We start from the raw sequence: 115343 nt of genomic DNA on the forward strand, positions 1-115343 counted from the left end.
ATTTGATGTAACCACCTAACAGTAAATAGTATGAAATCGATTTGGTTGAACCTTCCCGTTAAGGATATACACGTTTCAAAGACATTTTTCAAGCAAATTGGGTTTAGGGAAAATCCCATGCATGCCCATTCCCAGCAAATAGGAAGTTTTTTGGTTGGTGAGCACGATTTTGTCTTGATGCTCTTTCCTGAAAATGCCTTTCAGCATTTTGCACAGACGGGGATTTCCGATACCAACAAAGGTTCCGAGATGTTGATCAATTTGGATGCCCAGACCAGAACGGAAGTCGATGATATGGCCCAAAAAGTGAAAAATGCCGGAGGCAGGATTTTTGCCGAACCTTCCGAAGTCGATGGCTGGATGTACGCCATGGGTTTTATCGATAGGGACGGCCACCGTTGGAGCATGCTGCACATGGAAATGGATAAAATGCCGAAATAGATTTAATGGATTTTGCGATTGAAACCCATAAGGAAACAAAAAAGCCATCAATAAATTGAGGGCTTTTTGCGGTCTGGACGGGACTCGAACCCGCGACCCCCTGCGTGACAGACACGTCATTTATGGTTTTAATTGATTTTAAAAATAATTAAATGGCTGTTTTTCAGTAAATTAAAAATTATATAAAACCATATAGAACCAAATAACACCTATATTTGTTTATAAATAGTTTATAAATTTACAAACGTATGCTAACCACAAAAGTCCTTCTAAACAAAGTACGCCAAAAACAGGACGGAACCTTTCCGCTGGTGATACGCATCACCTATAATCGTAAATCTATATATCTGCCCTTGGGCTACAACTTGGCTGAAAAAGACTTCGATGCCAAGAATCAACGTATAAGGCCTTCAAGTAAAATAGCTTCGAATATTACGCGGCTGAACAACGGAATACAAGAAAAGCTGAAGAAGATTTACGACACTGTTTCCCGCTTGAAGGAAGATGGTAAAATTGAAAGTTTGTCGATGTCCTCAATCAAAAAAGAAATAGAGGGTAAGTCCGTTGGCAACATGGACTTTTTTCAATTCATCGATTCTCTAATACTAGATTTCAAAAAGGCCGGAAAATATGGTAATGCAGAAATCTATAGGACCCTGAGAAATAGAATAGAAAAATTCCATGGAAAGCGTTCCCTTCCTTTCCGTCAAATCAACTACGCTTTTGTAAAGAAGTTGGAGACGAATCATTACGCTTCCGGAAATACGGCCGGTGGTTTAAGTGTGTATCTCAGAACTCTGAGATCGGTTTACAAAAAAGCTATTAAGCACGGGATAGCCAAGGAAAATCACAATCCCTTTAACGATTATTCGATAAAGAACGGAACTCCTAAAAGACAATTTTTAAACAGGGAGCAATTACAAACTTTAAAGGAAGTATCAATTGAAGAGCCTCACTTGGCCAAGGCGCGAGACCTGTACATGGCTTCTTTCTACTTGCGAGGTATGAATTGGATGGATATGGCCTTGTTGAGAGGGGATAATGTACAAGGCGATTTTGAGCGGATAACATACATAAGGGCCAAAACAAAGAACAAATTGTTCTCCATCAAAATAACCCCTGCCTTAAAGCAAATGCTCCTTGACTATAATAAGGGCAAAATTCAAAAGGATGATTACATTTTTCCTATACTTACCAAGGATGTATCCCAAAATCAAACCCATGAAACCATAAAAAACAAACGAAAAAGGCAGAATATTTATCTAAAGCGTTTGGCGGAAAGACTTGAACTTCCAAAATTCACAATTTATACTGCCCGACACACCTATGCCAACATACTAAAGAGAAGCGGCGCGCCTAGCAATGTGATTCAAGATAGTTTGGGCCATACAACCGAGGCCATGACCCAAAGCTATCTAAGTTCATTTGAAACCAATGTTATTGATGATTATGATGCTAAAATCATGTCTTAAGTTTCATTTTGAATGAAGCTTTTTTTCTCGGTTTGATTAAAATCCCGCTTTTTCTTCTTCTCCCTAACCACAAAAAGTGCCCGATAGGGCACTAAATCCCAAGTCGGAAATTCCATTTTTTTTTAAGATTTCAGTCTCATAATAAGGTGCATTAACTTTGCCAATACAAAGGACCGAGAATAGGACATCTTGACGAAAAAAGGTTTGCTTTCCCGGTATTGTCTTATATAACTGACGTTTTATAGAAGAACCAAGCTAAAAATATTATGAAACGTTATTCTACCCCCACTTCATCTTCTGCAACCGCACCGCATTAAAAATTGCCAATAATGCTACCCCAACATCGGCAAAGACCGCTTCCCACATTGTGGCAAGTCCACCTGCGCCCAGAATAAGCACGATAATTTTTACCCCGAATGCCAAACCGATATTCTGCCAAACAATTTTTCGGGTAGAACGACCGATTTTAACCGCCGTGGCAATCTTGCTTGGTTGGTCGGTCTGTATGATGACATCTGCGGTTTCGATGGCCACATCGCTTCCCAAACCGCCCATTGCGATACCCACATTGCTTGCAGCGAGTACGGGCGCATCATTGATGCCATCACCCATAAAGGCAACTGTGGTGTCAGGTTTTTTTTTCAGTTCTTCAACCTCGGTCAGTTTATCTTCCGGTAGTAGACCTCCTTTTGCCCAATCGATATTCAATTCTTTGGAAACCTTTTGGGTAATGGAATCCTTGTCGCCCGAGAGCATTATGATTTTAGAGATACCCGCCTCTCGTATCTGTTTGATGGCTTGGTGGGCATCTTCCTTCAGTTCATCGGCAATCGTCACGTATCCGGCAAATTTTTTATCGATGGCTACCATTACTATGGATTCGACTATGGTATCGGTTTCAGAGGGAACTTCGATGCCGTTGGAAACCATCAAAGCCTTATTGCCGACCAATACTTGCTTTCCGTTGACCGTACCTTTCAGTCCTTTTCCTGCCACTTCGGAAACTTCGGTCGCTTCAAAATCGGCACCATCGGCCTTATATTCCAGAATTGCCTTTGCAATGGGATGGGTGGATTGTTCTTCCATCGCCATCAGATATTGCATAAATTCCGCTTCTGCAAAAGCGGATTTGTTGACCACTTCCTTAATCTTGAAGACCCCTTTGGTAACTGTACCCGTTTTGTCCATTACCACGGTATTTACCTTGGTAATCGCATCGAGAAAGGACGCACCTTTGAACAAAATCCCGTTGCGGGATGCCGCACCTAATCCGCCAAAATAGCCCAAGGGAATGGATATGACCAAGGCACAGGGACAGGAAATTACCAAGAAAATCAGAGCGCGGTAGAGCCAATCCCTAAACACATAATCGTCCACGAAGAAATAGGGCAAAAACGTCAGTCCGATGGCAAGGAAAACCACGATGGGTGTATAAATTCTGGCGAATTTTCTAATGAACAGCTCCGTTTTAGATTTTCGGGCGGTAGCGTTCTGAACCATATCCAAGATTCGGGCGATGGAACTGTCCTTAAATTCTTTGGTAGTCTTTACTTCAATGACCCCATCCAAGTTGATGCTTCCTGCATAGATTTTTTCGCTCTTGGCAATGGTATCGGGTTTGCTTTCACCGGTAATGGCAGCCGTGTTCAGCGATGCTTTTTCTGAAAGTAAAATGCCGTCCAAAGGAATTTTTTCGCCTACGCGAACCTGAATTCTTTCACCAATCTCGACCGTTTCGGGATTGACCGAAACAAAATCCCCATTTCTATAAACCAATGCTTCATCGGGTCGCGCATCCAAAAGTGCCTTTATATTTCCCTTCGCCCTATTTACCGCAGCGTTCTGGAAGAGTTCGCCCACGGCATAAAATAGCATTACGGCCACACCCTCGGGATATTCGCCTATGGCAAATGCCCCCAAGGTGGCAATGGACATCAAGAAAAATTCCGTAAAGAAATCACCGTTCCTGATACTGTTCCAGCCTTCTTTAATTACAGGAAACCCAACGGGAATGTAAGCTACAGTGTACCAAATAATCCGCACCCAGCCCCTGAAGAATGGGAACGTATCGAAATAATCTATGGCAATGCCCGTAATCAGCATTAAAAAGCTGAAAATGGCGGGCAAGTAGGTCTTAAAATTGGATACCTCTGCGGCACTGCTATGGTTATGTCCGTCATCGTGACTGTGCTCACCTTGATGTTCTTTCGGGTCTAAATCCCGTAAGTTTACTTTTTTCTTTTTCATTGCGTTTTTCGGTATTTATTTAAAATTTTGGCTATGTCTTCGGGCATTTCCATTCTTTTCAATGGTGGCACATCGCTTCCACCGGTATTTCCAATGGGTACGTGGTCGATAAATGATTTCCAACCACCAACCAAAAGTCGCAACACCTGACCCAGAACTTCTTTTGTGTTTCGCTGGCGTAACCCGAATTTTAACATTGACCAATGGGTATAGGTATGTTCCAACGGGTAGGATTGACCGAGAATATGGGAACGTTCAAGGTGATGCCAAGCTTGGGATGAATTTCCACTATGTAATGAAGAACGATATAGGTTCAGTTCATCTAAATAAAATGCTCTAAGGCCTATTGGTATGGTGGTATTAAATTTCATTATTTATTATTCATTTTTAAAGTGCAAGGTATGTATCTGACCTATGCAACGGAAGTGCATTATTGTCCGCTGCATTTGTCACAAATACCCTTCAGTACCAAATTGGCATCCTCTGCCACAAAGCCTTCTGGCAGATTGATATGTGGAATCTTATGTTCGGTCAGGCAAACGGTCTCATCGCAATTGTTACAATGGAAATGCAGGTGCAAATCTTGTTCAAGGTTACAATCGCAACCAGGCTCACAAAGTGCATATTTTTGTATGCCTGTACCATCATCTATTTGGTGCACAATTTTCTTTTCTTCAAAGGTGCGCAACGTTCTATATAAAGTCGTACGCTCTGCTTTCGCGAAAGCGGCTTCAATATCTGTCAATGATATGGCTACTTCCTTTTCTGCCAAATATTTATAAATCAATAACCGCATCGCCGTCGGGCGAACGCCATTTTCAGTGAGTCTTTGTTCTATTTTTTTCATTTTATAATTGTCTGTATTAATGTCCGTGTTCTTCCGCTTCGCCCTTTTTTAGTTCCGCCATTAGGTAGTAGGCGTTGTTATAGGCGTATTGTGTGTTCGGTTCTTGTTCGCTCAAAAAATCAATGGCAATCCAATCGCCATCGTGGGTGCCTTTGGTGATTTCAATGGGTTTGAATGACCAATCGTCACCTTCCTTTTCTGCCGAGAATACAAAGAATCTCTCGCCATCGGCTGCTATGGCAGCTTCGGGCATCGCCTTAGTTTGTGTATTTTCCGTTTGGATGCGCCCCTGAATGTACATCCCGGGAATCAGGTTGCCTTCCTTGTTCTCGATTTCAGCGTGTACGTGAATAGCCTTCGGATTTTGTTCAAAGGTCTTTCCTACGGAATAGATTTCGGCAGTCAGTTCCTTTCCGGGAATGGACTGTACATTGAAAACCACTTTTTGCCCTTCTTTCACCTTATGGACATCCTTTTCGAAAACCATCAAATCTGCGTGTACGTGATGGGTGTCCACAATTTCCATAAGGTCGGTCTGTGGTTCTACGTACTGCCCAGTCTTAATTTCTACTTTTTGGACGAATCCTTCAATGGGGCTTCTAAGAGATACACGCTGATAAATTGTACCGTTTCTTACGCCTGGTGCGCTGATACTCAACTGTTGCAGTTGCGCCTCAAGACCTTTTACCATACTTCGGGATGCCTGGTATTCGGCTTCTGCCTTTTGAAAATTGGCACCGCTGCCGACACCTGCATCGTACAGGGTTTTTTGCCGCTCATATTCCTTTTTAAGAAATTGACTATTACTGAAAGCATTGAGGTAATCCGTTTGTTTCTCGATGATATTGGGGTGGGACAGATAGGCGACCGTTTGCCCCTTATTAACCTTATCACCCTCGATAACTTCGATGGATACCACGTTGGCACCTACTACCGTTGTGATGGTGGCCTCGTTCTGAGGTGGGACTTCCAACTGCCCGTTGGCTTGCACATAACCGCTCATATTCCGCATTTGCAGGGTGTCGATTTCCATTTGTAGTGCATCGAACTGTTTAGCTGTGAGCATTACTTCCTCGGCTTCACCCTCGGAATGTTCTTTTTCCATTTCCAGATTGGCATTTTTATTCCCTGCGGTTTCTTTGTTGGAATCGCCACAAGCGGTCAACGCCAAAAGCATCGCCAACAAACCAATAGCTGTGTATTTTGATAGATTCTTCATTTTATTATTTGAAATATTGTAGTGCAAAAACTGATTTTAGATAATTGTCGAGCGCGTCCAGCGCATCCATTTCCGTCTGTATGGCATCCCTAATAATTTGGGTGAATGCGGCATAATCCACGGCACCTTCCTTATAGGCTAATAACGCACCCTGTCGCTGTTCCTCGGCAAGCGGTAAGGCCTTGTCCTTATAGAATCGCCAGGATGCTTCCCATTTTTGATACGCTTGTACAGCTTGTCGATATTCCGATTGCAGTTGGCGTTTGGTAAAGTCCGCATTGGCTTTTGCAATTTCACTTTGGATTTTGGCTGCCTTGGCCTGACTGCGTTCTGTACCAGAAAACAATGGAAGGGATATTCCTGCCTGATAAGTGTAGAATCCGTTACTGCCATTCACCCGTTGCAATCCGCCCTGAAGGTTGAGATTGGGCAACAAATCGGAACGTTCAGCTTGGTAGCTGGATTGGGCTTCCTCAATCCGCTTTCGCGAAAGTTCCAGTTCTGGATGGGTTTCTATGGTTGATGGAATTCCCAGTACTGCCATTTCATTTTCATCAAGGGTGTCGGGAACAGTATAGAACGTGTCGGAAACCAACCAAAGATTAAGCTTCTGTAGGGCAATGGCATAGTCACTTTCGGCCTGTTGAAGTTTATTGTTGATTTGTAATGCCTGATTGGTTGCCGATGAATATTCCAAACGTGAAATGGCCTCTACCTCGTAATTCAGTTCAATCGCCTTTTCAAATTGCGAGTAGATGGAATCCAGTTCACGATACAGTTCAAATTTCTGCCGTTGCTGATAGGCCTGTGACCAAGCTTTTTTGACTTCCTGTTCCACTTGCAATGCGGTAAAGTCAAGTGCGGTTTCCGCCAAGGCGATACGCTGTTTTTGCAACCGCTTCTTCGCACCGATACCGAACAGGTTGATATTCTGTTGAACCACGCCAACAAGGGTATAAATGCCCTGACCATCAGAAACTTCCTCACCACCGGTAAACACTTGGGTATTCCCTAAATCATAGGCCGTACCTTTTAGGGCGTTCTGCTTTTGAATTTCCAGTTGTTTTGTTTTCAATAGCGGATAGTTTTCTTTGGATATTTCTACCGCTTGTTCCAATGAAACAACAGGTAATGTATCGTTCTGCCGAACTTGTTGCGCTTCCGCTTTCGCGAAAGCAAAAAAGAAACAGACCACCGCAGAAGCGGTTACGATTTTCGGATTGACCTTTATCTTGCGTTCCGAACGTCTTTCTACCCATTGATAGAAAATGGGAAGAATGAATAGAGTCAACAAGGTGGATGTAATCAATCCACCGATAACGACCGTTGCCAACGGTCGCTGAACTTCTGCCCCTGCCGATGCGGAAATTGCCATTGGCAGAAACCCAAGGATATCGGTAAAGGCCGTGAGCATAATGGGGCGTACCCTTCTTTTTGTTCCTTCAACGATTCGCTCTTTTAGGTTTATAACGCCTTCCTCTTTCAGTTCGTTGAATCCGCTAATCATTACCAATCCGTTCAGTACGGCAACCCCAAAAAGCACGATAAAGCCAACCCCTGCGGAAATACTAAAGGGCATATCCCTAAGCCAGAGAGCGAACACGCCACCAATAGTCGCCATCGGTATGGCCAGATAAATCATCAACGTCTGCGGAAAGGATTTTAATGCAAAATATATCAGGATGAATATGAGTAATAGCGCAATAGGAACCACGGTCTGCAATCGGTCGCTGGCCCTTTCCAGATTTTCAAAGGCACCACCATAGCGGATAAAATAACCTGGGGGTAAATCGAGGTTTGCATCCAGCTTGTCCCTTATCTCATTGACCAGCGATTCCACATCGCGACCACGTACATTAACGCCTACATAGGTTCTGCGATTGGTATTGTCCCTGCTTATCTGCATCGGTCCCGGTGTGTATTCGATGGCCGCCAGTTCGTGAAGTGGAATTTGTGAACCGTTCGGTAGATTGATATAGAGATTACGGATATCGTTGATATCGCTTCGGTTCTGCTCATCGAGCCTTACCACCAAATCAAAACGCTTTTCACCTTCAAAAATGACCCCTGCGTACCCACCTGCAAAAGCGGATTGCACCATCATATTGAGTTGGTCGATGCTTACGCCGTATTGGGCCAGTTTGTTTCGATTGTACTTTATCGTCATCTGCGGTAAGCCCGATGTGGCTTCTGCCCGCATATCGCCTATACCTTCAGTACCTGCGATGATTTTGGTAATCTCGTCCGCTTTGGACGCAAGTACATCGATATCCTCACCGTATATCTTAATGGCAATATCCTCACGGATGCCTTCCAATAGTTCATTGAACCGCATTTCGATGGGTTGCGTAAATTCATAATTGACACCAGGGATAATGCTCACCGCATCCTTCATCTTGTCAATAAGTTCATCCTTGGATTCGGCAGAAACCCATTCGTCCTGCGGTTTCAGGATTACGAATACATCGGCAAAGTCCATAGGCATTGGGTCGGTAGGCACTTCCGCAACACCGATACGGCTAACTATTTTTTCCACTTCGGGAAATTCGGCCTTTACGATGCGTTCTATTTTTGTGGTGGTCTCGATGGTCTCGCTCAATGAGCTTCCGGGTTTCAAAATAGCGTGGAAAGCAATATCGCCCTCGTCCAATTGCGGTATGAACTCACCGCCCATTTTAGTGAACGTGAAGATAGCCACGGCAAAGATGGCCACCGCAATACTAACGACCCATTTTCCTTTTTCCAAGGCATTTAACAATAGGGGCTCATACTTGCGTTGTACCCAATGTACAAAACGGTCGCCCCACGATTTCTTTTCCTTTTTTGGCGGTTTCAGGAATAATGCGGACATCATCGGCACATAGGTCAGACATAAAACCATTGCACCAATCATCGCAAAGATGAACGTAAGTGCCATAGGCTGGAACATCTTGCCCTCGACACCTTCCAATGCCAAGATGGGTAGGAAAACGATAAGGATTATCAGCTGTCCGAAGAAGGCTGCGTTCATCATTTTTTTGGATGCATCGGCTGCAATTTCGTCACGGTCTTTCTTATCCAAAGATTTCTTTTTAAGCACATAACTGGCCATAAGAAATACACTCGCTTCCACGATAATGACCGCCCCATCTACGATAATACCAAAGTCGATTGCACCCAAGCTCATCAGGTTCGCCCATACGTCAAAAACATTCATTAGGATAAAGGCAAACAATAGGGATAGGGGAATGGTCGATGCCACAATCAGTCCGCCACGCCAGTTCCCCAAAAGAAAGACGAGTACAAAAATCACGATGAGCGCGCCTTCCAGAAGATTGTTGCGTACCGTGCCCGTTGTCTCACTTATGAGTTTACTTCTATCCAACAAGGGTTCGATGACCACGCCTTCGGGAAGTGATTTCTGGATTTCCGCCATCCTATCCTTAACGCGGACAATGACCTCGTTTGAGTTTACGCCTTTGAGCATCATCACCAGTCCACCGACGACCTCGCCTTCGCCATCCTGCGTTAATGCCCCATAGCGAACGGCGGAACTGAAGCGTACATCGGCCACATCGTTTACGGTGATGGGCACACCATTTTCATTTTTAATAACGATTTTCTTGATGTCATTGAGGTTGCGTACCAAACCTTCACCCCGAATGAAGTTGGCCTGGTGGTTCTTTTCGATGTAGGCACCACCCGTATTCCTATTGTTTGCTTCCAAAGCTTTAAATACATCGGTAATGGTAAGCCCGATAGCCTTCAATTCGTTGGGGTCAACGGCCACTTCATATTGTTTAATCTTTCCACCTATCGCATTGATTTCAACGACGCCAGGCACCATCGCCATTTGTCGTTGTACAATCCAATCCTGCATCGTGCGCAAGTCGGCAAGGGAATACTCGTCCTGAAACTCAGGCTTGACCTTTAAGGTGTATTGGTACACTTCGCCCAAACCAGTTGTAATAGGTCCCATCGATGGCTGGCCCAATTCCTCTGGAATTTGCTCGCGTACCTCAGTCAGTTTTTCGGAAACGAGCTGGCGTGGCAAAAAGGTTCCCATATCATCGTCAAAAACTACCGTTACCACCGATAGCCCGAATCGGGAAATCGAACGGATTTCCTTGACATCGGGAAGGTTGCTCATCGCCACTTCCACGGGATAGGTTACGAACTGTTCGATATCCTCTGTACCCAGATTGGGCGATTGCGTGATGACCTGTACCTGGTTGTTGGTTATATCCGGCACAGCATCTATGGGAACTTGGGTCATACTGTAGATACCGGCACCGATGAGTGCCAGTGTAAGCAGACCGATAATAAATTTGTTATTGATTGAAAAATCAATGATTCTGTTAATCATAGATTTAGGTGTTAATTCAGTTAAAAATGAAATTGTGCTTTCCCTTCGACTGCGCTTTGGACAGGCGCGCAAGGCAAATACACCATTTGAAGTTTCCTAAAGCTGAAAACTTCAAAACTGGATATAGTAATCCTGTAAAACTGAATTAAACCTGCGGGGGCTGAAAGAGAGAGAAAGTAATATCCTTACCGATACTGTCGAAGTGGGAAAAGTTATCCTGTGGAATGGTCGCTTGAAGCGGTTCGAAGTTAGCAATACCAAAGTGTATCGTGTGAACGTGACAGCAGTGGCACTGGCAGAACGGTGAGCAAAGTTCGCAATCGTCACCGTGGTCACCATCAAAATCAACTACTGAAACGGTTTGGGAATCGTCGGCGACATCACCAACATCGCTACAAGGCACCACATTGAGCGCCAAGAAGTAAATCGATAATATGATTGCCAAAACTTTCACGATGCAAAGATAACAGAATTTCGGTGCAACAGGGTTGCAAAGTCCTATTTCAACGAATCAATCACACTACCGCACGTTAACATTGCATCACCATAATAAGGATTACGGATTTCTTCTTCGGTGCTCAACCAAACCGCACCTTTATTGTTGTTTGCCATTGGGCATTTTTGAACGTATAGGGGGTTGTCAATGCTTTCGAGATTCATTGCTATTGCAACCAAATTTTCATTGAGAATGACGAAATGACTACGTTGGTTTTCTAAATTAGAATTACTTGCAATGGCATCCAGCATTTCAATACTTTTGGATAGATGGGTTTTGAGCATTTTGTCCAAATCTTTTTGTGATATCACCTTCATTTTTTCGGAAGATACTTTCGCAAAATCGGAAACTTTTTCTGCATTACTCGCTACCAAAGCATCTTTGAGTTCAAGGTATGACGGCAAAGCCTTCACAAACTGTTCTTGAAAAGAAGTTGAAAGTGACATTTCCATCGCCATCATTTCTTTCTCTTCTTCAGTACTTTGATTCATCATCGATTTCTTCCCCTGCAATTGCGCAGCTGCATCTACGGTAAAAGTGCCATTGGTCACAATCTCATCGCCATTTTTTAAACCGGATGTAACCGTAAACATATCGCCATTGCGATTGCCAAGAGTAACTTCCCGCATTTCAAAAACAGGTTCGTTGGCGTTGGTTTTGATGTACACCAAAGACCGTTCACCCGTCCACATCACAGCACTTGCAGGTATGGTCAGGTTTGATTCCGTATTTACCGTTGTTCCTTCTACTTTGCCAGTTACGAACATTCCGGGTTTTAGCATTCCATCGCTATTTTTGAGATTGGCCCGAACGGTTACGGTGCGGGTTTGGGTATTCAGAACAGGGTCTATAAATGAGACCGTTGCATCAAATTCCTTATTTGGATAAGCATTTGTCGTTACTGAAATTTTCTGCCCTTTTTTAAACTCTGAAATCTGGTTTTCGTAGGCATCAAATTCCGCCCATACAGAGTTTAGGTTACTCACCTTTACAATGGGCTGTCCCTGTTTTACATAGTCGCCTTCGGCAGCCATTTTTTCTGAAACCGTTCCGGATACGGTCGCATAAATCGGAAAGTTCTCTTTGACCTTGCCGGATTCCTCTATGCTATTGATTTGGGCTTCCGAGAGTTTCCAAAGTTTCAGTTTGTTGCGTACCGCCTTGTATAGTGAGGGTTGCGATTCTTTTAGCGAAGCCGCAGTAATCAATTCTTGCTGAGCAGCTATCAGATTAGGTGCATAAATGGTTGCCAACAATTGCCCTTTTTGTACTTCCTGACCTTCAAAATTGACGTTGAGCCGTTCAATTCTACCATCGAAATAACTGGCCTGCACCGCATTTTCTTCCTCGTTCATCTTGATTTTTCCCGAAAGGGAAATCATATTCTCATCATCTACAGAAGCATTTCCCACGATGGATGTTTGGATGTCCGCCAATGCCATCGCATTTTTGGTCATCTTTATTTCGTTCATTGCAAGTCCATCAGCACCTGATTCCGCAGGAATTAAATCCATTCCGCAAATGGGACAATCACCTGGTTCGGGTTGCATAATCTGGGGGTGCATCGAGCAGGTCCACATTTGACCTTCCGCTTCTGTGGAATGGTCGTGCTTATCTGTCATAGATTCTTCCGATGAGCCACCGAAAATGAGCCAACCACCAAGCAGTCCGACAACGACTGCAATAGCGATATATATGAAATTCTTGTTCATAGCTATTTATTTTTCGTTCTGTAATCGTTCAATCATTTCTTTCATTTCGGCAATTTCCCTGCGCTGTGCCTTGATGATTTCTTCTGCCAGTTTCTTCACCTCTGGGTCTTTGATGTCCGCTCGTTCACTGGTCAATATAGCGATGGAATGATGCGGTATCATTGCTTTCATCCATAGTACGTCACCTACTGTGGATTTTTGGTCGCGAACCAAAAACAATGCCCCAAAAAACAAGACCAAACTACCTAAAAGAATGGCAATATTCTTTTTCTTGTCGGTGTACATCTTCCGCATAAAAAACCACATAATGACTGCCATTGCTGCTATGCCCAGACAGACCATATAGAAGCGCGTTAGGCTGAACCATACGTGGTCGAGTTCATAGGTGTTGAGATACATTGTGATGTACATTGCTACAAATGAGCAAGCCAGCATCATAAAAAATGTTCTGTATTTTCCTTTGTTTGCGTGTTTTGAATGTTCCATAGTTTTTGAATTTTTGGTGTTATTTGTTTCTCTTTTTTATTTTTCTGATTGTTGGTGAACTGATATACCATAACAAAAACCCGCTCAATACGGTAATCAATCCAAGTAGGGAAAAGGCACGTAGTACGGTTGTATTGAAATCGTCGCGACCTTCATAATCCATCGTATGGGTCATCCATAGAAAGTCGAACCAACGCCAATCCCGATGACGTAGCGTTTGGAATGCGCCATCTTTTTCGGAAACGTAGGCCTTGATGTTTTTAGGTGTTTCATAGCTGATGACATAGGCCGGAAGCGGTCTGCCACGATACTCGCTATGGCTGCCTACTTGCTCGATGCGCTCGATTCCTTTTACTTGAAGTTCCGGCAACATATTCCGTTCAGCGATTTTCAGAGCTTCACTTTCTGAGATTACTTTCTTTACTTTGCCTGTCTTGGCATCAAAGAGCTGTTTGTCATTAATCCAGTAAAAGGGTTTACCACCGATTTCCCGAAGTTCTACCGAGACTATTGCTTCTTCAAGATTCACTTCGGATGGACTTATCAAACTTGTAAAAGCAGATGCCTTTACTGGGTCTTGCCGAAATTGGTCACCGTGTATTTCGTCAATGTCTGTCCAACTAAAATACATCCCACTTATCGTCCACATCAAGAACTGGATGCCCAAGAAGATGCCCAAATAGCGGTGTACCTTTCTAATTTTTATCGCTGTTTTTCTTTTTACCATATAACTTAATCAATGTTTGAACCTTTAAGCCTAAGCGAATTGGCTATGACCGAAACCGAACTGAAACTCATCGCCAAAGCAGCTATCATTGGTGATAGTAAAATCCCAAAAAATGGATAGAGCAATCCCGCAGCAATGGGTATTCCCAAGGTGTTGTATATCATCGCAAAAAACAGATTCTGCTTAATGTTTCGCATTACCACATCGCTTAAATTTCTTGCCTTGACAATACCGTGTAGGTCGCCTTTGACCAAAGTAATGGCAGCACTTTCTATGGCCACATCAGTACCCGTTCCCATTGCGATGCCTACATCGCTTTTTGCCAAAGCAGGTGCATCATTGATACCGTCACCTGCCATCGCCACGACTTTTCCATTTTCTTGTAGTTTTTCAACTTCCTGCAATTTGTTTTCGGGAAGCATTCCCGCTTGAAAATCTGCAAGATTGAGTTCGTTGGCCACTGCCTGAGCTGTATCGTGGTTGTCGCCCGTGAGCATAATCACATCGATTCCCTTGTCCTGTAATTCCTTGATGGCCTTGGCACTCGTTTTCTTAATTTTATCACCAATTACTACATAACCGACAAGGTTTCCATCAATCGCGAGATAGGAAACGGTTTTGCCCTGCTTTTGGAAGAATTGGGCTTTTTCTTCCATTTCTTTGGAAAGCGTCGCCTTTGCATATTCCATCATTTTGGCATTTCCTAAAGCCACCTTTTTACCGTTTACATTACCTTCAACACCTTTACCGGTTACGGCATTGAACCCGTCGGCTTTTAAGAAATCAGCTTTTTGTTCTTTGCCGTATTTGATGGTGGCTTCCGCAAGGGGATGCTCACTTTGATTATTCAGGGAAACAATGTATTGCAGTACTTCGCTATCGCTGAAACCGTTATCAAAAGACCCCATTTTTTCCACCGTGGGTTTTCCTTCGGTAATCGTTCCCGTTTTATCCACGATAAGGGTATCTACCTTATCCATTTTTTCAAGTGCCTCTGCATTCTTGATGAGCACCCCATTTTGTGCACCCTTACCCACACCGACCATCACGGACATCGGTGTTGCCAATCCCAATGCACAGGGACAGGCGATAATCAAAACGGCAATGGCATTGACCAAGGCATACACATAAGCTGGTTCTGGTCCCCAAATTGCCCAAATCCCAAAAGTGATTACGGCGATGATGACCACGATGGGCACAAAGTAACCTGAAACGGTATCGGCCAGTTTTTGGATAGGCGCACGGCTACGACTGGCATCATTGACCATTTGGATGATTTGTGAAAGCAAAGTGTCGGAACCTACCTTTTCCGCTTTCATAAGGAAAGACTGGTTGCCGTTGATAGTTCCGCTACTGACTTTATCATCGGTTGACTTGTTGACTGGAATGGGTTCGCCCGTTATCATCGATTCATCGATGGATGTTTCGCCTTCGGTGATAACACCATCAACGGGAATTTTATCGCCCGGTTTTACCCGAAGAATATCGCCCAATTCAATTTGGTCGATGGCCACTTCCTGTTCCTCACCATCCACGACTTTAACTGCCTTATTTGGCGCCAGTTTTAAAAGTTCCTTGACCGCGGAATTTGTCTTGCTATGGGCTCGGGCTTCCAATAGTTGGCCAAGTAAAACTAACGTGAGAATGACCGTGGCCGCTTCAAAATACACGTGTACGGTGCCCGCTTCGGTCTTGAACTGGTCTGGGAAAAAGTCCGGCATCAGCATCCCGAATACACTAAACAACCAAGCTACACCAGCACCGATGCCAATGAGCGTGAACATATTGAGGTTCCACGTTTTTATGCTTCGATAAGCACGCTCGAAGAACATCCAAGTGGCATAGAACACCACGGGTAGGGAAAGTGCAAACTGAATCCAGTTCCAGTATTTCAGTTCCAAAATATCGTATAGCGGATTGTTGCTGACCATTTCGGACATCGCAATGATGAAAATAGGCAGTGTAAAGGCCGTGGCTATCCAGAACTTTTTGAGCAGTTTTTTATAGGTTTTTTCCTCTGCGGACAAATCTGGCTTCATCGGTACCAAGTCCATCCCACAAATGGGGCAGCTTCCCGGTTCATCCTTTACAATTTCAGGATGCATTGGGCACGTCCATTGTTCGCTGCGGGAACTGGCGGAAAAGCTTTGCTCTTCCACCAAATCCATTCCACAGACAGGGCAATCGCCTGGCTTGTCATAAGTATTATCGCCTTCACAGTGCATCGGGCAGTAGAACGTTCCGGTTCCCTTGCCTTTTGGTTTTTGCTTTTTCGCTTTCGTACTTCGACTATGCTCAGTATTAACTTTAGCCGAATCATCCTTGTGATGATGTTTGCCAGATTTGTGAATGCTATACGAACCACCATCTTGCTTTAGAGCTTCCTGAAATGATTCGATAGGAATATGCGATTCCATTTCAATGACCGCTTCAGATTTTTCCAAATCGACCAATACATCAATTACACCGTCCACTTTAGAGAGCGTTTTCTCGACGTGGGTTCTGCAACCGTTACAGGTCATTCCGTGTATGTGATAGGTGTGTTTCATTACTTTACTAATTTGTGTCTGTTACGGAAAGGGTTACTACGAACCATCATACTACCCTTCCCGCAGCAGGACTTTATTCCAAGCTATCTTTTAGTTTATTCATATAGTCAATTACTGCTGTTTTGTTCGCCTCAGAAAAAATTGCATCCCGATGAATTAGCGTGTAACTATCCAAAGGCATTTCCCCATCCTCGATCTGGTTTATGATAGACCGTAATTTGCTATTTTTCCTTCGGTCGGAAAGGTTGCCCCATTCGTTGAAATTCAGCTCTGCCTTTCCTTCTTTGATATGATGTTCCAAGTACCAAGAAGAGGGTTGTACCTTGCTGTACCAAGGATAATCGGTATTATTGCTATGGCAATCATAGCAGGAAACCTGCAACGATTGTTCTACCGTTGCAGGTACATTGTTCACGAGCATAAAATCGGTTTGTGGTACGGTTTCACTCTGGTTATAGTCCACAGGAAAAAACTGGATGACCACAAAGGCAACCAATGCTATCCACGCTATGATTTTTACTATTTTCACTTAGTTGATTTCACGTTGCACCTTACCACATTTTAGCATTTGGGCACCGAAATAGGGGTTTCTGATTTCTTCATTCATACTTAGCCAAGCACCGCCTTTATTGTTATCGTACATTGGGCAGTACTGCTCATAAATGGTCATTGAAGTTCCCGTTATCGCCACCATATCGGTCATATCCTTGCTAAGCGTTTTAAAATGCTCGCGTTGGTGGGCTATATCGCTCTCGCCAATATGCTCGGCGTGTTCGGTGGCATCCTCAATGATATCGTTTAGTTCGTTCTGCTCGCTGTCCGAGTAGCTCGATGCATCAAAGGATTTGAGCGATTGTGCCAAGGTGTTGCCCAGTTCCTTTGCTTTGGAATTGTCATCGTTGACCAAAGCGTCCTTCAAGTTGAAATAGTCCTTCAATATCGCTTCTGCCTTGGCATCTTGGCTGTTATCCATAGCCATATCTTCCTTATCATCCATCTTTTCTTGATGTATTTCATTGCTCATTGGCTTGGCGGGTTCGTTCTTATTTCCGTCCTTGCAGGAAACTGTTACCATCACTACGGTAGCAAGTGCCATTGTACCTATCGTTCTCTTTACTGTTTTCATTTTGTGTTTGTTTTAAATTGTTACTTTGTTAAAATCGGGCTAAAAGACCGCCACCCCAGCCATATCGGTTATTGTAATTTGCTTGTATTGAAAAATTTCGGGATAGGATATAAGAGGTTCCCACCAACCATTGCGTTTCGCCCTGATAGGATGTATCGCCTATATCGTTCACCCAACCAAAGTCTGCCCGGTATTCGTATTCCCCTTCAAGGAAAAAGCGTGGAAAAAGCAACAGTTCCCTATCGAGACGTATCCTTGGGCGCAGTTGATGGTCTACACTCACATCTACATTAAATCGGTAAGGCGTAAAGTATTTTACACCAATTAGACCTACTGTATTAAAGGTGTCATACGAGTCGGGTGTAGAAGTTTCGGTATTTACTCCTACATAGAGGCGCACCCAATCATTGAGATACCTATTATAGTTTACTTCGGCTTCAAGGTTTTTGTTATAATCGAACTCTGCTCTTAAACCAAATTCATTCCGAATATTGCTTGACATCAGAAATAGTTCATTAAAGTTTGAGCCTGCACGCAACAATCCCCAAGAATAGTAATGGTCTGTTTCGTCAATCAGTTTTTGAACGGGAAAGTTTTTCATCCTTTCATCCCTTGGGGTATCATAGCTGAATACGCGAGCCATACCGCCCATCATATGGTACAGGATGTGGCAGTGAAAGAACCAATCGCCATACTCCTCGTTATAGAACTCGATAACCACTTTCTGCATCGGTGGCACATTGACGGTGTGTTTCAACGGCGAGCGCTCACCATTTTCATTGATTACCCTAAAATAATGCCCGTGAAGGTGCATCGGGTGGTGCATCATCGTTAGGTTGTTAAGGGTAATGCGGGTTACTTCACCACCCCTGATTTTAATCTTATCCGTTTCTGAAAGTGGCACACCGTTAATACTCCACACATAGCGTTGCATATTTCCGGTCAGGTTTAATAGAATGTCGTTTACGGGCAAATCAGCCTTGTAGGTGGTATTTTCCTTCGCTTTTAAGAAATCATAGTTGAAATAGGTTTTACGGGTATCGTAATCAAAAGAGGAAGTGTCTTTTTGCATCATAGGCATATCGTGCCCCATATGGCCTCCCATCATATGCGAAGGTTCGGTAGATTTCATTGGCATTGAATCTTTTTTCATTCCTGCCATACCGTCCATCTTTTTATCCATCTTCATTTGCTTATGGTCGTCCATCTTCATATTGTCGCCCATTTCGCCTTTATTCATTGACATTTTGTCTTGCATTCCCATATTCATCTGGCCATCTTTCATATCCATTTTCATCCCGTAATTTTCCTTCAAAAACTCGGGTGTTTTTTTCTTTTTGTTACCCACCATTGCAGGGGCGCCCATCTTCATATCCATTTTGGCCATTTGTTTCATCATTGCAACCTTGTCCGGTCTCTCAATTCTTTTTGCTGGATACAGGCTTCCCTGTCCCAAGCGCAACGAGGTGCTACCAGAACCGTCTTGAGCGGTGGCGGTAACTTCCAAAGTACCTTCAGGGATGGTTACGATAACATCATAGGTTTCGGCAATACCAAAAAGGAAACGGCTTTTAGGTACAGGTTCCACATCAATACCATCGCCCGCAACGACCATAGGGTTGCCACCGCCAAAATCCATCCAGTAATAGGTAGAGGCGGATGCATTGATAAAGCGAAGCCGTACTTTTTCGCCTGTTTTGAATTCGGGATACTCGGCCAATGATTTTCCATTGGTCAGAAATGCCGGATAATAGATGTCGGCTATATCTGCTCCTTCCATACGGTCTCTCCAAAATTTCAGTTGTGCACCAAATGCGCCTTCCTTGATAACCCTGCCCAAAGGAACCGCCGTACCTTTTTTGACCTGATACCACTCGTTACCTCTTTTAAGGTTTCTCAAAACATTCATAGGATTTTCGTTGGTCCAATCAGAGAGTACCACAACCAAATCCTTGTCATATTCCAGAGTTTTTTCTTTTGGGTGAATAATAATAGACCCATAAACACCGCTTTGCTCCTGTAGCATCGTGTGGGAATGGTACCAGTAGGTGCCTGATTGGTTGATTGGGATTCTGTATTGAAAAGTTGTTCCTGGTTTAATAGGTGGCGTGGTCAAATAGGGAACGCCATCGTAAAAATTGGGTAATATCAACCCGTGCCAATGTACAGAGGTTTCCACATCCATTTTATTGGTAACATTGATAATGGCGAGGTCGCCCTCGGTGAATTCCAAGACTGGTCCAGGAATACTACCATTGATGGTCATTCCTTTTGCTGTTACACCAGCGAGCGTCATTTCATTTTCTTCAATGGTTAAGTTATACTCCTTGACAGGTCTACCTTCTTCATTTCTGTCCGCACCGTTTGTGCCTACTTGGGCAAATACAGTAGAAGAAAACAGCAATAGGGTGGTGATTTGTAATATTTTCATTTTTAATTTATTAAATAGTTTAAAAGTGCTGATTGCACGTAATACATCTTTATGGATTCGATTTGGTTCATCTGAAATTTCAGTTGCAATTCCTGAATGTCCAGCACATCGTTAAAATCGATGGTTCCCGTTTCATAATTCTTTATTAATATTTCCTCGGCATCGTTAGCCTGCATTAAACTCTTTTCTTGGGTATTGAACTGAATACGGGCTTGATTGCGCTGTGATTTTGCTTTCGCGAAAGCGGTTTCAAGTACATTCAAACGCTCTGTTTTTTGTGATTCGATTTCCAGTTGTCTCAGTTCGTTCTGTTTGGAAACCGATGAATAGCGGTTGTTGAAAATAGGTATGGACAGCGATACCATTGGCATCACGATATCCTTGCCGTTGTCGCTAAAGGTCATATCGGGACGTTCGGAAACGGGTACATAGTCCAATCCAAAACCGATGTTCGGGGCACTTTCCTTTTGGTTCAGCAATTCGGATTGTTCAATGGACTCGTAAAGTCTATCATATTTGAGCAGTTCGGGATTAAGCGCCAATCCTTCATCGCTGTATATCGGGTCTTCCGTTGGGATGGTCATTTCTGGGACGATTTCAACGGCAATGCTTTCCTTTCGGTTCAAAAGATTGTTGAAGCTGACCTGTTCCGCCAAATACTCCTCCTGCAAGACCTCTTTTTGTTGTTGCAGTTCGTTCTGGCGAATCTGCAACCGTAGAACATCAACTGCGGAAGCCTTGCCCACTTCCACAGAGGTCAATGCCAACCGTTCGTAAGTTTGTAGTAGTTGGATGTTTTCGTCCAGTACATCCTGTTTCGCATTGATGGCATATAGTTGATAGTAGGATTGGGCGACCGAAAGTGCCAGTTTTCGTTTGGCAATGGCAATTTCAACAAACTCGGTTTCCGCCATTGAGCTGGCATAGTTTTCCCGTGCCGTTATCGTACCGAACCACGGCAACATCTGCGAAATCGAAAATCGTGCCCGTTGCGCACCCGTTCGGGTTTCGGGTTCGCTTACAAAGTATCCTGCGCTTACCACAGTATTAGGTAGCGTATTGACTTCGTTCACTTTTTCTTCGGCGATATTGTACCGCAGCTCGTAAGCCTGAATATCTGGATTGTTCGCTTCTGCTTCCTGTATATAAGATTGAAGCTCTTGCGCTTCCGCGTAAAAAGAAACAAGCAATAATCCGATGATGATTTTTACATTTTTCATTTGCTCGCTCGTTTAAGTTGATTTTCTTCCCGCCAGCTATATAGTACGGGCAACAGGAAATATGAGGTTACATCAATGAGCATCCCACCCACAATGGGAATGGCCATTGGAATCATTATATCGCTTCCCTTTCCGGTGGATGTTAGCACTGGCAACAAGGCAAGAACGGTCGTTACGGTCGTCATCAAACAGGGACGGATACGCTTGCCTGCCGCTTCACGGGTAGCTTGACGAATGCCCGGTTTGTCATTCGGTTTTTCCTTATCGAAAGATTGGTCGAGATAGGTTGCCATCACCACACCGTCATCGGTAGCAATACCAAAGAGTGCGATGAATCCGACCCAGACCGCAACGCTCAGGTTGATAGTTTTGATATTGAACAACTCGCGAAGGTTCTCACCGAACAAATTGAAATTGAGAAACCAGTCTTGTCCATAGAGCCAAATCATCACAAAGCCACCTGCAAATGCTACGGCAATGGCGGTAAATACCATCAATGAGGTGGTGACCGATTTAAACTGAAAGTATAGAATGAGAAATATGATAATCAAGCATAGCGGAACCACGATGGACAGGGTTTTCTCTGCACGCAACTGGTTTTCATAGGTGCCCGTAAACTTGTAGCTGATGCCTTTGGGTACGGTCAGTTCGCCGCTGTCTATCTTTTCTTGAATCAAGGCCTGGGCATTTTCCACCACATCCACTTCGGCAAAGCCGTCCAGCTTGTCAAATAAAACATAGCCGACCAAGAAGGTGTCCTCACTTTTGATGACCTGCGGACCTTGCTCATACCGGATGTCCACGAGTTCGCCAAGGGGAACGGGGCTTCCTTTTTCCACGGGAACGTAGATATTCTTTAGGTCGGTCGGATTATCACGCAGCTCTCGTGGGTAGCGTACCCTAACGGCGTAGCGTTCCCTACCTTCGACTGTTTGGGTCAGGGGCATCCCACCTACGGCCACTTGCAGGATTTCCTGTACGTCCATAATCGAAACCCCGTAACGCGCCAACTGTTCCCGTTTGATATCCACCAACAGATAGGGTTTGCCCACGATACGGTCGGCAAATACGGCCTGTTCTTTTACACCTTCGGCCTGTTTCAATATTTCTTCGAGTTCCAAGCCGAAAGCTTCGATTTCCCGTAAGTCCTGCCCCTTGACCTTAATGCCCATTGGCGCGCGCATACCCGTTTGCAGCATCACCAATCGGGTTTCGATAGGCTGTAACTTAGGGGCGGAAGTAATACCGGGCAGTTTAGTGACCCTGACGATTTCGTTCCAGATATCATCCGGGCTCTGGATTTCAGGTCGCCAGTTTCGGTAGTACTCGCCATCATCATCGGGAATCAATTCGTTTCTTGTGATGGTAGTTTGCAATTGGGATGCTTCATAACTGGCATCGTTTTCTACTTCGTTGTTCGGATTAATATGGAACCTATCATTTTTCAATACAAAAAGTCCGTCGTCGTTTACCCGATAGCGTTGCCGTTCCCCTGAAGCGTTGCGCATATATTCCGACTTGTACTGAATCACGTTCTCGTACATCGAAAGCGGTGCCGGGTCAAGCGCGGATTCGGTGCGGCCTGCCTTTCCGACCACGGTCTCGATTTCAGGGATGGTGGCCACCGCCATATCCAATTGTTGCAAGACCCGTTTATTTTCGGCTACACCTGAGTGCGGTAGCGAGGTAGGCATCAACAGGAACGAACCCTCGTTGAGCGCTGGCATAAATTCCTTACCCGTGTTGCGCATTATGAAGAAACCGAGAACCAGCAATGTGGTGGGAATTATCAAGAACAGCAATCTGTTTTGCAATGCCCATCTTAAGATGCTATCGTAGTATTTTCTGAGTAGCGAAAAGATGCCCAGAACACCAAAACAGCTTACCGCTACAAAAATGAGGTTCATAATCAGGCTGCGGTCGAAGCCGAGCGGTCGCCAGTATTCAGCCAATAGGAATACAACTGCGATTGTGGCAATAGCCGTATTGATGAGATTTTTTTGCTTTACCGCTACGCTCTCCCTTTGGTCGTGAATCTCGCCAGCTCGATTTCGCGAAAGCGTAACACGCATCGATAAAATGGCTACCAAGCCAAAAGCGACAAGTACCAATCCTATCCAATACCCAAAAATCACTGCGGTGATTCCCAAAAGGATTAAAAGCCCATTGATGGCATATTTGAGCCGTTCCCGCATTTCGGTCTTTCTAAAGAAAGTGGCTGCGAATGGCGGTATAAGGAATAGGGCAATAACGAGTGCAGCGGCCAATGCCATTGTTTTGGTAAATGCCAATGGTCGAAAGAGTTTCCCTTCAGCACCAATCATCGTAAACACCGGAAGGAAACTAATTATTGTAGTCATTACAGCAGTAACAATAGCGCCGGAAACTTCGGATGTGGCGTTGTAAACGATTTCGTTTGTTGTATAGGGTTGACCGTTTTTGTTTACCCGCAAGTCTTCATCTTCCAGATGTCGAATCATATTTTCGGCAAGGATGACCCCGACATCTACCATCGTACCAATAGCAATGGCGATACCCGAAAGTGCCACAATGTTCGCATCCACATTAAAGAGCTTCATCGTGATAAAGACCATCAACACCGCCACGGGCAATAATCCAGAAATCAATATGGATGCTCTGAGATTGAAAACCATTATGATAATGACCAAAATGGTAATCAGGATTTCCAAGGTCAGGGCCTCGTTGAGCGTACCCAAGGTTTCTTGAATGAGTTCGGTACGGTCGTAAAAGGGGACAATAGTGACTTGGGAGGTTCTACCGTCGGCCAGTTCTTTTGAAGGAAGCCCCGAGCTTACCTCGTCGATTTGGTCTTTGACATTATTGATGACTTCCAGCGGATTGGCACCGTAACGGGCAACTACCACACCGCCCACGACTTCGGCACCTTCCTTGTCCAAAATGCCGCGACGTGTAGCTGGTCCCAAGTGTACCTTGCCTACATCCTTTATCCTGATGGAAGTGAAATTCTCGGAATCGACTACCGCATTTTCTATATCGGCTATGGATTTTACGTACCCCAGACCGCGCACCAGGTATTCGGCCTTGTTCATTTCCAAGGTTTGCGCACCGATGTCCTGATTGCTTTCCCTAACGGCCTTTACAATATCCGCCAGACCGATGTTGTACTGCCGCATCTTTTCGGGGTCAACATCCACTTGGTATTCCTGAACGTATCCGCCAATGGATGCCACTTCACTTACACCGCTTGCAGAAGAGAGCGCATATTTTACGTAGTAATCCTGTATGCTTCGTAGTTCCTGTAAATCCCATCCACCTGTAACGTTTCCCTCTTTGTCACGACCTTCCAGAGTGTACCAAAAAATCTGTCCCAATCCCGTGGCATCCGGGCCCAAGGCGGGATTGACACCATCGGGCAACAGACCGCTGGGTAGCGAATTGAGCTTTTCGAGGATGCGGCTACGCGACCAGTAGAATTCGATGTCCTCTTCAAAAATGATGTAGATACTGGAAAACCCGAACATCGAAGAACTACGAATGGTCTTGACGCCAGGTATTCCGAGAAGGGAAGTGGTGAGCGGGTAGGTAATCTGGTCCTCGATATCCTGAGGAGAGCGCCCTTGCCACTTGGTGAAAACAATCTGTTGGTTTTCGCCAATATCGGGTATGGCATCTACAGCCACAGGGTCATTGGGCAATATTCCGGTGTCCCAATTAAAGGGTCCGTTCACGATACCCCAACCCACGAAAAGGGCTAGCATCAGTACCGCAACGAGCTTATTTTCTATAAGGAATTTTATGCCTTTGTTCAGCATATAAAATGATAATTAGACAGTTATACAATTGTGGCTTGTTGCAATTCTAAAAGTTGAATACAACAAAACGTGCCCAGAACGGGATAACCGTTGGGCTTAGTGCCGTTCCGATGGGTATCGGAATCGGGCTACTGTCTAAAAATCAAATTAAATAAGTCTCGTAGAGTATCTGAACGTCCCGTTCAATAAAGGGGGGCGAGTAATCCTTGAAGGGAACGATATTTTCATCAAGTCCCTCGAAAAGATTGATATAGGTGTAGAAAAATGTGGCAACGAAGGTTTGTTGCTCAAAAGTAAGTTTGTTGAATGATGTTTTAAGGTCGTCGCTACCTTCCTTCACGATTTTTTGGTCTGAGCAACACGATTTATTGCTCATTGAAGGATTTTCACAACCCGTGGTTGGTTGTGCCTTTTCCATTCCGCAGGTTTCTGCCTTTGTGAAGAAACTAAAATCGACCAAAGAGTCCCCGCAGTAGTGTATATCAACCGTGAATGACATCGTAGTGAACATCACTACAAATGCCATTAAAACAGATAATATTTTATGGAAAACCTTTTTCATCGATGCAAAATTACAAAATTTTAAGATTCTTTTTTTGGTTTAAGGAATTTTTGGGCAATGCAATCGATGAAAAATAGTCAAAAAATGTGAGATGTTTTATAAGATAATAGTTTGTGGGACAAAGAATGAAAACGAAATTTAGAATGAAAGTCCTCTACCTTTGCCTTTGTATTTCGACCAATCCGTAAACTCATCCTTGAACCCGTTATAGACTTCTTCGGTTTTCTTGCCCCTACTGCCCAATAAGGAGCTAACGGCATAAACGCCTTTTCTGAGCAGTCTGTTTTGTTGGATATTCGAATGCCTCGCTGATGCCATTTTCACACTTTCGCGAAGTCCGTTATCCATATGGTGTTGCACTATTTCCCGGTGCAGGTTCGGGTACCCTTTTTCAGCGGTTAGCATAAAGGCGACCTTGTCGTACAGTCCCCTTTCCATCAAATGTCCCGCCCATAGGTTTTCGAGATTGTTCCTTCCATCTGCTATTAGTTCATTAATGATAGGTTGTTGTCCTTTTAATGTTTCGCTTAAATCAGGAATTGAACTCAAATACTGGTTCGTTCTTTTCGGCAAGGGGCAACTTGTTGTATTGTCCGTATAAATGGATTTGATCTCGAACCCTTTCTCTCCATTTACAAAATAGAACCCCTTGGCATTGAACAGGGAGATATAATCCTTCGCCGATTTTTCGAAAGGCGCATGCATACGTTCGGCATTCTTTATATACGAACCCAAAGCGATACTTTCATATTGCTTTTTGTAAACGGTATTCATTTTTCCATATAGTTTCGGAAAAATCATAGGCAAGAATATAGCCGTTGCAGTCAGCTTAGGACTGTTATCGGAAGACTGCTCCGACAGCATATCCAACATCAAATGGTTTTGACGCACGAATCCCGTGGATACATGTTTTTCCATATGCTCGGGGAAGGACAAGTCTCCCAGAGTAACGGGAACCGTATGCTTGTTCGATTTGGTAAAGGACAATTTGTTGTCATAGTACTTTACGCCCAAAGCTTGGAACAAAAGACGAACACTCCCCTGTTTCGTGCCAACATTGAAAATGTCCTTTTTCAATACCTTGCCGATAAGTTTGAATATGTTCTCTAAGATTTCTTTTTCCTTTTTGGTCTCAATTTCATACAATCTGTCCCTGACCATGGGAAAGATATTTTCTACCGCTTTCCTGAAATCCGTCCTTTGATTTCTTGGGATGTAGCGTTCCAAGAAATTATGAGCTTTGGAGGCCGTCAAGATTGGAACGATATCCCCGAAGTTGGTTTTCAGAATATGTTCCGAAAGCAGTCCTTGCTGTTTCGGGGATTTAAGATAGGATGTTGTAAAAGCGTCTTTTATAAGTTTTTGGATTTCCAATTTGACCTGTTTGCTTTCCATATCGACTTGGGTGGGTTCGTGCCCTTTACCAAAAATGTCTAAACGATTCTGCATCCGAACGTTCTTGCCAAGCTCCCTTGCCCTGAAAACATAGCGCGATCTGTCAAAGATAGTGTACCCCTCGATAACATCTCCTTTTTTGTCCAGTTTGATATCAATGTGCTGATATTCCTTTAGCACGGCTTCCAGGTCATGCGGACGGATGGTCTGGAAAAGGTCGTAAGTGGTCTCTATTTGTTTCAAGAGCCGTTTACGGTACATCGGCAACAGCTTCGATTTGGAATGGATATCGAATACCTTTTGAAGTTTTGGGCCGCTCAAATTTCGGTGTACGGCGGAACCATTGATTAATCGTGTTTTATACCCATTTTGGTTATTCAGCCCATATGCGACCCCTATTCTTCCCGTTTCACTTTTGGTCTGTCTTACTTCAATATGATACCGTTTTACCAATCGTGCAAGTTCATCAAAACTGCGCACCCTGTATTTTTGGTTGATGCTGTTCAGGACATCCTGTAGATAGTACTTCGTTCCTTTTTCGGCTTCCATTCCAAACTGTTTTTCCGGTAATCGGTATATCGGTAGTTGGCTTGTCTGTTTTTTGGTCGGTGCAGGTGTAAGTCCGTACTTTTTTTCGAGGTGTTTCCGTATCGCCATACTTCTTTTGTGGCTATTGTAGATTCCGAGTACTTTTCCGTCTTCCTTTACTGTGGTGGTTACAATATGGACATGCTCGTGCTTGGTATCGTTGTGGCGCACCACTACAAAGGGCTGATTTCCAAAGCCCATATTTTCCATATACTCCTCGGAGATTTTATAGAAGGTCCTATCGTCCAAATGTTCGCCATGGGGAAGGTTCAAACTTATATGGGCATACCGGTTCTTGGTGGCGTTGCGCTGTCCCTGAAAATAAAGCACGCTCCCGAAAAATTTTGGCGATATGTTTCGTGAAAATGTGTTTCCGTAGCCGAGTATTCGCATACCTTCCTTTCCGAAAACATAGTTCAATGTTCCGGTACAGGTTTGGCCGTAAATGATCTTTGCTATCATACCGTTTGTTCTGTCATGACAATCTCTAAAAGTGCATGTAGCAATCTGTTCGTCTTTTGTATTTCATTTTGCAGATTACTGTTCGGGTTTCTCAGGTTTTTGTGGTGTGCGATTTTGACTAATTGGTTAATGTTGTTGCCTATTCTGTTGATGTGGTAAGCAAGGTTCGAGGTATCGGGGAGCCTATCTTTTTCTTCGGCCTCCTGCTGCAAAACTAATCTCCTCAGGAGTGGACTTATAACGCCCCTTTGCGAAATATCGAGATTATAGGATTCACAGATTTTTCGCAATCTTTCAAATTCGGAATCGTTGAAACGCAGCATTATGTTATGGAATCTCTTCTTGTTTCCCAATCGTTTCCGACCTCTTTTTTGTTTTTCCATTTTCGTTGCTTTTTAAGCAAAACACTTCGCCAGAAGTAGACAATTCTAAGTTACTTAGAATGCACCTCGCTATCCGTTTCACGGATAAATATAAGTAATCAATTATGAATTTAACTATCTATTAATCAATTGTTTAAGTCGTTAATTCATATCGAACCATATCAATATAAATGGGTACAGGCATGAAATTAAAATGGTCTAATATGGTGTTTAAAAAATGGGAAGAATTACGGCAGTGTTCAAGTTTTTTGTGGGTAGGGAGAAAAAAGGGCAAGCGGCATTTTGCCGCTTGTGCTTTTGCGCGGCCGCGAGGGGGTCTTGCAAAACCGGAACGGAAAGACGAGCGAAAGCGGGCGGACGAAGGTCGCCCGCTCGGGAGGATCGGAGTGGAATTTTTGCAAGACTTCCGCAGTGGCTTGGGAATATATGGCTGAATAAAAAAGTTAAAAAGAGTACTACCTCCTTAGTTAAAATCTTTACTCGGTATCTTTGGTCAATCTTAAAATCTAGACCTACGACAAACAAAAAAACTTATAGCCATTGATAAGTATTAGCGACAAAATGTTCATTACAAAAGATATCAATGCAGCTACTATAGCCTATTTTAAAAAGATAGTGCTACGTAAATTATTGATGAGTTTTTCCTTTGAACCACAATCAAATAATGAAGCTATTACCGGCCTCTTCAAAAGCATCAATCATTATGGATTTGACTTGCCCAACGAGTATGAATTAGACCCTTCTGGAATGTTATGGCAGTTCAAAAATAACCTTGAAAAGGCCGAGCTAACCGCTCTATACTTTTGGGGCTTGAACCAAAAATACATGTACTATTTCAAGAATTTTACAGATGAAAGTGACACCTATTCGGAAAAGAAATTCGACGAGGAATTTGGCAGGTTTCTTGCCTATAAAATCTATGACCCAAATGCTAGTGGATTGGAGGAGGATACTATGGAAGAACTCAAAGTACTCTTATGTTGTAATTTCGCTAGTGAATTTGATTTATCGGTTATAGATGAATTTACATCAGAAGAGATAGTAGAGGTTATTGATATCTACTGTTCATCATCGAATAATTTTGTACCAGTTCTCTAGTTAAGAATTGTACTTACGTGTTAACGGAGTGTTTTTATGTGGAATGTTCATAACTAGGATTAAGCTGTAAGCCCACTTTCTAAAAGTTCTAATTGCTCCCTATGCTTTTCAGGATTAGCTTCTTTTAGCTTTTGTAGATTTTGTAATTTCCATTGTACCGCAGGATAGTCTTCAAAATTGTACGCGTTCCAATTTGGGGTGTTGTTTTCAAAACTCAATAGAAATTCTTTATCAGAATCAGTAAGGTTTTCATGAATGGTTTTAAGAAGTAAATTTCGTGTTGTTTCAAAATCTTCATAGGCAAACACTTCTTCACTCATACCTTCAAATTGATTCGCCATAACTGAACGTTGGTCAAGCAAATTTGGAGCAAGCATTTCATGTAGTGGTCTATTGCTACTTAACAGACCAAAGAGGAATCCTGTTCTGACTTCCTCAGTAAATCCCTCGTTTTCTAAAAGATATTTGACATCGAAAAAATCTCTTGGATGCTGACGATCCAAAGCAGCACAAATTTTGCCTCCATAAAGTTGACCAATAGGGACGATAGCAATTTCACAAAAAGCATCGAATGCTTCCTGCGCCTTTTCACATAAGGTCATTTTAATCGATGGCGTAATAGTCCCGCGCATTGCCTGATTGACTTCGAGTTTTATTTGAGCTTGTATATTGGAAATTTGCAATTTAAGTTCAGCTTGTTTGTGTACAACCTTGGCGTTTGGGACGACCGTTTCAATAGTTGCTTTAATTCTTTCCAAGGCCCCCGTTATATCTTTAAAAGATGTTTCCCTATCCTCAAGCGGAACGTAGGTTAAATCAATATCTACGGACAACCTAGGCATTTCACGAACGAACAGGTTAATGGCCGTTCCTCCATGGAGGGCAAAGCATGTTTCCTGTGCAACTTCCGGAAGTACACTCAATAATAATGAAACTTGTGATTTATAATTCGCCATTTGCAAATTCGGTAGGAACGGTTATTTTATATTTTGAATTGTAAACACCATTTTTTACGACACTTCGTTTACCACTTCCCAAATCTATTTTTTCGAGGTTTATATGTTGAACCCAACTATGACCAGCCTTTTCTGCCAGATATAGAAAGAGGCGTTTTACCTTTATGGAGGAACAGTTTTCCAATAGATTTTGAACAAGATTGGGTCTTAGATTATTTAACCCTTCCATTAATTGGTAACACTCTAAAAGTTCTTGATTTTTGGGTGTTAAAAATAGGCACTCTAGCATTGCCCTCGCAGCACTGGAAACTTTTATGGTGAATGTTTTTAGCTCCACTTCCGTAAGTCCTATTTCTGCTGGTAGAAAAGAAGAACTATAATAGTCTAGGGTTACGCCCCAATCATGCTTTAAGCACCAAGTGGGCAGCTTTTCGTTTTTTCCACCGAACAGTGTAACCTTTTTTTGGGAAAGTTCTAAATAATGTGATTTTCCGAGTAATGAGAAAGCGGTCTTCCCTGCTGGATGTACAAATAGCCCTGCTTGATTTTGAAGGGCATAGATAGCCCCTTCGTAACCGACATCATCGCCCGAGCGTATCATGGCTCCTGTACCTATTGAAGTAAACCAGTCACTGCTACGATATCTTTTTTGCAGATCAAGGCTATATCCTTGCCCTACTAACCAAGAAGATAGGTAAACGATTCCCGAAGGATTCGCGCCCAATAATTGGTTTATTTTTAATTTACTATCGGTACTCACGGTACCAATTTACGTAATTTTTTAAACTTTATATGGATTTGGTTTATAATTTATTTCCTTTCGGTACTATAAGTACCGAAAAACACAAAATATCAAACTATCCTTAGGTGTCTAAAACCTCTGACTTCGAGTAATGGAAAGCAAAGCATTATGTACGATTTTGGGCGGTTAGTACCTACGTATCAGAGAAAAATTATTGATTAGGAATAAAATATTATGGAAAGCTGGTCTAACTAAAAGCCTAAACCCTTGCCCCTTTTCTTTTTGACACTTTTTTCAACGGTTTTATCCTGTCTTTTATTTTTGGAAAGTTTGGCTTCATCAATAAACTGCTGCATACCCAAGTGCATGGGATTTGAGGGCATAATTTTCTCCTGATTTTCAAGCATAGGGGATTTGAGATTCAACTCCTCTGCCAATCGATAACCCAAGTTAAAGGCATGCTTAAATTTTTCGTCAACTTTGATTTCTTCTTCCATTTTTAAAAAGTTTCTCGGGCGTGTTTCTCGATGTATGCTATAATAGAATCCCTATCGTAAAGGATAATCTTCTTTTGGGGTTGGGAAAACCTAATTTTTCCTTCATCCCTTAGTCTCTGAAGGGTAGTCGTAGATTTTATTCTAAGGATAGACATTGCTTCTTCCCCATCAATCCATTTTTCGGGCTTATCCTGCCTTTTGGATTCAACATGTTCAATGACCTTTTTAAACAAGGCATAAAAAGCTTCCTCTTGTAGACAGACGACTTGCATGGTAATTAACTGGTATGATTATTTATTGTTTCAAGATATGACTTTTTTAGTCTTGATTAAAATCTTGATTATAAAACCCTCGAATGTTTATAAATAGTTTATAAATGGAGAAATAAAAAAGCCCCCACATCCGTGAGGGCTTTATTTTACTGGCGGTCTGGACGGGACTCGAACCCGCGACCCCCTGCGTGACAGGCAGGTATTCTAACCAACTGAACTACCAGACCGTGGCGTTTAGCGTGTGCAAATATACATTGCTTATTCAATTGCACAAACATTTTCTTTTAAAATATTACCTTCTATAGAAATTTGGAGCGTTCAACCAAAAAGGTATTCAGTATCGTAGAAAAATCCCTTATTATATCGACTTCTACATATTTGATTCGGTATTGGGCACATTTCAACTTTATGGCGGTGAAATATTCCTGTACACCCTTCTCATAGGCTTCTTTAATAGTATCGGCATAAAGATCCAAATGTTCGCCCGTTTCAACATCCAAAAATCGTTTGGGCGTATTGTCGAAATCGAAGTGATATTCTAGTTCCTTGTCCATCAAATGGAAGAGTACCACCTCATGCTTGTTATACTTTAAATGCCTAAGGGCCTCGAACAATTCTTCATCTTCTTTTTCCGTCTGAAGCATATCGGTAAAGAGAAATATGAGACTTCTTCTTTTTATTTTTTCGGCTATCTGATGGATATAGGTATAGGTTCTTGTTTCCTTGCCGCCCGTTTGTTCGCTCCCAATTTCATTTAATTTTGACAAAAGCATTTGAAAATGCCGCTCACTCCCTTTTTCAGGGGTGTAATAGTGGTAATCATCGGAGAACACGCTCAGGCCCACGGCGTCGCGTTGTTTTTTTAATACGTTCATTAAGGCCGCAATGGCCAATATTCCAAAACCGATTTTATTCAGGTTTCCCAAGGTCTGGGTCTTGACCTGCGGATAGAACATGGAGGCCGAGTTGTCCAAAATCATATGGCACCTAAGATTGGTCTCTTCCTCGTAGCGTTTGGTATATAACTTATCCGTTTTAGCGTACAATTTCCAATCGATATGCTTGGTACTTTCGCCGTTGTTGTAGATTTTATGTTCCGCAAACTCCGCAGAAAAACCATGAAAGGGGCTTTTATGGATACCACTGATGAATCCTTCTACGACCTGATTGGCCAATAGCTCCAGATTAGGAAATAAGGTGGCGTTGTTTAATTCTTTGCGTATTTCCATAGCCTAAAGATAACATAAAAAAAGTCCAGCGTTCTTCACTGGACTTTCCTTTATAATTATATGGGTAACGGCCTATAAAAGCGCATCAATAGCGTCCGTATATACCTTTTTGGGTGAAACACCTACTTGTCTACTTACGATTTCCCCGTCCTTGAAAACCAAGACCGTTGGGATATTTCTAACTCCATATTTTGCGGCGAATTCCTGATTGGCATCAACATCCACTTTTCCAACTATGGCCTTGCCCTCGTATTCGTTACTTACTTCGTCAATGATTGGCCCTACCATTCTACAAGGTCCGCACCATGCGGCCCAAAAGTCGACTACTACGGGTTTATCGCTTTTTAAAACTACTTCGTCAAAAGTAGCATCTGTTATTTCTAATGCCATGATTATTACATTTTATTGATTATGCAAAGTTAGTCAAATATTCAACGCTTTCCTTACGCTATTGGTATTCGTTTTGGTTATTTAAAGATTGATGTAATCTATGCCAATTTACTCATTTGCCTCGGCTTCTGGGTAAATGGCAATGTTATGGGTTCTGACCCCAATTGGGGTTGATTCTTCCAATTTGGTCAATTGTACCTGCATGCTCCTAGAAGGGATTATAGGCATATGGCATTGTATACAGTCATTGTTATTTGCTGTCATTTTTGATTGCGAAATAGAACATGTGATTGTATTTGGTTGATGGCACTCGATGCATTTACTGTTGAAATAGCCTGATTGTCCTCTTTGGTTTCTATGGGGGTCATGACAGGTCATACAGTCCATCTGTTCAGATTGGGTAAAACATTTGCTACTGATGAGCAATCCAAACTGGTTTCCGTGAACGTCCAAAGACGTGCTTGGTCTAAGTGAGTTAAAGTTTTTAGAAAACTTGGATAGCGTATCCCCAGGTAAGAATTTAAAGGGGTTTTGAATTTGATTGCTTCTGAGTCCGGAGTGGCATGAGGCGCAAACATCAAGTCTTTGCTGCCTTGACAGGGAAGCCAAGGCTATGAGCGTGGTATCTTTTTGTGTTCCTATACCTTTCCTTTGAAAAATTACGTGTTTTTCCGATGGGCCATGGCATTTTTCACAGTCAACGCCCAAAACCATTCTGGACATATCGTACATGTTGGAGTTTAGGTTCTCATTGTTGCTTTTGGCAAAAGTGACATGACATTTTAAGCATTGGTCGTTTACGGGCCTCAATGGTACCAACGTATTTGCATAATTTGGGCTATTGATCCAAGTATCAGTAGGTACAAAATAGGATGCTTGCAATTGATGTAAACCATCAGGTTGATCAGTCAAATAGGTTTGTCCCTTAAGTCCCGAGCCTATGGTGATGTCCATGCTCCAATCAAATTGTTTCCGGTCTCCATAATTTAATCGGGCAACCTGAAACGGATTTCCATTTTTATCCACTATGGTAATATCGGCATCCATTAATCGCACCGCATTTTTCCCTTCTTCAAAACTTCCATGGATATTGTCCAAAGTGGTGAATTCCGAAGTGTTATAATGTGCCGTTTGTAAGTGGGTTTCATAAATATCCCCGTGGCATTCCATGCAGGATTCAGATCCTACGTACCCTTCACCGTTGTAATGGTAGGCAATCACTTTTACATCAGTGTACTGCTCCGATGGTCCGGAAAGATAATCGTATAGTTTTACCGAAATAAAACCGAGCAATATTAAACCAAGGCCGACAAATATCTTTTTCTTCAATGGAAATGGTCTTATGGCTAGTTAAGTTTAAAATGTACCTGTTGCTCCTCCAGTCGTTGTAATAATTCACTGGAAATCTGTACTTTTTGTTTTCTGCTGCTCAATCGCACCTTGATCTGTTCCTGCATTTCATACACCACAAAGCTCAAAGGGTGTTCCCCTTTGTGGGAAACCAAGGTATCCTTGAGTTGGTGTACCTGCGCTTCTTCCAATTCATCGATGTTCAGCCTAATGGTCAATTTTTTGGCAAAGGATTCCATGACATCCTGTAACAGCATAAAACTGTTGAACTGCATTCGTGGCTCTCCCTTGAGTCCGGTTTCCCTGTTTACCCATCCTTCCCGCACGAACAATTTTACATAGGCGAAGGAGTTTAGCATGAGGAAGTGCCTAAACTTGAGGTATTCTTCCCCAAAAATTCGAAACTCAAAGGAGTCCGTATAATCTTCCATGGTAAAGGAGGCCCATCCCTTTCCGTTTTTGGAAACCCTGTGTTGTACATCCGTAATGACCCCCGCAAAGGTGAGTTCCCTATTGATATAATTTTGAAGGTCGCTACAATGGGAAAGACTGGCATTGCAGAAAGCTTTGATTTCCGTTTTAAAATCATCCAGTGGATGGCCGGAAATATAGATGCCCACTACCTCCTTTTCCCTTCTTAATTTTTCCATGGTACCCCATTCCTCGCAGGGAGGAACGATGGGCTCGGGTATGGAGACTTCACTGGCATCGCCAAAAAGGCTCACTTGTGCCGAATTTTGGTTCTCCTGGAATTTTGCCCCGTACTTGATGACTTTTTCCAAAAAGGTGATTCCGTCTCCGTCGTTATGAAAGTATTGTGCCCTGTGGGAATTCCCCAAGGAATCGAATCCCCCGGCGAGTGCCAAGTTTTCAAAGGCTTTTTTGTTTGCTGCCCTTAGGTCGATGCGCTTGGCCATATCAAAAACCGATTTATACGGACCATTTTCCTTTCGTTCCTCAACGATTGCCTCTACGGCACCTTTTCCTACTCCTTTTATGGCCCCCATTCCAAACCGGACCGCTCCGTCCTTGTTCACTGCGAATTTGTAATACGATTCGTTAACATCCGGTCCTAGAACATCCAGCCCCATGCGCTTACATTCCTCCATGAAAAAGGTGACCTGCTTAATGTCGTTCATATTGTTACTGAGCACCGCGGCCATGTATTCGGCAGGATAGTGGGCCTTGCAATAGGCCGTTTGATAGGCTATCCATGCGTAACACGTAGAGTGACTTTTATTAAAGGCGTATGCGGCAAAGGCTTCCCAGTCCTTCCATATTTTTTCCAGTTTGTCCTCCGGATGGCCTTTGGCAGAGGCTTGTTGGATGAATTTGGGCTTCATTTTGTCGAGCACGTACTTTTGTTTTTTCCCCATGGCCTTTCGCAGTACATCCGCTTCGCCTTTGGTGAAATCCGCCAATTTTTGGGACAGGAGCATTACCTGCTCTTGATATACCGTAATACCATAGGTTTCGGCGAGATATTCCTCGCAAGCCTCCAAATCGTACACGATTTCCTCCGTACCGTGCTTTCTGGCGATAAAGCTGGGAATATATTCCATAGGACCCGGACGATACAAGGCATTCATGGCGATAAGATCGGCGAACACGGTAGGTTTTAACGCCCGCATATGTTTTTGCATCCCGGGCGATTCGTACTGGAACACCCCAATGGTCTCCCCACGTTGAAAAAGCTGGTAGGTCTTTTCATCGTCCAACGGGAAATTTTCAGGATCCAATTCAATGCCATGTTTGGCCTTGACAATCTTGACGGTGTCCTTGATAAGGGTCAAGGTTTTTAGACCCAAAAAGTCCATTTTCAGAAGTCCGGCACTCTCCACAACGGAGTTATCGAACTGGGTACAGTACATGTCGGAATCCTTCGCCAAGGCCACTGGTACGAATTTGGTGATATCGTCAGGTGTAATGATGACCCCACAGGCATGGATTCCTGTATTTCGTACGGAACCCTCCAAAACATAGGCCTGGTTCAAGGTTTCGGATTCCAATCCGTCCCCTTCTGAAATGGCCAACAGTTCGTTGATTTTGACCATGTCGTCACTGTTGAACTTGCTTCTGAGGATTTTCTCATCGACCCCCATAATTTTTTTCAACTTGGACATGTTGGGAATCAGTTTCGCCATTCGGTCGGCATCGCCCAGAGGAAGGTCCAAGGCTCGTGCCGTATCACGGATGGAAGATTTGGCGGCCATCGTACCATAGGTAATAATTTGCGCCACCTGGTTTGATCCGTATTTGTCGATCACGTAGTCCATAACTCTGCTACGGCCTTCATCATCAAAGTCGATATCGATATCGGGCATGGAGATACGGTCCGGATTGAGGAAACGCTCAAATAGCAAGTCGTATTCGATAGGGTCGAGATTGGTTATCCAAAGGCAATAGGCCACCGCAGAACCTGCGGCAGATCCCCGGCCAGGCCCCACCGAAACACCCATTTCACGTGCCGCCCTTATGAAATCCTCCACGATCAAAAAGTAACCTGGATACCCCGTTTTTTCAATGACCTTCAACTCGAAATCAAGGCGCTCGTCAATTTCAGGGGTTATTTCCCCGTAACGTTTTTTGGCACCTTCATAGGTGATGTGACGTAGGTACTTATTTTCACCGCGTTTGCCCCCGTCGAGTTTATCCTCTTCAAATTGGAATTCTTCGGGGATATTAAATGCGGGTAACAAGACATCCCTTGCCAAGGTAAAGGTCTCTACTTTGTCAACGATTTCCTGAATGTTGATGATGGCTTCTGGGATGTCCTTGAAAAGCTCCTTCATTTCATCCGAGGACTTGAAATAATACTCCTGATTGGGTAACCCATAACGATAGCCACGACCCCTACCAATGGGCGTGGATTGTTTTTCGCCGTCCTTTACACAAAGCAAAATATCATGGGCATGGGCGTTTTCCTTCTTTTCGTAATAGGTGTTGTTGGTGGCCACCAACTTAATTTGGTGCTTTTGTGCAAACTGGATCAAGACTTGGTTGACACGGTCCTCGTCTTCCTGTCCGTGGCGCATGATTTCAATATACAGGTCGTCGCCAAAGGTTTCCTTCCACCATAACAGAGCTTCCTCGGCTTGGTTTTCACCTACATTTAAAACTTTGCTCGGCACCTCGCCATACAGGTTTCCCGTTAGGACAATGATGTCATCCTTGTATTGTTCGATGATTTTTTTATCGATCCTAGGTACGTAATATTTACCGTCCACAAAGGCAATGGAGGACATTTTGGCCAAATTTAGATAGCCGTTCTTGTTTTTCGCCAACATTACGATTTGGTACCCATTGTCCTTTAGGGTCTTATTGGTATGGTCCTCGCACACCTGAAACTCACAACCCACAATGGGCGTAATTTCCTGCTCTGGTTCCGGTAATGTTTCCAAGGGTTCCTGACCTTCTTCCAAGGTGCCTTTTTTGGTTGCCTCGTAACGCTTTCTGTTTTCTTCGTTCCTGGCCGCAACCCCGGTGTTATGGTTGATGATGCCGTTTACAAAGTGAAAGGCGCCCATCATGTTGGCATGGTCCGTTATGGCGACCGCCGGCATTTTTGCCTTGGCCGTCGCCGTAATGAGGTCAGGTACGCTGATGGTGGATTGTAATATGGAAAACTGGGTATGATTGTGAAGATGGGCAAAAGCCGCCGTCTCCAAGTTGGCCAGGTTTTCCTTTATTTCTTCCTTGGTGATACCGCCCGTATCCTTTTCCCAGAGGGCATCGGCAATTTTTTTGGATGCTTTTTTTAGGTTGATATGCTTTAGACCGATGAGCTGAATCTCCTGCGGATTGGCTTCGGAGAAATTCCTGAAATAATCGGGCTGCACGTCCAATTGCTCGGCCGTGTATTGTCTGAGCCGGACCAACTCCAAAAAGCATCGGGTGGTAGCTTCAACATCCGCGGTTGCGTTATGCGCTTCGGCGAAAGGCTCCTTGAACAAAAATTCATGCAGTTCCGTTAGGGTTGGGAGCTTAAATTTCCCCCCGCGCCCTCCCGGGATTTGGCAAAGCTCCGCAGTATGTTCCGTACAGGTGTCCAAGACCGGAAGTTCCTGCAAGGGGTTTTCAACGCCCATCCGGTGGAATTCCGCTCCCATGATATTGACATCGAACCCAACGTTCTGTCCCACGATGAACTTGGTCTTGGACATGGCCTCATTGAATTTTTCCAATACCTTGGCCAACGGAACTCCCTCCTGTTCTGCCAAGGCGGTGGAAATACCATGTATTTTCTCGGCATCATAAGGAATATTGAAACCTTCGGGCTTTACCAGGTAATCTTGCTGGTCCAACAAGTTGCCCATGGCATCGTGCAATTGCCAAGCTATCTGGATGCATCTAGGCCAGTTGTCCGTATCTGTTATGGGTGCGTCCCAGCGTTTGGGTAGTCCAGTGGTTTCGGTGTCGAAAATTAAGTACATATACTACTTTTAATTCCGAAGGAATCGGAAAATTTGGACAATCAGTTTTGTTTAAATTAAATGAGGACCTATCTCATCTTATAAATCTCAAAAAATACAAAAATCAAATTCCAATAAAAACAACAAGGTATCCAATGTTTGGAATTTGGAGTATGTACTTTAAAAAAGATCAAGGATAAAAATACTGAAAAGTGACGGCAGGGGGAAAGGGAGTTGTGAGGAGTTATCAACTAAAAAAAGCGGACGTTTTAACGTCCGCTTTTTCAGCAAATTTAATACAATGTTTAGGAGACTGCCTCTTCATATACTTTGGCGTTTCTTAATGCCATTTGAATTTCGTCCCTATGCTTTTTTAGCATGTTCTCTGTAGATGGCGCCAATACCATTTCATCATCTTTTAGAATCTCGTTATATTCTTCAAGACTCGCTTTTTCACCACGTTCCACTTCTTCTAAAATTTTTTCCGTTTCGTTACTCGTAAAGGTGGTATTCAAGTTCATCCATGTTCTGTGCAAATCGCCTTTAATGCTTCCGCCCTTATCTGGCAGTTCACCATAGGCTTGGATTTCTTTTTTCAACTCATGGCCAAAATTGTAGCGCTGCTGCACTTTATCGGCCAAGAATTTTTTCACGGTCTGGTTATCCACCTTTTCCTGTGCCAGTTTATATCCCTTTTCTGCGTCGTACGTTTTAGTCAACAAATCATTTAACCTGTTAGAAATTTTTTCTGAATACTTCATAATCTATCTTATCATTTAAATTTATAACGGTTATTGTTTTTCAATAACTTCATGACATAAGATACAGGAATATCTTGGAAAACCAAGTGTTTAAGGGGGTTTTGCATAGATTTAACTTGCTAACTTAAAAGCTCTTAAAGGTTTTAACAATGTGCTTCTAAATTTTGTGGAAGCAATGATTGCCAAATCAAGGAAATTAAATTACATTTGCAGCCCTTTTTCAAGGATAATGATTCCCTTATTTGTGGGAATGGCAGAATAAAAAATAATGAATTAATAACCAAGGGTCGGGCACCCTACAAATTAATGTGATATGCCAGTTAAGATTAGATTACAGAGACACGGTAAAAAAGGTAAACCATTTTATTGGGTGGTTGCCGCCGATTCAAGAGCCAAAAGAGACGGTAAATTCTTGGAAAAATTAGGAATCTACAATCCCAATACCAATCCGGCAACCATAGATTTGAATGTGGATAGTTCCGTAAAGTGGTTGCAGAACGGAGCTCAGCCAACGGATACTGCCAAAGCCATCCTTTCATATAAGGGTGTTCTATTGAAAAAACACCTATTAGGAGGTGTTGCGAAAGGCGCATTGACAGAGGAGCAGGCTGAGGAAAAATTCAGTGCCTGGGTTTCCGAGAAGGAAGCTGCAATCGATGCCAAAAAAGGCGGATTGGATAAAGCGAAGGAAGAAGCTAAAGCAAAAGCATTGGCTGCTGAAAAAGAAATAAACGAGAAAAGGGCTGCTGAAGCTGCGGCTGCTGCACTTCCAGAAACTCCAGAAGGAGAAAGTGCAGAGGAAGAAGTTGAAGCTGTAGAGGAAGCACCTGAAGTACCAGAAGAGGCCCCCGCCGCTCCTGAGATGAAAGAGGAAGAAGCTCCAAAAGAAGGCGAGTAGTTTTAACGATGCGAAAGGAAGATTGTTTCTACCTAGGCAAAATCGTTTCAAAATATAGTTTTAAGGGTGAAGTCCTGGTTAAGTTGGACACAGACGACCCCGAGATTTACGAAAATATGGAATCAGTATTTGTTTCATTGGGAAACAATCTGGTTCCATTTTTTATTAAACGTTCCCGCCTTCACAAATCCAACTTGCTTCGTATCGATTTTGAAGAAGTGAAGGACGAGTCCGATGCGGACAGAATCATGCGCTGTGAACTTTACCTTCCCCTAACTATGTTGCCTAAACTTACGGGCAACAAGTTCTATTATCATGAGGTTATCGGCTTTACCGTCTTGGATGATGTCCATGGGGACATAGGTATTGTTGAAGGTGTTAACGATACTACCTCCCAAGCACTTTTCGAGATTAAAAAAGGGGACAAACAGTTGTTGATTCCCATCAATGATGAAATTATTAAAAAAGTAGACCGGCAATCTAAAACCATTCAAGTGGCTACCCCGGAAGGTCTGGTAGGTCTATATCTAAACTAGCCTTCCAAAGCTTCTTTAGCGAAGGCCAAGCATTTTTTTACTTCAGCAATGGCATCCGAACCTTCGGGAATATCATATTCCAATTCAATGGTAGCAGGAAATGAATAACCATTATCGCGCATCATTTGCAAAGCCTCTACTAGCGGGGTATCTCCCTCTCCCCAAACCACATTGCCCTGGCCATGTTCAGGAGTTTGCCTGTCCTTTACGTGCATGCTTTTTATATGATCGTGTTTTTCCTTGATAATATTCAAGGGGGCTTCATTTCCAGCAGCAACAAAATGTCCTAAATCCAAGTTAAGGGCATTGTATTTGGATTGTTCCAAAGCTGTGTCCCAAAAGGTGGGTGTTTGCTGTGTATGGCCATGATAGGCAACAAATATGCCATGTTTCGAGGCCATTTCCCCTAGTTTTTTAGTGTGTGCATCATCACTTGGGTGTTCCAGGGTCACATGGGATGCCCCTAAGGCCTTAGCAGCTTTGAACCCATAGTTTATTTCTTCATCGGTATTGTCCTTGCCAAAAGCATTGGGCTTAAATGCGTAAATGATTACCCCGGCATCATTATACATTTTCTTAAGTTCCTTAAACTTGTCCATAGAAACTTGAGACCTCCAGGTAGCCACTTTTTCATTATAGACGCCCATGGCCTCTTGCATTTCCGTCAATTTTTTTTCATCCGCTGCTGTTATTGTTCCTTCCCTTTTGGAGCGCATTAATCCCCAAAGCGTTCGTCTGTCCAAAGAACTTTCGGGTTTTCCTGCAAAGGATTCAGCCGGATCTCCCATTAATTCAATGGCGTTAATGCCCGAATCCAACACATATTGTAACGTAGCTTCTGCACTTTGGTCAGGCATACTTCTAAAGGAATACGTAATTACCCCGATTTGCACCCCATTTATTTTAGAGTTTGGGACAGCTGAATTCAGCAACCTATTTTTTCCAAAAATATTTGGACCAATCAGTGTTGTCCCAATGGCCAAAGCGGCTGAATTCGCTACGAAGTTTCTTCTTGAAACTGTGTTTTTTTTGTTATTCATAATACAGGTTTTTTTGATGCTCCATAAATCTTCATTTGTCTCATGGACCATGGTATTTCACGGTCCTCTTGTGGGCCAAAGTTTTTCGTTAAGCTCATACGAATAAACTTGGCCTCAACAGGGTCGAAAATCAGGGAAACATCTGCCTGTTCTCCTTCGCCCTTTTCAATTTCTTTCCATGAAATTCCATCCATGGAGGTTTCTAATCTATAGCCACGCGGATAGGTGTGAAGTGGCGGTGGCGATCCGGGACGCCAACCTCTAGAAATTGGGGTCGCGTTATAGTGAACTTCAGAGACGCTCATAGGTTCCGGGAACTCTACTTGAAACCACATGCCCTCTTCCTGATTACCTCCAGAACTCCATCCCTCAAAATTAAACGCACTGGTAGGGGAGGCCCGGCCACCAATTCTTGTGGGTACGGAATGGCTTGCCGTAATATTCCAATCTTCGCTTGGCACAAGGAGTTGCGGAACCGATGTCATTAACTCATCATATACATAAGGCGCGTTGCGCTCCTCTGTTTTGGTCCTAACGTTATGTACATCCTCAGCGGATACTAATGTTGCTTCATTAGATAAGTTGGTTCGAATGTAGGATACAATGGACGCAATCCAATCATCGGATTGTTCTTTGTTGCCCACCATAATACCCGCTGGGTAGGTTTTTCCATCCAATGGGCCTTCCAGTCCGTGCATCACCGTTTTAATAACATATTCCGGGTGCGATTGTACTCGGGTGGAACCGCTTAAGGCCGGTGCCATGACCAAACCATCTCCAACGGGTGTTCCTGTGCCATCGTTTCCATGACATTGTACACAGAGTTCGTTGAAGATGACCTTTCCTTTTTCCAAGCTGCTCTTTTGGGCTTCGGTAAGCTGATTATTGCCAACTTCCCACCAATTTTTGACTTCTTTTGGTTCTAATATCTGTTTGCCAATGGTCTGTATTCCTTTGGCCGAATTCGACTTGAGTAATTTTTTGAGGGCAACATCGAAGGATGGGACTTCAAGGATGTGTGCCGACAAAACGGCCTGTAAGGCCACATCCACATTTTTATCCTCAAGTAATTTTAAATAATCCTCTCCAAGCGATTTTTTACCCGACTTATAAAGTGTTTCCCCCGCACGCATGGCATGAATACGCATTCTGGGATTGGGGTCTTCCATTAATTTTTCAACCATTTTCTCTTTCAACGAACCCAGACCCTCCAAGCACCACAAGGCATGGAAACGAGCCAATGTATTATCGCTGTTATTAACCATGGCTTCAAGTTCTGGAACGATACTCCTATCCTGTGACAACACAATCAACTGTTGTGCCTTGTCTCGCCACCAACCATTTGGGTGTTCCAAGTGCTTTATAAGTTGGGCCGGTGTTTCATTGAGCATATTCGGTTTGGTCTTGTCCCGTTCCTTGCTATCATGCGTAATACGCCAGATTCGGCCTAGCCCTATTACCTTATCCAGTTGATACTGCTCAATTTTGGTTCGAAGATAGGTGCCTTTTTGCGCCCATTGCCCTTCCTGTATAATTCCATGGTACATATCCGTAATATACATGGTTCCGTCTGGTGCGGTGGTCATATCTACCGGTCTGAACAAAGGGTCTGTGGATCGAAGGAACTCGGATTTTTGGTCCTGGAATGCGTTGTGCAAGGTGGTGATTCCTTCGTTGACCACCGGATCAACCTGGCGCACAATCCGAGCTACTGGTTCTCCATAGAACAATTGTCCGTATAATTCTTTGGGTAATCGGTCGCCACGGTAGATATCGTTTCCGGCCGCACCGGTTACCCTCTTTGGACCACCATTGTTTTCACGAACTCGATCCATTCCTTCCTGAAGATCGCCGATCAATACAGGTGCGCCCCACGGTTCCTCAAAACCTTCGGCATAATTGTCGGTATCCTCATAATCGAAATTACCATAATGTACGGGTTGTTGAAATTGGGATGGTAGGCCGCTCGCACCTCCCAAAAACCAAACCTTTCCATCGTCATCGTGTGTTACGCCCCATTGTGCCCGGTTATATCCCGTATTTTCACGGATGACTCCAGTAGGCGTTTCCCTGACCCGGAAGGCGTTATAGGTGCTGTACATCCAGTTGTCCATGTTGTAATACATAAAGGCCTGTTGGTGCTCTACGTTCCCTGATCTACCGTAATTTGTGGTGAAGAGTTCTTTTTTATCGGCCTTGCCGTCACCATTGGTGTCGGAAAATTTATATACATTATCCTCATCTGAATTCATGGTCAGTACGGCATCCTTTCCGTAGGGCAGTACAAATCGGGGAAAAATAAGACTGTCCACGAAGACAGTTCCCGTTTCATAGATTCCGTCATTATCGGTATCCTCCCATCTGGAGATTCTACTTGTAGGTTCCAAGGTGCCGTCAGAATCGGCCGTAAGCATATAAGTACGCAATTCTAGAACGAACATTCTCCCATTACCGTCGAAAGCGATGGCACCGGGCTGTTCAATTTGGGGTTCGGTAAGTATCGGTTCAATATGGTAGCCTTCGGGCAATAGAAATTTTTTGGCCTCTTCTTCTGGATATAAGGGAAGTACGGGGGATTTTGGATCTAGATCCGCGCCTTTCCAATCTTCATGCTCTGGATCCACATCCGGAGGTAAGGAAACAATAGGAAGGGTATCTGACATCGAGGCGATCACATCTGCCACACTATCTTTATCTACTTCCTTTTTTTCTTGGTTTGAGCAGCTAAGTAATCCTACAATCAAAAAGCCGTAAACTAAAAGAAATGAAAATGAGCGGTTCTTCTTAAAGATCTTATTTAAATTCATTTTGGTCAAGGTCATTCAAAATATACGTTCGGAAATTAACTATATTCATGGCATCTTACAAGTAATTTAACTGGGTATTTTTGAAAAAGTGTCAATGAAACCGACATGATTTAGAATAATCCTTAAAAAAATAGTGTAATCATTAATGGTTACATGTGACTTATCAAAAACAACAATAAAAAACATATGAAACAATTAAATTTTAAAGGATTTGTCTTTTTAATGCTGATTACTATGTGTTCTTGTCAAGAGAGACCACAAAAATCAACTTCAAAAGAAGCTCAGCCACCTAATGTCGTTTTAATTTTTACAGATGACCAGGGATACAATGATGTAGGTGTTTTTGGAGCCGATGACATCGCTACCCCTAATTTGGACCAAATGGCCAAGGAGGGACTGAAGCTCACTAGTTTTTATGCTGCACAGGCGGTCTGTTCCGCATCTAGGGCCGGTATTCTTACCGGATGCTACCCCAATAGAATCGGCATCCACAATGCATTGATGCCCAATAGCGAGATTGGATTGAACCCTGAGGAAACTACCTTGGCCGAAATGCTCAAGTCCCAGGGCTATACTACCGGAATTTTTGGGAAATGGCATTTGGGCGATGCGCCTGAATTGATGCCCAATAATCACGGATTCGATGAATATTTCGGAATCCCCTATTCCAATGATATGTGGCCATTGCATCCGCAGCAAGGGCCTGTGTTCAATTTTGGTCCTTTACCGTTGTACGAAAACGAAAAAATACTGGACACGTTAACGGACCAATCAGACCTCACAAAAAGCATTACCGAAAGGAGCGTGGATTTTATCAATAAAAATAAAGAGAAGCCATTTTTTCTTTACGTGCCCCATCCACAACCACATGTTCCCTTATTCGTATCCGATAAATTTAAGGGGAAATCCGGAAGGGGTTTGTACGGTGACGTTATCATGGAGTTGGACTGGTCCGTTGGGGAAATCCTAAGGGCATTGGAGGAAAACGCACTGACCGAAAATACCATAGTGATTTTTACTTCGGATAACGGGCCTTGGCTTTCCTACGGCAACCATGCGGGGAGTGCCTATCCGCTCAGGGAAGGCAAAGGTACGGCTTGGGAAGGCGGCCAGCGCGAACCTTTTTTGGTGAAATACCCCAAGAAAATCCCATCCAATAGGGTAGTGGATGCACCTGTCATGGCCATCGACATTTTGCCTACCATTGCCGAGGCAACGAATGCAGAATTGCCCCAAAAGAAAATCGACGGTAGAAGTGCCTGGGGCCTCTTTACGGGTGAAACCGACAATAGTCCACAAAAGGCCTATTTCTATTACTATCGCGTCAATGAACTCTTTGGGGTGCGCTATGGAAAATGGAAACTGTATTTTCCCCATACCTATAGAACCATGGAAGGTCAAGAACCCGGTAAGGACGGGCTGCCAGGAGATTATAAAATGGTGAAACTAAAAGATATTGAACTGTATGATTTGGAGGCCGATGTTAGTGAGACCACCAACATTGCGAATTTACATCCGGAGATTATTTCAGAAATTACCGCTATGGCCGATGCCATGCGGGCCGAATTGGGAGATAGCCTTACTGGAATGGAAGGCAGTGAACGCAGGGAGCCAGCTTGGGTAAGATAGAAATGATTTTTTTATAATAAAATAGGGCGACCAAATTTGGTCGCCCTATTTTATCAAATAATGAAACGTGTTTACTCATTTATTCCGATGTCAGCTTGCGCAACCAAGGTTGCCAAGTCATCCGGACTTAAATGCACATTGATATATCCGTCTACTTCCAACACATCCTGATAGCTGAACGGAGTCTCGTCATCCAAGATTTCCACATGTGTGCTACTCATCCCCGAAGTTCCGTCAACGGGATTGAAGCTAAAAATAATCGGACCGGTTTCCTCAGCGCTGTTCGCATGGATATGGGCTGGGTGAACGCCATCTGCCGGGGTTCCTGTGAGTTCGATTACCGCCAGGGCATTTCCGCTTACACGTTCAAAAAACGTGGCATTTCCGCTAATTCCAGGTACATCTACCGAAGCCAAGGCATAGGTTTTGGAAGTACCTGTCAATTCATTTTCGCCTATATCTCCTTGGGCTACCAAAGTGGCCAAATCATCCGCACTCAAGTGAATATTGATATATCCGTCTACTTCCAATACATCATCATATCCAAAAGCCGAGTCATCGTCCAAGGTAGCTACATTGGTCACGCTCATTCCGGTAGTTCCATCCACGGGATTGAAGGTAAATAAAATGTCGCCCGTTTCCGTTGCACTATTGGCGTGGATGTGTCCTGGGTGCATGCCACCATCTGGAGTACCTTCAAGCATAATAGTTGCCAAAGCCTCTCCATTTAGACGCTCTTCGAAGGTCGCTGTACCAGAGATAGTCGGTACGGCAACAGAACCTAATTCGTATGTTTTGGCTTCCCCGGTCAATTCATTTTGCCCAATATCACTTTGTGCAACCAAAGTGGCCAAATCATCGGCACTTAAATGAACATTGATATATCCATCAACTTCCAATACTTGATTATACCCGAATGAAGTATTGTCATCCAACGCGCTTACATTGGTCATGCTCATACCAGTAGCACCATCAACAGGATTGAACGTAAAGATTATATCTCCACCTTCAGCGGCAGTGTTCATGTGGATGTGTGCAGGATGTATTCCATCTTCAGGGGTGTTGTTCAACATGAGTGTCGCCAGGGCTTCACCGTTTACCCGCTCCTCAAAAGTGGCCGTTCCATCAATTCCTTCCACATCCACAGAAGCAAGTTCATAGCTTTTGGCCTCACCGGTCAATTCATTTTGTCCAATATCCCCTTGTGCGACTAAAGTTGCGAGGTCATCCGCGCTTAAGTGAATGTTGATATATCCGTCATAGGTAAGCACATCGTTGTAACCAAAAGCGGTGCCATCATCCAACGCGGAGACATTCGTATTACTTATGCCGGTAGCACCATTGACTGGATTGAAAGTGAAGGCAATATCACCACCTTCTGCAGCCGTATTCATATGTATGTGTCCCGGGTGTATACCATCAGCGGGCGTATTGTTCAATATAATAGTAGCTAAAGCTTCTCCATTTACTCGTTCTGAGAATGTAGCCGTACCGCTGATTTCTTCAATGGCTACGCTTCCCAGTTCATAAACCTTGGTCTCGCCGTTCAGCTCGTTCTGACCTATATCGCCTTGGGCGACCAAAGTTGCAAGGTCATCTGCACTGGCATGGACATTGATGTATCCGTCAAAATCCAACAATTCTTCGTAGGTAATGGGAGTACCGTCGTCAAGCGTAGAAAACGTAACGGAACTCATGCCGGTTGAACCATCCACCGTCCCCAGGGTAATTGCTATATCCCCACCTTCCGCGGCTGTATTAAAATGGATATGAGCGGGATGCATTCCTCCACTTGGGGTATTCTGCAGCTCCAGTTCTACGGTTATGGAGTTGTCCTCGTTGTCAATAATTTTGGCTGTACCCGAGATGTCGGGGTTGGAAACGGAGCTCAGTTGATAGGTTTCGGAATCGCCTCCGTCCACTATTGGAGGAATAAAATCGCCGTCATCATCACTACATGAAGTAACGAGCATTGCGCCCATGACTATGGGCAGGATAAATCTGAATGTTTTTCTAAGTTTCATAATAATTGTTTTTATGTATGTTTATGTACGGAAGATTTTTTCAAGGGTTTGGTTTTTTCCTTTTTTTTGGAACCTAGGCCCTTCAAAATTTTCATACACCTCAAAAAACAACACATTGAAGGATACTTTTTGCTTTAAAAAATTTAAAATTGACCAAGAACGTTGTGCGATGAAAATAGGGACCGATGGTGTCCTTTTAGGCGCTTGGACGAACGTAGATTTTGAGCCACAATCCATTTTGGATATTGGTGCAGGTACAGGTGTATTATCCTTAATGTTGGCTCAAAGATGCGATGCGCCTACAATCGATGCCCTTGAAATCGATGAAAATGCCTACGAACAGTGTGTCGAAAATTTTGAGGCCTCACCGTGGGGCGACCGACTATACTGCTATCATGCTGGATTGGACGAGTTTGTAGATGAAGTGGACGAGGTCTATGATTTGATCATAAGTAATCCGCCATTTTATAGTGAAACCGTATCCAGTGGTAATACCTCAAGGGACTTGGCGCGCCAGAACGATACATTGCCCTTTACGGAATTGGTGGAAAGTGTTTCCAAGTTATTGTCCGATAGAGGTACGTTTTCGGTCATAATCCCCTACAAGGAAACCGAGGAGTTTATCGCACTGGCAAATACCTCGGGTCTTTACGTCTGGAGGATATGTAGCGTAAGGGGGCACAGCGATGCCCCATTAAAGCGTAGTCTGATAGAATTTTCGAGGACAAAGGCCGATGCAATAGTCGAAACATTGACCATCGAAAAGGAAAGGCATGAATATACCGAAGCATACGTGGCCTTGACCAAGGACTTTTATCTAAAAATGTAACTTATTGTTTTTACAATGTTATATTTTTACGTCACTTATAAATCCTATATATGAGAACCGACTTATTCGAAGCGCCCGACTATTATAATTTGGACGACTTGCTCTCCGATGAACATAAATTGGTACGTGATGCCGCTAGGCAATGGGTAAAAAGGGATATTTCCCCTATTATAGAAACATATGCCCAAAAAGCCGAATTTCCCAAGCAGATTATTGGTGGATTAGCGGAAATAGGGGCGTTTGGCCCGTATATTCCAGAGGAGTATGGGGGTGCAGGTCTTGATCAAATCAGTTATGGTCTCATCATGCAAGAAATAGAGCGCGGGGACAGTGGAGTGCGATCCACGGCATCCGTGCAATCCTCGTTGGTGATGTATCCTATTTACACCTATGGAACTGAGGAACAACGCAAAAAGTACCTGCCTAAGTTGGCAAGCGGGGAAATGATGGGCTGTTTCGGACTTACGGAACCCAATCATGGATCCAATCCGGGCGGTATGGAAACAAAGTTCAAGGATATGGGCGACCATTATCTGTTGAACGGGGCAAAATTGTGGATCTCCAATTCGCCATTTGCGGACATTGCCGTGGTTTGGGCCAAGAACGAGGAGGGCAGGATCTATGGACTCATCGTGGAAAGGGGCATGGAGGGATTTTCCACACCCGAAACGCATAACAAATGGTCTCTAAGGGCGTCGGCAACGGGCGAACTTATTTTCGACAATGTAAAAGTGCCCAAGGAGAATTTGTTACCGAACAAATCGGGTCTAGGAGCGCCATTGGGCTGCTTGGACTCTGCCCGATATGGAATTTCCTGGGGCGCCATTGGAGCTGCTATGGATTGCTATGATACGGCCTTGCGATATGCCAAGGAGCGCATGCAATTTGGCAAGCCAATCGCCGCTTTTCAATTGCAACAGAAAAAATTGGCCGAAATGATTACGGAAATCACCAAGGCCCAATTGTTGGCTTTCCGTCTGGGACAGTTAAAGAATGAGGGGCGAGCCACTACGGCCCAGATTTCCATGGCAAAACGGAACAATGTGGAAATGGCCATCAACATAGCCAGGGAAGCCAGACAAGTTTTGGGTGGTATGGGCATTACCGGGGATTACAGTATCATGCGCCACATGATGAATTTGGAGAGTGTGATTACCTATGAGGGCACCCATGATATTCATCTCTTGATTACCGGAGCGGATATTACAGGACACCAAGCCTTTAAATAAGATAACAAATTGCTTAGGTTATCTTAACATATCCTCAAAAATAGGATCTTATTTTTGCCCTGCGTGTAATTAAGATTCATGTAATTTTTTGAGTTAGTTAGCTTAAGCCGATGGGAGCATCGGCTTTTTTGTTTTAAGTATCCAATAAGTGGGAAACCTTCAAAAGACTTTTTGGATTCTCCATTATATATCACATTCCAGTGTCACCTCGAGCAGCCTTTACTGAGGGTAGCCGAAGGGTAGTACAGAGATTATTGAACCTATTGCTTTTAAAATGAGGTCTCTACTGCGCTCGACCTGACATTATTGTTTGTATTTATGACTAATTGCGTACATCCAAAAAGGTCTTATACCACTTTCCCGATTTTTTCACGGTGCGTTTTTGCGTTTTAAAATCGACATGGACCAAACCAAAACCGGGGTGGTAGCCTTCGGCCCACTCAAAATTATCCGTGAGCGTCCACACGAAGTACCCATGAACGTTTAGGCCTTCCTTTTTGGCTTTTAGTACTTGCTCCAAGTGGTCCTTAAGGAACTTCTGTCTTTTCTTGTCCTTGATTTTTCCTTCCGTGAACGTATCCTGAAACGCGGCCCCGTTTTCCGTGATGATAAGATCGGGCATCGTATTATAACCGTTGTATTTGTGTATCATTTCATAGATACTGGGTGGATATACCTCCCAATCCATCAATGTGGTGCGAACATTTCTTTTGGGGGCTTCTATGATCTTGGCCTGGATGTAAGGAATAAAATAGCTGTGTTGTACAACCTCCCTCGTATAGTTTTGTATGCCGATGAAGTCAAATTCAAATTGGCTTTTTTCCATATCCCCGGGTAGGATAAAAGGCTTTAGTTTTTTTAATATCGGCAAATCTTTTTCGGGATAGTCAAGACCTAGGACGGGCTCTATGAAGAGTCGGTTTAAAAGTGCATCCACCCTTTTTGTCGCCCTGATGTTCCTTGGTGATTTGTTTTTTGGTACAATGTAGGAACAGGAGTATGTAGTTCCAATTTTTGCATCGGGAATCCATTTTCGAATCATGCGTCCCCCAACCGCTTGAGACAATTGCGCGTGATGAACGGCAGGAAGAAAATTGCGCATTCCTTTTTTTCCCGGGGCGTGGACTCCCAAAATATAGCCACCGCCGGTAAACACCATAGGTTCGTTCAGTACCATCCAATGTTTGACCCGGTCGCCAAAGGATTGGGCGCAAACCTTAGCGTATTCCTCGAACCAATCCAGGATTTCCCTGTTGGTCCATCCTCCCTTCAACTCAAGCTCGTGGGGTAGGTCCCAATGGTATAAAGTGATCCAAGGAGTTATGTCCTGTTCCAGGCAATAGTCGATGACCCTATTGTAGAAGGCAATTCCCTCCGTATTTATTTTACCCGTGCCCGTAGGCAATATCCTACTCCAGGAAATGGAGAACCTAAAATTTGGGATATTCAAGGATTTCATCAGGTAGATATCTTCCTTGTACCTGTGGTAAAAATCACAACTGGTTTTGGCCGTATCGTTTCCGCGAATTTTTCCCTTCCTTGAGGTAAAAACGTCCCAAATAGAGGGCCCCTTGCCATGTTTGTCATGGGCCCCCTCAATCTGGAAAGCGGCCGTGGAGACCCCCCAAATAAAATCCTTGCCAAAATCTGAGGAGTGAATCTTTTTAGCCATGAGCAACCCTATGCCTGTAAGCTTTTCTGAAGTAGTTTTTGAACTATTTCATTGGTGATATTCGGGTAATCTACTTCAATTTTTTTACTGGATGCCACCCAATCCATGACCTTGGGCAGGTGTTTTTCCTTTAAGGATTTTATGACGGGAATATTCATTTCCTGCAAAGCGGCCGCATTGCATTGTTGTTCATATTGACCTTTCATAGGAACTACGAGTAGCTTTTTTTGCATATAAAGTGCTTCCGCTGGTGTTTCAAAACCTGCCCCGCATAGAACACCCTTGCTAGTGGCCATACTTTGCACAAAGGCTTCATTGGTAATGGGGCGTATGCTCAAGTTCTTAGTGACCGTTTCCCGGTTGTTGTGCTTGGAAAATACATCCCACTTTACATTGGGTATTTGTGAAAGAAAATGAATGATTTTTCCATCACTGTAGGATGGAAGATATACCGTGTAGTGTTCCCCTTCGTAAACGTTTGCATTACGAATATCGGCCCGGATAATGGGCGTAAATATACCCTCGTCATAGGATTTGAAATGCAGGCCAAAGTGATGGCTGCCGGGCGCATAGTTCTTTAATATCATTTTACCCAAGCTGTCCTTTTTTTTTGGTTTGGGGGCGTTGTTGGATAGTACGGCCGATTGATGGCTGAAACTAAAGCAAGGCTTTTCCGCTAGTTTGCAGGCCCATGCGGAAACAGGTTCAAAATCATTGATGATCAAATGGTAGTCCTGGACCGGAATGCTTCGGATTTCTTTTTGCAATCGCAGGGTGTTCGATTTTACGTAGGTCTTCCACATATCCACGCCCCCTTTTTTTCCGAATATGAAGCTCAATCCCTTGCATCGGTATTTAACTGAGTAGGGCAAATCGATATCGGCCTGTGTACCACTGATCAGGATATCCAAATCTATATTTTCATCGAGTAGGGCCGGAATTACGTCCCTTGCTCTGCTTAAATGACCGTTTCCTGTACCTTGAATGGCATATAATACCCGCATATACTTATGTCGTCTTATTTCAGTTTTACCAATCCGCTTGTCCTGAATTCGTCCAATAGGCTTTGGAAAAGTTCGGCCTTTTCAAGGACCGGATGTTCCTCATGAGGATCCTCCAATTGATTTTGTATGCCCTTATCATTGTAAAATGAGTAGAGCTCCCATTGACCTTGGACGTATTCCAACGCAGTTAGGTTTTCTATCCAGTCCCCAGAATTCAAATAGGTCACTTCGCCTTTTTCCATTTTGATCTTGCGAATTTCCGGTTGATGAATATGTCCGCATACAACGTATTCATAGCCATTTTCTATGGCTATTTCAGAGGCCGTCGTTTCAAAGTTATTGATGAATTTGACTGCGGATTTTACGCCGTTCTTTATTTTTTTGGACATAGAAATAGGTCCGCGTCCCAATTGTTTACTGATAAAATTAATGCCCCTGTTCAACAGAATTAAAAAGTCATAGCCCTTGGCCCCAAGTTTGGCGACCCACTTGGAATGTTGCATGGTCACATCAAAGACATCCCCGTGAAAAAACCATGCTTTTTTACCTTGAACGGGCAAAACCACTTTGTTGACAATACTTAAGGAACCCATTTGAAAGCCCGTAAATTTTCGTAGCATTTCATCGTGGTTTCCTGTAATGTAATGCACTTTGATGCCCTTTGCGATCCAGCCCATAAGATATTTGACCACCTTCATATGCGATTTGGGCCAATAGCGCTTACTGAACTGCCAGATGTCAATAATGTCGCCGTTCAGTATAACTTCTTTTGGAGCAATGGACTTAAGGTATTGCAATAGTTCGTTGGCATGGCATCCATAGGTACCTAAATGCACATCTGATATGACCACGATATCAACAGGTCTTTTTTTCATAAGGGTCGATGAATTGGTGGTGATTTTTTCTTAAGTAAAATGGACTGACCGGAGAGTTTACTGAAAAACTTGAGGGACATGTAGTAAGAAGTTTCAGTCTTATTTTCACGAGTTAAAATAAAGAATATGAGATCCCTAAATGAATATTTCCTTTAAGCGAGGTATATAGTTCACCATAAAAAATCCCTGATTACAAAATTGACTTTTTAACGCGCTATTTCGGTTACGTGTAACTTATCTTTTAGTTATTTGATCGTTAAGCTATTTATCAATGGTTCATTTAAAATTACATATGTAAAAGGCTTCTAAGAATGAAAGAAATTTCGGCAAACCACAATTTAAATAGGTTTGACAACAAATAGCGCCCCACTCACAACAAATAGTTCTTGAGCGCAAGGAAAGCTGCTACATTTACATCGTAATAAAGAAGTAAATAATTTTTCATTTTCATATAGTGTTCTCGTAGAAGAGTCTGGTTAAAAAAAGCCAGACTCTTTTTAGTTTCAACCCTTTTGGTAATCTTTAAAACACAAAAAAGGCCGGTAGCAACAACTACCGGCCTTTTTAATTTTTAGGAGTTTTCTACCACAAAGGTGTTTTGTAAAGTCCCTCGTCGGTCTTGGACTGCAGGTTCTCCACGGCCTTTTCCCGATCACTGGCATAAGTAACCCCAAACCATTCCGCGCCAGAGGGGATACATTTCACCTCGGCTTCATTAGCTTGCAGCATCTCTTGGATCATGAAGGGCAGATACAGCTCGCTGGATGCGATTTTGTTCTCGTCCTGTAGAAATACCTTCAACTCGGCATCTATCTTTTCAAAAATGGAAGGCCTGCAAACCCAAAAGTTCATACTGGCCTGTTCATCGCCCGTAAATTCCAGACCGGTGTCCTCATCAACGATTTTGTCGCCTTTTTGAACCAATTTTAACCGTTCGTTTACGGAAACCAAGTTATCTCCTTCAACCTTACAAACACCTCGGGATACGGAACCGTGTTCGGATAGGGTATCCTTTAGGGTGTAGCCCAAAAGGGCGTATGCCTCATTATTGGATTTTATAAAGTCCGCAGCCTTTTTATAAACGGCCTGTCCGTAATAATCATCCGCATTCAAGACCACAAAAGGTCCGTCAATGACATTTCTGGCCGTCCATACCGCGTGCGCGGTTCCCCAAGGTTTTTGACGGTCCCCATTATAATCTACACCATCGGGCAGATCAGTCAATTCCTGGGCCAGTACATTTATTTTAATGTTTTTTGGTAATCTTTCAGTTAAATATTCCTCCAAAAAGGACACATTTTCCTTTTTGGTGATGACCACTATTTGTTCAAAATCGTTCTGTAGTGCATCGTAGATGGCAAACTCCATCAAGAATTCCCCTTTGGGGCCCAAATCATCGAACTGTTTTAGTTTTCCATATCTACTTCCGCTTCCTGCGGCCATTAAAAGTAATGTCATGATTTTAAATTTTAAAGTCCAAAAGTACGGATTGTGATGAAAATAGCGGGGAAGAAATAGGCAAACAGTGTAGGATTCCCCATGAAGTTACTTTTCTCTTCCAAAGTATGCTTATTGGCCAAGATGGGTATTCCAAACTGACAATTATCATATTTTTTGGTCGGTGTCGGGATTAGATTTGTACCATATTCAAACCAACTATGTGCAATCTTATTCAAAAATATAATATTCCGGGTCCTAGGTACACCAGCTACCCAACGGTCCCTTTTTGGGATATTCATTCGTTTTCCGGCAAAAAATGGGAAGCGACCGTAAAACAGAGTTTTTCCGAATCGAATTCCAAGGAAGGCATAAGTCTATACATACATCTTCCCTTTTGTGAGAGTATGTGTACATTTTGCGGGTGTCATAAGCGTATCACCAAAAGACATGAAGTTGAGGTACCTTACATAAGGACTTTATTGAAAGAATGGTCCTTATATCTTGAGTTGTTTGACGAACGGCCTAAAATCAAAGAACTTCATTTAGGTGGCGGTACCCCTACATTTTTTAGTCCGGAAAACCTGCAGATGCTTATCAACGGTCTTTTTAGAAGGGCCGATAAGGCGGAGGATTATGAATTTAGTTTTGAGGGCCATCCCAACAACACGACCAAGGAGCACCTGCAGGCGCTGTACGATGTTGGGTTTAGACGTGTGAGTTATGGCGTACAGGATTACAACGAGACCGTTCAAAAGGCCATCCACCGGGTGCAATCTTTTGAAAACGTGAAGAACGTTACGGATTGGGCCAGGGAAATTGGGTATACCTCCATCGGTCACGATATCATTTTTGGGTTACCGCACCAAACCTTGGAACACGTACTCGAAACCATAGAAAAAACGAAAACCTTACAGCCAGATAGATTGGCCTTTTATAGTTACGCTCATGTGCCTTGGCTCAAGGGAAATGGACAGCGTGGTTATAAAGATTCCGATCTGCCGTCCGCTGAGGAAAAGCGTACACAGTACGAAGCCGGCAAATTGGAACTTGCAAAGGCCGGATATACGGAAATAGGGATGGATCATTTCGCCTTGGATACGGACAGTCTTTATCGATCCATGAAAAATGGCAAACTGCACCGGAACTTTATGGGGTACACCGCTTCCAAGACCCAATTGATGGTAGGTCTGGGAGCCTCCAGTATTAGCGATAGTTGGTACGGTTTTGCCCAGAATGTCAAGAGTTTAGAGGAATATCAGCACTTGGTGGAGAATAACATCATACCCATTTTTAGAGGCCATATTTTAACCGATGAGGATAGGATCATCAGAAAACATATCCTTAACTTAATGTGCCAACTTGAAACTATTTGGTTCCAAGAGTCCATGCAGTTCAAGGAATTACCTGTGGTGATGGACAGGTTGAAGGAGATGCAGGACGACGGACTTCTAGAAATGACCCAATATCAATTGCGGGTCACTGAAAAGGGACGCCCATTTGTTCGAAATATATGTATGGCGTTCGATTTGAAATTGCACGAAAAAACACCGGAGACCCGATTGTTCTCCATGACCATTTGATTGTTTAACCTAAATCTTGTAAAAATGAAAAGTATCATTGTCCCTATAGATTTTTCGGAAATATCCGAGTATGCCTTTGAGGTAGCGGCTTCCATAGCCAAAAAACACGATGCCACGCTGTACGTGCTGCACATGCTGGAATTGAATCAGGCAATGCTTACCTCCACCGAAGGTTTCCACCCGGAACAGACTGTTTTCTTGATAAAATTGGCCGAAAAGCGATTGAATGAATTCTTGGACAAACCGTATTTGAAAGGTGTCAAGGTTGAGCCGATAATAAAGCACTACAAGGTCTTTGGTGAAATCAGCGAAGTTGCCGAGGAGAACGATGTGGATTTGATCGTGATGGGCAGCCAAGGTGCGGACGGACTCAAGGAAATGTTCGTAGGTTCCAATACGGAAAAAGTGGTTAGAAATTCTGATATCCCCGTTTTGGTCATCAAATCCAAAATATCCGATTTTAATCCGAAGCAGATCGTTTTTGCCTGTGATCTCAAAAATGAAAATATCCATGCCCTACAACGGGCCAAGTACATCGCCGATAGCTTTTCGGCGGAACTAAAATTGGTCTATATCAACACCCCTGGTGACGATTTTTTAAGCACCGCCGAAATACAAAAGAGGATAAAATCCTTTTGCGAGCTAGTCGGGTTTGAACTATTGATTGCCATCTACAACGATTATAACGTGGAACGGGGCGTACTGAATTTTGGAATGGAGAGCAATGCCGATATGATCGGGGTTCCCACCCATGGTAGAAAGGGACTTTCCCATTTCTTTATGGGCAGCATAGGGGAGGACATTGCTAACCATGCAACGCTACCTGTGGTCACCTTTAAGATTTAGTTAGAAGCAAGGAATCACAGTTTTTAGTTGGTTGAAAAGGGTGCGTAGGCACCCTTTTTTTATATGAGCTTCATTTTTACGGGATCCCAGTTTACGGGTTGTTGTTTGTAATAACTGTCATTCGCCAAGAGCGCAGCACCAGCGGCCCTAAGTCCAAAAGTTGGGTCTTGGATTACGGAACCATTGGTTCTAATGGCGGTGAAGAAATTGTTGAAATGGTCATAGTGGCCTCCCTTATAATCTCGTTCCGCCTCCCATGTAGTGGTGCCAGTGCTTAAGGAAGAAGACCTAGGTTCCAAGGTTTCCAGGTCATAACCGGCCCTGATCTTTTCCTGCATTTCCTCGGTAAACGAAACCATGGAGTATCCATGGGGTATCATACTCAGTTTGGAACGTCTTACGGTGACCGAATTTTGTCCCACTTCCATTTCCCCTTCGGTACCGATTAGCTTAAAGCCCCCACCACCGCCACTACCGGCGATGAAATTGATCCTAAAGGCCGCATTAAAGGCTGCATGCGTATCGGTTTGAGGATAATCGTATAAGGTAATGGAAACATCGGGTACATCCCGGCCATCCTTCCAATAACGGAGTCCACCGGTTGCCAGGGCACGGTTAGGCCCCATGGAACTAATTACGTGGTTTAAGGTTGAAAAGGCATGTACGAAAAGATCGCCCGCAACTCCTGTCCCGTAGTCCCTGTAGTTTCGCCACCTGAAAAAGCGTTTGGGCTCAAAAGGAACTTTGGGCGCTTTTCCTAGAAAGGTATCGAAATCAACGGTTTTTGTATCGGCATCGGGAGGGATGGGATATTGCCATGCGCCTTCGGCGGAATATCGGTCGTTATACATATCCAACATGACCAAATCTCCAATGGCACCTTCCTCATAGAGTTTTTTTGCTTTTTCATTGCCCAATGAAGACATACCCTGACTCCCAATTTGGCATATTTTGCCGCTTTCTTTTTGAGCGTTGATAATGGCCTCTCCTTCCTCAGGTTTTTGGACCATGGGTTTCTCACAGTATACATGCTTACCGGCTTTCAGAGCATCGATCGTGATTTTTTGATGCCAATGGTCCGGGGTGGCGATAATGACGGCGTCGATATCCTTTCGATTCAATAAATCTCGATAATCCCTTGTCGTGTAAATAGATGCCCCCCAAAGTTCCTTGGCCCTTTCCAATCTGCCTGTGTACAGGTCACAGGCGGCAACCAATTGGACACCGTCTACTTTTAGTGCCGTCTGCGTATCATAAATTCCTTGGATACCTGTTCCAATCAAGGCGAGGTTTATTTGGTCGTTTGCCGAAAAGGAATGCGCTGTATAGTGTCTGCTAAGAATCAGTTTTTCTTCGAAGCTTGCGGCCAATAGAAACGGACTGGAAGTTAAGGCTGCGGATGTCAAGGTCGCCTTTTTTAGAAAGGACCTTCGGGAGTTTTTCTTGCTCATAATCGAAAAGGGCTTGGTTACAATTTGAATTCGTCGGTTTTAAAAATAGGAATTTTTAAACGATAAATCCGAAGTGAAAACCTCAGGAACGTTTATTTGGCCGCCCGATGTTCGAATATCTTCAGGAAAAGCATCGTATTCATTTTACGGGCCCTATTTTTTGCGATCCAGGCCGTTTCCCCAGAAAATAGCTCGTCTATAGTAGCGAACCATAGATTGAGCCAAATACCAAAGTGTTCCATGGACATGGTGTTCCCCATGTAATCATCGGTCTTAATGTGGGCCTTAATCGGGTCGCCGGTATACTTTCTTTTAAGGAACAATTGGGATTCCCAAAAATTGGTCAAGATTTCCAAATGGGCCTCCCAATCGGAAATAATTCCATTGAAAATGGGTCCTAAGGTGTTCTCTTTCCGCACTTTTTCGTAAAAAGTGTTTACAAGGAGTGCTATGTCTTTTCGAGTCTTGATTTCCGGCTTATCGCTCATATTAGTAAAATACACATTTCAATGGATAAGGGTTGCAACTACCCCAAAGTTTCCATCATAAAGGCGTAAAGTTCCTGTATTTGGGGCTTGCCTTTTCTTTTACCCAGTTGCCCAAAGGTATAGAGTGCGAACCAAACGACCACCAATAAGACCATAAACCCAACTTGAAGTCCGTAGGGTTTGTTGAGCGATGCACTTACATAGGCCCAAATACCCACAATAATGAACAGGGTGGCTACCACAAAATGCAGAAACATGAAAAAGGTCCATAGGGTTGGGTTTGGACCAAAAAAACCATAGATTTTGGATGTTCTATCGTCCAAGGCATCTATTTCCAAGTGTAATTGAGGAGAGCCAAAATGGGTGGTCTCCTTGTTGTATTTTATGAAGATATGGTTGTCCAGGCAATTGACCAGAAAGGGCGCTTTTTTTGAATCGATGAACTTTCGCAACAATTGTTCCCTGTTTCCCAAAATTTCGAGCTGAAACCGTGGCCTAAGGACAATATCGTTGGATAGTTTCTTCATTAGAATTATATCATGGATGACATTCCATTTCTGCCGATACCATTTGGGTAACCGGTTTTGGGGAGATGTAAGGGATTCCCAAGCCAAGACCGCGTAAAATGAAAAGTGTTCCCATAAGGACCACAAAAACGGGAATTAGTTTCTGGATGCGTTTCTTTGCGTTTCCTTTCAAAAATGCACTAAAATAAACGGCCGTGGTCATTAGGGGAACTGTGCCCAGTCCAAAAAGCACCATGTAAAGGCTGCCCTGGGCGACCTCGCCCATGGCTATGGACCCGAACAATGCCATATAGACCAAGCCACAGGGAAGAAAACCGTTTAGGAATCCAATGGTCAAAAAGGTGTCGGCCGATTTCTTTTTAAACTCTTGGCCCAACCTGCTTTTTATTTTTGATATGGCCCTATATACAGGGCGTCCCAATTGAAATCTGTTTAAGGTTTTGGCAGGAATCAGCACCAACAGAATCATTACAATACCAACGGCAATGGACAGTCTTTGCTGCATTCCAAAGACATACAGCCCTTTCCCCAATAGCCCAAAAACCAGTCCGATGATACCATAGGCCAGTAGTCTACCTATGTGATACAGGCTGATCTGGCCAAACTTTTTAAGATTGTTTTTATGGTCCACCGGCAGCATAAAGGCTATGGGTCCGCACATGCCTACGCAGTGAAGACTTCCCATAAAACCTAATATGAGGGCAGAAAGAAGCATGATTTCTAATAGATTATATTTTCCTTATGCAAGTAATCCGTGCCATTGTAGTTCCAAAGTATTTTAATGTCCCAGCGACCATCCAACAAGCGGTTGTCAGGTATGAGCAAATGGTTATTGGACAAACTTATGGGTAAGTCAAAATCCAATTGCTTATTAGATGGTCTGTATAGGGACACTGTGCCTTCAATTTCTCTTGGGTTCACTTTTTCTGGGAAAATTATTTCAAGTCCATCCGGACTTTTTCTCACCTGTAATTTATTGATGTCCTTTGTGGCATTGTTTTGGGCATCGATTTCTTTTTGATAGGCCAATTCCTGCCTATAGTAATCCTCTGTTACAAGGTCGTGGTTGGCACGGTTGTCAGTACTCATCCGTACCACAAAGAAGAGGATAAAGCCAATAAAACCTATAAATGCCAGTACAATTCCGGTTCCCCAATTAATTTTCATTGTGTATATTTTTAATTATTTATAACTTCTAGGGGCCATAAAGGAGCATAGGGTCGTCTCGACCAATTCATCTCCACTATATACTCCCACTTTTACCTTTTCCTTATCGCTTTTTACGGCGGCGTTGTTAATCTCAATAAATAGCGTTCCTTCGGCCAAATCCTGTGCAGGAACCTCAAAGTTCTCGTTACGGACCAGTTTTATGGTTCCCTTGTGGGAAATCAATTTAAAGCTAACGTCCTCTACAGGTTTGGTGGTTTTGTTCACCAATTTATAGGTGTAAACATTGCTTATGATGTTCCCTTCCTTGTGCTCATAAAGTTGACCCGGTAACCTAAGGATATTCGCTTCCAAGTCGTTTCTTAAAAACAGCATCCCGACCAAGACACCAATTAAAATGGTCAATACGGCAGAATACCCTTTTAAACGTGGCGTGAATTTGAATTTCTCCTTTTTGGTGATTTCGTCCTCGCTTGCATACCTAATGAGTCCCTTTGGGAGGTTTACCTTTTCCATGATGGTATCGCATTCATCGATACAGGCAGTACAGTTCACGCACTCCAGTTGGGTTCCGTTCCTAATATCGATTCCTGTAGGGCACACGTTCACGCATTGAAAACAATCGATGCAATCCCCATAGCCAAGGGCTTCCCGATCTTCATTTTTACGCCATTTTTTACGGCCGTTTTCCGCCTCGCCGCGTTTGTGGTCGTAGGCGACTACAATGGATTTATTGTCCAGCAATACACCTTGCATTCTACCATAGGGGCATGCGATGATACAGACCTGCTCCCTAAACCAGGCAAAAACAAAATAGAACACTCCCGTAAAAATCAATAAGGATACGATGGTGCTTACGTGCTCAAAAGGCCCGTCCGTGATATACCTGATCAATCGGTCGCTACCGATAAGATAGGCCAAGAATACATTGGCGATCAAAAAGGAAATGATAAAGAAGATGAACCACTTTAATAACCTTTTCCTAATTTTCTCGGCATCCCAAGCTTGTCGGTCCAATTTTATCTGGGCCCCACGGTCCCCATCGATCCAATACTCAATCCTTCTGAAGACCATTTCCATAAAAATGGTCTGAGGGCACATCCATCCGCAGAAAATACGTCCAAAAGCAACGGTAAACAGCGCGACAAATATCACACCGATAATCATGGAAATAACGAATAAATGAAAATCCTGGGGCCAAAACGGAAATCCAAAAATATTGAAACGGCGTTCCAATACATTGAACATCAAAAATTGGTTCCCATTAATTTTTATAAAGGGTGCGGCGAACAAAAAGGCCAGCAGAAAATAGCTCACGTATTTTCTGTATTCGTAGAACTTGCCACTTGGTTTTTTCGGAAAAATCCAAGCCCTTTTTCCTTCTTCGTTTATCGTTCCAATGGAATCCCTAAAGTTTTCTTGATCCTGTGCCATTACGGTTTAATTTGTCTTGCTTTTACTAGGGATAGGAATACTGTTATTATTGGCTTTTAATGTATTGGTGTCGGTTTTTTGAAACGCCACATGCCAAATGAGTGTGGCATGTGGCCATCCAAAAGGATTCCGTTATTCAATTACGGTACCCTCTTCGTCAATAGTTTTAATGAATTCTAACGTGTCGACTTCAACTTCTATCAATACCGAATCCACGGCGGGTGCTCCCTCCACATCCATATGCGGGTTTACGATAATATCACCTTCCGGAGCTTTTGGGTTGGCTGGTGTGGTTCCTTGAAAGTTAAGTACATAGCTGGCAACTTGCGCCATCTCCACAGGTTTTAGGCTCTGTTTCCAGGCAATCATACCTTTACCGTCCCTTCCACCTTCTGAAATGGTGTTGAAAACCGATTTAATATCGCCACCCAATATCCAGTTTTGATCGGTCAGGTTAGGACCGATTCCCCCACCACCGTCGGCCATATGACAGGCCACACAATTCGTTTCGAAAACGGCCTTACCTGCGGCAATATCGGATGCATCGGTCAATAGTTCCACGGTATTGACATCTACCAGGTCCTTCGCGTTCTTCTTGTATTCTTCTATTTCGGCTTCGGCCAAGGTCATTTCCGTTAGGTATTCGGTATCCTGATCATAATCATTGAAAATGTGGAACCGCACCAAATACACTACCCCAAAAATGATGGTGGCGTAGAACATATATACCCACCATGGTGGTAGCTTGTTATCAAGTTCGCGAATGCCATCATAGTTGTGGTCCAAGATGATTTCACCTTCGGCCTCAATTGGTTTGGAGCCCAAAAGTTTCTTGTACATTCTTTTGCCCCAGGCCCATTCAAAGCCTTGTTCCTTGGAAGCCAAGTAGCGTTCCTTTGCCTCTTCCGATAGCGTCTGGAACATGACGTTCTCAATGGAGGCCAGGATAAGCTCTATGCCCACAAGCAAAAGGATTATAAAGCCTAGAAATAGTGCGACTATGGGTTGGTCCAGAAAGGCTGGCTTATCCCCCGAGTCTATAAAAAACTCCGTCAATCCAAATATGATAAAAAATAGTAGTGGAAGTCTGATCCACCAAGGTCCTAGGTTCTTCATAATTCAATGTTTTGTTGGTTGTTATTGTCTAGTGGGATGTCGCTCACCTCTTTGACATACTCCTTGGATGCGGTAAAGACCCACCAGAAGAGAACGACGAAGAAGACGAAGAAAATCATCAGTGAAATCATTGGGTAGGTGGCCACCCCCTCAATGTTTTCCATATATCCTTTTACAAACTTTAGCATGGCTATTTATTTTCTGAGATTAATTCGTTGGTTTCCTTAATTTTTATATCCGTACCCAATCGTTGTAGGTAGGCGATCATGGCCACAATTTCCCTGTCGCGCATTTCAATGAATTCCTCCCCGTTTTCAGCGGCGTATTTTTTATCGGCCTCGTAGGTCGATGCAAAATCCGGGTCGCTATAGAGGTTCTTCTCAATTTGTATGGCCTGTTCGCTCATACTGGCTTCGGCATTGGCAATATCCTCATCGGTATAAGGTACTCCCAAGGTAACCATGGCCTCCATTTTGTCCTGAACCCCACTTCTGTCATGTTTGTTGCGTACCAACCAGGAGTAGGAGGGCATTATGGAACCGGAGGAGGTCGTTTGTGGATCGTACATGTGGTTTAAGTGCCAGTTATCCGAATACTTTCCACCAACCCGTAGCAAATCAGGACCCGTTCTCTTACTTCCCCAAAGGAATGGGTGGTCGTATACGAACTCACCGGCCTTGGCATATTCCCCATAGCGTTCTACCTCACTTCTAAATGGCCTGATCATTTGGGAATGGCATCCTACACAACCTTCGCGTATATATAGGTCCCTTCCTTCCAATTCTAATGGTGTATAAGGTTTTACACTGGTGATGGTAGGAATATTGGACTTCACCATGATGGTTGGTACAATTTGTACAATACCACCTATCAGAATGGCTACGGTAGCCAAAATGGTCAATTGGATGGGCTTACGCTCCAACCATGTGTGGAAGGTTTCCCCTGCGGTCCTGTTTTTGGATACCCGGGTGAGGGCAGCGGCTTCGGCCAATTCGTCCTCCACTTTTTGACCGGATTTGATGGTAACAACTATATTGTAGACCATCACAATGGCACCTACAATGTAAAGGCTACCGCCAATGGCACGCATCCAATACATAGGGATGATCTCGTTTACGGTTTCCAGGAAGTTACCGTAGACCAAGGTTCCATCCGGATTAAAATCTTTCCACATCAAGGCCTGGGTGAAACCGGCTACGTACATAGGTAGCGCATATAATATGATACCTAGGGTCCCAATCCAGAAGTGGAAGTTTGCCATTCCTACCGAAGCCAAACGGGTCTTGAACATTTTGGGAACCAACCAATAGATCATACCAAAGGTCAAGAAACCGTTCCAAGCCAAGGCACCTACATGTACGTGGGCAATGATCCAGTCGCTAAAATGGGCTATGGCGTTTACGTTCTTTAAGGAAAGCATTGGACCTTCAAAAGTGGCCATCCCGTACCCTGTAATCGCAACTACCATAAATTTAAGTGTTGGGTCCGTACGAACCTTGTCCCAAGCACCCCTCAAGGTCAAAAGGCCGTTGATCATACCGCCCCAGGAAGGAGCGATCAACATGACCGAAAAGGCAACACCAAGGTTTTGGGCCCAATCCGGCAATGCGGAGTATAGCAAGTGGTGAGGTCCTGCCCAGATATAAATGAATATCAAGGACCAAAAGTGAACTATGGAAAGTCTATAGGAATATACAGGCCTGTTCGCCGCTTTAGGAACAAAATAGTACATCAATCCCAAGAAAGGGGTTGTCAAGAAGAAGGCAACCGCGTTGTGGCCGTACCACCATTGTACCAAGGCATCCTGAACCCCCGCATATACGGAGTAGCTCTTTAAGGCGCTTACAGGTAACTCCAAACTATTGAAGATATGTAGTACCGCTACGGTTACAAAAGTGGCCAAGTAGAACCAAATGGCAACGTATAAATGGCGTTGTCTTCTTTTGATCATGGTCCCGATCAGGTTGACGCCAAAGGCTACCCACACAAGGGCAATGGCAATATCGATGGGCCACTCCAATTCCGCATATTCCTTAGATGTGGTAATTCCCAGTGGCAATGTAATGGCTGCGGCCACAATGATCAATTGCCAGCCCCAAAAATTGATGTTGCTCAGCACATCACTGAACATTCGTGCCTTTAGGAGGCGCTGGGTCGAGTAATACACACCGGCAAAAATGGCATTACCTACAAAGGCAAAAATGACCGCGTTGGTGTGCAAGGGCCTTAAACGGCCAAAACTGAGCCAAGAAATTCCGTCCGTAACATTCGGAAACAAGAACATAAAGGCCAATAATAGGCCAACGGACATACCAACAATACCCCAAAGCATTGTAGCATAGATGAACTTTTTTACGATTTTGTTATCGTAATAAAACTGCTGTACTTCCATAGTTGATTAGTTATTTGATTCTATTGATGTATCCATATTGGATTTTTGTAAACTCTTTTTCTGTTTGACCAATTCGTCCTCAAAGAGCATCCGGACGGATGGCGTATAGGAATCGTCATATTGCCCATTTTTTACAGAGAAAATGAACGCTGCAAAAAAGACAATGGCGACGATGATACTAATGGCCAATAACACATAAATTACACTCATACCTACCTGAATTTCGGGGTAAAATTACCGTTGTTGCTTCCTTTTAAATATGACATTTATCAGTTTTAAATATTTTATTCTATACCTTGTTTTTTACTTTAATTTTTTGCCCAAAAGGTTGGTCATTAGCGTTGTAAACCCAACCACGCTAATGGAACTCAAGGGCATTAAAATGGCCGCGATAACGGGTTCCAGTTGCCCGGTAACCGCAAAATAGAGTCCCACTACATTGTAAAGGAGCGACAATAAAAAACTGAGCTTTATGATTTTCATGGCCTTTTTGGAGGCGATGATGTATTGGTACAATTGCTGGAATTTTGAGGCATCCATAATACCATCACAGGCAGGGGAAAATACGTTGATGTTCTCCGATATGGCGATACCCACTTCCGCTTGGGCAAGGGCACCGGCATCGTTCAATCCGTCACCCACCATAAGGACTTTTTTGCCCTGTTCCTGTAAGGCAGTGATAAAGGCCAGTTTATCCTCCGGTTTTTGGTTGAAATACAACGGAGTCAATTTGGGTAATAGTTTTTCCAAGTTGCGTTTTTCGCCCTCGTTATCACCGGAAAGAATGGCCAATTGCAGTTGATCCGACATTTGTTCAAAAACTTCGGAAACACCCTCCCTGTATTGATTGTGAAACACGTATTTGCCCTTGTACGCATTGTTGCTCGCCACGTGCACCGCCGTGTTCAAACTGTCCGAAACCTCTTCCATGCCCACAAATTCAGAAGAGCCTATTTTTATATGCCTGTCGCCCTTACTTCCTTCCAGGCCTTTGCCAAGGTGTTCCTCATAATCGTCCAGTGTATATATGTTATGGTCCGATAAAATATCGTACAAGGTCCTGCTCAACGGGTGGTTGGAGGCCCTCAAGGTATTTTTTAGAAGGGACTCCTCTTCCTCTGTCAACGGCATGCCTTGATAGGTGGCCGTACTTTGTTTGGAAGTGGTAATGGTTCCGGTCTTGTCAAATATGGCCGTGTCCACTTGGGCCAATTGTTCAATGGCACCGGTATCCCTCAAGTAAAATTTCTTCTGACCAAAGATGCGGAGCATATTGCCCAGGGTGAAAGGCGAGGCCAAGGCTATGGCGCACGGGCATGCGATGATCAACACCGCCGTAAAAACGTTCATTGCCAAGGACGGGTCAAAAAACAACCAGTAGGCTGTGGCCAAAAAAGCAATGGTCAATACCCCAATGGTAAAGCGTTTTCCAATGCTATCGGTGATGTTTTGGAATCGGGTGGATTTGTCCGTTTTAAAGACCGAATTGCTCCAAAGCTGGGTGAGGTAACTTTGGGAAACCGATTTTAAGGCCTCCACCTCAATAGGGCCGTTCATTTGCCTCCCACCGGCGAAAACTTTGTCGCCAAATTCCCGCTCAACGGGGACCGATTCCCCCGTTACAAAACTGTAATCAATCTGTGCTTTGCCTTTATATAGGAGTCCGTCTACTGGAATCAGTTCCCCGTTTCTGATCAATAGCAGGTCGCCTTGTTTGATCTCGTGCACCTGGGTACTTTCCTCGGTACCGTCATCATTAATTTTGGTCACAGCTATGGGGAAATAGGATTTATAGTCCCGTTCAAAGGAGAGAAAGGAATAGGTTTTTTGTTGGAAGAATTTCCCCAGGAGCAGGAAGAAGACCAAACCGGTAAGGGAGTCAAAAAAGCCGCTTCCCCAATCGAACATAATTTCCAAGGTACTTCGTACAAAAAGTACCAAAATACCCAAGGAAATGGGAACGTCAATGTTGAGGATTTTGGAACGAAGGCCTTTATAGGCCGAAACAAAGTAATCGGCACCTGCATAAAAAACGACGGGAAGTGAAAAGGCGAACATCAGCCATCTAAAAACCACTTCATATTGGTTCAACCAGAATTCACCACCGGAGGTTTTGCTGGAGCTTAGATCAAAATAATCCGGAAAGGAAAGGAACATCACGTTACCAAAAGCAAATCCGGCTACGCCCAACTTATAAATAAGGCTTCGGTCTACCTTTTTTTCTTTTCCATCAATATCCTCCAAGGATATATAGGGTTCGTAACCAATTCTGGCCAGTAGCACCACCACGTCCTTCAAAGAGGTTTTTTGGCTGTTATAGGAAATCCGTACCGTTTTCTTAGAAAAGTTTACTTGGGAGGAGGAGATGAACGGGTTGAGCTTGTTCAGGTTTTCCAATACCCAGATACAGGAACTACAATGTATTAAAGGAATATAGAGATTTACGATCTGTAGGTTGCCGTCATTGAATTCCGTTAATTTTTCAACGATACGCTCGGTTTCCAAAAAATCGTACTTGCCTTCTATGGCTGTAGGCGTAGAACCTGCCGAAGTTTGCAAGTCGTAATAATAGGATAAATCGTTTTCCGAAAAAATCTCGTAGACCGTTTTGCAACCGTTGCAACAGAAGCACTTTTCATCGTACTGGATACCCTCGGAGCTGCAATCGTCCCCACAATGATAACAGGGTTGCTTTTCCATAATTCATTTGCTAATACCTGGGGCAAAGGTTTGCAATGTTGGGTTTTTGAAATATGATATTTATCAGTTTTTGCCTAACTTGTAGTGGTTACCTTTGTTTCGTCAGGTAAATTTTAGTTCAATGGAAAGCAGATGTGAAAATTGTATCGTACGGCAATTCAACTCCTTACGCGCTATGTCTAAGGAGGAATTGAAAAGGGTGTCCGATTCAAAAACTACACGAACAATCAAAAAGGGAGAGTCCCTCTTTAAGGAGGGTGAAAAGTTGGATGGCGTATTTTGCGTACGCGATGGGGTATCCAAATTGTCCAAATTAAGCGAAAACGGTAAAGATCAAATCGTAAAGCTTGCGAGCAAGGGGGAGGTCATTGGACAACGCTCCGTGGTGGCGGAAGAAAACGTAAACTTGAGCGCCATTGCCGTAAGTGATATGGAGGTTTGTTTCATACCCAAGGAAGGTATCGTTTCCAGTTTGCATACCAATCCCAATTTTACCCTTGAGGTATTACGGCATATGGCTCACGACCTGAAGGAGGCCGATGACGTTATCGTGAACATGAGCCAAAAAAACGTCAAACAACGAATGGCGGAAGCTTTCCTGTACCTGAAAAATAATTTTGGGGAGGATGAGGAAGGCTATCTAAGACTTGTGTTGTCAAGGGAGGATATTTCCAATGTGGTAGGTACGGCCATTGAATCGTGTATCCGAATCATTTCAGAATTCAAGAAAAAAGGGTATCTAAAAACTTCCGGGAAAAGAATTGGGATCACCGATGAAAAGGCGCTAAAAAACCTTGTGGAAGGTTTTTAAGTCGATTATTTCCCAAAGATGATAATTGTCATAGTTTCCCCGTAATGTTAGGTCTAATTTTATCCCATATTCAAAGATGAAATTAGATGAAGAATATTTTAATCCCTACGGACTTTTCGGATAATTCCTGCAATGCCATCAAGTATGCCATTTCCATGTTCTGGGATCAGGAATGTACCTTCTATTTATTGAATACCTATACCCCGGCCATCGCCGGCAGCAGGTTTATGGCGGCTTCCTTTGAGGAAAGTATGCTAACGAACAGTGCCGCCAAATATTCCCAAAAGGGCCTGGATGATCTATTGGCGCGGGTCAAGAATGACTTTGTGAACGAGCATCATCATTTTGAGACCATTTCTTCCTTTAGTTTGTTGGTGGATGAGATCATTGAAAGTATTTCGGCCTATGACATTGAACTGGTCATTATGGGAACCACGGGGGCAACAGGAATGGAAGAGGTTTTCATGGGCAGCAATACGGTACGTGTCATCAAATCCGTAAAGGACTGTCCCGTATTGGCCATTCCACAAAACTTTGAATTTCAAAAACCTACCGAAATCGCTTTCGCGACGGATTTCACCCGATTTTATACCAAATCCGAGCTAAGGCCTTTGGTGGAACTGGCTAACATTTTTGATGCCACCGTCCGGATCGTACATGTACAATACGAAATCAAGACCCTGTCCGAACTTCAATTGTTCAATCTGGGAATGTTGCGCAAATACCTGGGTGAAGTGGAGCATTACGTACACACCGTATCCGAGTTGAATTCCGTATCAAAGACCTTGGAGGTTTTTTCCAGGGAAATGGACATCCATTTACTGGCCATGTTGAACTACCAACACAGTTACATGGAACAATTGGTACGTGAGCCCGTAGTAAAAAGAGTGGCCTTTCATACCCAAATACCACTGCTGGTCATACCGGAACTGGGCATGACCTCCCATTTAAAGGAATCCAGTAAGAGGGAAAACGTATTCGTACCTAATTAACGCGGTTCCCAATGGGATTGTCCTCGTAAAAATCCTTGAATGTTTTGTCCGTCTTGTAATTATCGGTCAGTACTTTATAGACCATGATGACAATAAGGGCCTGGCCTAGCACGGTGCAATAAAATATCCAATTAAAGGGGAGGTTCATTACGGACATTATGGTGACCGTAACCAATGCCAATGTGGTAATCAATACCCAAACGTAGACTGAATCTTTCATTTTTAATTGAAAGATAGTGTTTAGGGTCTCGTGAATGCGTTAAAGGTTTTTTAAAACTGCGACTAAAAATCGTATTTCCAAAATTTGTCGGCTGTTGGTAGCATGTCCTTTTTTCCCGTATCGAAAGGATTGAATTTGGTTTTGGCGAAGTAGTACCAGAGGGTGGAGGACAGCGCCGGGGTAATATCCGTATGGTCCCAAAGTTCGTTGCTTCCATAGGAAGTCCCAAAGTTGGTGGTATAGGGAATGCCTTTAGCGTTTTCGGTCATGGAGCTCTGTATGACCGTCTTTTCAATGTTTTCCATTATATTTTCCGAAATATCGAACCGCTCGATACTGTTGAAGGCCACTGCCATTTGTGCGGAACCTTCCAGCCAGATTACATCCTTGTCCTGGTCGAAGCAATACCCAGAAACCATTTCACCGCTCAAGGTGGCTGTCTGATCGTTCAGGAATTTATTGGCTTGGAAGAGCACATCGTCAGAGAGGTCGTTGAAAATAAGTTTGCTTAGGGAAAGTACGTCCAGGGCAAAAGCATATTCCGGATTTTCAGGCCAGGCCATTAACAGTCCAAGCTCTTCGTCCCACCGATTCTTTTTCAGGAAATCCAGCATGTTTTTATGGAATGTGTCGTATCCCTTTACGGCGTGAAAGGCCGTGATCATACCTTCCGTCACATTGGGTATCTCTGTTCCGTCTGAATTAGTTCCTCCTCTCAAAGCTCCATTTTCCAATTGTAGGGAACGTATCCAGTTTTCCAATTGGAGCGAAAGTGATTCATATTTTCCAGATCTATATTTGGTGGCATATTGGTTCAAAGCGATCAGCAACCAGGCATTGTCGCCCATCCAGACCCTTTCCGCATCGGAACCATCTGATTTTCTAAATTGATAGAACCCCCCCGTTAAGGGTAGTTCCGTTTCTTGAATAGCGTAATAATAATCGAATATCTTTTCGGCATTTTCCCTTCGATCCTCTTGTATGAAAAATATCGCGGCCAAGGCATTGTCGTATAGGGAAGTAAAATTGGAGATTTCCGTACTTTCCATCAGGCCCGATGCTTGCTGCCGGTTTCCAATCCAATGAACAAAGGCCTCCTCAAAATACTGGGATTTTTCATCTTTCTTATGGGATGCTGTCTCAATTTCCTCGTCCAAACGTACCACTAAATCCTCTTGGTAGGTGGAAATATCCTCTTTCGAACACGAAAAAAACAGCAATAGGACAATTATGGAGGCAACCGGTCGTAGGTTCATGGGATAGGTCGATTTGGATTTGGACCTGCAAATTACGTAGCCGCTTTGGAGTAACTACCCAAGTGTCGACCAGTGGAAGGTTTCCTTGGTAACTTGTATTGGTTGGATCTATTTATCTGATTATATGGTTTTTAATCGGGAATTCCCTTCTAGGTCAAATTTCAATTCAAAGGAAAAAGGAGACCGCTCATCCGATGATAATTTTAGAATGACCTTAAAAAATAAAAATCCTTTCTTATCTTTGTGCTGTTGTGTTGTGTCCCGAAAGTGATTTTGGGACAGTGGTAAAAATAGGATTATACCTATTGAACCAATGAAAGGCTTTCCATTTGGGAGGCTTTTTTTGTTAGTGAAAACCAGATAGGTGAAACGAAGTGCACATTTATCCGTTGGTTGAACTAATTCCGCTTGAATGCGGAATCTTTTCAGTTACGTTCAGCATGTAAAACGTAATGCACTAAGGATGCCGCCAATTTTGCCGTTTGATCGTCCCTATCAAAATCCGGATTTAATTCTGCAATGTCCAAAACCCTAAGTTTACCGGTTGCCATAATGGTCTTTAGGGATTCTAGGACAACATCCGGGGTGAAACCCATGGGCGAGGGAGCACTTACCCCGGGTGCGTAGGCCGAAGAAAATCCGTCCAAATCAATGGTCACATAGATGTGGTCCACATTGCCTGTAAAGGCATTGATCCAGGCGTTTATCTCATTGTGGAATTGGATTCTAAAAGTGTCTCGCATGATGTACTTAACATCCAGTTCCTTGGCCGTTTCAAAGAGAATCCTGTCATTCGCATCTTGTCTGATACCCAAACAGAGATACTTGAAAAGGGTGCCGTCCGCTTGGCAGTCCTGGGCTATTTGGTAAAACGGGGTTCCGGAATTGTTCACAGTGTGACCGTTGTCCTGTCTGTTGTTTCTTAGGTCAAAATGGGCGTCAAAATTTATGATACCGATGGTTTCCCCTTTTCCAACATATTTTTTGAGTCCGTTGTAGCTGCCGTAGGCCATATCGTGCCCGCCTCCAAGTACGATGGGGAAGTGTTTTTGCTGAAGCAATTGGCAAATGGAATCGCTGAGGTCCCGTTGGGTTACTTCCATATCGCCTTCCAAACATTGTAGTGTGCCCACATCATAGAGTAGCGTCTCCGTGGGAAGATGGTTGGGCAGTTTGCCCAAGTGCTTTCGGATGGCATCCGGGCCATTTACGGCACCGGGCCGACCCAAATTTCTTTTCACCCCTTCATCACAGGCATAGCCCAAAAGGGCAAAGCATTTTTTGGAAGCAACCGTTGATACGTTGGAAATAGGAACGCAAGAAATCTTTTCATGTAAATACAGTTGCCGCCCCGTAGGTCTTCCAGTGTATATCTCCGAAAAAGTTTCTGTGTAGTTGCTCATATATTTTTTTAATGCTAGGGTCGCCCTTAAAATATGTATTTGTCCGGTCGAGCGCAGTCGAGACCTTCTTTCCTAGTTGCAAATTATGACGACCTCCCGACTGCCTCCGAGGAGACAAAAGAACGATCCGATCGATTCCTGTTAAAGAAATAATTTTTCCAAAACGTGGTCCTCCACGAAGTTAGGTAAATTAATGCGCAAGTTGGGTGTGCGGTCCATTTCCCTTTGTATGGCGAAGATGGCTTCCTTGTTTCGGGCCCAACTTCTTCGGGCGATACCATTGTTTACGTCATAGAACAACATGCTTTTTAGTCGGTTCGATGCTTCATTTGTCCCGTCGAGCACCATGCCAAAACCGCCGTTGATGACCTCGCCCCAACCTACGCCGCCACCGTTGTGGATGGATACCCAAGTGGCGCCCCTAAAACTGTCGCCGATCACGTTGTGGATGGCCATATCCGCAGTGAACTTACTTCCGTCGTAAATATTACTGGTTTCCCTATAGGGACTGTCCGTGCCGCTCACGTCATGGTGGTCCCTGCCCAAAACAACTGGTGCGGAAATTTCGCCCGACTTCACCGCTTGGTTAAAGGCTTCGGCAATGGCTGCCCTACCTTCCGCATCGGCATATAAAATCCGTGCCTGGGAGCCAACGACCAAGTTGTTTTCTTCGGCCTCTTGAATCCATTTGATGTTGTCCTCCATTTGTTGCTGAACTTCTATGGGTGCGGTTGATTCTATCCGTTGCATTATCGCCAGCGCAATCTGGTCCGTTTTACGAAGATCTTCCGGATTCCCTGACGTGCAGACCCATCGGAACGGACCAAATCCATAATCGAAACACATAGGTCCCAATATATCCTGAACATAAGAAGGATAAGCCCATCCCCCATCCTGTGCATTCCTCTCTTCGCCAGTTGGCGAATCGTCGGATGCAATAGGGGAAGGGGTGTTACTAAAATTGCCCTTAGAATCTTTGTAGATAGCCGCACCTGCTCTTGAAGCCTCCAATAGAAAGGCGTTACCATAGTCAAAGAAATAGCAACCTCGTTCCGTATGCTTGTTTATGGCATTGGCATGTCTTCGTAGCGATTCCTGGACCTTGGCTTTGAAAAGTGCGGGATTTGCGCTCATCAATTCGTTGGCCTCTTCATAACCGAGCCCCACGGGGTAATAGCCACCGGCCCAAGGATTGTGCAAAGAGGTCTGGTCCGAACCCAAATGCACAAAAATGTTTTCTTTATAAAAACGCTCCCAAACATCCACTACATTCCCAATATAGGCCAACGACACAACTTCTTTTTGTGCGATGGCGGTTTTGGTTCGTTCAACAAGGTTGTCAATATCTTCCAAAAGTTCATCCACCCAACCCTGTTCAAAGCGTTTACGGGCGGCCGCCGGATTCACTTCGGCGCAGACGGTAATGCAGCCCGCAATGTTTCCTGCTTTGGGCTGGGCCCCGCTCATACCTCCCAGTCCGGCCGTAAGGAAGATTTTACCTTCCGGTTTTTCTCCGGGTTTCAACACTTTTCTAAAGGCGTTCATGACCGTAATCGTAGTGCCGTGAACGATACCTTGCGGACCAATGTACATATACGAACCTGCCGTCATTTGCCCGTATTGCGTAACGCCCAAGGCATTAAAACGTTCCCAGTCATCGGGTTTGGAATAATTGGGAATCATCATACCGTTGGTCACGACCACCCTGGGAGCTTCCTTGGAAGACGGGAACAAGCCCATGGGATGCCCGGAATAGATATGAAGCGTTTGTTCTTCGGTCATCGTGGCCAAAAATTGCATGGTCAATAGGTATTGGGCCCAATTCTGAAAAACGGCGCCATTGCCCCCATAAGTAATCAATTCTTCCGGATGCTGTGCCACCGCAGGGTCCAAGTTGTTCTGGATCATCAACATAATGGCTGCCGCTTGGGAAGTCTTGGCGGGATATTCGGAAATGGGTCGGGCATACATTTTATAATCGGGCATGAAGCGGTACATGTAAATCCGACCGTATTGCATCAGTTCTTTTGCAAATTCATACGCAAGTTCTTGGTGCCATTCCGGTGGAAAATACCGCAACGCATTGCGTATGGCCAGTTTTTTTTCCTCGGTTGAAAGGATATCCTTTCTTTTTGGGGCGTGTGAAACGGTGGAAGAACGTTCTTTTTTCTTTGGTAGTTTCGATGGGATTCCCGCAAGAATCTGTGCTTTAAAATCCATGCTAGTCTTTAGGCTTTATGCTTGTTGTACACCAAATTTCCGTTTTTCCAGACCATGCAGGGTTTCAGGTTTCCTTGGTTGTACAGGATTTCCTGATAGTTATCGGTATGGAAAAGACTAAAATCCGCCAAGTATCCCTTGGCCAGTTTCCCTCGGTCCTTGAGCCCTAAGGCGGTGGCCGCCCTTACCGTAATTCCTGCAAGGACCTCCGCATTCGATAATTTTTCAAAAGCACCCAAAATAGCCGCTTGGGTCAATAGATCGCCCATGGGGGCGGAACCCGGGTTGTGGTCGCTTGCAATGGCCAAAGTGGCCCCGGCATCCAATAGTTTTCTTGCCGGTGTAAAATTACAGCCAAGTCCCAATGAGGCCCCCGGTAAGGCCGTGGCGATGGTATTGCTTTTGGCCAATAGCTCAATTTCGGTATCTGTACTCGCCTCCAGATGGTCCGCACTGATGGCCCCAAAATCAACCGCCACTTTGCTGCCGCCCGTGGAAAATTGGTCGGCATGCACCGTAATATCAAATCCAAGTTGTTTGGCCGCTTCAAAATACGGGGCTATTTCCTCTGGAGAAAAGGCACTTTCTTCAATAAAGGCGTCGATTCTGTTGGTGAGATTTTCGGCCTTCAATTTCGGCAATAACTTTTGGGCCAATTCCTGTAAATATTCGGTTTTGGTACCCGCATAATCCTTGGGAAACATGTGTGCGGCAAGGCAGGTTGGGATTAGGTCCGATGGAATTTCGTTGTCGGTTTCCTGTATCGCCTCTAACATTTTAATTTCCTCGTTCAATGAAAGTCCGTATCCACTTTTCACCTCCAGCGTTGTGACGCCCGTTTTAAGGTGCCGATTGGCTAATTTTACCGTCTTTTTTTTCAATGTTTCCTTGTCCGCCTTTCTGGTTTGGGTAACCGTATCCCAAATACCACCACCCGCTTTGGCGATTTCCAAATAGGTTTTCCCCGAATTTCTAAGCGCGTAGTCGTTGGCCCTGCTTCCCCCAAAACAAATGTGGGTGTGGGCATCGATAAAACCGGGAAGACACACATGGGCACCTGTTAATTCGTGACATTCGGCGGAAGGATGTTCTTTTTTTAGAGAAGCGTAATTTCCCGTGGCCATCACTTTTCCATCGGAAACCAGAATCCCTGCATCTTCAATGATCCAAAGTTGACTATCGGAAAGCGCACCTTTTAACGGCAAGGCCTCCATGGTCAATAGTTGTTTGAAGGGTCCGATCAATTGCAATGCTTCCATAGATCAATAGCTTTCAAATTCTGCCGAATATTTCGTTTTGAGCGAAATGTTTCTGTTCTTTTCAACTTTTTCAATGACTAATATGATCGTTTTGTTTTGGATCATTTCGATGCCCTTTTCGATATCATCCGAAAAAACTCGGTCACGATCTGCAAAAGGCACCTTTTTCCGAACGGTTTTATGAATCTCGTCCAAAAAAATACCCGATTTTAAGGGCTTTCTATATTCAAAGGCCTGCGCCGCAGTCAACAGTTCTATCGCCAATATCTTTTCTACATTTTCTATGACGCGAAGCGCCTTCCTGCCTCCAATGGAGCCCATGCTTACATGATCTTCTTGTCCTAGGGAAGTGGGAATGCTATCTGCACTGGACGGAAAGCACATCCCCTTGTTTTCGCTCGCCAAGGCCGCACTGGTATATTGTAAGATCATGTAACCGGAATTGATACCTGTGTCCTTCATCAACAATTTAGGTACACCGGGGCTGTTTCCCTCCAGGGCCAAATAAATGCGTCGGTCCGAAATATTCCCCACCTCCGATGCCGCCAAACAGGCATAATCCAAGGCCAGTGCCAAGGGTTGCCCGTGAAAGTTTCCGCCGCTAATGGTGAGTTCTTCGTCAATGATTACGGGGTTGTCCGTAACCGAATTCAGTTCGGTTTCCAAAAGTTCCTTCAAGTGTAACCAGGCATTTCTGGAGGCACCGTGCACTTGGGGAATACAACGCAGGGAATATGGGTCCTGTACGCGGTCACAATCGATATGGTCCTCCATGATTTCTGAACCCTTTAGCAATCGCTTTACGCGCCTGGCAACATGAATATTGCCCTTAAAGGGACGTAGTTCGTGCAGTTCCTTATAAAAGGGCTTTACGGAGCCTTGCAGCCCTTCGATCATCATGGCCCCAATGATATCGGCTTGGGACAAAACGGAATGTAATTTTTCCACGACCTTGACGGCGTGGGCCGCAATGAACTGGGTGCCGTTGATGAGGGCGAGCCCTTCCTTGGGTCCCAAGTTTAGTGGTGTCAGCCCCGTTTTTTCAAATAAGGTCTGGGTCGGGATAATTTTTCCTTGGTAATCGACCTTGCCCAGCCCGATCAAGGGCAAAAACAAATGGGACAATGGCGCCAAATCACCCGATGCCCCCACGGAGCCTTGGGAGGGGACCACAGGTATCGCATCGTTTTCTATGTGCCAAATAATTCGTTCCAAGGTGTCAAGCGCGATGCCGGAATATCCTTTTGCCAAGGAATGGGCCTTCAAAATCAGCATGATTTTGGCCAATTCCCTAGAAATAGGCTCTCCAACGCCCACACTATGGCTTTTAAGGATGTTTGTCTGTAAAATGCGCGTCTCCTCTTTGGAAATTTTTGTGGTGCATAGCGGCCCAAAGCCCGTATTGATCCCGTAAACAGGATGTCCTTTTTCCACGATGGATGTGACTACCAGCGAACTGTTCTCGATCCGTTTTTGAACCGATTGAGAAAGAACAATTGTAGTACCTCCTTTTGCAATACTTAGGACCTTACCTACAGTAAGCCAGTCTTCTCCAAATTTAAAGGTGTCCAACGCCAAAATTTGCCTTTTAGATATTAGTTTTATAAAGATATTGTTTAAGTTTGATAATTACCAATACCATTTTGTTGAACAATCAATAACTATGAGTTCTCAAATAGAATTACGGCACCTTACGTATTTTTTGGCGGTAGCCGATGAACTACATTTTAGAAAGGCTGCGGAAAAGCTCTTTATCTCCCAACCAGGTTTGTCACGCCAGATAAAGCAAATGGAGGAAATATTGCAGGCGGAACTTTTCGTGAGGGATAAAAAGAAGGTTGCACTGACCCCGGCTGGCCATTACCTGAAGCACCAATCCGAAGCACTTTTTAAGCAATTAAAAGAGGTAAAACGACAATTACAGCTGATGGGGGAGGGCGATACGGGTGAAATTCGGATCGGGTTTTTGGGTTCCGCCATGCAGGATGTCATCCCAAATCTGCTCTTAAAATTGAGGGATACCTTTCCAAAGATAAAGACCTCTTTGGAGGAGCTGTCCAATTTGAACCAAGTGGATGCGGTTTTAAAGGGAGATTTGGATATAGGCTTTGTTCGATTGGCCAAAGTTCCGGCCAATTTGCACATGCGAACGGTTTATGAGGACACCTTCTCCTTGGTATTGCCCGAAAGCTATCCCATGCTTACAAGGGAATACTCGGGGATGGAACGCTTTTCCGAAGATAACTTTATTTTGTTCAGTCAGGATTACAGTCCTTATTACTACGAAACGATCATGAGCATTTGTTCCGATGCGGGTTTTGTACCCAAGGTTTCCCATAAATCCGTGCACGCGCAGACCATTTTCAAATTGGTGGAGAACAATTTGGGCATTGCCATTGTCCCAACGGCCCTGCAATACGGCTTTCAAATGCGGGTAAAATTTGTTGAGCTTAGGGATATAGAACAAAGGGCCTTGCTATCGGCCATTTGGAAAAAGGAGCATAGGAATCCTGTTTTACAGAACTGCATCGATTTGTTGTTTGAAACTAAATAGCATAGAAATCGTTGAGATTCATTTAATTGCTGTACTTAGACTTTGGAATCATGGGTTTTGAGGCTTAATTTTATGAACCTAAATATTGAACTATGATATTTGATTTGATTAAAAATAGAAGGTCGGTATTTCCACCTCAATATATAGAAAAGGAACTATCCAAAACCGATTTGGAGCGCATATTGGAGGCCGCCAATTGGGCGCCAACGCATAAAAAAACGGAACCATGGCGATTTAAGGTACTACGGGGAAAATCCAAGGAAGCCTTGGGCGCATTCCTGTCCAAAAAATATGAGGATACCGATGCACGACCCCAACAGATCAAGATCAAAAAGTTACGCGCCAACGCCGATCAATCCGCAGCGGTGATAGCCATCTGTATGCAGCGAGACACTAAGGAGAGCCTTCCCGAGTGGGAAGAGGTGGCCGCGGTTGCCATGGCCGTGCAGAACATGTGGTTATGTTGTACCGAGCTGGGAATTGGGTGTTATTGGAGCTCCCCGGGAATTATAAAGTACATGGATGAATTTTTCGACATGGCCGTAGGGGAAAAATGCCTAGGATTTTTGTACATGGGCTATTATGATGGCGATGTGCCGGTATCTACAAGAAATCCAATTTCGGAAAAAACCGTTTGGCTGGATTAATTAAAATACGGAAACAACGCCGTTCTGTACTCCCAAGCGGTGGAGATGAACAGTCCCAAATAGACCACGGCGACCACAAACTTCATAAACGTACCGGTAAGGAAACCCAAAAAGGAACCAAAGGCAGCTTTTAGGGCCGTTTTGTTATCGGCTTTCGCCGATAGTTCCCCTAGAAAGGCACCTACAAAAGGACCAATAATGATTCCTCCAGGTATAGGTGCGAGCAATCCAACTATGAGGCCGATGGTCGTACCTATCATCCCTGCCCGTGTTCCGCCAAATTTCTTCGTACCCATGGCAGGAATGATATAATCAAGCGCAAATACAATGAGTGCAATGGCGAGGGTGATGCCCAACACCCACCAACTGTTGGGAATGGCCTTAGTAAGGTATAAAAGTAAGAGTCCGATCCAACTAATAGGTGGTCCCGGAAGTACGGGGAGAAAGCTGCCAAGGATGCCTAGCAGCATAAAAATAAACCCGATAATCAATAGTGCTATATCCATATGACGATTGGACGAAAATAGGTCAAAAATGTTACAAGTGTCATACTGAAATCAATTTTTTAACTAAAAAATTAGTTTAAACTAAATATTTAGTTATATTAGCGATGAGATTTACGAATCGAACTGCTACCCTGAGCGGAGTCGAAGGGTGTTATAACTGAAATTTGTATTTAGAATAAAAATAAAAACCTAAAGTAATGAAGCAATTAACAAAGGCCGAAGAGGAGGTAATGCAGGTATTATGGCAATTGGAAAAATCGAACGTAGCGGGTGTCATTGATGAATTGCCCGAACCCAAGCCGGCCTACAACACCGTTTCCACCATCATTCGGATTTTGGAGAGCAAGGGCTTTGTGGACCATGAGAAGGAGGGAAAGGGATACCTCTATTATCCAATCGTGAAAAAATCGGATTACAGCAACCAAAGCATCAACAAATTGGTGGACGGTTATTTTCAGGGCTCCTTCAAGAGTATGGTTTCTTTTTTCATGAAGAAGAACGATATGAGCCTGTCCGAATTGGAGTCCATTATGAACGAAATAAAAAAGGACAAGAAATGATACAGTATATCCTAGAGTGCATCGCCTTTCAATTGGTGTTCCTCGTTATTTATGATTTTTTCCTTAAGCGCGAGACCTTCTTTCAATGGAACCGGGTCTATCTGTTGGCCACATTTGCCGCATCCTTGGCCTTGCCCTGGGTAAAAATAGAGGCATTTAAAAACGAAGCCCCCGTTTTATTAGGGTATTCCGAGTATTTATGGAACCTTCAGCCGACGGCTATCGTGGGAGTTGGAACTGCTCTGGCGGCAATGGAAATTACTTGGCTCATCGTCCTATTTTTCATTGGGTGCGGAATGGCTGTCATTGCCTTTGTCGTGAAACTTTGGCGCTTGCGAACCTTAAAGTTGACGGGGAAGGTACAAGTTTATAGGGACCATAGAAGGATTCTGATCCCCCAGAGTAATGTGGCCTTTTCGTTCCTAAAGTCTATTTTCTTAGGAGAGAATTTTAGTCGTAAGGAAACCGAATCCATTGTAGCACATGAGATGGTCCATATTAGGCAGTGGCACACCTTGGACCTACTGTTTTTCGAGGTCGTGCGAATCGTGTTTTGGTTCAATCCCTTGGTTTATGTTTATCAAAACCGACTCACGGAACTGCACGAATTTATCGCCGATGCCCAGGTTCCCAAACAAGAGCGACAGGAACACTGTGAAATGCTGTTGTCCCAAGCGTTCGAAGTCCGGAATTTTTCCTTCATCAATCCATTTTTTAAATCAACATTAATCAAAAAACGAATAGTCATGTTACAAAAATCAAAATCAAAAAAAATCTGGCAGTTAAAGTATTTGGTATTGGTACCCCTGGTACTCGGTATGTTATTCTATACCTCGTGTGAAAGCGAGGCAAATTCCAAAGAAAATTTAGAAGCTACTCCCTTAAAATCCAATATGGTACCATTTTCAGAATTAGATGCTGTACCCATTTTTCCAGGTTGTGAGAATTCCGAAGATAAAAGGGCCTGCTTCAATCAAAAAATCATGGAACACATCAGTAAAAACTTTAATTATCCAGAGGAAGCCCTGGAGAAAAACATCGAAGGTAAGGTGAGTGTTCTGTTTACCATAAATACAGAAGGAAGTATAGTTAATATCGAGAATCGTGGTCCCCATCCTCTTTTGGAGGAGGAAGTGGAAGGGATCATCTCTAAGCTTCCTAAAATGCAACCGGGATTAAAGGATGGTAAGACAGTGAACATACCTTATTCCATTCCTGTTATTTTTCAACTGGATGGAACATCGGCCCAAACAATTCGGGCCAATAAGGCCCTTGAATCGAATGCCATACCATTTGGGGAAGTAGATGAGGTTCCCGTTTTCCCGGGCTGTGAAAATGCAACCGACTCCCGTGCCTGTTTCAATGAGAATATCATGCGGCATATCAGCAAAAATTTCAGTTATCCCCAAGAAGCTCAGGACAGGGGAATCCAAGGAAGGGTAAGTGCCCTTTTTACGATTTCAAAAGAAGGAAACGTCGAAAATATTGCCATGCGCGGACCTGATAAACTTTTGGAGGATGAGGTGGAGCGAATCTTAAAGCGTTTGCCAGTAATGAAACCGGGTAAAAATGGGGTAGAGGAAGTGGCGGTGGCCTATTCCATTCCGGTAAATTTTAAGTTGGAATAATAGGTTTGTAATTAAATAATTTAAGACCTGTACAGGTCTTGTACTTCAAAATACTTTCTACATAAATCATTAGACTGGAAATTCAAATAGCTTACCTTTCCAAAATAGCAACCAAACGCATTTCTGATTTCAAGGTGGAAATCCACTTTTCCAAAAACTAAACCCGTCAAAAATTTGTAATTTCCACCATAGAATTGGTGACATGCAACGCATATTGGTATTGTTGGTCGTTTTAAGTTTGGGTTCCTGTAACCTTTTCCAGTCCAAGGAAAAAAGGACCCAAGAATTGATTAACGCGGAACTTCGGGAAATGGACTGGAACTCCGTGGATTCCTATCCGTTGTTTAAGGAATGTGATGAAACGGCCAGCAAAGAGGCCCAGAGAAAATGCTTTGAACATCAATTGACGACCCATTTCGAAAATACCTTGCGGGAATTTGAATTTACCGTAGATTCTGACCAAGGGGCCCTGGTAGATGTTATCTTTGTCATCGATGCGAAGGGAAAAATCAGTGTTATAAAGATAATCAAGGATGCGGCCATCCTACGGCAAATGCCCGAATTCGATGGTATTATCACCCAAAGTCTCAAGAACATACCTCCCATCGCCCCTGCCCTAAAAAGGGGCATTCCGGTAAAAACAAAATTTAAGATACCCATAAAACTAAACACCAAATAAGGTTTGGCGACAGAAAAAATCATTTTAGGGATAGATCCCGGAACTACGATTATGGGCTTCGGCCTAATAAAAGTGGTGGACAAAAAGATGCAGTTCCTACAAATGAACGAACTGCAATTGAAAAAGTATGACGACCCCTACACCAAGCTCAAATTGATCTTTGACCGCACCATTGAACTCATTGACACCTACCATCCCGATGAAATCGCCATCGAAGCACCGTTTTTTGGCAAGAACGTCCAGTCCATGCTAAAATTGGGCAGGGCACAAGGAGTTGCCATGGCGGCGGGACTTTCCAGGCAGATACCCATAACGGAATATCTCCCAAAAAAAATAAAAATGGCCATTACGGGCAATGGGAACGCCAGTAAGGAGCAGGTGGCCAAAATGCTCCAAAGCCTACTCTCCTTAAAATCGCTCCCCCAAAATCTGGATAGCACGGACGGACTTGCGGCAGCAGTCTGTCATTTCTACAATGAAGGCAGGGTGGAGGTAGGGAAGTCGTATACTGGGTGGGAATCCTACATAAAAAATAATCCGGGGAAGGTTGGAGGTACTTAATCAATTAATAATTATCAGTTAACAATTAACAATGAATGAAAAATAATCCATTAGCTGAAAAGTCATATTTATTTGCTTTAGAGATTGTAAAAACTTCCAGATTTTTGACCGATGAAAAAAGGGAATTCATTCTTTCAAAACAGCTGCTTCGTGCAGGAACCTCTATTGGAGCTAATATTGCCGAGGCAAATGGTGCTATTTCAACAGCTGACTTTTCTTCTAAGATATCCATTGCCTACAAGGAAAGTTTAGAAACTAAGTATTGGTTGAGATTGCTTCAGGATTCTTTTTATTTAGAAAAAAGTATTGCTGTTGATTTACTTGAAAGAGCGGACGAATTATCTAGAATTATGTTTTCAATATTGAAGTCCACACGAATTAATAAAGGTTAATTGAAAATATTATTATGATAATGATACTGCTAACTGTTTACTGTTAATAGCTAACTGCTTATTGTTAATTGCTAAATGATTCTTGAAAATCAGCTTCGTATGAATACTGAAAATAGCTCCCCCTTTGGGGGCGGGGGGGGCTTGTACATCCACATCCCTTTCTGCAAACAGGCCTGTCATTATTGCGATTTTCATTTTTCCACTTCCCTGGGAAAAAAGGAAGCCATGATAACCGCTTTAAAAAAGGAATTGGAATTACGGAAGGAGGAATTCGCCACTGAAAACGTGGAAACCATCTATTTTGGGGGCGGCACACCCTCGGTGCTGGAATTGGATGAAATCTATGATTTGATCTCGACCGTCTATAAGCATTATAAGGTGGTCGATACGCCAGAAATTACTTTGGAGGCTAATCCGGATGACCTTTCGCTCCGAAAAATACAGGCACTCGCGAAAAGCCCTATCAACCGATTGAGCATCGGTATACAATCTTTTTTTGACACCGATTTAAAACTGATGAACCGTGCCCATTCTGCCGATGAAGCATCGGAATCCTTAAAAAATGCGGTGCGCTATTTCGACAATATTTCCATCGACCTTATCTATGGCATGCCAGATATGACCTTGGACCGATGGAAAAAAAACATCGAAAAGGCCCTTTCCTATGGAGTGCCCCATATTTCAAGCTATGCGCTCACTATAGAGCCCAAAACGGCATTGGCCAATTTTGTGGACAAGGGATCGATTCGGCCTGCCAGTGATGAACTGGCCCAAGAGCACTTTCACCTCTTGTACGAAACATTGCTGCAGGAAGGTTTTATTTGTTACGAAATCTCCAATTTTGGCAAGCCGGGCTATTTTTCCCAGAACAATTCGGCCTACTGGCAGCAAAAGAAATATGTGGGTATCGGGCCATCGGCACATTCCTTTGACGGGATTCGCAGGGGGTGGAACATCAGCAACAACCCCAAATACATAAAGGCACTTGAAAAAGGGGAACTTCCCATGGAAACGGAAACCTTGTCCACAAAGGATAAATACAACGAGTATGTCATGACCGGCCTTCGAACCATTTGGGGCGTGGACGTAACCCGAATCCAAAAAGAGTATGGGGAAAAATTTAAGGACTATCTTTTGATGCAATCCAAAAAGTTCAGGGAAGAAGGCCTGTTGGTATTAGAGGAAAATGTACTTTCTACCACCAAAAAAGGGAAGTTTTTGGCGGATGGAATTGCCGCTGATCTGTTTATGATTAACTTGTCATAACAAACAAACCACGTAACCGATCTACAATTGTTTTGAAAGCGACCCTAACCATTAAAAAAAGGACTTATCAAGTAGACCTTTCCAAACCTTTGGATTTATCCATACCCATGACCGGTGATATTTCCAATGTGAATGCGTGGTACGTGGACCATCCCAGGATCGAGCCGCATGTGGAACATGGTTTTACGGGTAGCGTAAAGCAGGGCGCAAGCACCAATTTTAATGATATTTGGTTCAACCCCCATGCCCATGGCACGCACACGGAGTGCTACGGCCATATTACCCGTGAGGTCTATTCCGTCAACGAAAAATTGAAAAACTACTTTTTTTTGGCCGAAGTCATTACGATCGCCCCGGGAAAATTGGGGGACGATTTTGTGATTTCCAAGCATCAGTTGAGCAATGTCATGAAGGGGGCAAAACCGAATGCCTTGGTGGTACGCACCTTGCCCAACACCAAGGAAAAGTTCTCAAAACAGTATTCCAATAGCAATCCCCCTTATTTTATGGAGGATGCCATGGCATTTTTGGTCAACAGCGGTATAGACCATTTATTGGTAGACCTACCATCCGTGGATAAGGAAAGGGATGGCGGTGCCTTGCGTTGCCATCGAACCTTTTGGAACATGAACGGCGACATACGAAAGGAGGCCACCATTACGGAATTTATTTTTGTGCCCAACGAGGTAGCCGACGGAATGTATTTGTTGAACCTACAGGTAGCGCCGTTCGTGAATGATGCCAGCCCAAGCAGACCAGTGTTGTTTAAAATTACCGAAGTATGAGGAATTTATTGAGTTTGGAGGAAGTGGCCATGTTCGTGCTGGGCATCTTTATGTACGGACTATTGGGCTACCCGTGGTGGTTATTTTTTGTACTACTGCTAACGCCTGATATTGGCATGCTCGGTTATCTGATAAGCGAAAAGGTTGGGGCCATTGCATATAATCTTTTCCATCATAAGGGAATTGCCATACTTTTATATTTTCTGGGGATGTACCTTTCCATGCCGGTCGTTCAGATGATAGGGGTCATACTATTCGCGCACGCATCTATGGACCGGATTTTTGGGTATGGACTTAAATATGAAAAGGGATTTAAATACACCCATTTAGGGGAGATAGGAAAAAGGAATGGATAATATACTTGATGTCTTTTTGGGCCTTATTTTGGGCGGAATCAGCATGTACTGGTTGTTTTCCCTGTTCCGAAAAAAACAGAGCAAGGAAATTACCACGCATCAGTCCACCGTTTTATTGGAAAAGATACGCAGTGTCTGCAAGTTGATTTCCGTGGAGGGCGATTTTGCCGAAGTCTACAAGTATGAAAATACGCGGGAACGGTTTATGAGCCTTTTGAGCAGCAAAAAAAAGGCGCTCATCGTCATTAAGGCGAAAGCACAGATTGGATACGACCTTAATAAAATATTGATGCATGCCGATACTGGCAAAAGGAAGATTATCCTATCCAATTTTCCAGAACCTGAGGTTTTGTCGATTGAGCCCGATTTGGAATTTTATGATATTAAAAACGGACTTTTCAATACCTTTACCCCTGATGATTTGACAAGTCTCAACACCGAGGCAAAAAAGCATATCAGGGAAAAAATACCGGAAAGCGGACTCATGGAGACCGCCAAGAAGGAAGCTTTACAATCGGTTATGCTCATTGAAAAAATCGTGGAGACCATTGGCTGGAAATTGGATTATTCCGCCTTGCATATTTCGGAAAAGGACAAGAGACTACTCGAACATTAAACTTATCAAACTACGGATACAATCACATGAAAACTATTACAACTTTAGTATTTTTGGTACTTACAACCATGGCTTTTGGCCAAACAAAAAAAAACATGAAAGAATTCGATCCTAATTTCAACCATACCGTATTTTTTTGGTTGAAAAATCCAGATAGTCAGGCCGATAGGGATGCCTTTGTAAAATCCCTGTCCAAATTTTTGGACAATTCCGGGTATGCCAAGACCAAGTTCATAGGGACCCCGCCAAAAGCGAGCAGGGATGTTGTGGACGGTTCCTTTACCTTTTCCCTAATGGTTTCCTTTGAATCTGCCGAGGCACAACAAGCCTATCAAGATGAAGCCCCTCATAAACTTTTCATCGAGGAATCAGAACATCTTTGGGAGAAGGTTATCGTCTATGACTCAACAGGTATATAAAAGCCTATCCCAACCCCATCCAATGCTTCGACTTCGCTCGGCACAGGTGAAGGGAGGACTTAATTAGAAGAAAGATTTGCATTTTTTCCCTTAGGGTTTAAATAGTATTATTTGCAATGAACATTGAGGAATTTCGGGAATACTGCTTATCCAAAAAGGGCGTAACGGAAGGATTTCCTTTTGACGAAAAGACCCTCGTTTTCAAGGTCATGGGAAAAATGTTTGCGTTGTGCGGCTTGGAACGGGTACCCTCACAAGTGAACCTAAAGTGTGACCCCGATCGTGGCGAGGAATTAAGGGAACAGTATGACGGCCAGATCATTCCTGGCTATCACATGAGCAAGATCCATTGGAATACCCTTTTTCTAGAAAACTTACCACCAAAACTGGTACTGGAGCTTACGGACCATTCCTATGACCTTGTAGTGGCGAAGTTCCCAAAAATGCTTCGGGCCGAATATGATGCCTTATGACACGTAAGTGAAAGAAGAATCTTGATTAATGCAACCAGTCCCCAAAGGTTTTTAAAACCTTTGGGGTCTTTTTAAATATCTGTAAGCACAGATTTCTTCAACGTATCAAAGTCAAGGCCAAGTCTATGGAATTTTTCAATTCTTGTTTTTGAGGTTTTATCTTTGAAACCACTTTTATGCCATTGTAAAGCATAAAAAGTAAAGATGCCAAAGACCTCAAATCTTGCTTTGTTTTTAATTGACCTTTATCTTTTCCTTTTTTCAAGTACTCGTAAAAAATATTTTCAAAATCACGTTTGTTCTCCTCTATAACCTTTACGAGACTTTTGTCATTTGGTATAAGTTCTGTGGTAGTATTTACAACAAAACAACCTTTAGCTTCCGTGTCAAGTATTGATTCTTGTATAGCAAAATCAAATAGTTTAGAAAATCCGTTCTTCACATTTGGTTGCCTATCAAAAAACTGAATTAGACCTTCCATATTTGATTTTCTATATAGAGCAAAGGACTTTTTAAACAATTGCTCTTTATCCCCGAAAGTATCGTATAAACTGGCTCTATTAATACCTAAGTGGCTAACCAAATCTTGAATAGAGGTCGCAGAATAGCCTTGTTTCCAGAACAAATTCATTGCTTTGGTCAAAACTTCGTTTTCGTCAAATGTTTTTACTCTTGGCATAAAAAAAGTGGAAGCATTATAAGCTTCCACAAAAGTAATTTATTGGAACTATCGTTCCAAATATATCCAAAAAAATAGTTAACTCAAAAGAGGATTAATATTTATGCCGCCATCAATATTGTATTCGCTTCCTGTTATAAATGAAGCATCATCGGAAGCTAAAAACGAAACCAATTTGGCGATATCTTCCGGCTTTCCAAATCGCTTAAGTGGCACACGATTTTGCATTGCTTGTGCAAAGCCATTCAATTGTTCTTCTTCCATACCTGTTTTACCAAAAATAGGTGTAGAAACTGGTCCTGGATTTACTGAATTAACTCTGATTTTTCTCGGAGCTAATTCTGTTGCAGCAGTTCGAGTGTAAGAATTTAATGCAGCTTTTGAAGCAGCATATACTGCTGTATTAGGCATTCCTGTATAGGCATTTACAGAGGACAAATTAATAATGGATGCACCATCATTTAAGATTGGCAGAAACTTTTCAGTAGTAAATACCGCACCTTTAAAATTAATCCCCATTTGGTGGTCGAACATCTCTTCGCTTATTTGTCCAACTGGAGATGGTTGAAAAATCCCCGCATTGACAAACAAGATATCTACCTTCTCAAATTCATTTTTTACTTGGTCTACCAAACTTGCGATAGCGGAAATATTTCCAACATCTGCTAACAATCCTCTAACACCAAGTTCTAAGGCTGCTGATTGAACTTTTTCAGAATTTCTTCCTGTGATTACAACGGTCGCACCTTGACTCTTTAGTTCTTTGGCAGTTGCATAACCAATACCACTGTTACCACCCGTTACAATTGCAATTTTTCCATTTAATTTACTCATTTCTTTAAATTTTATATGTTTTTAAATATTGGAACGTTCATTCCGATAACAAACATAGTTATAATAGAATGATTGTTCCAAATAAAAATTTGACTTTTTTATAAATAAAATTATGTGCTCACAACTTATATAAAAATTAGTGCTTAGGTTACTCCTACGAAAATGGACTTTGAATTTAGAAATACCGTTTATAAAAAGTATGTGCTTATAATCCATTACGTTCCATATAAATGGCCGGTAAATAGTTATATATTATTAACGGCACTTCCCCAAGCTGGCGAGCGTCAAGCTCGTGAAGCGCTCATTGGTTACGTCCGTTTACAATAGGTAGATGTCAAGAGTGATTATTGCGCTTCTAAAGTGACAACTTTAAAGAATCTTGTTGAAGAGAAGTGTTTTCAAATAAGTAATCATATGAATGTGAAATTACAAACTTCGGATATCATAGGAGAATCTTGTTTATTTCAACCAGACCCCAAAGGTTTTTAAAACCTTTGGGGTCTTTTAATTTTTGCGACCAAAGGGTTTTATAATGCTCCAATCTCGTGCCACCACCAGCTCTGCAAAGTTTTCGATTTGGAATTACAGAATAAAGTCTCGTTATAAACTGATTCAATCCTCTCTAAATTTCCCTGCTTAGGAATTGAAACCCTACTTTTGTTGAAACTTCAGAAGTAAGCAATGGCATGAGGGATCCCCTATCTTTTTATCAGGATGAAATTAAATCGTACCAGGGGCAATTGGAAACGTTAAAGTCACAATTGCTCGCCTCCAGCACCGTTCGTTTGGTCGTTTTCATACTTGCGGTTGTTGGTGTTTATTTTTTGTATGGGTATACCAGAATGGTCCTGGTAGTTTTGGTCGTTGCCATCGTCATTTTTCTTTATTTGGTCTCTAGGCATACCGATTTACAGTATAAAAGGGACAAGCTCAAAAGATTGATCGCTATCAATGAAACCGAGATCCAGGTTTTAAACAGGGACTATAAAAACCTTCCAACAGGAGATGAATTTAAGGACGATACCCATTTTTATAGTCAGGATATTGATCTATTTGGCAGGGGTTCCTTTTTTCAGTATCTGAACAGAAGCATCCTTCCGGAAGGCGGCCTACTCTTAGCTTCCATACTAAAGGAAAACACTGTGGACCGAATTGAAGCAAAACAAGAGTCAATGAAGGAATTGGCTCAAATCCCCAAATGGCGACAGGATTTTGCCGCCACCGCGGCGTTGTCGAAGGCGGAAGTAACCACCCAAACGGCATTGCACTGGATAACCAGTTACAGGCCCTTTGTTCCGGGTGTTATGCGATTTTTACCGTGGCTGTACACCGGAGGCAGTATTCTGTTTTTTGGCCTGTTGCTTATGGGTTTTCTACCTACTTCGGTATTGTTCTACTGGTTGTTGTTGGGGCTATTGATTTCAGGTGCCTTTACCAAAAAAATGACCAAACTCGTTTCAGGCACAAGTAAGATCCAATCTTTATTCGAACGCTATAATCGTTTGCTGGCGGCCATCGAATCGCAAAAATTCGGGTCGGCCCTACTGAAGGAAAAACAGGGAGGGATACAAAGCCATGGTAAAAAGAACTCCGTAGTGCTTAGGGAATTCGCCGGTTTACTGTCGGATTTAGACCAAAACAATAACCTGTTGTACCTCATTTTTGGAAACGGCTTGTTTTTAAGAGGCCTGTATACGGCATATAAGGTTGAAAAGTGGATTTCTGAACACAAGGAATCTATGGTTGTTTGGTTCGATTGTATCGCCTTTTTCGATGCCCATAATAGCTTGGGGAATTTTGTCTTCAACCATCCGGAATATACCTTTCCAATTCTTAAGGAAAATGGAATATGCATTAAATCGAAGCAGGCCGGGCATCCTTTGCTGGACCCCAAGAAATGTGTACGAAACGATTACGAAATTGGCCAAACCGATTTCTTTATCATCACGGGCGCCAATATGGCCGGCAAAAGTACCTTTTTGAGAACGGTTTCCTTGCAGATAGTGATGGCGAATATTGGCCTTCCGGTATGTGCGGCATCCATGGAATATAGTCCCATAAAACTGATCACCAGTATGCGTACATCAGATTCCCTAACCGATGACGCCTCCTACTTCTTTTCAGAATTGAAAAGGCTAAAGTTCATTGTGGACGAAATAAAAAAGGATCGCTATTTCGTTGTCTTGGACGAGATTCTCAAAGGCACCAATAGTACGGATAAGGCCGCAGGCTCAAGGAAGTTCGTGGAGCGTTTGGTATCTTCGGGTGCTGCGGGGATCATTGCCACCCATGACCTAAGCTTGTGCGAGGTGGCCAAGAAACTATCAAAGGTTAAAAACTACTATTTTGATGCGGAGATTGTGAATGACGAACTTCATTTTGACTATACCTTCAAAAAGGGCATCTGCCAGAACATGAACGCCTCTTTTTTATTAAGGAAAATGGATATCATAGGCGAGTAGCCAATACCTTGTTTATATATCCAAACTTAGTGATTGCAGGTTCTCCTATTTAAACTTTTTTAATTAAGATCATAATCTAAGGTAATTTACCATTCGTCTACAGTAATTTGGGGTTTCATCTTGAGAGTCCTCATGTTCTCTTTGCACGACTTTATATTTGTTTCATAATTAAATACAAACTATGATGAATAAGCGAAGTAAACTCAAAAAATCCCTGGGCTATTTAGAAATATCAAGATCACATTGTATTTATCAGATTTGTGATGTTAGTATCAACAGAAAGGAAATAATTCTAAGCACCCTAACTCCTATAGCTCCCTAAAGTATAACTACCATAGGTAGTTTCCCCCGAATCTTTCAAAAGCCGATATCCCTATCGGCTTATTTTTTTAGTTGAGGTTTACGTTTGGCATATTTCAAAACCAACTTCCCAAAAAGTAAGTATCTTGCACGTGTGAAATTTAGAAGAAGCAAACTTACTGTACATTTCATTGGCTGAAAGTGTAGATGCAAATTAAAGAAACAAACATAAAGGACTGTTATGAATTGGAACCTAGGGTCTTTGAAGATCAGAGGGGGTATTTCTTCGAGAGTTTTAATCAAAAAAGGTATGCTGAGCTTACAGGCTTTATGGTGAATTTTGTTCAGGACAATCAATCATTTTCCACAAAAGGGGTGTTGCGCGGGCTGCATTATCAAAAAGGTGAAAGTGCCCAGGCAAAACTAGTAAGGGTGCTTCAGGGAAAGGTGTTGGACGTGGCGGTGGACATCCGAAAGGATTCCCCAACGTATGGAAACGTATTCAAAACAATTTTATCCTCAGAAAATTATAGACATCTTTTTATACCAAGGGGATGTGCACATGGTTTTGTGACCCTTAGTGATACGGCAACCTTCTTTTACAAGTGTGATAATTACTACGACCCAAAGGCCGAGGCGGGAATCATCTATAATGATCCTAACCTGAATATCGATTGGGAATTATCCGATAGCGAACTTGTCATTTCCGAGAAAGATCAAATACTTCCTCAATTCAAGGATTTGGTAATCCATTAAGCCCTATAGATGCAGCGTAAAAAAAGAGTATTGGTGACCGGAAGTTCGGGTCAGTTGGGAACAACCTTACAAAAATTGGTTCAACCAATTGATGAGAGCATTGAATTTGAATTCGCTAATTCGAAGGATTTGGATATTACGAACCTAGAGGCAGTCACGGAATTTTTAAATAAGGACAGCTTTGATTATTGTGTCAATTGTGCTGCTTATACCCAAGTGGACAAAGCAGAGGAGGATTCGGAAAGAGCCTTGCTCATAAATCAGCAGGGTGCCCAAAATCTAGCAAAAGCCTGCCATGCATACAACATTGTTTTAATACACATTTCTACGGATTTTGTTTTCGATGGCACAAAAAATACTCCCTACTTGGAAACTGATAGACCCCGTCCATTGGGTATTTATGGACATTCCAAATTCAAGGGCGAACAGGAGGTAGTAAGGAATATGGAGCGATATTTTATCATACGTACTTCTTGGTTGTATTCGGCATATGGTCATAACTTCTTTAAGTCCATGCTCAAATATGGTATGGAACGGGATCAGTTATCGGTCGTTTTCGATCAAGTGGGCACGCCCACATCGGCACATGATCTATCCGAAGTAATCCTAAAAATCATTTCGGAGGAAATAGACGCGTATGGAATCTATCACTTTAGCAATGAAGGCGTGGCCAGTTGGTACGATTTTGCGGCGGCCATCTTCGAAATCAACCATATTGAGGTAGACCTAAGACCCATCCGTTCCAAAGACTATCCAACGCCAGCTGAGCGACCCAGCTATAGTGTTTTGGACAAAAGCAAAATCAAGCATGTATTGCATTTGCGCATACGACATTGGAGAAGAAGTCTTGCAGAGGTATCCAAATTTATGGAATAGTCCTTATAGCCTTGTAGGTGCCAAAGAGCAACTCCTAAAAAGGGTATCCAATAGCAAAATTCAGTGTCATTCTGTTCCCTTTATCCCCAAAAAATGGAATATTCCATCGGTCGTTTTCTGGTCGGTAAGGAATGCGAAACGGTGATGCCAAGTCCAAACGAATTACAAAGTTTTGAATGTCGACCCGCGCTCCAAATCCAAATCCGGCAGCTACTTCACTAATCCAATCGGATTCAAATTTCCCATCAGTAAACAACGAATTGGAAGCTGCACTTTGTTGTTGGTCCGCTTCTAAATCCTCATAGCTTCCGGTCAACCAAACATTTCCCGCATCAACAAAGAAAGCACCTTTTAGATAGGATACTATTGGGAACCGATACTCCAAATTTGCTTCTAGCACCAAGTTTCCGGACCTATCGAAATAATCGGTAGTGGCATCTTCTTGTTGGGCATTAAAATTCCCGGGACCTAGGGATCGAATGTTAAAGGCCCTGACACTATAGGGCCCTCCAGAAAAAAACTGTTTTACAAAAGGTAAGGTTTCGCTATTGCCATAGGGTACGCCCCACCCTGCATAGACACGCGATACCAAGGTTTGATCATTGCCCCAACGCAAATAAAACCTAAAGTCTGCATCCAATTTGGCATATTGGGCATACTCAGAACCGATGATGGTCCCCGAACCTCCATCGATCAAACTGAAAAGATTTCCTGCAATGTCCAGGTTGGTGGAGAAGAATATTGGGTAGTCTTTTTCCAAATCAGAAACTTCATCATAGGTAAATCCATATAACAATCCGGCGATGAACCTTTGCTCAAAACTGCGTCTTAAAAAGGGGTTGTCATCCAGGATTTCCTGAAAATCCTCCGTGACGTTCGTTAATCTCGCATAGCTCAGGCTTACGGGGTCCAATTGATGGTACACATACCTGTTCTCCTTCCAGGTATAACCAAAGGACCCGTTGATGGAGCTCAAGGTGAACAGCTGACTACGTCTCAAGTAATCGATACCAGCAGAAATTTTTGTTTTAGGCACGGAATATCTAAAGTTTTTTGGGGAAAAGGGAATGGATCTGGGGAATATTAGGTCTCCCTTGACCCCCCAGGCAATGCTGCTCAGACTTGAATTGTTTCCTGAAGATAGCTGCGATTCATAGGAAAAATTCGTGGATAAACTAAGTGTTTCGCCTCCCTTGAACAAATTTCTGTTACTATAGGTCAGTTGTATTCCGGGTCCGGTAAAACCATTGGATTTGGTTACGGCCTGCACCTCTGCCCGAATGGAACGTTTCGTTAAAGGGGCCAAATAAATATCGGCAGCAAGGGAACCCCCGTCACCATCGGTCATGGTAGTGTCCAGTTCTGTATATTGGATATTCACATATTTGTAACTGCCCAATGAAGAAAGCCTATTGCTGGTAATCTTAGAGGTATTGGCATCATATAGGTCACCTTCCTTAAAGAGTAAGTAGGTTTCCAATAATTCGGGTCTAAAGTAAAATTCGTTTTGGATAAAATCAGTTCCGTTTACGGTGGTTTTCTTTTGGTTAGAAACGGGTATGGTGTCGCCTTCTATAGAATAATTCGGGAAAACGGTAATGGAGTCTATTGTGAATGGAATGGCTGATTTTTTAGGGACTTCTTTTTTAAGTCTAAGGAACAGGTCAAACTTTTTGTCCTTATACTGATTGGTGTCCGCCTCAAAAATCAAAAGATTGGCTTGGCTGTTGTAATACCCTTTCTGTTTCAGTCCATTGTCAAGCCTTTCCCGTTCCGCTTTTAACAGGTCAAGGTCGAATCTGTCTTCCTTTTTTAATGGGGTTTCTACAATTAGCTTTTCCAACTCCCTATAAATAGGAAGCGAATCCCTATCCAATTGATAGTTCCCAAGGGTGTAGGGTTCTTGAATGGAAATACCATAATTGACCGAAGCCTTTTTATCCCCTATGATGGCTTCTGAGCTTGATTTACTGTAAAAGTAACCGTTATTGTCCAATCGGTTCAATAAGAGCTCCTCTACTTGTTCCGGATTTATTTCAGAGAAGTATACAGGTTCTTCTCCAAAAGAATTGTTTAGGAATTTATATATAAAACCTGGACGCTCCCTTTGCGCCTTGTAATGAAAAAAAAGTGCCGGTTTCATACCTAGAAACTTGGTATTTGGGTTAGGGGTTATTAAAGTTGTTAATTCCCTCTCGATATTTTTAAGGTCCCTAATGTCACCAATGGTATCCACTTTTAAAGTGGCACCCGTATATAGTTTTTCTCCTTCAGGAATGAACTTCTCAACACTACAGGCGGAGAGGAACATTACCAATAGGGGGAAGAGCGCGTATTTTACGTGGAACGTTTTCAAAGTCTAGTTCACCTTTTTTTGGTTGTCATTTTCCTCTATATTGTCTTCTGTTTTTACCTTGACCGGGCTAAATAGTTGACTGAATTTATTAAACTCCCTATCGAAGATAAATGCAAGTCCGGTCACGATTAATTGTCCATCAATGATATTTTGATATTCTTGTCTTCTAAACCCTTTTAAGCGGTAGGTTCCCTTTTCGGATAAAAGATATTCAAGCATTACATTACCGATGACCGGAGTGGAAGTGTCTGAATTGGCGGCACTGCCCTCCACATCCAAGGCGCTTCCGGCCGTAACAATTAGGCGGTCATTGAATAATTTTTTACTTGCATTGACATTCAGTTGGGTTCTGTTCCGGTAGCCGTTTCCTTGATAATCCTGAAAACTGTCCAGGTCAAAATCAAGTTCAAAACCACTGTTTCCCAATATTTTGTTCGAAATCGTGTTCAGTTCGCTGGACAATACCTTGTTGACATTGTTTCTTGCCAAGGCAATGGCGCCCCCATTACTTCCATCACTACCGGAGGTGGGATAAAAACGATTCAGGGCCAGGAGGGAGAATACCTGTTTGTTCAATTCAGATTCCTGCTCGTTCAATTGTTGTATGCGCCCATACACCGCTCCACCGTAGGAACCCTGTGCATTTTCGGGCATATCGAGGGCAAAGGAGAGCTCGGGAGTGGTTATTTCCCCACCTACATTCAGATATACTAGAAAAGTGGATGATCTTTGATATTGCCCCGAAATTCCGGTATCCTGACCAAAACTGATAGATGACATTAAGGGTGCAGCCGATGTTTCCAGTTCGTAGATGGCCGTTACATTCAATTTTGCATTGTATGGGTCACCAGACCAGGTGACACTACTCCCCTCATTGATGGTAAACTCCCTGCTAACCAAATTGTACAAACTGGTCCTGTAAAAACCTGAATTGAGTTCCAACCTTCCTGATAATCGAATATCTTGATTGGGATCAATGTTTAGGCTTAAACTGGCATTGCCGGAGGCTTGTAATTTGTCTTGGGTCTTTTCATCCAGCACAATGGTGAAAACCGCATCTTCCGAAATCTCCAAGGTGGTATTGATATCCATGCCGGAAAAGACGGAGTTGGCCGTCTCCCCGGTATTTCTCGTCAATATAGCATCTGGATTTTCTCGATTTACAAAGATGACCACACCTTCCCTTTCCTGAATTTCATATTGTGTCTGTGGCACCAGATACGTAAGATTTGTTTTGTCACCAATGCTCAGGTAGCCATCAATGACAGGGAGTTCCAAATCTCCTGTAATTTCTAGGTCGGTATCGATTACGGCAGTCCCATATACCAATTCGTTATCTCCTTTTACAGAATTCAAGACCGTAAAGTTTTTGGCCTTTACGGTAAGTTGAAAACCTGGATTTAAGAGGTTGTCCGTTGTAATCGCTCCATCCAATAGTATACTGCCTTGGTTGGAGTCATTTATACGAAAGGCGTTGAGGGTGATTTCTTCCTCGTTCAGATCCAACTGTTGGCCATTTATTTTTAAATCTGTTTTAAAGGCAGATAGTGTAAGACCCACATCATTGAATTTGATCCTACCCGAATACTCTGGCTCGGTTAGTGAACCGTTGACCAATAAACTTCCAGATATATTTCCTGAAGGATTCGAGAGTTCATCGGCAAAAAAACCTTGTACAATAGCAGTCTCCAATTTTTGTATGTCCAGCTCCAGGTTTAAATCGGCGCCGTTCTGTGTTGCCGCATAATCCCCCGTAAGGCGTACATTGGCACCACCATCTTTTAATAGTAGGTCGATATCATAATCCGATAGCGATTTTGAGGAGGCATTTAAACTGAGGGTCCCTAACGGGTTTTGTTGCAACCGAAATTGGTCTATATTGAGTTCAGACACCAGACCGGATGCCCCGTACGGATTTAAAATGACAAAGTTGCCATCCACGATGCCCTTGGCCAAGGGTTCTTCTGGATTGAAAAGGCTTAAAAAGGTCTGTAGCTGGAAGTTTTCAAATTGGATGCCGATATGGTCCGATGACATTTCAGGAATTTGGGTTGATACCTCCAATTTTTGGTTGTTTTTGGAGAGTATTACGTTTTTAAATTGGGAGTACGAGTTCGCTAAGAGTATGACATTGTCCTCTGGAATGTTCCATGGTTTTTTGTTCAATACTAGATTTTTTGGAGACACATGAAGCCGAACCGTATCACGTTGGAAAACAAGTTCCGATGCAACGTGCATCACTGTAGTAGTATCATTGGCCGAACTAAAATCCAAGACCAGTTCCTTGTTTTTAAGACTGCCCTCCAAATACGTCCTTTTTAAAAGAACCGGTTGGTAATCAAGTTCAGAAACCCCGGCCATGAATTTAAAATCCTGGGAGTCGCCCTCCAAATCCACCCGGAGGCTATCTATCGTGCTCCCCGCATAGGAGACCCTGGGGACGATGACCTGACCGGATATTTCCTTGGTAAACGAATCGAACTTGGCATCAATGGTTAGGGAATCCAACTCCTGTATACCATCAAAAAACACCTTTGAAATTATAGGCGTAGGTGCAAGGGCCAAGTCCAGGGTGGCTTTTACACTGTCTAACTCCATAATCTTTAGGGAATCCGAACTGAAATAGGTTTCAAATTGTTTTTTTAAAGCGGCTGTGATTCTGGCAGGGGAGGCGTTTGAAAATAGTCCTCCGTTGATAAAACCGCTCTTTATTTTTATATCCGTAATAGAATCTTCTACATGGGCATTGATGTTGAGCGGCGCAATTTGATATTGTTGGTTGTCCGTTACCGCAATTCCATTGTCGATGGTGGTTTCAAGGCTGAAATTATTCGAAAGCCCCGTAAAGGAGCCCTCCATATTGGCGGCTAGTTTAATATCCTTTTTGGTAAGGCCCAATGCCCTTAAGTCCGCCCCTATTAAATTGGCATTGAAGTTTACGGAATTGGTTGCTGCTTTTAAATCAATAGTTGCCGTGGATTTGAAATTAAGATTCCTGTCCTGCATTTCAAGGGACGCACCACCTGTTCCATTACTAATTTCCCCATTGATAAGAATATCTTTATACGCGTAGTCATGAAATTCCACCATCGGGATTTGACCATCAATTTTAGAATTTAGGTTGGAAAGGTTTGTTCCGGACCCGCTGGCGTTTAGATGTAGTGATAGCAATCCCAACTGCGGATTTTTCAAGATTTTACCCAGATGGAGACTATCGGTTTTTAGGGTGCCATCAAAATTTTGAGTCGTATCAAAACGTGCATTGCCATCCAGATGGACGGATCCTTCAGGGATTGAAAGTTGTAAATGCGTTTCTAAGGATTTTATAGTGCCTTTCGCATTCCCTGTAAGTGCTATGGATTCTGAAATTTCAATCCCCAATTCTTTGTCCGAAATGAACTTATAAGCATCCGTATTTATCGTATTTATGTTAATATCGTTCAAATTGTAGCTAAATTCATTTTCATCCGTGATAGCACTGGCCTCCCCTTGAATGTAAAGATGTGTATTGGGGCCCCAATGTAATTCCGACTGAAATCGGTCAATCCTTTTCAAGTTTCCGGATACCTCTAAGTTCCCTGTAATATTGTGCTGCGATAGGGAATCCAAATATTGGTTGTGTTGGAGTTGGGGTAGGAATTTTTGAACGTCTTTGGTAGCAATGGATACATCCGAAATAGTAGCATCTAATTTGGAGTTGGAGGTGTTGACCAACGCCTGCTCTAAGCTTTCATATTCCATTTCAAAATTTGAGCGGGCTTTACTCTGATTGAAGGAAACAGTTAAATCTTTTAGAAAGGCCCCAATGTCCGATAGCTGCGCATTGAAAGCCAAATGTTTAAGGACGATGCCACTGGCTTCCTTAAAAGCTGTTTCATCCACGATCAGTTCTAAAATTTTAGGTTTATAGTTGAAATCCCGCGCAAGGAACGTCATCTCTTGAAAGTTGAGATTGTTCGGGTTTAAAGTGGTTTCATTGGTAAGAGCTTCCGGTCTGGAAAAATGGAATTCATTGTTCTTTAGGCGGATGTTGTTCGCGGAAAGTTCCATTTCGGGCCACTCGAAGGAAGTATTCTGTGTCTGGGTGGTATCCACGGACTGATTAAGGGTGAGGGACATGGATGAATCTTCAAGAATGAAGTCCTCCACAGTGAATATAAATTCAGGAAGGTTCACATTCGCTTCCGTGATGTTAAAATGGTTTAGTTTTCCAGAGGTTTCAATACTATCGGGAGAGGAAGAATATTCATACGTTACGTTGTCAAGTAACAATCGGGCGACGTTTATTTTGGGTAATGGACTTGAATTAGGTTCGTCGCTTTCCGGAAAAGCATGTGCTTGGTTATAGGTTATTTGGGTATTTCCAAGTTCAAAATCGCCAACACTAAAAATCATCGCTTCCAAGTCGAATTCCTCCATATCGGTTTCTAAGGTTCCCAAGGAAAGATGTACATAGGTCCCCAAATAGTCGTCCTCGTAGCCCACTTTCCAGTTGGAAAGGGAAAAATCACCCAAGCTAATTTCCATAGGTTCCGAGGACTGAGTGGAATCGGTCGGCGTAGAAAAGGCATCGATTAAAAAGGAAAAATTGAATCGGTCCCCCTCCGAATCTCTTTGGATGTTCGCAATTAAACCATCCGCAGAAACATCGTCGATGGAAAGTCGGTTCTTATAAAGAAGTGGATAGAGGGGTAGATCCAATTGAAGTTCCTTTGCAAAGAGTAAAGTATCCCCTTGGATATCCTCCAAATAAATACCCTTGGTTTTTATGTCTCCTGCAAATGTGATGAATACTCGTTCTACGGCTACTTTTGTACCTGTCTTACCGGAAACATAATCCGTTAGTTGCGTAACGATATAGTTTTGTGCCCATGGTGTTCTAAGAACCAAAACCAAAAGAACGAACAAGGCTAAAAGGGAAAGAAAAATCTTTCCTACCGATTTAAGAATGCGTTTGCGGTTCCATTTTTTGTTTTCCATAGGTCTTTAAAAAAGGAGATAAATAGGCGATTGGCCCTTGACCATTTTATAAGGTATTCACCAAAATCGCGGTAATAATTACAAGCAGAAGGGAAATTATAATTACCAGATTGTATACCCTCCTCTTTTTCTGCTTTTGTTCCTTTAATGTACCCATTAAGCGCAAAGGTAGGTTGATATCTTCAAAAGGTGATGCTGTTATGAAATAAAGAGTGTCTCTTTTACTTGTAGTTAGATAGAGGAACGCCCACCTCTATCACGCTGGTCTCTAGGCTTAAAATTCAATAGTCCACGCCGAAATAGTAGGGAAATTGTGGTTGGTCCTTTAAAGGGTATCCAGGAAGAATATCTTACATTTTAGGAAATCTAAACTTAATTGGTCTTTAGAGGTTTTTAACCTGAACCTCGTGGAATTTGTCGGCCTGGAGGCGTAAGAGTTCTTCTGCTTTCTGTTTTTTGTACCCGTAGAGTTCCTCTTCTCCTTTTAAATCTTCGTAGATTTTTTGGTTGAGTTCCCCATCTGTAGCAACAATGAGTTGACGCTGTGCCACCTTTTGGGCCACCCAAGAGGAAAGGATACTTTCCTGTTCTTCCAATTTTACATCGTACTCACCTTTGGGAGCCAATAACTTGGCAATGATGGGAGAGGTCTCAATGGCAAGGAACAAAAGGAAGATGAAAAAGGAGGGAAACCAAGGTAGTTCACCCAAGGCATTGATACGGGCCATGAGTCCGTCAAAACCGTCTATGATGGGTTGTGTGTTCTGTACTACTTCGGCATATTCCGTATTAAGATCGGTTATTTGGTTTTCCAAACCAACAATCTTTTCACCGTTGGTGGTTTTTAATTGCTGTAGTTCGGCCAAGGAAGTATCGTGTTTCTCGCGCTTTTCCTTGTACACAGGTCCTTTTCCCAAAAGTCCGGTTCCGGCGGTTCCTTCGGCTTCTTTGATATAGACATCGTAAAGGGCATTTGTCTCGGCTTCCTTTGCTGCTATTTCTGATTTTAGATTGGCGATATCCTGGTTCAATTGCTCTAACCTGGGCGTGTACTGTAAAGCAAGCTGTTGCTTGTTGGCCAAGGTGAGTTCGTTTTTCTGCTCCAAAAGCACCTGATTGATTTCCTTCTCAAAAATTTTCATTTCAAGTGGTTTGGAAATGACTACGGCGATGATAATGGCCAACAAAATACGGGGAGTGGCCTGCAGCAATTCCTGTGAAAAATTGTTCCGTTTTTTTATGGTGGAAACGATGAATCTGTCCAGATTAAAAATCAAAAGACCCCAAATTAGACCGAAAAATGCGGCGGCATAAACACTATCAAATACCGTATATAACGCGTAGCTACTGGCAATAAAGGCCATGACGGCCGTAAAGAATACGGTGGCGCCAATGCCGGCGTATTTGTTCTGCTCGCCTTTGGAGCAGGTTTTTAAAATTTCGGAATCCGCTCCGGAACACAGGATAAAAAAGTTTTGCAGCATGATGATTTGTTTTTTGATTGATTAAAGCCTTACCTGTTAGAACGGTGTTTGCAACATATTGTTACACAAAAAGCCCCTTTCAAGGGGCTTTTAACAGTATTTGTGAGTTCTTTTTAGTTCTTTAGATGGTTTGGGTCGACCGACAGCTTTACCAAGGTTTTTTTATTCGTGGATTCCCTTAGGTCGATATTTATCTTGTCATTGTTTTTTACGACCTCAAGAGCTTTTTCGGCGGAAATGGGTGTGCCGTTGAGCATAAAGTCGGCTCCTTCTTTGGCCAACTTCTCAATGCTTTCAACGGGGGAGATAGGGTTTGGCGGAGGTGGTGGCGTTGTTATATTGGGTTCACTCATCTTAATATAGGTTGGGGTCGGTTGAGACTCCGGTAGTTCCGACCGATGAACCAGTATGGTCTTGCCAACCACATCATACGGATCCTGTATGTCAATAATGCTTTCTATTTGGTTGGAGGCAAACTCCCTATCCGAGACATTTTTGGGAGGTTCCGGAGCTTTGGGAGCCTGAGGCGGTGGGGGAAAATTTGGAAAAGGTTCCGCATCCGCCTGTTGTTTTTGGGACATTTTGCCATAAAGTTCCTTCAGGCGTTTTATTTCCTTGTTTTTAACGACCATACGGTTACGGTCCATTTCATTGTACTTTTTGGCCAATGCGTTGTATTCCTTCATTTCCTCACGGGTGGCGCTTTGCTGAACTTTAGAGAATTGTTTATCCTCCGGGCCTACAATATTGATCGTGGCTACACCATATTCAACAAGTATTCCTTCGACTTTTTGAACCACTTCTTTAGGTGCTTTGGTATCGACATATATTTTAGAAGCTACAATCTTTCTTCTTTGCTCAACGGATAAATGTGGATTGATTTGCGAAAGGAACTTTGATAACGCCTCCAAAGCAACCAAATCTTCTTGAACCAATAATTGACCTTTATTATTGATGTTGACAGAAATCTGTTTAACGGTATGCTGAATTGTTGTGTTGGTTTTTGGTAAACATTCAGGAAAGGGTTGCGCTTCCGTTTTCTGCACCTCGCTCATTTTACTGTAAATGGTCTCTAGAGTTTTTAAATCATTCAATGGAATTTTTCGTTTTTCAATGGGAATGGCATTGTATTTTGTTGCCAAGGCATTGTATTTTTCAATTTCCTGCTTTTCTGGATAATCATTTTCAATGGCAAAAGGGGTATTTCCCTTTTCACGTATAACTTCTTGATTTGGTGCAACTATGCGGTAAAATCCATAATCCAAAAGTGAATTATACACGAACCAAACTTCGCTATTTGGAATATCCCTTGAGGAGGTTAAGTGAATATTCAGAATATTGTTTCTTATTTCCGTATTGATATCAGAGTTGAATTTATTTACGATTTCAACCAAATTATCCTTGTCGACCTTTATTTCTTCTACAAGGTAATTACCATTCCCTAAAATTTCTATGTTCAAGCTTCTTGCGGAATGATTTACAATTTCTATGGAAGCGTTGTTAGGTATATAAACTTCTTTGCTGGTGCTAAAGGCAAATAGAAGGAATACGGTTAATGGGAGCAACAGAAAACTCCTGAGTAAAATTGATTTTTTTGATGTGTTTGTTTTCATGACTGTAAAACGTTTTTTGATGCTTCGACTACGCTCGGCACGGGTTGATGAATAAACTATAGCGTTCGCTATTTTGATGGATGAATGGTGGTTTTCACTCGCCTTTGTTAAAAAGGAAAGTAGAAGATGTTGGTATTTTGGTATGCTAGTATCGTTCTTGACGACGGCACTATCCGCCAAGAATTCATGATTCAGCTTTATGGCGAATTTTAATAGGTGAATAAGGGGATTGAACCAAAGGAGTACTTGGGCCAGTTCCACTAAAACAATGTCCAAACTATGCCATTGCTTGGCATGGGTTTCCTCATGTAACAATACTTCTTGTGGAATTTGGTCCGTTTCGTAAGCGGTCTTGTTTAAGAAAATATAGCTAAAAAAGGTGTGGGGAGGTAGTTTTGGTATCAATAAGACCCTTGTTGTAAGACGTGTCCTTAATTTTGGGTTTTTACGAATACGCCACCAAAGTTGTCCTAAATGTAGTAGAAACCGAATCCCGAATATGGCTACGCCAAACAAATATATACTCCAGAGAACGGTTTCCCAATTCATTTTTTCCGTCTGGATTTTTGTTGGGGCATCGGTAAGAATGGGATTGCCCTCTTGAGGCGTTGCTTCAAGCAGGTCGGTATTTGTGGGAATCGCCACGTATTCGGTAAAAACGATGGTAGGTATCAGTAAAGAAGCCACTAAGGCACCCAGTAGGTAGGCCCTTTTAAAATGGTGCATGCTTTCCTTTTCCAACAAAAGCTTGTAAAAGAGGAGGAAAATGGCCAAACAGGCGGTGAATTTTGCAAGAAACAACAACATATCACTTCTTTTTTATTTCGTCGTCTATCAATTTTTTCAATTCTTCCAGTTCCGTTTTGCTGAGATTGGTTTCTTGCGCAAAAAAGGAGGCAAACTGACTGGCGCTGTCGTTGAAGAAGTTCTTGATCAGTCCGTTTACGTGTTTGGAAAAATAATCCTTCTTTTTTACCAAGGGATAATATTCACGACTCCTTCCGTAACTGTTGTAGGCCACAAAGCCCTTGTCCGCCATACGCTTTAAAAGAGTCGCCACCGTGGTGGTAGCCGGTTTTGGTTCCGGATACGCCTCCAAAAGGTCTTTCATAAAGGCCTTTTTGAGTTTCCATACAATGTTCATGAGCTCTTCTTCGGATTTAGACAACTGCATTTTTTCTACAGATTTAGAGTTTGTTCTACAAACATAGAATAAAATATTTGATTCTACAAATGTAGAATATGGATTTTGTGAAATCTTTGGGAAACTGATAGTTGTCATAAAATCGGCCTATGCACCATTTTACCTTTATAACATAAATCATGAATAATGACCACAACTGTAGTAATAGGTGGAAATTTCGCAGGAATGACCGCCGCCCTCGAACTTAAAAGAAAGGGGAAAAAGGAACAAAAGGTAATCGTAATCGATAAATCGCCCCTCTTTTTATTTATCCCGTCCTTAATTTGGGTGCCCTTTGGGAGACGGAATATAAAAGATATATCCTTTAGGAAAGATAAGATACTTCAAAAGAAGGGGGTGGAATTTGTACATGCCGAAGCACTTCGTGTAGACCCCCAAGCCCAAAAGCTAAAAACCACCAAAGGGGAAATCGGTTATGACCACCTTGTCATAGCTACGGGACCCAAGGTCGATTTTGATGTCGCACCTGGCGTTCTGGAGCATGCCCATTACATAGGAACCCCAGACGGTGCCATGAAGACCCGCAAGGCCTTGGAGGAATTCAAAAAGAATCCTGGTCCTATTGTCATTGGGGCCACCCAAAACGCAGGTTGTATGGGTGCTGCCTATGAGTTCTTGTTCAATATAGAGAAATGGTTGCGGGAAGAGAACATTCGCAAGAAGGTCGACCTACATTGGATAACCCCTGAAACCTATTTGGGACATTTTGGCATTGACGGTATGCCCGGAGCCGAAACCATGTTGAAGTCCTTTATGAAGATGTTCAATATCCACTACCATACCGAGGTCGGCGTTGCCGAGGTACAAAAGGATGCCGTGGTTTTAAGCGACGGAAAGGTGTTGAAAAGTAGTTTTACCATGCTGATGCCTCCTTTCAAAGGGGTTGATTTTGTACTAAACTCACCGGAGCTCCAACCAACGGCCACGGGCTATCTACCCGTTGGCGAGGATTATAGACATGCCGTTTATCATAATATTTGGGCAGCCGGTATCGCCGTAGATGTCAAGTTGCCGTTTGAACCTGGAAAAATCCCTTTTTCCGGACCCAAAACGGGGTATCCATCAGATGAAACCGGAAAAATAGTTGCCGAAAACATTATAAGGACCCTATCGGGCAAAAGCAAACTCAGAAAAAAGGCATGGGGCAAAATCCCGGGAATCTGTGTCATGGACGCCGGTAAAAAGGAGGTCATCATTTTGAGCGATCACTTGTTCAAACCTCGCAATTTTGCCATCATGATTCCCAACGTACTGTACGATTTCAACAAGGTACTTTTTGAAAAATATTTTCTTTGGAAGACCAGAAAGGGCTATTCCTTTTTACCGTAGTATCGTTTTTTGAGCCTTTATTGCGATATAGATTTTGGGAATCGGCAATAGTGAACGAATTGGTGTATGTTTGCCGATAAATATTTTGAAAATGGGGTTATTGGAAGATTTACAAGACCGAAGTGGCAAAGTGTGCGAGTTTTGCGGCAGTGCCGATACCTTATCGATTTACGAAGTACCACCGGTCTCCACGGGCGGATTTGATGGCAGCGTATTGGCGTGTAGTACCTGTATTGGCGAAATTGAAAATCCAGATACGACCGATGCCAACCATTGGCGTTGTCTCAACGATAGTATGTGGAGCGAGTACGATGCGGTCAAAGTAGTGGCTTGGCGAATGCTGTCCCGATTAAAATCTGAAGGATGGCCTCAGGATTTGTTGGATATGCTGTATTTGGAACCGGAGACCTTGGAATGGGCCAAGGCCACGGGAGAGGGCGTTTTGGAAGCCGATAAAATCGTCCATAGGGATGCCAACGGAGCCATTTTGGAGAACGGGGATTCCGTGGTGTTGATTAAGGACCTAAAAGTTAAAGGTTCCAGTATGGTGGCCAAACAGGGTACGGCCGTTCGTAGAATTTCCTTGGACCATGAAAATGCCGAATATATAGAGGGCAGAGTAGATGGTCAGCAAATCGTCATCATTACGAAGTACGTGAAGAAGGTCTGATTAAGTTAAAATTTAATAGTTAAAAGAGTTTTTTTGCTAACTGCTAACTGCTAACTGCTAACTGCTCTTTTTCATTTCCGTAAAATATTCATAGAAGTAGGGTATGGTCTCAATGCCTTTTAAATAGTTCCAAACCCCAAAATGTTCGTTGGGGGAGTGGATGGCGTCACTGTCGAGGCCGAAACCCATTAGGATTGTTTTACTATCCAATTCTTTTTCGAAAAGCGAAACGATTGGGATACTTCCACCACTGCGTTGCGGTATCGGCTTTTTGCCAAAGGTAGTTTCATAGGCTTTGGAGGCGGCCTGATAGCCATCAGTATCTATCGGTGTTACGTAGCCTTGACCCCCATGATGCGGTTTCACTTTCACTTTTACCCCTTTAGGAGCTATGGACTCAAAATGACGTTTGAAGAGCTCCGTAATCTCCCTCCAATCCTGATTGGGCACCAATCGCATGGATATTTTCGCGTAGGCTTTACTCGCAATGACCGTTTTGGCACCTTCGCCAATGTATCCACCCCAAATACCGTTCACGTCCAAGGTAGGCCTAATGGAGTTTCGTTCATTAGTGGTATATCCTTTTTCACCGTAGACGGAATCGATATCCAACGCTTTTTGATACGCCTCCAAAGAAAAGGGGGCTTTGGCCATTTCGGCGCGTTCTTCATCTGAAAGCTCCTGAACCTTGTCGTAAAATCCCGGAATGGCAATATGATTCTTCTCATCATGTAGACTGGCAATCATCTTGGTGAGTATATTAATGGGATTGGCTACGGCACCGCCGTAGAGACCGGAATGCAAATCGCGGTTAGGCCCTGTGACTTCTACCTCCACATAGCTTAACCCACGAAGTCCCGTGGTAATGGAAGGCACATCATTAGCAATCATTCCGGTATCGGAAATAAGGATTATGTCGTTTTTTAGTTTTTCCTTGTTTTGCGAAACATAGGTAGATAAATTGTTACTGCCCACTTCTTCTTCCCCTTCGATCATAAATTTTACATTGCAGGGCAATTGATCCGTTTTGACCATAAATTCCAGAGCCTTTACATGCATGTACATTTGACCTTTATCATCACAGGCGCCCCGGGCAAAAATGGCACCTTCAGGATGGAGTTCCGTTTTCTTGATAACAGGTTCAAACGGAGGGGAGTTCCATAGATCCATGGGGTCTGGAGGTTGCACATCATAGTGTCCGTAAACCATTACGGTGGGTAAATTGGTGTTTAGTATCTTTTCACCATACACAATGGGGTAGCCGTCCGTTTCATGAATTTCCACCAAATCACAACCGGCCTTTTCCAAGGCTTTTTTTACCGCTTCAGCTGTATCCAATACGTCTTGGGAGAAGGCGGAATCGGCACTGATGGAAGGAATTTTTAAAAGCTCAATAAGTTCCTGTAGGAATCTGTTTTTGTGTTGGGCAATGTATTCTTTTACGTTTTGCATGTATGTGTTTTGAATAATCCATTTAAAAATACAAAAAGCTGGAATTTAAAGATTGATTATTTAGAGAATTGAAAATTTACTTTATATTTGCATCCCGAATATTTCGACAGTGGTCGGATGGGAAATGCAGGCGTGGTGGAATTGGTAGACACGCTAGACTTAGGATCTAGTGCCGCAAGGTGTGAGAGTTCGAGTCTCTCCGCCTGTACAAAGGGAAAAGCCGACTTTTAGAAGTCGGCTTTTTTGTTAATCAAAAATATGTTGAACTACATTTGATATTTGGTATATCAATCCTTCTTCGAGTTTTCCCATTTTTCCACCATGGGTTTTAATATCTCTTCTTCAACCCCATAGACCTTTCCTTCCTTTGTAAGGGGCATAAATTCGTCAATATACCGTTGGCTAAGGGCCTCGGAATCTCCGTATAGCTTCCGCAGGGCATCCAGTTTTTGGTGGAGGTCTTTCTGTATATTGGCATAGGCAGGGTCATCATAATAATTGTGCTGCTCCAACGAATCTTTTTTTCGGTCTATCAATTCCCAATAATCCATATCAAAATAGTAATGGATAAGTTTGTAATCCTTTGTAATTACCGCATAATGTCTGTTTACGTTGTGTTCGGAGGGGTGCTCGTAGTAATGGTAATATACGGCATCCCTGTCCCAATTTTCCATGTCATCGGTCAAAACCGGCACCAAACTTTTTCCTTGCATATCCGCTGGTTGCTCCACTCCGGCAACATCCAAAAATGTTTGGGCAAAATCCAGGTTTTGCACTAGTTCATCGGAAACACTTCCAGGTTTTATGTGGTTTTTCCAAGAAACCAACAAAGGTGTTTTTAGGCTTTCGTCATACACGAATCTTTTATCGAACCAACCATGTTCGCCCAAGTAAAATCCTTGGTCCGAGGTATAAACGACAATGGTATTTTCCATCATATTGTTGGCTTCCAGATAATCCAGCACCCTACCTACGTTTTCATCAACGGATTTAATAGTGCCCAGATAATCCTGCATATAGCGCTGATAGCGCCATTTGGCAATATCGGTTTCGGTCATGTTGGGTAAGTTCGTTATAAATTCATCCGCAATGGCCCTATAATAGGTGTCAAATGTAGCTTTCTGGGTGGAGTCTAATCGGCCCACCGTCATTTCATACCTGCGTTTATCAAAACCAATTTGCTCCTCCAAACCCAGTTGGTCCATAACTTCAGGATACAACTTACTGTCCGCTGCCCAGCCCATATCACCGTCGACCTTCATTTTGGCCACTTTTGCGGCAGGCATACCTTCATGGGTGTCGAACAAGGTTGCCGGCTCCGGGAATTTTTTCTGGGTATACTCCGCCATATGACGTTCGGCCATCAACCACGAGCGGTGTGGTGCTTTGTGCAAATACATAAGCATAAAGGGTTTATCCGCTTGACGTTCGTTTTCCAGCCAATCAAGGGTCATATCGGTTACAATATCTGTTACGTATCCCTTTACATTGATCTCGCCTTCGTTTTTTGTGATGAAGTCTGGGTTATAATAGAATCCTTGTCCAGGTAAAATCTTGAACTGGTCAAAACCTTTGGGATTGTTACCAAAATGCAGTTTTCCAAACATTGCCGTTTGGTACCCTGCCTTTTGTAGGAGTTGGGGAAAGGTAACATTCGTGGTGTCAAAAGGGGATACATTGTCTATTTTTCCGTTTAGGTGCGAATGTTTTCCGGTAAGTATGGTCGCCCTAGATGGGGCACAGATACTATTGGTAACACTTGCGTTGGTAAACAGCATACCCATATTTGCAATCCTGTCTATGTTAGGTGTTTCGATCAAATGATTGTCGTATGCCGAAATTGCCTGATAGGCATGGTCATCAGACATAATAAAGACGATATTTGGCTTTATGGGTGTTTCTTTTGCATCCTCATTACATCCAAAAAAAACGGAAACACATAGTAGAAGAGCTACAAAATTGAAGATGTTTTTGAATATTAGATATTTTGAGTCGGTTTCAGTTTTCATAGGTAAAATATGTTTTAGCGATTACATTAGTCTTAAAAGTAGTAATATTAGTATTTGGATAACATGTTTATCCTTTTTTGGGATACCCAGAGAATCCTTTGGAGGTTTTTAATGGCGCTATATGATGGTAACGTAATTTGTTGATATTTCCTGATTGAAATCCTATGCTGGATGTTACTTATACATCATACACTGTGATTGTAGTGGTATCATCGGATTTTAAAAGGTTCAATCTTGTTTGAAGCTTTTGTAAAACTTTGAATTACAAATTATATGTTTATAAGACTTCGCCAACTGCTGGATTAAATTAGTGGAGATGTTTATTTGACAAGTATTTTAGAAACTTACCTATTATTTTGTTGGAACAAATGAGTTTGTAAGTCAATTGCATTGTTTTTTTAAATTATTTAGCGACTAATTCGGTCTTACAATTTGCATGAAAGTACCATTAATATTTTGTGATTTTATGTTAAAATTTCAATTATTTTGAGAAATCAACAATATTTTGATGTGTATTTTGGACACTTAATAATTAATCGGTTTTTGTGCATATGTGATTATTTTTTCACCCCTCCACCCCAAAATTCATGAATTTGATAGTTCTTCCCGTTTGAAATTTACCTAAGATCAATTCCGTTAAGGTAATTTTAAGGAATGTTAATTTTTTAACATAAAACAATCATAATAGGTATGTTCGATTAAAAACCGGTCGAACCATTGACATTAATTTATTTTAACTAACAACAATCAATATTAACTTAAACCTAAATTATTTATGAAGAGTACATTCTTTAAAGGTTTTCTGCTGTTTTGTGCATTTTTATGCATTGGATTGGCAAAGGCCCAAACAGTAACAGGTACGGTTTCTGACCCAATGGGTCCTTTGCCCGGTGCCAGTGTTTTGATTAAAGGCACGACGACAGGTACCCAAACTGATTTTGACGGTAATTATACCTTGAATAATGTAAATGACAACGCTACATTGGTGTTTAGCTACATTGGTTTTAAAACGGTTGAAGTTCCTGTAAACGGTCAATCTACCATCGATGTTACCATGGAGGAAGATGCCAGTAAATTGGATGAAGTTGTTGTGACTGGGTATGGTTCGCAGGCTAAGAAGGACTTAACAGGTTCCGTCTCTGTAGTGGATACAGAAGATCTTCTGGCAGTTCCTGCAACAACATTTGCTCAGCAATTGCAAGGTAGAGCTTCAGGAATAAGTATTATCAACGATGCTAGACCTGGTGGTGAGGCTACCGTGAGAATTAGAGGATTTGGTACCGTTGGTAATAACGCTCCTTTATATATTGTTGATGGTGTTCCCACTCAGTCTCAAGCAAATTTTAATCCAAACGACATCGAATCGCTTCAAGTTCTTAAGGACGCATCTGCCGCCTCCATTTATGGTTCCCGTGCTGCAAATGGAGTTATCATCATTACCACGAAAAAGGGTAAACTTGGACAGCCTACCATTTCATACAACTCCTATTATGGGATAGGTTCTCCAGAGAAAGATCCGGAGGCACTAAATGCCCGTGAACTGGGCGAGTATCTTTACTTGGCTGATATCTATGCAGGAAAAGTGCCTAGTCATGGTCAATATACTTTTGGCCCCAATGGAGAAGTTACGATTCCTGATTTTGTCTTTCCAAGTGGAGCGAACGAAGGTGATCCGGGGACAGATCCAAGTCTATATGCTTTAGAGGAAGGTAATATTTATGCCATTACTAGATCTGCGGATACCAATTGGTGGAACGAGGTTACTCGATCGGCCCCAATTCAACAGCATAATATTTCCGCATCAGGGGCCACTGAAAGTGCCAGATATGCATTTAGCTTGGGGTATTTTGAACAAGATTACCTTGTAAAGTTTGCCAGCTATAATAGGATTTCTTTACGGGCAAACACAGAATTCAAGGCATTCAACAATAAGTTGACTATTGGTGAGAATTTTACTGCCTCTTTTGACAATCAAAAAGGTAATTTTCAGAATGACCAGGAACAGAATGCGGTTTCCGCTGCCTACAAGCACCATCCGTTATTGCCCGTACGGGATATAGCCGGCAATTTTGCGGGTAGTAGGGGGGCAAACCTTGGTAACAACTTTAATCCTTTTGCGGTTTTGTCTAGAGATCAAGATGATAGGACTTATAGGTTGCGTTTATTGGGAAATGTTTTTGCTGATCTGGCAATTACTCCAAATTTGAGTATCCGTTCAAGTTTTGGTTTGGATAGTAGGGTTCAAAGGGAACGAGATTTGGGAAGACCGCAACCCGAATATGTTGAGGGTAACTTCATCAACAGTTCTACAGCAAGGGAAGAATATGAGTATCAATGGACCTGGACCAATGGATTGACGTATACCAACACGTTTAACGATGCCCACAACGTTACCGCTTTCCTGGGAGTTGAAAGTATACAACAATTTGAGGAACGTTTTGGGGCTTCTAGACAACGATTTGCCTTTGAAACGACCAATATTCTAAGTTACCTTAATTTAGGTAATGCCACTACAGCGACCAACTATGGTTTTGTGGAACAGGATTATTCGCTTTGGTCTCAGTTTGGAAGAATAGATTATGACTACAACGGTAAATATTTGGCGCAGTTTACATTAAGAAATGATTCCTCCTCCAGATTCCAATCGGCCTCCAGAAGTGCAATCTTCCCTGCATTTAGTTTGGGTTGGCGTATTTCGGACGAGAGTTTTATGGATAATATAGGATGGATCGACAACCTTAAATTGCGGTATGGATGGGGTCAGACAGGGAATCAGCAAATAGGGGACTATAATGCGTTTACCACCTTTCAATCCAACATTGGCACGGGAGGTTATCCTATAG

Annotated in this window: 92 protein-coding genes and 2 tRNA genes (1 of these 94 cut by a window edge); 32 read left to right on the forward strand and 62 right to left on the reverse strand. The window is 43.0% G+C overall.

Going from position 1 to position 115343, the window contains the following annotated elements:
• The first annotated feature begins 30 nt into the window (after nucleotides 1-30).
• On the forward strand, nucleotides 31-441 hold the full coding sequence (locus tag ACZ41C_RS09500; protein WP_138257811.1) for a VOC family protein: 411 nt from the start codon (nucleotides 31-33) through the stop codon (nucleotides 439-441).
• Between the two features lie 248 nt (nucleotides 442-689).
• Nucleotides 690-1913, forward strand: coding sequence for a site-specific integrase (locus ACZ41C_RS09505; RefSeq protein WP_138257810.1), 1224 nt, complete (start codon nucleotides 690-692; stop codon nucleotides 1911-1913).
• A 279-nt stretch (nucleotides 1914-2192) separates the two neighbouring features.
• Here the strand turns inward: ACZ41C_RS09505 and ACZ41C_RS09510 are convergent, their stop codons facing one another.
• From ACZ41C_RS09510 to ACZ41C_RS09595, 18 genes are all read right to left on the reverse strand, one after another.
• Nucleotides 2193-4160, reverse strand: coding sequence for a heavy metal translocating P-type ATPase (locus ACZ41C_RS09510; RefSeq protein WP_464560982.1), 1968 nt, complete (start codon nucleotides 4158-4160; stop codon nucleotides 2193-2195).
• A complete protein-coding gene (locus tag ACZ41C_RS09515; protein ID WP_138257808.1) occupies nucleotides 4157-4531 on the reverse strand; it encodes a DUF3703 domain-containing protein in 375 nt (124 codons plus the stop codon). Before ACZ41C_RS09515 ends, ACZ41C_RS09510 begins: the two co-directional genes overlap by 4 nt.
• Before the next feature lie 59 nt (nucleotides 4532-4590).
• The gene (locus ACZ41C_RS09520) at nucleotides 4591-5007 is read right to left on the reverse strand and encodes a Fur family transcriptional regulator (RefSeq protein WP_138257807.1); all 417 of its coding nucleotides are present in this window, start codon (nucleotides 5005-5007) and stop codon (nucleotides 4591-4593) included.
• Between the two features lie 16 nt (nucleotides 5008-5023).
• Entirely contained in the window at nucleotides 5024-6226 is a 1203-nt protein-coding gene (locus ACZ41C_RS09525) for an efflux RND transporter periplasmic adaptor subunit (protein WP_149304610.1), read from the reverse strand.
• 4 nt (nucleotides 6227-6230) lie between these two features.
• Nucleotides 6231-10571: a CusA/CzcA family heavy metal efflux RND transporter gene (locus ACZ41C_RS09530; protein WP_464560985.1), complete on the reverse strand. Its 4341-nt coding sequence runs from the start codon at nucleotides 10569-10571 to the stop codon at nucleotides 6231-6233.
• A 145-nt stretch (nucleotides 10572-10716) separates the two neighbouring features.
• A complete protein-coding gene (locus ACZ41C_RS09535; RefSeq protein WP_338039241.1) occupies nucleotides 10717-11025 on the reverse strand; it encodes a DUF6660 family protein in 309 nt (102 codons plus the stop codon).
• A gap of 44 nt (nucleotides 11026-11069) precedes the next feature.
• Nucleotides 11070-12779: an efflux RND transporter periplasmic adaptor subunit gene (locus tag ACZ41C_RS09540; protein WP_138257803.1), complete on the reverse strand. Its 1710-nt coding sequence runs from the start codon at nucleotides 12777-12779 to the stop codon at nucleotides 11070-11072.
• Between the two features lie 6 nt (nucleotides 12780-12785).
• Nucleotides 12786-13265 (reverse strand): DUF305 domain-containing protein, encoded by a 480-nt coding sequence (locus tag ACZ41C_RS09545; RefSeq protein ID WP_045802073.1) that lies wholly within the window; start codon nucleotides 13263-13265, stop codon nucleotides 12786-12788.
• Between the two features lie 19 nt (nucleotides 13266-13284).
• On the reverse strand, nucleotides 13285-13992 hold the full coding sequence (locus tag ACZ41C_RS09550) for a PepSY domain-containing protein (protein WP_138257801.1): 708 nt from the start codon (nucleotides 13990-13992) through the stop codon (nucleotides 13285-13287).
• A gap of 5 nt (nucleotides 13993-13997) precedes the next feature.
• Nucleotides 13998-16541 carry a heavy metal translocating P-type ATPase gene (locus ACZ41C_RS09555; protein WP_138257800.1) on the reverse strand — a complete coding sequence of 848 codons (2544 nt, stop codon included), beginning with the start codon at nucleotides 16539-16541 and terminating at the stop codon, nucleotides 13998-14000.
• 73 nt (nucleotides 16542-16614) lie between these two features.
• Complete coding sequence (locus ACZ41C_RS09560) at nucleotides 16615-17070, reverse strand: heme-binding domain-containing protein (protein ID WP_138257799.1); 456 nt, start codon at nucleotides 17068-17070, stop codon at nucleotides 16615-16617.
• The gene (locus ACZ41C_RS09565; protein WP_138257798.1) at nucleotides 17071-17667 is read right to left on the reverse strand and encodes a DUF3347 domain-containing protein; all 597 of its coding nucleotides are present in this window, start codon (nucleotides 17665-17667) and stop codon (nucleotides 17071-17073) included. It lies immediately after the preceding gene.
• 28 nt (nucleotides 17668-17695) lie between these two features.
• Nucleotides 17696-20098, reverse strand: coding sequence for a multicopper oxidase domain-containing protein (locus tag ACZ41C_RS09570; RefSeq protein ID WP_138257797.1), 2403 nt, complete (start codon nucleotides 20096-20098; stop codon nucleotides 17696-17698).
• Nucleotides 20099-20100: 2 nt separating this feature from the next.
• Complete coding sequence (locus ACZ41C_RS09575; RefSeq protein WP_119638282.1) at nucleotides 20101-21318, reverse strand: TolC family protein; 1218 nt, start codon at nucleotides 21316-21318, stop codon at nucleotides 20101-20103.
• The gene (locus ACZ41C_RS09580; RefSeq protein ID WP_149304611.1) at nucleotides 21315-25112 is read right to left on the reverse strand and encodes an efflux RND transporter permease subunit; all 3798 of its coding nucleotides are present in this window, start codon (nucleotides 25110-25112) and stop codon (nucleotides 21315-21317) included. The genes ACZ41C_RS09575 and ACZ41C_RS09580 overlap by 4 nt, the downstream gene beginning before the upstream one ends.
• Nucleotides 25113-25254: 142 nt before the next feature.
• Nucleotides 25255-25674 carry an HYC_CC_PP family protein gene (locus ACZ41C_RS09585; protein ID WP_138257795.1) on the reverse strand — a complete coding sequence of 140 codons (420 nt, stop codon included), beginning with the start codon at nucleotides 25672-25674 and terminating at the stop codon, nucleotides 25255-25257.
• 138 nt (nucleotides 25675-25812) lie between these two features.
• Entirely contained in the window at nucleotides 25813-28119 is a 2307-nt protein-coding gene (locus ACZ41C_RS09590) for a relaxase/mobilization nuclease domain-containing protein (protein ID WP_464560992.1), read from the reverse strand.
• The gene (locus ACZ41C_RS09595) at nucleotides 28116-28502 is read right to left on the reverse strand and encodes a hypothetical protein (RefSeq protein ID WP_260573246.1); all 387 of its coding nucleotides are present in this window, start codon (nucleotides 28500-28502) and stop codon (nucleotides 28116-28118) included. The genes ACZ41C_RS09590 and ACZ41C_RS09595 overlap by 4 nt, the downstream gene beginning before the upstream one ends.
• Before the next feature lie 561 nt (nucleotides 28503-29063).
• Here ACZ41C_RS09595 and ACZ41C_RS09600 point away from each other — a divergent pair.
• Nucleotides 29064-29600, forward strand: coding sequence for a hypothetical protein (locus ACZ41C_RS09600; RefSeq protein WP_464560994.1), 537 nt, complete (start codon nucleotides 29064-29066; stop codon nucleotides 29598-29600).
• 59 nt (nucleotides 29601-29659) lie between these two features.
• On the opposite strand, the gene ACZ41C_RS09605 is transcribed toward ACZ41C_RS09600, so the two are convergent.
• The 10 genes from ACZ41C_RS09605 to ACZ41C_RS09650 all read right to left on the reverse strand — a co-directional run bounded on the left by ACZ41C_RS09605 (nucleotide 29660) and on the right by ACZ41C_RS09650 (nucleotide 40209).
• Nucleotides 29660-30556, reverse strand: a complete 897-nt coding sequence (locus tag ACZ41C_RS09605) for a nucleotidyl transferase AbiEii/AbiGii toxin family protein (protein ID WP_260573250.1) — start codon at nucleotides 30554-30556, stop codon at nucleotides 29660-29662.
• A complete protein-coding gene (locus ACZ41C_RS09610; protein WP_464560997.1) occupies nucleotides 30543-31316 on the reverse strand; it encodes a type IV toxin-antitoxin system AbiEi family antitoxin in 774 nt (257 codons plus the stop codon). The genes ACZ41C_RS09605 and ACZ41C_RS09610 overlap by 14 nt, the downstream gene beginning before the upstream one ends.
• A gap of 233 nt (nucleotides 31317-31549) precedes the next feature.
• A complete protein-coding gene (locus ACZ41C_RS09615) occupies nucleotides 31550-31795 on the reverse strand; it encodes a hypothetical protein (RefSeq protein ID WP_260573253.1) in 246 nt (81 codons plus the stop codon).
• Between the two features lie 2 nt (nucleotides 31796-31797).
• Nucleotides 31798-32067, reverse strand: coding sequence for a helix-turn-helix domain-containing protein (locus ACZ41C_RS09620; RefSeq protein ID WP_094996317.1), 270 nt, complete (start codon nucleotides 32065-32067; stop codon nucleotides 31798-31800).
• Nucleotides 32068-32217: 150 nt separating this feature from the next.
• Nucleotides 32218-32294: transfer RNA gene (locus ACZ41C_RS09625), tRNA-Asp, on the reverse strand.
• 72 nt (nucleotides 32295-32366) lie between these two features.
• Nucleotides 32367-33296 carry a DUF58 domain-containing protein gene (locus tag ACZ41C_RS09630; RefSeq protein ID WP_464560999.1) on the reverse strand — a complete coding sequence of 310 codons (930 nt, stop codon included), beginning with the start codon at nucleotides 33294-33296 and terminating at the stop codon, nucleotides 32367-32369.
• Between the two features lie 72 nt (nucleotides 33297-33368).
• Nucleotides 33369-33686 (reverse strand): thioredoxin, encoded by a 318-nt coding sequence (trxA, locus tag ACZ41C_RS09635; RefSeq protein ID WP_138257780.1) that lies wholly within the window; start codon nucleotides 33684-33686, stop codon nucleotides 33369-33371.
• A 108-nt stretch (nucleotides 33687-33794) separates the two neighbouring features.
• Complete coding sequence (locus ACZ41C_RS09640) at nucleotides 33795-35015, reverse strand: multiheme c-type cytochrome (RefSeq protein WP_464561001.1); 1221 nt, start codon at nucleotides 35013-35015, stop codon at nucleotides 33795-33797.
• A 17-nt stretch (nucleotides 35016-35032) separates the two neighbouring features.
• Nucleotides 35033-39469, reverse strand: a complete 4437-nt coding sequence (gene dnaE, locus ACZ41C_RS09645) for a DNA polymerase III subunit alpha (protein WP_464561003.1) — start codon at nucleotides 39467-39469, stop codon at nucleotides 35033-35035.
• A 284-nt stretch (nucleotides 39470-39753) separates the two neighbouring features.
• Complete coding sequence (locus tag ACZ41C_RS09650) at nucleotides 39754-40209, reverse strand: ferritin-like domain-containing protein (RefSeq protein WP_464561005.1); 456 nt, start codon at nucleotides 40207-40209, stop codon at nucleotides 39754-39756.
• A 313-nt stretch (nucleotides 40210-40522) separates the two neighbouring features.
• On the opposite strand from ACZ41C_RS09650, the gene ACZ41C_RS09655 reads away from it, so the two are divergent.
• Together ACZ41C_RS09655 and rimM are read left to right on the forward strand one after the other, a co-directional pair.
• Complete coding sequence (locus ACZ41C_RS09655; protein ID WP_464561007.1) at nucleotides 40523-41107, forward strand: 30S ribosomal protein S16; 585 nt, start codon at nucleotides 40523-40525, stop codon at nucleotides 41105-41107.
• A gap of 8 nt (nucleotides 41108-41115) precedes the next feature.
• Nucleotides 41116-41643, forward strand: coding sequence for a ribosome maturation factor RimM (gene rimM / locus ACZ41C_RS09660; protein WP_464561009.1), 528 nt, complete (start codon nucleotides 41116-41118; stop codon nucleotides 41641-41643).
• On the opposite strand, the gene ACZ41C_RS09665 is transcribed toward rimM, so the two are convergent.
• Nucleotides 41640-42683, reverse strand: a complete 1044-nt coding sequence (locus ACZ41C_RS09665; protein WP_138257774.1) for a sugar phosphate isomerase/epimerase family protein — start codon at nucleotides 42681-42683, stop codon at nucleotides 41640-41642. The two genes, rimM and ACZ41C_RS09665, sit on opposite strands and share 4 nt — an antisense overlap.
• Nucleotides 42680-45490 carry a DUF7133 domain-containing protein gene (locus tag ACZ41C_RS09670; RefSeq protein WP_464561012.1) on the reverse strand — a complete coding sequence of 937 codons (2811 nt, stop codon included), beginning with the start codon at nucleotides 45488-45490 and terminating at the stop codon, nucleotides 42680-42682. Before ACZ41C_RS09670 ends, ACZ41C_RS09665 begins: the two co-directional genes overlap by 4 nt.
• Nucleotides 45491-45676: 186 nt before the next feature.
• Between ACZ41C_RS09670 and ACZ41C_RS09675 the strand changes: the two genes are divergently transcribed.
• On the forward strand, nucleotides 45677-47119 hold the full coding sequence (locus tag ACZ41C_RS09675) for a sulfatase family protein (protein WP_464561014.1): 1443 nt from the start codon (nucleotides 45677-45679) through the stop codon (nucleotides 47117-47119).
• Nucleotides 47120-47190: 71 nt separating this feature from the next.
• Here the strand turns inward: ACZ41C_RS09675 and ACZ41C_RS09680 are convergent, their stop codons facing one another.
• On the reverse strand, nucleotides 47191-49143 hold the full coding sequence (locus ACZ41C_RS09680) for an autotransporter outer membrane beta-barrel domain-containing protein (protein WP_464561016.1): 1953 nt from the start codon (nucleotides 49141-49143) through the stop codon (nucleotides 47191-47193).
• Nucleotides 49144-49258: 115 nt separating this feature from the next.
• On the opposite strand from ACZ41C_RS09680, the gene ACZ41C_RS09685 reads away from it, so the two are divergent.
• The gene (locus tag ACZ41C_RS09685; RefSeq protein WP_464561018.1) at nucleotides 49259-49972 is read left to right on the forward strand and encodes a tRNA1(Val) (adenine(37)-N6)-methyltransferase; all 714 of its coding nucleotides are present in this window, start codon (nucleotides 49259-49261) and stop codon (nucleotides 49970-49972) included.
• A gap of 50 nt (nucleotides 49973-50022) precedes the next feature.
• Entirely contained in the window at nucleotides 50023-51201 is a 1179-nt protein-coding gene (locus ACZ41C_RS09690; RefSeq protein WP_464561020.1) for an acyl-CoA dehydrogenase family protein, read from the forward strand.
• A gap of 322 nt (nucleotides 51202-51523) precedes the next feature.
• Here ACZ41C_RS09690 and ACZ41C_RS09695 read toward each other — a convergent pair whose 3' ends face one another.
• The 4 genes from ACZ41C_RS09695 to ACZ41C_RS09710 all read right to left on the reverse strand — a co-directional run bounded on the left by ACZ41C_RS09695 (nucleotide 51524) and on the right by ACZ41C_RS09710 (nucleotide 56210).
• Nucleotides 51524-52873 carry a GH1 family beta-glucosidase gene (locus ACZ41C_RS09695; protein WP_464561022.1) on the reverse strand — a complete coding sequence of 450 codons (1350 nt, stop codon included), beginning with the start codon at nucleotides 52871-52873 and terminating at the stop codon, nucleotides 51524-51526.
• A gap of 8 nt (nucleotides 52874-52881) precedes the next feature.
• On the reverse strand, nucleotides 52882-53877 hold the full coding sequence (locus ACZ41C_RS09700; protein ID WP_464561024.1) for a glycosyltransferase family protein: 996 nt from the start codon (nucleotides 53875-53877) through the stop codon (nucleotides 52882-52884).
• A gap of 14 nt (nucleotides 53878-53891) precedes the next feature.
• Nucleotides 53892-54752 (reverse strand): UDP-2,3-diacylglucosamine diphosphatase, encoded by an 861-nt coding sequence (locus ACZ41C_RS09705; protein ID WP_464561026.1) that lies wholly within the window; start codon nucleotides 54750-54752, stop codon nucleotides 53892-53894.
• A gap of 582 nt (nucleotides 54753-55334) precedes the next feature.
• On the reverse strand, nucleotides 55335-56210 hold the full coding sequence (locus ACZ41C_RS09710; protein ID WP_464561028.1) for a nucleotidyltransferase family protein: 876 nt from the start codon (nucleotides 56208-56210) through the stop codon (nucleotides 55335-55337).
• A gap of 200 nt (nucleotides 56211-56410) precedes the next feature.
• Between ACZ41C_RS09710 and hemN the strand changes: the two genes are divergently transcribed.
• Both hemN and ACZ41C_RS09720 read left to right on the forward strand, forming a co-directional pair.
• Nucleotides 56411-57772: an oxygen-independent coproporphyrinogen III oxidase gene (gene hemN, locus ACZ41C_RS09715; RefSeq protein ID WP_464561030.1), complete on the forward strand. Its 1362-nt coding sequence runs from the start codon at nucleotides 56411-56413 to the stop codon at nucleotides 57770-57772.
• A gap of 24 nt (nucleotides 57773-57796) precedes the next feature.
• Entirely contained in the window at nucleotides 57797-58618 is an 822-nt protein-coding gene (locus tag ACZ41C_RS09720) for a universal stress protein (RefSeq protein ID WP_138257765.1), read from the forward strand.
• A gap of 59 nt (nucleotides 58619-58677) precedes the next feature.
• Here the strand turns inward: ACZ41C_RS09720 and ACZ41C_RS09725 are convergent, their stop codons facing one another.
• The 11 genes from ACZ41C_RS09725 to ACZ41C_RS09775 form a co-directional block, all read right to left on the reverse strand.
• On the reverse strand, nucleotides 58678-60069 hold the full coding sequence (locus ACZ41C_RS09725; RefSeq protein WP_464561033.1) for a Gfo/Idh/MocA family protein: 1392 nt from the start codon (nucleotides 60067-60069) through the stop codon (nucleotides 58678-58680).
• A 92-nt stretch (nucleotides 60070-60161) separates the two neighbouring features.
• A complete protein-coding gene (locus ACZ41C_RS09730; RefSeq protein WP_464561035.1) occupies nucleotides 60162-60557 on the reverse strand; it encodes a group III truncated hemoglobin in 396 nt (131 codons plus the stop codon).
• A gap of 38 nt (nucleotides 60558-60595) precedes the next feature.
• Nucleotides 60596-61084, reverse strand: a complete 489-nt coding sequence (locus tag ACZ41C_RS09735; RefSeq protein ID WP_125221365.1) for a GTP-binding protein — start codon at nucleotides 61082-61084, stop codon at nucleotides 60596-60598.
• Nucleotides 61085-61094: 10 nt separating this feature from the next.
• Complete coding sequence (locus ACZ41C_RS09740) at nucleotides 61095-61799, reverse strand: sulfite exporter TauE/SafE family protein (protein ID WP_464561037.1); 705 nt, start codon at nucleotides 61797-61799, stop codon at nucleotides 61095-61097.
• Between the two features lie 5 nt (nucleotides 61800-61804).
• Nucleotides 61805-62251, reverse strand: coding sequence for a FixH family protein (locus tag ACZ41C_RS09745; RefSeq protein WP_464561039.1), 447 nt, complete (start codon nucleotides 62249-62251; stop codon nucleotides 61805-61807).
• Between the two features lie 15 nt (nucleotides 62252-62266).
• Nucleotides 62267-63685, reverse strand: coding sequence for a cytochrome c oxidase accessory protein CcoG (ccoG, locus tag ACZ41C_RS09750; protein ID WP_125221362.1), 1419 nt, complete (start codon nucleotides 63683-63685; stop codon nucleotides 62267-62269).
• A 132-nt stretch (nucleotides 63686-63817) separates the two neighbouring features.
• Nucleotides 63818-64801 (reverse strand): cbb3-type cytochrome c oxidase N-terminal domain-containing protein, encoded by a 984-nt coding sequence (locus ACZ41C_RS09755; RefSeq protein WP_464561042.1) that lies wholly within the window; start codon nucleotides 64799-64801, stop codon nucleotides 63818-63820.
• Nucleotides 64798-64989: a CcoQ/FixQ family Cbb3-type cytochrome c oxidase assembly chaperone gene (locus ACZ41C_RS09760; RefSeq protein WP_125221360.1), complete on the reverse strand. Its 192-nt coding sequence runs from the start codon at nucleotides 64987-64989 to the stop codon at nucleotides 64798-64800. Before ACZ41C_RS09760 ends, ACZ41C_RS09755 begins: the two co-directional genes overlap by 4 nt.
• A gap of 2 nt (nucleotides 64990-64991) precedes the next feature.
• A complete protein-coding gene (gene ccoN, locus ACZ41C_RS09765) occupies nucleotides 64992-67193 on the reverse strand; it encodes a cytochrome-c oxidase, cbb3-type subunit I (RefSeq protein ID WP_125221359.1) in 2202 nt (733 codons plus the stop codon).
• A gap of 6 nt (nucleotides 67194-67199) precedes the next feature.
• Nucleotides 67200-67403 (reverse strand): cbb3-type cytochrome oxidase assembly protein CcoS, encoded by a 204-nt coding sequence (gene ccoS / locus ACZ41C_RS09770; protein WP_138257756.1) that lies wholly within the window; start codon nucleotides 67401-67403, stop codon nucleotides 67200-67202.
• A 93-nt stretch (nucleotides 67404-67496) separates the two neighbouring features.
• Nucleotides 67497-69893, reverse strand: coding sequence for a heavy metal translocating P-type ATPase (locus tag ACZ41C_RS09775; RefSeq protein ID WP_464561045.1), 2397 nt, complete (start codon nucleotides 69891-69893; stop codon nucleotides 67497-67499).
• A gap of 121 nt (nucleotides 69894-70014) precedes the next feature.
• Here ACZ41C_RS09775 and ACZ41C_RS09780 point away from each other — a divergent pair, with 121 nt between their 5' ends.
• Together ACZ41C_RS09780 and ACZ41C_RS09785 are read left to right on the forward strand one after the other, a co-directional pair.
• Nucleotides 70015-70704, forward strand: a complete 690-nt coding sequence (locus ACZ41C_RS09780; RefSeq protein ID WP_464561047.1) for a Crp/Fnr family transcriptional regulator — start codon at nucleotides 70015-70017, stop codon at nucleotides 70702-70704.
• Nucleotides 70705-70790: 86 nt separating this feature from the next.
• Nucleotides 70791-71696: a universal stress protein gene (locus ACZ41C_RS09785; protein WP_464561049.1), complete on the forward strand. Its 906-nt coding sequence runs from the start codon at nucleotides 70791-70793 to the stop codon at nucleotides 71694-71696.
• Here ACZ41C_RS09785 and ACZ41C_RS09790 read toward each other — a convergent pair.
• From ACZ41C_RS09790 to hutH, 6 genes are all read right to left on the reverse strand, one after another.
• Nucleotides 71689-71916, reverse strand: a complete 228-nt coding sequence (locus tag ACZ41C_RS09790) for a hypothetical protein (RefSeq protein ID WP_272635537.1) — start codon at nucleotides 71914-71916, stop codon at nucleotides 71689-71691. The genes ACZ41C_RS09785 and ACZ41C_RS09790 overlap by 8 nt on opposite strands.
• Nucleotides 71917-71978: 62 nt before the next feature.
• Nucleotides 71979-73172, reverse strand: a complete 1194-nt coding sequence (locus ACZ41C_RS09795; protein ID WP_464561052.1) for a hypothetical protein — start codon at nucleotides 73170-73172, stop codon at nucleotides 71979-71981.
• A gap of 425 nt (nucleotides 73173-73597) precedes the next feature.
• Nucleotides 73598-74575 (reverse strand): formimidoylglutamase, encoded by a 978-nt coding sequence (hutG, locus tag ACZ41C_RS09800; RefSeq protein WP_464561054.1) that lies wholly within the window; start codon nucleotides 74573-74575, stop codon nucleotides 73598-73600.
• A gap of 141 nt (nucleotides 74576-74716) precedes the next feature.
• On the reverse strand, nucleotides 74717-76795 hold the full coding sequence (locus ACZ41C_RS09805; protein ID WP_464561056.1) for a urocanate hydratase: 2079 nt from the start codon (nucleotides 76793-76795) through the stop codon (nucleotides 74717-74719).
• An 8-nt stretch (nucleotides 76796-76803) separates the two neighbouring features.
• Nucleotides 76804-78054 carry an imidazolonepropionase gene (hutI, locus tag ACZ41C_RS09810; protein ID WP_464561058.1) on the reverse strand — a complete coding sequence of 417 codons (1251 nt, stop codon included), beginning with the start codon at nucleotides 78052-78054 and terminating at the stop codon, nucleotides 76804-76806.
• A gap of 3 nt (nucleotides 78055-78057) precedes the next feature.
• Nucleotides 78058-79632 carry a histidine ammonia-lyase gene (gene hutH, locus ACZ41C_RS09815; RefSeq protein ID WP_464561060.1) on the reverse strand — a complete coding sequence of 525 codons (1575 nt, stop codon included), beginning with the start codon at nucleotides 79630-79632 and terminating at the stop codon, nucleotides 78058-78060.
• Nucleotides 79633-79717: 85 nt separating this feature from the next.
• On the opposite strand from hutH, the gene ACZ41C_RS09820 reads away from it, so the two are divergent.
• Complete coding sequence (locus tag ACZ41C_RS09820) at nucleotides 79718-80608, forward strand: LysR family transcriptional regulator (RefSeq protein ID WP_464561062.1); 891 nt, start codon at nucleotides 79718-79720, stop codon at nucleotides 80606-80608.
• A gap of 92 nt (nucleotides 80609-80700) precedes the next feature.
• On the forward strand, nucleotides 80701-81255 hold the full coding sequence (locus ACZ41C_RS09825; protein WP_464561064.1) for a nitroreductase family protein: 555 nt from the start codon (nucleotides 80701-80703) through the stop codon (nucleotides 81253-81255).
• Here ACZ41C_RS09825 and ACZ41C_RS09830 read toward each other — a convergent pair.
• Nucleotides 81252-81761, reverse strand: a complete 510-nt coding sequence (locus ACZ41C_RS09830) for a DUF456 domain-containing protein (protein WP_154917282.1) — start codon at nucleotides 81759-81761, stop codon at nucleotides 81252-81254. The two genes, ACZ41C_RS09825 and ACZ41C_RS09830, sit on opposite strands and share 4 nt — an antisense overlap.
• A 197-nt stretch (nucleotides 81762-81958) precedes the next feature.
• On the opposite strand from ACZ41C_RS09830, the gene ACZ41C_RS09835 reads away from it, so the two are divergent.
• The 11 genes from ACZ41C_RS09835 (at nucleotide 81959) to ACZ41C_RS09885 (ending at nucleotide 89496) form a co-directional block, all read left to right on the forward strand.
• A complete protein-coding gene (locus ACZ41C_RS09835; RefSeq protein WP_138257743.1) occupies nucleotides 81959-82321 on the forward strand; it encodes a BlaI/MecI/CopY family transcriptional regulator in 363 nt (120 codons plus the stop codon).
• Complete coding sequence (locus ACZ41C_RS09840) at nucleotides 82318-83949, forward strand: TonB family protein (protein ID WP_464561067.1); 1632 nt, start codon at nucleotides 82318-82320, stop codon at nucleotides 83947-83949. The genes ACZ41C_RS09835 and ACZ41C_RS09840 overlap by 4 nt, the downstream gene beginning before the upstream one ends.
• 202 nt (nucleotides 83950-84151) lie before the next feature.
• Entirely contained in the window at nucleotides 84152-84628 is a 477-nt protein-coding gene (locus ACZ41C_RS09845) for an energy transducer TonB (RefSeq protein WP_464561069.1), read from the forward strand.
• A 3-nt stretch (nucleotides 84629-84631) separates the two neighbouring features.
• A complete protein-coding gene (ruvC, locus tag ACZ41C_RS09850) occupies nucleotides 84632-85189 on the forward strand; it encodes a crossover junction endodeoxyribonuclease RuvC (RefSeq protein ID WP_464561071.1) in 558 nt (185 codons plus the stop codon).
• A gap of 35 nt (nucleotides 85190-85224) precedes the next feature.
• The gene (locus ACZ41C_RS09855; RefSeq protein ID WP_464561073.1) at nucleotides 85225-85581 is read left to right on the forward strand and encodes a four helix bundle protein; all 357 of its coding nucleotides are present in this window, start codon (nucleotides 85225-85227) and stop codon (nucleotides 85579-85581) included.
• A gap of 99 nt (nucleotides 85582-85680) precedes the next feature.
• A complete protein-coding gene (gene hemW, locus ACZ41C_RS09860; RefSeq protein ID WP_464561075.1) occupies nucleotides 85681-86847 on the forward strand; it encodes a radical SAM family heme chaperone HemW in 1167 nt (388 codons plus the stop codon).
• Nucleotides 86848-86879: 32 nt separating this feature from the next.
• Complete coding sequence (locus tag ACZ41C_RS09865; protein ID WP_464561077.1) at nucleotides 86880-87632, forward strand: cyclase family protein; 753 nt, start codon at nucleotides 86880-86882, stop codon at nucleotides 87630-87632.
• Entirely contained in the window at nucleotides 87629-87988 is a 360-nt protein-coding gene (locus ACZ41C_RS09870; protein WP_464561079.1) for a DUF4260 domain-containing protein, read from the forward strand. The genes ACZ41C_RS09865 and ACZ41C_RS09870 overlap by 4 nt, the downstream gene beginning before the upstream one ends.
• Nucleotides 87981-88604, forward strand: coding sequence for a DUF4230 domain-containing protein (locus ACZ41C_RS09875; RefSeq protein ID WP_464561081.1), 624 nt, complete (start codon nucleotides 87981-87983; stop codon nucleotides 88602-88604). Before ACZ41C_RS09870 ends, ACZ41C_RS09875 begins: the two co-directional genes overlap by 8 nt.
• Nucleotides 88605-88699: 95 nt before the next feature.
• Nucleotides 88700-89023: a Dabb family protein gene (locus tag ACZ41C_RS09880; protein ID WP_317129170.1), complete on the forward strand. Its 324-nt coding sequence runs from the start codon at nucleotides 88700-88702 to the stop codon at nucleotides 89021-89023.
• A gap of 116 nt (nucleotides 89024-89139) precedes the next feature.
• Entirely contained in the window at nucleotides 89140-89496 is a 357-nt protein-coding gene (locus tag ACZ41C_RS09885) for an MmcQ/YjbR family DNA-binding protein (RefSeq protein ID WP_464561083.1), read from the forward strand.
• A 97-nt stretch (nucleotides 89497-89593) separates the two neighbouring features.
• Here ACZ41C_RS09885 and ACZ41C_RS09890 read toward each other — a convergent pair whose 3' ends face one another.
• Nucleotides 89594-90205 carry a TetR/AcrR family transcriptional regulator gene (locus ACZ41C_RS09890; RefSeq protein ID WP_464561085.1) on the reverse strand — a complete coding sequence of 204 codons (612 nt, stop codon included), beginning with the start codon at nucleotides 90203-90205 and terminating at the stop codon, nucleotides 89594-89596.
• Nucleotides 90206-90253: 48 nt separating this feature from the next.
• Nucleotides 90254-91009: an SDR family oxidoreductase gene (locus ACZ41C_RS09895; protein WP_464561087.1), complete on the reverse strand. Its 756-nt coding sequence runs from the start codon at nucleotides 91007-91009 to the stop codon at nucleotides 90254-90256.
• 686 nt (nucleotides 91010-91695) lie between these two features.
• Here ACZ41C_RS09895 and ACZ41C_RS09900 point away from each other — a divergent pair.
• The 3 genes from ACZ41C_RS09900 to rfbD all read left to right on the forward strand — a co-directional run bounded on the left by ACZ41C_RS09900 (nucleotide 91696) and on the right by rfbD (nucleotide 95403).
• The gene (locus tag ACZ41C_RS09900; RefSeq protein WP_464561089.1) at nucleotides 91696-93471 is read left to right on the forward strand and encodes a MutS-related protein; all 1776 of its coding nucleotides are present in this window, start codon (nucleotides 91696-91698) and stop codon (nucleotides 93469-93471) included.
• Nucleotides 93472-93978: 507 nt separating this feature from the next.
• The gene (gene rfbC / locus ACZ41C_RS09905) at nucleotides 93979-94527 is read left to right on the forward strand and encodes a dTDP-4-dehydrorhamnose 3,5-epimerase (RefSeq protein ID WP_272635522.1); all 549 of its coding nucleotides are present in this window, start codon (nucleotides 93979-93981) and stop codon (nucleotides 94525-94527) included.
• A gap of 9 nt (nucleotides 94528-94536) precedes the next feature.
• Nucleotides 94537-95403 carry a dTDP-4-dehydrorhamnose reductase gene (gene rfbD / locus ACZ41C_RS09910; RefSeq protein WP_464561092.1) on the forward strand — a complete coding sequence of 289 codons (867 nt, stop codon included), beginning with the start codon at nucleotides 94537-94539 and terminating at the stop codon, nucleotides 95401-95403.
• 34 nt (nucleotides 95404-95437) lie between these two features.
• Here the strand turns inward: rfbD and tamL are convergent, their stop codons facing one another.
• From tamL to ACZ41C_RS09935, 5 genes are all read right to left on the reverse strand, one after another.
• A complete protein-coding gene (gene tamL / locus ACZ41C_RS09915; protein WP_464561094.1) occupies nucleotides 95438-97759 on the reverse strand; it encodes a translocation and assembly module lipoprotein TamL in 2322 nt (773 codons plus the stop codon).
• 3 nt (nucleotides 97760-97762) lie between these two features.
• Nucleotides 97763-102739, reverse strand: a complete 4977-nt coding sequence (locus tag ACZ41C_RS09920; protein ID WP_464561096.1) for a translocation/assembly module TamB domain-containing protein — start codon at nucleotides 102737-102739, stop codon at nucleotides 97763-97765.
• Nucleotides 102740-103122: 383 nt separating this feature from the next.
• Nucleotides 103123-104223 (reverse strand): DUF4407 domain-containing protein, encoded by a 1101-nt coding sequence (locus tag ACZ41C_RS09925; protein WP_464561098.1) that lies wholly within the window; start codon nucleotides 104221-104223, stop codon nucleotides 103123-103125.
• Nucleotides 104224-104336: 113 nt separating this feature from the next.
• Nucleotides 104337-106643 (reverse strand): M56 family metallopeptidase, encoded by a 2307-nt coding sequence (locus ACZ41C_RS09930; RefSeq protein WP_464561100.1) that lies wholly within the window; start codon nucleotides 106641-106643, stop codon nucleotides 104337-104339.
• A 1-nt stretch (nucleotide 106644) separates the two neighbouring features.
• The gene (locus ACZ41C_RS09935; RefSeq protein ID WP_154917266.1) at nucleotides 106645-107010 is read right to left on the reverse strand and encodes a BlaI/MecI/CopY family transcriptional regulator; all 366 of its coding nucleotides are present in this window, start codon (nucleotides 107008-107010) and stop codon (nucleotides 106645-106647) included.
• A gap of 156 nt (nucleotides 107011-107166) precedes the next feature.
• Here ACZ41C_RS09935 and ACZ41C_RS09940 point away from each other — a divergent pair, with 156 nt between their 5' ends.
• Nucleotides 107167-108369 (forward strand): NAD(P)/FAD-dependent oxidoreductase, encoded by a 1203-nt coding sequence (locus ACZ41C_RS09940; protein WP_154917265.1) that lies wholly within the window; start codon nucleotides 107167-107169, stop codon nucleotides 108367-108369.
• 91 nt (nucleotides 108370-108460) lie between these two features.
• Nucleotides 108461-109039 (forward strand): PhnA domain-containing protein, encoded by a 579-nt coding sequence (locus ACZ41C_RS09945; RefSeq protein WP_464561103.1) that lies wholly within the window; start codon nucleotides 108461-108463, stop codon nucleotides 109037-109039.
• Between the two features lie 57 nt (nucleotides 109040-109096).
• Here ACZ41C_RS09945 and ACZ41C_RS09950 read toward each other — a convergent pair whose 3' ends face one another.
• Nucleotides 109097-110491, reverse strand: a complete 1395-nt coding sequence (locus tag ACZ41C_RS09950) for a dipeptidase (protein ID WP_464561105.1) — start codon at nucleotides 110489-110491, stop codon at nucleotides 109097-109099.
• 126 nt (nucleotides 110492-110617) lie between these two features.
• Here ACZ41C_RS09950 and ACZ41C_RS09955 point away from each other — a divergent pair.
• A tRNA-Leu gene (locus ACZ41C_RS09955) sits at nucleotides 110618-110699 on the forward strand.
• A 79-nt stretch (nucleotides 110700-110778) separates the two neighbouring features.
• Here ACZ41C_RS09955 and ACZ41C_RS09960 read toward each other — a convergent pair.
• Entirely contained in the window at nucleotides 110779-112500 is a 1722-nt protein-coding gene (locus ACZ41C_RS09960; protein WP_464561107.1) for a sulfatase family protein, read from the reverse strand.
• A gap of 775 nt (nucleotides 112501-113275) precedes the next feature.
• Between ACZ41C_RS09960 and ACZ41C_RS09965 the strand changes: the two genes are divergently transcribed.
• On the forward strand, nucleotides 113276-115343 hold the 5' portion of the coding sequence (locus ACZ41C_RS09965; protein ID WP_154917204.1) for a SusC/RagA family TonB-linked outer membrane protein. It continues 1130 nt past the right edge of the window; the window shows 2068 of its 3198 coding nt (coding positions 1-2068); it begins with the start codon at nucleotides 113276-113278; its stop codon lies off the right edge, out of view.

The organism is Maribacter sp. C-4077 (assembly GCF_055378385.1).

Coding starts and splice junctions, on each gene's coding strand:
- ACZ41C_RS09500 (WP_138257811.1), top strand. CDS start 31: ATGAAATCGATTTGGTTGAACCTTCCCGTTAAGGATATACACGTTTCA.
- ACZ41C_RS09505 (WP_138257810.1), top strand. CDS start 690: ATGCTAACCACAAAAGTCCTTCTAAACAAAGTACGCCAAAAACAGGAC.
- ACZ41C_RS09510 (WP_464560982.1), bottom strand. CDS start 4,160: ATGAAAAAGAAAAAAGTAAACTTACGGGATTTAGACCCGAAAGAACAT.
- ACZ41C_RS09515 (WP_138257808.1), bottom strand. CDS start 4,531: ATGAAATTTAATACCACCATACCAATAGGCCTTAGAGCATTTTATTTA.
- ACZ41C_RS09520 (WP_138257807.1), bottom strand. CDS start 5,007: ATGAAAAAAATAGAACAAAGACTCACTGAAAATGGCGTTCGCCCGACG.
- ACZ41C_RS09525 (WP_149304610.1), bottom strand. CDS start 6,226: ATGAAGAATCTATCAAAATACACAGCTATTGGTTTGTTGGCGATGCTT.
- ACZ41C_RS09530 (WP_464560985.1), bottom strand. CDS start 10,571: ATGATTAACAGAATCATTGATTTTTCAATCAATAACAAATTTATTATC.
- ACZ41C_RS09540 (WP_138257803.1), bottom strand. CDS start 12,779: ATGAACAAGAATTTCATATATATCGCTATTGCAGTCGTTGTCGGACTG.
- ACZ41C_RS09545 (WP_045802073.1), bottom strand. CDS start 13,265: ATGGAACATTCAAAACACGCAAACAAAGGAAAATACAGAACATTTTTT.
- ACZ41C_RS09550 (WP_138257801.1), bottom strand. CDS start 13,992: ATGGTAAAAAGAAAAACAGCGATAAAAATTAGAAAGGTACACCGCTAT.
- ACZ41C_RS09555 (WP_138257800.1), bottom strand. CDS start 16,541: ATGAAACACACCTATCACATACACGGAATGACCTGTAACGGTTGCAGA.
- ACZ41C_RS09565 (WP_138257798.1), bottom strand. CDS start 17,667: ATGAAAACAGTAAAGAGAACGATAGGTACAATGGCACTTGCTACCGTA.
- ACZ41C_RS09570 (WP_138257797.1), bottom strand. CDS start 20,098: ATGAAAATATTACAAATCACCACCCTATTGCTGTTTTCTTCTACTGTA.
- ACZ41C_RS09575 (WP_119638282.1), bottom strand. CDS start 21,318: ATGAAAAATGTAAAAATCATCATCGGATTATTGCTTGTTTCTTTTTAC.
- ACZ41C_RS09580 (WP_149304611.1), bottom strand. CDS start 25,112: ATGCTGAACAAAGGCATAAAATTCCTTATAGAAAATAAGCTCGTTGCG.
- ACZ41C_RS09585 (WP_138257795.1), bottom strand. CDS start 25,674: ATGAAAAAGGTTTTCCATAAAATATTATCTGTTTTAATGGCATTTGTA.
- ACZ41C_RS09590 (WP_464560992.1), bottom strand. CDS start 28,119: ATGATAGCAAAGATCATTTACGGCCAAACCTGTACCGGAACATTGAAC.
- ACZ41C_RS09595 (WP_260573246.1), bottom strand. CDS start 28,502: ATGGAAAAACAAAAAAGAGGTCGGAAACGATTGGGAAACAAGAAGAGA.
- ACZ41C_RS09600 (WP_464560994.1), top strand. CDS start 29,064: ATGTTCATTACAAAAGATATCAATGCAGCTACTATAGCCTATTTTAAA.
- ACZ41C_RS09605 (WP_260573250.1), bottom strand. CDS start 30,556: ATGGCGAATTATAAATCACAAGTTTCATTATTATTGAGTGTACTTCCG.
- ACZ41C_RS09615 (WP_260573253.1), bottom strand. CDS start 31,795: ATGGAAGAAGAAATCAAAGTTGACGAAAAATTTAAGCATGCCTTTAAC.
- ACZ41C_RS09620 (WP_094996317.1), bottom strand. CDS start 32,067: ATGCAAGTCGTCTGTCTACAAGAGGAAGCTTTTTATGCCTTGTTTAAA.
- ACZ41C_RS09630 (WP_464560999.1), bottom strand. CDS start 33,296: ATGGAAATACGCAAAGAATTAAACAACGCCACCTTATTTCCTAATCTG.
- trxA (WP_138257780.1), bottom strand. CDS start 33,686: ATGGCATTAGAAATAACAGATGCTACTTTTGACGAAGTAGTTTTAAAA.
- dnaE (WP_464561003.1), bottom strand. CDS start 39,469: ATGTACTTAATTTTCGACACCGAAACCACTGGACTACCCAAACGCTGG.
- ACZ41C_RS09650 (WP_464561005.1), bottom strand. CDS start 40,209: ATGAAGTATTCAGAAAAAATTTCTAACAGGTTAAATGATTTGTTGACT.
- ACZ41C_RS09655 (WP_464561007.1), top strand. CDS start 40,523: ATGCCAGTTAAGATTAGATTACAGAGACACGGTAAAAAAGGTAAACCA.
- rimM (WP_464561009.1), top strand. CDS start 41,116: ATGCGAAAGGAAGATTGTTTCTACCTAGGCAAAATCGTTTCAAAATAT.
- ACZ41C_RS09665 (WP_138257774.1), bottom strand. CDS start 42,683: ATGAATAACAAAAAAAACACAGTTTCAAGAAGAAACTTCGTAGCGAAT.
- ACZ41C_RS09670 (WP_464561012.1), bottom strand. CDS start 45,490: ATGAATTTAAATAAGATCTTTAAGAAGAACCGCTCATTTTCATTTCTT.
- ACZ41C_RS09675 (WP_464561014.1), top strand. CDS start 45,677: ATGAAACAATTAAATTTTAAAGGATTTGTCTTTTTAATGCTGATTACT.
- ACZ41C_RS09680 (WP_464561016.1), bottom strand. CDS start 49,143: ATGAAACTTAGAAAAACATTCAGATTTATCCTGCCCATAGTCATGGGC.
- ACZ41C_RS09690 (WP_464561020.1), top strand. CDS start 50,023: ATGAGAACCGACTTATTCGAAGCGCCCGACTATTATAATTTGGACGAC.
- ACZ41C_RS09695 (WP_464561022.1), bottom strand. CDS start 52,873: ATGGCTAAAAAGATTCACTCCTCAGATTTTGGCAAGGATTTTATTTGG.
- ACZ41C_RS09700 (WP_464561024.1), bottom strand. CDS start 53,877: ATGCGGGTATTATATGCCATTCAAGGTACAGGAAACGGTCATTTAAGC.
- ACZ41C_RS09705 (WP_464561026.1), bottom strand. CDS start 54,752: ATGAAAAAAAGACCTGTTGATATCGTGGTCATATCAGATGTGCATTTA.
- ACZ41C_RS09710 (WP_464561028.1), bottom strand. CDS start 56,210: ATGACATTACTTTTAATGGCCGCAGGAAGCGGAAGTAGATATGGAAAA.
- hemN (WP_464561030.1), top strand. CDS start 56,411: ATGTGCAATCTTATTCAAAAATATAATATTCCGGGTCCTAGGTACACC.
- ACZ41C_RS09720 (WP_138257765.1), top strand. CDS start 57,797: ATGAAAAGTATCATTGTCCCTATAGATTTTTCGGAAATATCCGAGTAT.
- ACZ41C_RS09725 (WP_464561033.1), bottom strand. CDS start 60,069: ATGAGCAAGAAAAACTCCCGAAGGTCCTTTCTAAAAAAGGCGACCTTG.
- ACZ41C_RS09730 (WP_464561035.1), bottom strand. CDS start 60,557: ATGAGCGATAAGCCGGAAATCAAGACTCGAAAAGACATAGCACTCCTT.
- ACZ41C_RS09735 (WP_125221365.1), bottom strand. CDS start 61,084: ATGAAGAAACTATCCAACGATATTGTCCTTAGGCCACGGTTTCAGCTC.
- ACZ41C_RS09740 (WP_464561037.1), bottom strand. CDS start 61,799: ATGCTTCTTTCTGCCCTCATATTAGGTTTTATGGGAAGTCTTCACTGC.
- ACZ41C_RS09745 (WP_464561039.1), bottom strand. CDS start 62,251: ATGAAAATTAATTGGGGAACCGGAATTGTACTGGCATTTATAGGTTTT.
- ccoG (WP_125221362.1), bottom strand. CDS start 63,685: ATGGCACAGGATCAAGAAAACTTTAGGGATTCCATTGGAACGATAAAC.
- ACZ41C_RS09755 (WP_464561042.1), bottom strand. CDS start 64,801: ATGAAGAACCTAGGACCTTGGTGGATCAGACTTCCACTACTATTTTTT.
- ACZ41C_RS09760 (WP_125221360.1), bottom strand. CDS start 64,989: ATGCTAAAGTTTGTAAAAGGATATATGGAAAACATTGAGGGGGTGGCC.
- ccoN (WP_125221359.1), bottom strand. CDS start 67,193: ATGGAAGTACAGCAGTTTTATTACGATAACAAAATCGTAAAAAAGTTC.
- ccoS (WP_138257756.1), bottom strand. CDS start 67,403: ATGAGTGTAATTTATGTGTTATTGGCCATTAGTATCATCGTCGCCATT.
- ACZ41C_RS09775 (WP_464561045.1), bottom strand. CDS start 69,893: ATGGAAAAGCAACCCTGTTATCATTGTGGGGACGATTGCAGCTCCGAG.
- ACZ41C_RS09780 (WP_464561047.1), top strand. CDS start 70,015: ATGGAAAGCAGATGTGAAAATTGTATCGTACGGCAATTCAACTCCTTA.
- ACZ41C_RS09785 (WP_464561049.1), top strand. CDS start 70,791: ATGAAGAATATTTTAATCCCTACGGACTTTTCGGATAATTCCTGCAAT.
- ACZ41C_RS09790 (WP_272635537.1), bottom strand. CDS start 71,916: ATGAAAGATTCAGTCTACGTTTGGGTATTGATTACCACATTGGCATTG.
- ACZ41C_RS09795 (WP_464561052.1), bottom strand. CDS start 73,172: ATGAACCTACGACCGGTTGCCTCCATAATTGTCCTATTGCTGTTTTTT.
- hutG (WP_464561054.1), bottom strand. CDS start 74,575: ATGAGCAACTACACAGAAACTTTTTCGGAGATATACACTGGAAGACCT.
- ACZ41C_RS09805 (WP_464561056.1), bottom strand. CDS start 76,795: ATGGATTTTAAAGCACAGATTCTTGCGGGAATCCCATCGAAACTACCA.
- hutI (WP_464561058.1), bottom strand. CDS start 78,054: ATGGAAGCATTGCAATTGATCGGACCCTTCAAACAACTATTGACCATG.
- ACZ41C_RS09820 (WP_464561062.1), top strand. CDS start 79,718: ATGAGTTCTCAAATAGAATTACGGCACCTTACGTATTTTTTGGCGGTA.
- ACZ41C_RS09825 (WP_464561064.1), top strand. CDS start 80,701: ATGATATTTGATTTGATTAAAAATAGAAGGTCGGTATTTCCACCTCAA.
- ACZ41C_RS09830 (WP_154917282.1), bottom strand. CDS start 81,761: ATGGATATAGCACTATTGATTATCGGGTTTATTTTTATGCTGCTAGGC.
- ACZ41C_RS09835 (WP_138257743.1), top strand. CDS start 81,959: ATGAAGCAATTAACAAAGGCCGAAGAGGAGGTAATGCAGGTATTATGG.
- ACZ41C_RS09840 (WP_464561067.1), top strand. CDS start 82,318: ATGATACAGTATATCCTAGAGTGCATCGCCTTTCAATTGGTGTTCCTC.
- ACZ41C_RS09845 (WP_464561069.1), top strand. CDS start 84,152: ATGCAACGCATATTGGTATTGTTGGTCGTTTTAAGTTTGGGTTCCTGT.
- ACZ41C_RS09855 (WP_464561073.1), top strand. CDS start 85,225: ATGAAAAATAATCCATTAGCTGAAAAGTCATATTTATTTGCTTTAGAG.
- hemW (WP_464561075.1), top strand. CDS start 85,681: ATGAATACTGAAAATAGCTCCCCCTTTGGGGGCGGGGGGGGCTTGTAC.
- ACZ41C_RS09870 (WP_464561079.1), top strand. CDS start 87,629: ATGAGGAATTTATTGAGTTTGGAGGAAGTGGCCATGTTCGTGCTGGGC.
- ACZ41C_RS09875 (WP_464561081.1), top strand. CDS start 87,981: ATGGATAATATACTTGATGTCTTTTTGGGCCTTATTTTGGGCGGAATC.
- ACZ41C_RS09880 (WP_317129170.1), top strand. CDS start 88,700: ATGAAAGAATTCGATCCTAATTTCAACCATACCGTATTTTTTTGGTTG.
- ACZ41C_RS09885 (WP_464561083.1), top strand. CDS start 89,140: ATGAACATTGAGGAATTTCGGGAATACTGCTTATCCAAAAAGGGCGTA.
- ACZ41C_RS09895 (WP_464561087.1), bottom strand. CDS start 91,009: ATGAGTAAATTAAATGGAAAAATTGCAATTGTAACGGGTGGTAACAGT.
- ACZ41C_RS09900 (WP_464561089.1), top strand. CDS start 91,696: ATGAGGGATCCCCTATCTTTTTATCAGGATGAAATTAAATCGTACCAG.
- rfbC (WP_272635522.1), top strand. CDS start 93,979: ATGCAAATTAAAGAAACAAACATAAAGGACTGTTATGAATTGGAACCT.
- rfbD (WP_464561092.1), top strand. CDS start 94,537: ATGCAGCGTAAAAAAAGAGTATTGGTGACCGGAAGTTCGGGTCAGTTG.
- ACZ41C_RS09920 (WP_464561096.1), bottom strand. CDS start 102,739: ATGGAAAACAAAAAATGGAACCGCAAACGCATTCTTAAATCGGTAGGA.
- ACZ41C_RS09925 (WP_464561098.1), bottom strand. CDS start 104,223: ATGCTGCAAAACTTTTTTATCCTGTGTTCCGGAGCGGATTCCGAAATT.
- ACZ41C_RS09930 (WP_464561100.1), bottom strand. CDS start 106,643: ATGTTGTTGTTTCTTGCAAAATTCACCGCCTGTTTGGCCATTTTCCTC.
- ACZ41C_RS09935 (WP_154917266.1), bottom strand. CDS start 107,010: ATGCAGTTGTCTAAATCCGAAGAAGAGCTCATGAACATTGTATGGAAA.
- ACZ41C_RS09940 (WP_154917265.1), top strand. CDS start 107,167: ATGACCACAACTGTAGTAATAGGTGGAAATTTCGCAGGAATGACCGCC.
- ACZ41C_RS09945 (WP_464561103.1), top strand. CDS start 108,461: ATGGGGTTATTGGAAGATTTACAAGACCGAAGTGGCAAAGTGTGCGAG.
- ACZ41C_RS09950 (WP_464561105.1), bottom strand. CDS start 110,491: ATGCAAAACGTAAAAGAATACATTGCCCAACACAAAAACAGATTCCTA.
- ACZ41C_RS09960 (WP_464561107.1), bottom strand. CDS start 112,500: ATGAAAACTGAAACCGACTCAAAATATCTAATATTCAAAAACATCTTC.